The organism is Bradyrhizobium sp. STM 3561 (assembly GCF_045571455.1).
GTDB classification, from domain to species: domain Bacteria; phylum Pseudomonadota; class Alphaproteobacteria; order Rhizobiales; family Xanthobacteraceae; genus Bradyrhizobium; species Bradyrhizobium vignae.
Map to the genome: position 1 here is coordinate 805,892 of NZ_CP120695.1, position 113,936 is coordinate 919,827.

General features: G+C 65.0%; 103 protein-coding genes (1 of these 103 cut by a window edge). 55 read left to right on the forward strand and 48 right to left on the reverse strand.

Annotated features, from left to right (window positions below; genetic code table 11):
- Positions 1–91: 91 nt before the first annotated feature.
- Both P6U28_RS03420 and P6U28_RS03425 read left to right on the forward strand, forming a co-directional pair.
- The gene (locus P6U28_RS03420) at positions 92–1,288 is read left to right on the forward strand and encodes an ABC transporter substrate-binding protein (RefSeq protein ID WP_407123195.1); all 1,197 of its coding nucleotides are present in this window, start codon (positions 92–94) and stop codon (positions 1,286–1,288) included.
- A 9-nt stretch (positions 1,289–1,297) separates the two neighbouring features.
- Positions 1,298–2,341 (forward strand): Rieske 2Fe-2S domain-containing protein, encoded by a 1,044-nt coding sequence (locus P6U28_RS03425; RefSeq protein ID WP_407121742.1) that lies wholly within the window; start codon positions 1,298–1,300, stop codon positions 2,339–2,341.
- 210 nt (positions 2,342–2,551) lie between these two features.
- Here P6U28_RS03425 and P6U28_RS03430 read toward each other — a convergent pair whose 3' ends face one another.
- From P6U28_RS03430 to P6U28_RS03440, 3 genes are all read right to left on the reverse strand, one after another.
- Positions 2,552–3,652 (reverse strand): alkene reductase, encoded by a 1,101-nt coding sequence (locus P6U28_RS03430; protein ID WP_407121743.1) that lies wholly within the window; start codon positions 3,650–3,652, stop codon positions 2,552–2,554.
- 177 nt (positions 3,653–3,829) lie between these two features.
- On the reverse strand, positions 3,830–4,333 hold the full coding sequence (locus P6U28_RS03435; RefSeq protein ID WP_122404864.1) for a DUF1993 family protein: 504 nt from the start codon (positions 4,331–4,333) through the stop codon (positions 3,830–3,832).
- A 392-nt stretch (positions 4,334–4,725) separates the two neighbouring features.
- Complete coding sequence (locus P6U28_RS03440; protein WP_407121744.1) at positions 4,726–6,042, reverse strand: lytic murein transglycosylase; 1,317 nt, start codon at positions 6,040–6,042, stop codon at positions 4,726–4,728.
- A 536-nt stretch (positions 6,043–6,578) separates the two neighbouring features.
- On the opposite strand from P6U28_RS03440, the gene htpX reads away from it, so the two are divergent.
- Positions 6,579–7,526, forward strand: coding sequence for a zinc metalloprotease HtpX (gene htpX / locus P6U28_RS03445; protein ID WP_122404862.1), 948 nt, complete (start codon positions 6,579–6,581; stop codon positions 7,524–7,526).
- Positions 7,527–7,661: 135 nt separating this feature from the next.
- Positions 7,662–8,297, forward strand: a complete 636-nt coding sequence (locus tag P6U28_RS03450) for a tetratricopeptide repeat protein (protein ID WP_162500407.1) — start codon at positions 7,662–7,664, stop codon at positions 8,295–8,297.
- Between the two features lie 195 nt (positions 8,298–8,492).
- On the opposite strand, the gene P6U28_RS03455 is transcribed toward P6U28_RS03450, so the two are convergent.
- Positions 8,493–8,846 carry a hypothetical protein gene (locus P6U28_RS03455; RefSeq protein ID WP_407121745.1) on the reverse strand — a complete coding sequence of 118 codons (354 nt, stop codon included), beginning with the start codon at positions 8,844–8,846 and terminating at the stop codon, positions 8,493–8,495.
- Positions 8,847–9,018: 172 nt separating this feature from the next.
- Entirely contained in the window at positions 9,019–9,825 is an 807-nt protein-coding gene (locus tag P6U28_RS03460; RefSeq protein ID WP_122404859.1) for a hypothetical protein, read from the reverse strand.
- A gap of 405 nt (positions 9,826–10,230) precedes the next feature.
- Between P6U28_RS03460 and P6U28_RS03465 the strand changes: the two genes are divergently transcribed.
- Positions 10,231–10,524, forward strand: coding sequence for an antibiotic biosynthesis monooxygenase (locus P6U28_RS03465; RefSeq protein WP_014497428.1), 294 nt, complete (start codon positions 10,231–10,233; stop codon positions 10,522–10,524).
- 82 nt (positions 10,525–10,606) lie between these two features.
- Here P6U28_RS03465 and P6U28_RS03470 read toward each other — a convergent pair whose 3' ends face one another.
- Complete coding sequence (locus tag P6U28_RS03470) at positions 10,607–12,052, reverse strand: short-chain fatty acyl-CoA regulator family protein (protein WP_122404858.1); 1,446 nt, start codon at positions 12,050–12,052, stop codon at positions 10,607–10,609.
- 222 nt (positions 12,053–12,274) lie between these two features.
- Here P6U28_RS03470 and P6U28_RS03475 point away from each other — a divergent pair, with 222 nt between their 5' ends.
- From P6U28_RS03475 to P6U28_RS03485, 3 genes are all read left to right on the forward strand, one after another.
- Entirely contained in the window at positions 12,275–13,906 is a 1,632-nt protein-coding gene (locus tag P6U28_RS03475) for an isocitrate lyase (RefSeq protein ID WP_122404857.1), read from the forward strand.
- A 32-nt stretch (positions 13,907–13,938) separates the two neighbouring features.
- The gene (locus P6U28_RS03480) at positions 13,939–14,151 is read left to right on the forward strand and encodes a hypothetical protein (protein WP_024341447.1); all 213 of its coding nucleotides are present in this window, start codon (positions 13,939–13,941) and stop codon (positions 14,149–14,151) included.
- 194 nt (positions 14,152–14,345) lie between these two features.
- Entirely contained in the window at positions 14,346–14,900 is a 555-nt protein-coding gene (locus P6U28_RS03485; RefSeq protein ID WP_407121746.1) for a hypothetical protein, read from the forward strand.
- 105 nt (positions 14,901–15,005) lie between these two features.
- On the opposite strand, the gene P6U28_RS03490 is transcribed toward P6U28_RS03485, so the two are convergent.
- The gene (locus P6U28_RS03490; RefSeq protein WP_209296397.1) at positions 15,006–15,890 is read right to left on the reverse strand and encodes a metallophosphoesterase; all 885 of its coding nucleotides are present in this window, start codon (positions 15,888–15,890) and stop codon (positions 15,006–15,008) included.
- 92 nt (positions 15,891–15,982) lie between these two features.
- Here P6U28_RS03490 and P6U28_RS03495 point away from each other — a divergent pair, with 92 nt between their 5' ends.
- The 4 genes from P6U28_RS03495 to P6U28_RS03510 all read left to right on the forward strand — a co-directional run bounded on the left by P6U28_RS03495 (position 15,983) and on the right by P6U28_RS03510 (position 18,441).
- A complete protein-coding gene (locus P6U28_RS03495) occupies positions 15,983–16,474 on the forward strand; it encodes an NUDIX domain-containing protein (protein WP_407121747.1) in 492 nt (163 codons plus the stop codon).
- 233 nt (positions 16,475–16,707) lie between these two features.
- On the forward strand, positions 16,708–16,893 hold the full coding sequence (locus P6U28_RS03500; protein WP_407121748.1) for a hypothetical protein: 186 nt from the start codon (positions 16,708–16,710) through the stop codon (positions 16,891–16,893).
- Entirely contained in the window at positions 16,890–17,831 is a 942-nt protein-coding gene (locus P6U28_RS03505) for a glycosyltransferase family 2 protein (RefSeq protein ID WP_407121749.1), read from the forward strand. The genes P6U28_RS03500 and P6U28_RS03505 overlap by 4 nt, the downstream gene beginning before the upstream one ends.
- A 94-nt stretch (positions 17,832–17,925) precedes the next feature.
- Positions 17,926–18,441, forward strand: coding sequence for a GNAT family N-acetyltransferase (locus tag P6U28_RS03510; protein WP_129144659.1), 516 nt, complete (start codon positions 17,926–17,928; stop codon positions 18,439–18,441).
- A 249-nt stretch (positions 18,442–18,690) separates the two neighbouring features.
- Here P6U28_RS03510 and P6U28_RS03515 read toward each other — a convergent pair whose 3' ends face one another.
- From P6U28_RS03515 to P6U28_RS03540, 6 genes are all read right to left on the reverse strand, one after another.
- Positions 18,691–21,066: a TonB-dependent receptor gene (locus tag P6U28_RS03515; protein WP_407121750.1), complete on the reverse strand. Its 2,376-nt coding sequence runs from the start codon at positions 21,064–21,066 to the stop codon at positions 18,691–18,693.
- A gap of 147 nt (positions 21,067–21,213) precedes the next feature.
- Complete coding sequence (locus tag P6U28_RS03520) at positions 21,214–21,612, reverse strand: DUF2946 family protein (RefSeq protein WP_407121751.1); 399 nt, start codon at positions 21,610–21,612, stop codon at positions 21,214–21,216.
- 401 nt (positions 21,613–22,013) lie between these two features.
- Positions 22,014–24,077: a hypothetical protein gene (locus P6U28_RS03525; RefSeq protein WP_407121752.1), complete on the reverse strand. Its 2,064-nt coding sequence runs from the start codon at positions 24,075–24,077 to the stop codon at positions 22,014–22,016.
- A 7-nt stretch (positions 24,078–24,084) separates the two neighbouring features.
- A complete protein-coding gene (locus P6U28_RS03530; RefSeq protein WP_407121753.1) occupies positions 24,085–26,895 on the reverse strand; it encodes a DUF4159 domain-containing protein in 2,811 nt (936 codons plus the stop codon).
- Positions 26,892–27,836 (reverse strand): DUF58 domain-containing protein, encoded by a 945-nt coding sequence (locus tag P6U28_RS03535; protein ID WP_129144654.1) that lies wholly within the window; start codon positions 27,834–27,836, stop codon positions 26,892–26,894. Before P6U28_RS03535 ends, P6U28_RS03530 begins: the two co-directional genes overlap by 4 nt.
- Positions 27,836–28,834 (reverse strand): MoxR family ATPase, encoded by a 999-nt coding sequence (locus P6U28_RS03540; protein ID WP_122404845.1) that lies wholly within the window; start codon positions 28,832–28,834, stop codon positions 27,836–27,838. The genes P6U28_RS03535 and P6U28_RS03540 overlap by 1 nt, the downstream gene beginning before the upstream one ends.
- A gap of 271 nt (positions 28,835–29,105) precedes the next feature.
- Between P6U28_RS03540 and P6U28_RS03545 the strand changes: the two genes are divergently transcribed.
- The 7 genes from P6U28_RS03545 (at position 29,106) to P6U28_RS03575 (ending at position 33,854) form a co-directional block, all read left to right on the forward strand.
- A complete protein-coding gene (locus P6U28_RS03545; RefSeq protein WP_407121754.1) occupies positions 29,106–29,717 on the forward strand; it encodes a DUF1285 domain-containing protein in 612 nt (203 codons plus the stop codon).
- Positions 29,714–30,409, forward strand: a complete 696-nt coding sequence (locus tag P6U28_RS03550; protein WP_129144652.1) for a CoA pyrophosphatase — start codon at positions 29,714–29,716, stop codon at positions 30,407–30,409. The genes P6U28_RS03545 and P6U28_RS03550 overlap by 4 nt, the downstream gene beginning before the upstream one ends.
- Positions 30,406–30,669, forward strand: a complete 264-nt coding sequence (locus tag P6U28_RS03555; protein ID WP_129144651.1) for a DUF6111 family protein — start codon at positions 30,406–30,408, stop codon at positions 30,667–30,669. The genes P6U28_RS03550 and P6U28_RS03555 overlap by 4 nt, the downstream gene beginning before the upstream one ends.
- A 10-nt stretch (positions 30,670–30,679) precedes the next feature.
- The gene (locus P6U28_RS03560) at positions 30,680–31,936 is read left to right on the forward strand and encodes a CCA tRNA nucleotidyltransferase (RefSeq protein WP_407121755.1); all 1,257 of its coding nucleotides are present in this window, start codon (positions 30,680–30,682) and stop codon (positions 31,934–31,936) included.
- Entirely contained in the window at positions 31,933–32,703 is a 771-nt protein-coding gene (locus P6U28_RS03565) for a sulfite exporter TauE/SafE family protein (RefSeq protein ID WP_407121756.1), read from the forward strand. Before P6U28_RS03560 ends, P6U28_RS03565 begins: the two co-directional genes overlap by 4 nt.
- Positions 32,704–32,847: 144 nt before the next feature.
- Positions 32,848–33,180 (forward strand): MmcQ/YjbR family DNA-binding protein, encoded by a 333-nt coding sequence (locus P6U28_RS03570; RefSeq protein WP_407121757.1) that lies wholly within the window; start codon positions 32,848–32,850, stop codon positions 33,178–33,180.
- A 497-nt stretch (positions 33,181–33,677) separates the two neighbouring features.
- Entirely contained in the window at positions 33,678–33,854 is a 177-nt protein-coding gene (locus tag P6U28_RS03575; RefSeq protein ID WP_160118873.1) for a hypothetical protein, read from the forward strand.
- A 1,403-nt stretch (positions 33,855–35,257) separates the two neighbouring features.
- Here P6U28_RS03575 and P6U28_RS03580 read toward each other — a convergent pair.
- Positions 35,258–36,244 carry a cysteine synthase A gene (locus tag P6U28_RS03580; RefSeq protein ID WP_122406827.1) on the reverse strand — a complete coding sequence of 329 codons (987 nt, stop codon included), beginning with the start codon at positions 36,242–36,244 and terminating at the stop codon, positions 35,258–35,260.
- A 386-nt stretch (positions 36,245–36,630) separates the two neighbouring features.
- The gene (locus P6U28_RS03585; RefSeq protein WP_122404836.1) at positions 36,631–36,999 is read right to left on the reverse strand and encodes an antibiotic biosynthesis monooxygenase; all 369 of its coding nucleotides are present in this window, start codon (positions 36,997–36,999) and stop codon (positions 36,631–36,633) included.
- Positions 37,000–37,094: 95 nt separating this feature from the next.
- Between P6U28_RS03585 and P6U28_RS03590 the strand changes: the two genes are divergently transcribed.
- Positions 37,095–37,568: a MarR family winged helix-turn-helix transcriptional regulator gene (locus P6U28_RS03590; RefSeq protein WP_407121758.1), complete on the forward strand. Its 474-nt coding sequence runs from the start codon at positions 37,095–37,097 to the stop codon at positions 37,566–37,568.
- A gap of 30 nt (positions 37,569–37,598) precedes the next feature.
- On the opposite strand, the gene P6U28_RS03595 is transcribed toward P6U28_RS03590, so the two are convergent.
- Positions 37,599–38,504, reverse strand: coding sequence for a LysR substrate-binding domain-containing protein (locus tag P6U28_RS03595; RefSeq protein ID WP_407121759.1), 906 nt, complete (start codon positions 38,502–38,504; stop codon positions 37,599–37,601).
- A 94-nt stretch (positions 38,505–38,598) separates the two neighbouring features.
- On the opposite strand from P6U28_RS03595, the gene P6U28_RS03600 reads away from it, so the two are divergent.
- The gene (locus P6U28_RS03600) at positions 38,599–39,576 is read left to right on the forward strand and encodes a Bug family tripartite tricarboxylate transporter substrate binding protein (protein WP_407121760.1); all 978 of its coding nucleotides are present in this window, start codon (positions 38,599–38,601) and stop codon (positions 39,574–39,576) included.
- A gap of 109 nt (positions 39,577–39,685) precedes the next feature.
- Here P6U28_RS03600 and P6U28_RS03605 read toward each other — a convergent pair whose 3' ends face one another.
- The 5 genes from P6U28_RS03605 to P6U28_RS03625 form a co-directional block, all read right to left on the reverse strand.
- A complete protein-coding gene (locus tag P6U28_RS03605) occupies positions 39,686–39,892 on the reverse strand; it encodes a DUF2158 domain-containing protein (protein WP_122404833.1) in 207 nt (68 codons plus the stop codon).
- Positions 39,893–40,255: 363 nt separating this feature from the next.
- Positions 40,256–40,999 carry an HAD family hydrolase gene (locus P6U28_RS03610; protein WP_407123196.1) on the reverse strand — a complete coding sequence of 248 codons (744 nt, stop codon included), beginning with the start codon at positions 40,997–40,999 and terminating at the stop codon, positions 40,256–40,258.
- Between the two features lie 5 nt (positions 41,000–41,004).
- Positions 41,005–41,892 carry an oxygen-dependent coproporphyrinogen oxidase gene (gene hemF, locus P6U28_RS03615; RefSeq protein WP_407123197.1) on the reverse strand — a complete coding sequence of 296 codons (888 nt, stop codon included), beginning with the start codon at positions 41,890–41,892 and terminating at the stop codon, positions 41,005–41,007.
- A gap of 20 nt (positions 41,893–41,912) precedes the next feature.
- Positions 41,913–42,545 (reverse strand): 7-carboxy-7-deazaguanine synthase, encoded by a 633-nt coding sequence (gene queE / locus P6U28_RS03620; protein ID WP_407121761.1) that lies wholly within the window; start codon positions 42,543–42,545, stop codon positions 41,913–41,915.
- Positions 42,542–43,018, reverse strand: coding sequence for a tRNA (cytidine(34)-2'-O)-methyltransferase (locus tag P6U28_RS03625; RefSeq protein ID WP_407121762.1), 477 nt, complete (start codon positions 43,016–43,018; stop codon positions 42,542–42,544). The genes queE and P6U28_RS03625 overlap by 4 nt, the downstream gene beginning before the upstream one ends.
- A gap of 278 nt (positions 43,019–43,296) precedes the next feature.
- On the opposite strand from P6U28_RS03625, the gene petA reads away from it, so the two are divergent.
- From petA to P6U28_RS03650, 5 genes are all read left to right on the forward strand, one after another.
- Entirely contained in the window at positions 43,297–43,827 is a 531-nt protein-coding gene (gene petA / locus P6U28_RS03630) for a ubiquinol-cytochrome c reductase iron-sulfur subunit (protein ID WP_011085272.1), read from the forward strand.
- A gap of 62 nt (positions 43,828–43,889) precedes the next feature.
- The gene (gene fbcH / locus P6U28_RS03635) at positions 43,890–45,962 is read left to right on the forward strand and encodes a cytochrome b/c1 (protein WP_122404828.1); all 2,073 of its coding nucleotides are present in this window, start codon (positions 43,890–43,892) and stop codon (positions 45,960–45,962) included.
- Positions 45,963–46,208: 246 nt separating this feature from the next.
- Complete coding sequence (locus P6U28_RS03640) at positions 46,209–46,883, forward strand: dienelactone hydrolase family protein (RefSeq protein WP_122404827.1); 675 nt, start codon at positions 46,209–46,211, stop codon at positions 46,881–46,883.
- Between the two features lie 305 nt (positions 46,884–47,188).
- Positions 47,189–49,354, forward strand: a complete 2,166-nt coding sequence (locus P6U28_RS03645; RefSeq protein ID WP_407121763.1) for an anthranilate synthase component I — start codon at positions 47,189–47,191, stop codon at positions 49,352–49,354.
- Positions 49,355–49,502: 148 nt separating this feature from the next.
- Positions 49,503–50,042: an adenine phosphoribosyltransferase gene (locus tag P6U28_RS03650; RefSeq protein WP_122404825.1), complete on the forward strand. Its 540-nt coding sequence runs from the start codon at positions 49,503–49,505 to the stop codon at positions 50,040–50,042.
- Positions 50,043–50,157: 115 nt separating this feature from the next.
- Here P6U28_RS03650 and P6U28_RS03655 read toward each other — a convergent pair whose 3' ends face one another.
- The 8 genes from P6U28_RS03655 to P6U28_RS03690 all read right to left on the reverse strand — a co-directional run bounded on the left by P6U28_RS03655 (position 50,158) and on the right by P6U28_RS03690 (position 59,956).
- Positions 50,158–50,826, reverse strand: a complete 669-nt coding sequence (locus P6U28_RS03655) for a hypothetical protein (RefSeq protein WP_407121764.1) — start codon at positions 50,824–50,826, stop codon at positions 50,158–50,160.
- Positions 50,827–50,888: 62 nt separating this feature from the next.
- The gene (locus tag P6U28_RS03660) at positions 50,889–51,641 is read right to left on the reverse strand and encodes a hypothetical protein (protein WP_122404823.1); all 753 of its coding nucleotides are present in this window, start codon (positions 51,639–51,641) and stop codon (positions 50,889–50,891) included.
- 207 nt (positions 51,642–51,848) lie between these two features.
- A complete protein-coding gene (locus P6U28_RS03665; RefSeq protein WP_407121765.1) occupies positions 51,849–53,063 on the reverse strand; it encodes a M48 family metallopeptidase in 1,215 nt (404 codons plus the stop codon).
- Between the two features lie 141 nt (positions 53,064–53,204).
- Positions 53,205–53,765, reverse strand: a complete 561-nt coding sequence (locus P6U28_RS03670; protein WP_122406825.1) for a LemA family protein — start codon at positions 53,763–53,765, stop codon at positions 53,205–53,207.
- Positions 53,766–53,904: 139 nt separating this feature from the next.
- Complete coding sequence (locus P6U28_RS03675) at positions 53,905–54,882, reverse strand: small ribosomal subunit Rsm22 family protein (RefSeq protein WP_407121766.1); 978 nt, start codon at positions 54,880–54,882, stop codon at positions 53,905–53,907.
- Positions 54,883–54,992: 110 nt separating this feature from the next.
- Positions 54,993–58,457 carry a chromosome segregation protein SMC gene (gene smc, locus P6U28_RS03680; RefSeq protein WP_407121767.1) on the reverse strand — a complete coding sequence of 1,155 codons (3,465 nt, stop codon included), beginning with the start codon at positions 58,455–58,457 and terminating at the stop codon, positions 54,993–54,995.
- A gap of 217 nt (positions 58,458–58,674) precedes the next feature.
- Positions 58,675–59,331, reverse strand: coding sequence for a DsbA family protein (locus tag P6U28_RS03685; protein WP_122404819.1), 657 nt, complete (start codon positions 59,329–59,331; stop codon positions 58,675–58,677).
- A gap of 127 nt (positions 59,332–59,458) precedes the next feature.
- The gene (locus P6U28_RS03690) at positions 59,459–59,956 is read right to left on the reverse strand and encodes a DUF721 domain-containing protein (protein ID WP_122404818.1); all 498 of its coding nucleotides are present in this window, start codon (positions 59,954–59,956) and stop codon (positions 59,459–59,461) included.
- Between the two features lie 165 nt (positions 59,957–60,121).
- Between P6U28_RS03690 and mutY the strand changes: the two genes are divergently transcribed.
- Both mutY and P6U28_RS03700 read left to right on the forward strand, forming a co-directional pair.
- Positions 60,122–61,222, forward strand: coding sequence for an A/G-specific adenine glycosylase (gene mutY, locus P6U28_RS03695; RefSeq protein WP_407121768.1), 1,101 nt, complete (start codon positions 60,122–60,124; stop codon positions 61,220–61,222).
- Positions 61,223–61,288: 66 nt separating this feature from the next.
- On the forward strand, positions 61,289–61,708 hold the full coding sequence (locus P6U28_RS03700) for a PaaI family thioesterase (RefSeq protein ID WP_122404816.1): 420 nt from the start codon (positions 61,289–61,291) through the stop codon (positions 61,706–61,708).
- 227 nt (positions 61,709–61,935) lie between these two features.
- Here P6U28_RS03700 and P6U28_RS03705 read toward each other — a convergent pair whose 3' ends face one another.
- On the reverse strand, positions 61,936–63,216 hold the full coding sequence (locus P6U28_RS03705; protein WP_407121769.1) for a flavin-dependent oxidoreductase: 1,281 nt from the start codon (positions 63,214–63,216) through the stop codon (positions 61,936–61,938).
- Between the two features lie 127 nt (positions 63,217–63,343).
- On the opposite strand from P6U28_RS03705, the gene P6U28_RS03710 reads away from it, so the two are divergent.
- Positions 63,344–63,964, forward strand: a complete 621-nt coding sequence (locus P6U28_RS03710; RefSeq protein WP_122406824.1) for a glutathione S-transferase family protein — start codon at positions 63,344–63,346, stop codon at positions 63,962–63,964.
- A 106-nt stretch (positions 63,965–64,070) separates the two neighbouring features.
- Here the strand turns inward: P6U28_RS03710 and P6U28_RS03715 are convergent, their stop codons facing one another.
- Positions 64,071–64,994 carry a LysR family transcriptional regulator gene (locus tag P6U28_RS03715; protein ID WP_407121770.1) on the reverse strand — a complete coding sequence of 308 codons (924 nt, stop codon included), beginning with the start codon at positions 64,992–64,994 and terminating at the stop codon, positions 64,071–64,073.
- A 91-nt stretch (positions 64,995–65,085) separates the two neighbouring features.
- Here P6U28_RS03715 and P6U28_RS03720 point away from each other — a divergent pair, with 91 nt between their 5' ends.
- From P6U28_RS03720 to P6U28_RS03730, 3 genes are all read left to right on the forward strand, one after another.
- Complete coding sequence (locus tag P6U28_RS03720; RefSeq protein ID WP_407121771.1) at positions 65,086–65,529, forward strand: nuclear transport factor 2 family protein; 444 nt, start codon at positions 65,086–65,088, stop codon at positions 65,527–65,529.
- A 4-nt stretch (positions 65,530–65,533) separates the two neighbouring features.
- Entirely contained in the window at positions 65,534–65,749 is a 216-nt protein-coding gene (locus P6U28_RS03725; RefSeq protein ID WP_407121772.1) for a DUF1127 domain-containing protein, read from the forward strand.
- 311 nt (positions 65,750–66,060) lie between these two features.
- Positions 66,061–68,070, forward strand: coding sequence for a methyl-accepting chemotaxis protein (locus P6U28_RS03730; RefSeq protein WP_407121773.1), 2,010 nt, complete (start codon positions 66,061–66,063; stop codon positions 68,068–68,070).
- A 54-nt stretch (positions 68,071–68,124) separates the two neighbouring features.
- On the opposite strand, the gene P6U28_RS03735 is transcribed toward P6U28_RS03730, so the two are convergent.
- The 3 genes from P6U28_RS03735 to P6U28_RS03745 all read right to left on the reverse strand — a co-directional run bounded on the left by P6U28_RS03735 (position 68,125) and on the right by P6U28_RS03745 (position 70,579).
- On the reverse strand, positions 68,125–68,805 hold the full coding sequence (locus tag P6U28_RS03735; protein WP_162500403.1) for a glutathione S-transferase family protein: 681 nt from the start codon (positions 68,803–68,805) through the stop codon (positions 68,125–68,127).
- A 127-nt stretch (positions 68,806–68,932) separates the two neighbouring features.
- Positions 68,933–69,259, reverse strand: coding sequence for a hypothetical protein (locus P6U28_RS03740; RefSeq protein ID WP_122404812.1), 327 nt, complete (start codon positions 69,257–69,259; stop codon positions 68,933–68,935).
- Between the two features lie 189 nt (positions 69,260–69,448).
- Positions 69,449–70,579 carry a site-specific DNA-methyltransferase gene (locus tag P6U28_RS03745; protein ID WP_129144646.1) on the reverse strand — a complete coding sequence of 377 codons (1,131 nt, stop codon included), beginning with the start codon at positions 70,577–70,579 and terminating at the stop codon, positions 69,449–69,451.
- Positions 70,580–70,996: 417 nt separating this feature from the next.
- Here P6U28_RS03745 and P6U28_RS03750 point away from each other — a divergent pair, with 417 nt between their 5' ends.
- Both P6U28_RS03750 and moaB read left to right on the forward strand, forming a co-directional pair.
- A complete protein-coding gene (locus P6U28_RS03750) occupies positions 70,997–71,938 on the forward strand; it encodes a neutral zinc metallopeptidase (protein ID WP_129144645.1) in 942 nt (313 codons plus the stop codon).
- A gap of 159 nt (positions 71,939–72,097) precedes the next feature.
- Positions 72,098–72,661, forward strand: a complete 564-nt coding sequence (moaB, locus tag P6U28_RS03755) for a molybdenum cofactor biosynthesis protein B (protein ID WP_122404809.1) — start codon at positions 72,098–72,100, stop codon at positions 72,659–72,661.
- Between the two features lie 308 nt (positions 72,662–72,969).
- Here the strand turns inward: moaB and P6U28_RS03760 are convergent, their stop codons facing one another.
- Both P6U28_RS03760 and P6U28_RS03765 read right to left on the reverse strand, forming a co-directional pair.
- A complete protein-coding gene (locus P6U28_RS03760) occupies positions 72,970–73,911 on the reverse strand; it encodes a helix-turn-helix domain-containing GNAT family N-acetyltransferase (RefSeq protein ID WP_122404808.1) in 942 nt (313 codons plus the stop codon).
- 63 nt (positions 73,912–73,974) lie between these two features.
- Positions 73,975–74,550 (reverse strand): glycosyl transferase, encoded by a 576-nt coding sequence (locus P6U28_RS03765; RefSeq protein WP_122404807.1) that lies wholly within the window; start codon positions 74,548–74,550, stop codon positions 73,975–73,977.
- 325 nt (positions 74,551–74,875) lie between these two features.
- Between P6U28_RS03765 and P6U28_RS03770 the strand changes: the two genes are divergently transcribed.
- Positions 74,876–75,715, forward strand: a complete 840-nt coding sequence (locus tag P6U28_RS03770) for an RMD1 family protein (RefSeq protein WP_407121774.1) — start codon at positions 74,876–74,878, stop codon at positions 75,713–75,715.
- 126 nt (positions 75,716–75,841) lie between these two features.
- On the opposite strand, the gene P6U28_RS03775 is transcribed toward P6U28_RS03770, so the two are convergent.
- Together P6U28_RS03775 and P6U28_RS03780 are read right to left on the reverse strand one after the other, a co-directional pair.
- Positions 75,842–77,062 carry an acetate/propionate family kinase gene (locus tag P6U28_RS03775; RefSeq protein ID WP_407121775.1) on the reverse strand — a complete coding sequence of 407 codons (1,221 nt, stop codon included), beginning with the start codon at positions 77,060–77,062 and terminating at the stop codon, positions 75,842–75,844.
- A gap of 2 nt (positions 77,063–77,064) precedes the next feature.
- Positions 77,065–79,479, reverse strand: a complete 2,415-nt coding sequence (locus P6U28_RS03780) for a phosphoketolase (RefSeq protein WP_407121776.1) — start codon at positions 79,477–79,479, stop codon at positions 77,065–77,067.
- 210 nt (positions 79,480–79,689) lie between these two features.
- On the opposite strand from P6U28_RS03780, the gene P6U28_RS03785 reads away from it, so the two are divergent.
- From P6U28_RS03785 to P6U28_RS03800, 4 genes are all read left to right on the forward strand, one after another.
- A complete protein-coding gene (locus P6U28_RS03785) occupies positions 79,690–80,853 on the forward strand; it encodes a PA0069 family radical SAM protein (RefSeq protein WP_407121777.1) in 1,164 nt (387 codons plus the stop codon).
- 24 nt (positions 80,854–80,877) lie between these two features.
- Positions 80,878–81,333 (forward strand): VOC family protein, encoded by a 456-nt coding sequence (locus P6U28_RS03790; RefSeq protein WP_407121778.1) that lies wholly within the window; start codon positions 80,878–80,880, stop codon positions 81,331–81,333.
- Positions 81,334–81,411: 78 nt separating this feature from the next.
- Positions 81,412–82,269, forward strand: coding sequence for a ribonuclease HII (locus P6U28_RS03795; RefSeq protein WP_407121779.1), 858 nt, complete (start codon positions 81,412–81,414; stop codon positions 82,267–82,269).
- Positions 82,270–82,488: 219 nt separating this feature from the next.
- Positions 82,489–83,997, forward strand: a complete 1,509-nt coding sequence (locus tag P6U28_RS03800) for a glycosyltransferase family 39 protein (protein ID WP_407121780.1) — start codon at positions 82,489–82,491, stop codon at positions 83,995–83,997.
- Between the two features lie 125 nt (positions 83,998–84,122).
- Here P6U28_RS03800 and P6U28_RS03805 read toward each other — a convergent pair whose 3' ends face one another.
- Positions 84,123–84,926: a uracil-DNA glycosylase family protein gene (locus P6U28_RS03805; protein WP_407121781.1), complete on the reverse strand. Its 804-nt coding sequence runs from the start codon at positions 84,924–84,926 to the stop codon at positions 84,123–84,125.
- Positions 84,927–85,061: 135 nt separating this feature from the next.
- Here P6U28_RS03805 and P6U28_RS03810 point away from each other — a divergent pair, with 135 nt between their 5' ends.
- The 3 genes from P6U28_RS03810 (at position 85,062) to P6U28_RS03820 (ending at position 89,704) form a co-directional block, all read left to right on the forward strand.
- The gene (locus tag P6U28_RS03810; RefSeq protein ID WP_407121782.1) at positions 85,062–86,723 is read left to right on the forward strand and encodes an electron transfer flavoprotein-ubiquinone oxidoreductase; all 1,662 of its coding nucleotides are present in this window, start codon (positions 85,062–85,064) and stop codon (positions 86,721–86,723) included.
- A gap of 276 nt (positions 86,724–86,999) precedes the next feature.
- Positions 87,000–88,790, forward strand: a complete 1,791-nt coding sequence (locus P6U28_RS03815; protein WP_407121783.1) for a tetratricopeptide repeat protein — start codon at positions 87,000–87,002, stop codon at positions 88,788–88,790.
- 29 nt (positions 88,791–88,819) lie between these two features.
- Positions 88,820–89,704: a 4-(cytidine 5'-diphospho)-2-C-methyl-D-erythritol kinase gene (locus P6U28_RS03820; protein WP_407121784.1), complete on the forward strand. Its 885-nt coding sequence runs from the start codon at positions 88,820–88,822 to the stop codon at positions 89,702–89,704.
- A 101-nt stretch (positions 89,705–89,805) separates the two neighbouring features.
- Here P6U28_RS03820 and P6U28_RS03825 read toward each other — a convergent pair whose 3' ends face one another.
- The 5 genes from P6U28_RS03825 to P6U28_RS03845 all read right to left on the reverse strand — a co-directional run bounded on the left by P6U28_RS03825 (position 89,806) and on the right by P6U28_RS03845 (position 94,617).
- Complete coding sequence (locus tag P6U28_RS03825; RefSeq protein ID WP_407121785.1) at positions 89,806–90,684, reverse strand: alpha/beta fold hydrolase; 879 nt, start codon at positions 90,682–90,684, stop codon at positions 89,806–89,808.
- Entirely contained in the window at positions 90,677–91,309 is a 633-nt protein-coding gene (locus P6U28_RS03830; protein ID WP_407121786.1) for a LysE family translocator, read from the reverse strand. The genes P6U28_RS03825 and P6U28_RS03830 overlap by 8 nt, the downstream gene beginning before the upstream one ends.
- Before the next feature lie 44 nt (positions 91,310–91,353).
- A complete protein-coding gene (gene fabF / locus P6U28_RS03835) occupies positions 91,354–92,616 on the reverse strand; it encodes a beta-ketoacyl-ACP synthase II (RefSeq protein WP_407121787.1) in 1,263 nt (420 codons plus the stop codon).
- Position 92,617: 1 nt separating this feature from the next.
- Positions 92,618–93,133, reverse strand: coding sequence for a winged helix-turn-helix transcriptional regulator (locus P6U28_RS03840; protein ID WP_407121788.1), 516 nt, complete (start codon positions 93,131–93,133; stop codon positions 92,618–92,620).
- A gap of 476 nt (positions 93,134–93,609) precedes the next feature.
- On the reverse strand, positions 93,610–94,617 hold the full coding sequence (locus P6U28_RS03845) for a polyprenyl synthetase family protein (protein WP_122406818.1): 1,008 nt from the start codon (positions 94,615–94,617) through the stop codon (positions 93,610–93,612).
- Between the two features lie 133 nt (positions 94,618–94,750).
- Here P6U28_RS03845 and P6U28_RS03850 point away from each other — a divergent pair, with 133 nt between their 5' ends.
- The 6 genes from P6U28_RS03850 to glyS all read left to right on the forward strand — a co-directional run bounded on the left by P6U28_RS03850 (position 94,751) and on the right by glyS (position 100,420).
- Positions 94,751–94,978: a DUF2007 domain-containing protein gene (locus tag P6U28_RS03850; protein ID WP_122404792.1), complete on the forward strand. Its 228-nt coding sequence runs from the start codon at positions 94,751–94,753 to the stop codon at positions 94,976–94,978.
- Positions 94,971–95,735 carry a tRNA1(Val) (adenine(37)-N6)-methyltransferase gene (locus tag P6U28_RS03855; RefSeq protein ID WP_407121789.1) on the forward strand — a complete coding sequence of 255 codons (765 nt, stop codon included), beginning with the start codon at positions 94,971–94,973 and terminating at the stop codon, positions 95,733–95,735. The genes P6U28_RS03850 and P6U28_RS03855 overlap by 8 nt, the downstream gene beginning before the upstream one ends.
- A 214-nt stretch (positions 95,736–95,949) precedes the next feature.
- On the forward strand, positions 95,950–96,858 hold the full coding sequence (locus P6U28_RS03860) for a S49 family peptidase (protein WP_122404790.1): 909 nt from the start codon (positions 95,950–95,952) through the stop codon (positions 96,856–96,858).
- 105 nt (positions 96,859–96,963) lie between these two features.
- Positions 96,964–97,155 (forward strand): hypothetical protein, encoded by a 192-nt coding sequence (locus P6U28_RS03865; RefSeq protein WP_028178670.1) that lies wholly within the window; start codon positions 96,964–96,966, stop codon positions 97,153–97,155.
- Positions 97,156–97,382: 227 nt separating this feature from the next.
- Complete coding sequence (locus P6U28_RS03870) at positions 97,383–98,321, forward strand: glycine--tRNA ligase subunit alpha (protein ID WP_209294956.1); 939 nt, start codon at positions 97,383–97,385, stop codon at positions 98,319–98,321.
- The gene (gene glyS / locus P6U28_RS03875) at positions 98,321–100,420 is read left to right on the forward strand and encodes a glycine--tRNA ligase subunit beta (RefSeq protein WP_407121790.1); all 2,100 of its coding nucleotides are present in this window, start codon (positions 98,321–98,323) and stop codon (positions 100,418–100,420) included. Before P6U28_RS03870 ends, glyS begins: the two co-directional genes overlap by 1 nt.
- Positions 100,421–100,661: 241 nt before the next feature.
- Here the strand turns inward: glyS and P6U28_RS03880 are convergent, their stop codons facing one another.
- A complete protein-coding gene (locus tag P6U28_RS03880) occupies positions 100,662–101,015 on the reverse strand; it encodes a DUF1236 domain-containing protein (RefSeq protein ID WP_122404787.1) in 354 nt (117 codons plus the stop codon).
- A 226-nt stretch (positions 101,016–101,241) separates the two neighbouring features.
- Here P6U28_RS03880 and P6U28_RS03885 point away from each other — a divergent pair, with 226 nt between their 5' ends.
- The 3 genes from P6U28_RS03885 to P6U28_RS03895 all read left to right on the forward strand — a co-directional run bounded on the left by P6U28_RS03885 (position 101,242) and on the right by P6U28_RS03895 (position 106,425).
- Positions 101,242–101,397, forward strand: a complete 156-nt coding sequence (locus P6U28_RS03885; RefSeq protein WP_008562090.1) for a DUF3096 domain-containing protein — start codon at positions 101,242–101,244, stop codon at positions 101,395–101,397.
- A 96-nt stretch (positions 101,398–101,493) separates the two neighbouring features.
- The gene (ppdK, locus tag P6U28_RS03890) at positions 101,494–104,433 is read left to right on the forward strand and encodes a pyruvate, phosphate dikinase (protein ID WP_407121791.1); all 2,940 of its coding nucleotides are present in this window, start codon (positions 101,494–101,496) and stop codon (positions 104,431–104,433) included.
- 543 nt (positions 104,434–104,976) lie between these two features.
- Positions 104,977–106,425, forward strand: coding sequence for a cell wall hydrolase (locus P6U28_RS03895; protein ID WP_407121792.1), 1,449 nt, complete (start codon positions 104,977–104,979; stop codon positions 106,423–106,425).
- 66 nt (positions 106,426–106,491) lie between these two features.
- Here the strand turns inward: P6U28_RS03895 and nadC are convergent, their stop codons facing one another.
- From nadC to nadA, 3 genes are all read right to left on the reverse strand, one after another.
- On the reverse strand, positions 106,492–107,370 hold the full coding sequence (nadC, locus tag P6U28_RS03900) for a carboxylating nicotinate-nucleotide diphosphorylase (RefSeq protein WP_407121793.1): 879 nt from the start codon (positions 107,368–107,370) through the stop codon (positions 106,492–106,494).
- A gap of 9 nt (positions 107,371–107,379) precedes the next feature.
- Entirely contained in the window at positions 107,380–108,990 is a 1,611-nt protein-coding gene (locus P6U28_RS03905; protein ID WP_407121794.1) for an L-aspartate oxidase, read from the reverse strand.
- Positions 108,991–109,157: 167 nt separating this feature from the next.
- Positions 109,158–110,264 (reverse strand): quinolinate synthase NadA, encoded by a 1,107-nt coding sequence (nadA, locus tag P6U28_RS03910; RefSeq protein ID WP_407121795.1) that lies wholly within the window; start codon positions 110,262–110,264, stop codon positions 109,158–109,160.
- 338 nt (positions 110,265–110,602) lie between these two features.
- Between nadA and P6U28_RS03915 the strand changes: the two genes are divergently transcribed.
- The 4 genes from P6U28_RS03915 to P6U28_RS03930 all read left to right on the forward strand — a co-directional run.
- The gene (locus P6U28_RS03915) at positions 110,603–111,853 is read left to right on the forward strand and encodes an MFS transporter (protein WP_122404781.1); all 1,251 of its coding nucleotides are present in this window, start codon (positions 110,603–110,605) and stop codon (positions 111,851–111,853) included.
- A gap of 208 nt (positions 111,854–112,061) precedes the next feature.
- A complete protein-coding gene (locus P6U28_RS03920) occupies positions 112,062–113,048 on the forward strand; it encodes an MDR family oxidoreductase (RefSeq protein WP_122404780.1) in 987 nt (328 codons plus the stop codon).
- Between the two features lie 113 nt (positions 113,049–113,161).
- Positions 113,162–113,761, forward strand: coding sequence for a hypothetical protein (locus tag P6U28_RS03925; RefSeq protein WP_407121796.1), 600 nt, complete (start codon positions 113,162–113,164; stop codon positions 113,759–113,761).
- A gap of 160 nt (positions 113,762–113,921) precedes the next feature.
- Positions 113,922–113,936, forward strand: partial view of a DUF6894 family protein gene (locus tag P6U28_RS03930; RefSeq protein ID WP_122404778.1) — the beginning only. The gene runs 231 nt beyond the window's last position; only the first 15 of its 246 coding nucleotides appear in the window; it begins with the start codon at positions 113,922–113,924; its stop codon lies off the right edge, out of view.

Here is a 113,936-nt window from a genome sequence, read left to right on the forward strand (position 1 = left end):
TCGCCATTGACAACCATCAGCCCGTGGTATTCGCTATGTAGTAAGTACTACATACATACGCGAGTCCCAATGGCGGGAGGCTGATATGCGCATTTCGGCTGCTGCGAAGTTCGTCGGACTTATCCTGGCGGTGGCCTGCGCCCCAGGCCGGGCCGCAGAGCCACCGCCGATCAAGATCGGCGAGATCTCAAGCTATTCGGCCCTCCCGCTGGGGACCCGCGGTTATCGCCAGGGCTGGGAGCTCGCGCGCGACGAGATCAACGGGAAAGGGGGCGTGCTCGGCCGCAAGCTCGAGATCATTGCCCGCGACGACGCCGGCAAGCCGGACGTGGCCATCACCGCAGCCGGTCAGCTCGTCGACGGTGAGCAGGTCGAGCTCCTGACGGGCACGATCCTCTCCCATGTTGGCCTTGCCGTCGCCGATTTCGCCAAGCAGAAGCGGACATTCTTCCTCGCCTCGCAGCCCCTGACCGATGCTCTCATCTGGGAGAAGGGCAATCGCTATACGTTCAGGCTGCGGCCGAGCACGTATACCCAGGCCTCCATCCTGGCAAAGGAGGCGGCCAAGTTCCCCGCGCGGCGCTGGGCGACGATTGCACCGAACTACGAGTTCGGTCAGGCGGCGGTGGCGAGCTTCAAGCGCGAACTGAAGCGATTGAAGCCCGACGTCGAATTCGTCTCCGAGCAGTGGCCGCCGCTCGGCAAGATCGATGCCGGTGCAGTCGTGCAGGCAATGGCGGGGGAGAACCCGGATGCCATCTTCAATGCGACGTTCGGATCGGACCTTGTCAAGCTCGTGCGCGAGGGATCGACGCGAAATGCCTTCGCGAACCGCGCCGTGGTAAGCATTCTCTCCGGCGAGCCGGAATATCTGGCACCGCTGAAAGATGAGGCGCCGCCCGGCTGGATCGTGACCGGATATCCCTGGAGCGAGATCAAGACGCCTCAGCATGACTCGTTCTTGAAGGCCTATATCGCCCGATTCAAGGAGCCGCCCAACATCGGCGCGCTCATCGGCTACACCAACACGCTGGTCCTCGCGAAGGCGATCGAGACCGCCGGCTCGACCAAGTCCGACGATCTGATCAAGGCGATGGAACATCTGAAGGTCGATACGCCGGTGGGGCCGATCGCGTTCCGTGCGATCGATCATCAATCCACCATGGGCGTCTACGTCGGCAAGCTCGCAGTGCGAGACGGCCAGGGCATAATGACCGACTGGCGCTATGTCGACGGTGCCGATTACCAGCCCGCCGACGCCGAGGTCATGGCCAAGCTCAAGAACTAAAGGTGCCGCATGAACCTGTTCGCTCCCCGCAATACCTGGTACCCGCTGACGTGGTCTCGCAACGTCACGCGCTCGCTGTCGCGCCACCGCATCCTCGGCATGGACCTTGTCGTCTATCGTAGCGAAGCCGGTGGCGTCGTTGCGCTCGACGACGCATGTCCACACCGGTTGGCGCCGCTGTCGATGGGCAAGCTCAAGGGCGATGCGATCGAGTGCGGCTATCACGGCATGACGTTCGGGGCCGACGGTCGCTGTGTCCGGATTCCGGGGCAGCCGATGATCCCGCCGAATGCACGTGTGTCGTCCTATCCGCTCAGGGAGAAGATGGGGCTGGTCTGGATCTGGCCCGGCGATCCCGCACTCGCCGACCCCTCGCGGATCTATGATCTGCCGCAATACGGTCAGAACGACTGGCATGCGGCGGAAGGAGACGCTCTTCGAATCGAAACCAACTATCTCAACCTTGCCGACAATCTCTGCGATCCCGCGCATGTCAGCTTCGTCCACCTGTCGACGCTCGGCAATTCGGCCAGCGAAGACATTCCGGTGGAGCACACCTTTTCCGAGGATGGCGTGCTGGTGTGGCGGTGGATCAGGAACGCGCCGCCGATCCCGCTGTTCGCCAAGTACGGCAATTTCGCCGGCAACGTCGATCGCTGGCATTACTATGACTATATCGCGCCCTGTATCGCGGTGATCGATTTCGGCAGCGCGGATGCCGGCAAGATCGCAGATCCCATTGACCGGGACGGGGGACTGCGCATCTTCGCATGCCACTTCATCACGCCGGTCGACGACCACATCTGCATCGATCACTGGCTCCATGTGCGCAATTTTGCGCTTGACGACGGCGACGTCGATCAGCGCCTGCACGCCGATTTCCGTATCGCCTTTAACGAGGACAAGGAGATTCTGGAGCGAATCGAGAAGGTCGCGCAGGCCCGCCCCAATGCCAAGACAATCCGTCTCGCCATCGATGCCGCCCCGCAGCGCATGCGTCGCATCGTGGAACGCATGGTGGCTGCGGAGAGCGAGACGCGCGCATTGGCGTGAGCCTGCCGGCAGGCACAGGCCGGCAGCAGCCCCGGCCTTCTCGAGTGGTGAGCGGATCCTGTTGCCGCACAGTCATTGCGAGTGCAGCGAAGCAATCCAGAGTCGTTCCGCGGATGCAGTCTGGATTGCTTCGTCGCATCAGTGCAAAGTTGCTTCGCAATCTTGTCACTGCTCCTCGCAATGACGGAGGATGGAGTGACGACGGGGCGGCTACTCCGCCGGCTCGGCCGCCAGCGTCGGATAGTCCGTATACCCCTTGGCGCCGCCGCCGTAGAACGTGGTCTTGTCCCAGTCGTTCAGGCCTGCGCCCTGCTTCAGCCGCTCGACCAGGTCGGGGTTGGAGATGAACGGCTTGCCGAAGGCGATGAGATCGGCCGCGTTCGCCTCCAGCATCTTGGTGGCGAGGTCGAAATCGTAGCCGTTGTTGGCGACGTAGGCGCCGGAGAACCGCTTGCGCAAGGAGGCATAGTCGAACGGCGCGATGTCGCGCGGGCCGCCGGTGGCGCCCTCGACGACGTGGAGATAGGCGAGCTTGAGCGCGCTGAGGCCGTCGACGATGTGGTCGAAAAGCGGTTGCGGGTTGCTGTCGGAGAGATCGTTGGCCGGCGTCACCGGCGAGATGCGGATGCCGGTACGGTCGCTGCCGGCCTCAGTGGCAACAGCCCCGGCGACTTCCAGCATCAGCCGCGCGCGGTTCTCGATCGAGCCGCCATAGGCATCGGTGCGCTTGTTGGCGCCGTCCCGTGCGAACTGGTCGAGCAGATAGCCGTTGGCGCCGTGGATCTCGACGCCGTCGAAGCCGGCCTCCAGCGCGTTCTTCGTCGCACGCTTGAAGTCGTCGATAATGCCGGGAATTTCGGAAAGCTCGAGTGCGCGCGGCTCGGAGACGTCGGCGAAGCCGCCGTTGACGAAGGTCTTGCCCTTGGCGCGGATCGCGCTTGGCGCGACCGGAGCTGCGCCATTCGCCTGGAGATCGACATGCGAGATGCGGCCGACATGCCAGAGCTGGATGAAGATCTTGCCACCGCGCTCGTGGATGCGGTCGGTGACCTTGCGCCAGCCGGCGACCTGATCCTTCGAGTAGATGCCGGGCGTGTCTTGATAGCCTTGGCCCTGTTGCGAAATCTGGCTCGCTTCAGTGATCAGGAGGCCTGCGGAGGCGCGCTGGGCGTAATAGTCGGCGGCGAGTGCGCCGGGCACGAACGTGCCGGGAACGGCGCGGTTGCGCGTCAGCGGCGCCATGACCAGGCGGTTGGCCAGCGTGATCGGGCCGAGCTTGTAGGTCTCAAGCAATTTGGTCGAACGGCTCATGGGAAATGCTTCCAGGCGGTGAGAGGTCTTGAACACTTGTGCATCGCGACATCGGGCGCAAGGGATGAGCCATACGGAAAGTGCAGGCGAGCTACGCGTCAACGCCCGCGTAGCACAATTCATACGCCATTTTGGCCACGACAGTGGAATACGGCTGTCGTGGCCGTGCAATCGCAATCAGTTTGCACCCAGGAAATCGCGTTTGCCGATCTCGACGCCGTTGTGGCGCAAAATACCGTGGGCGATCGCGGCGTGGAAATAGAAGTTCGGCAGCGAGAACGAGCTCAGGAATTGCTGGCCCTTCATGGTGATGGATTTGTCGGGGCCGGCCGGGAAGGTGACGTCCCTGACATCGGCGCCTTCGAACTGCTCGGGCTTGAACGACTTCACATAGTCGATCGTCTTCGCCAGCCGCTGCTTCAATTCCGCGAAGCTGGTCTCCGTGTCGGGCGTCGACGGCACCTCGCTGTGGGTCAGCCGCGCGCAGCCCTTGGTGGCGAAATCGCTGACGAGCTGGATCTGCTTCGACAGCGGCAGCATGTCCGGGAAGAGGCGGGAGCCGAGCAACACGCCCGGGTCGATCTTTTTCGCTGCGCAATGCGCCTCGGCCTTGGTGAGCAGGCCGGTCAGGCTGTTCAGCATCTGCAAATAGGCGGGAACGACGGCGTCGTGGAAGGACATGTGATGCTCGCTTCGATGAGGGAAATCTCAGGAGAAAACCTGAGTTACTCACATGGGAATGTCATGGAAAAATACAATCGCGAGAAGCGGCTTGTGCAATGCGAAAATTCTCTCCAGGTGTCATCGCCCACGAAGGTAGGCGATCCAGTACGCCGAGACGGCAGTGATTGACCGAGAGGCCGCGGCGTACTGGATGCCCCGCCGGCCGCCTTCGCTAAAGCTTCGGCGCCCCTGGACCTTCACCCGGGCGAAGCCTTGGCGTAGCCGGGTCGCGGGGCATGAGAGGAGGGCTTAAAGCGCGATGAGATTTGGATGAATCGTCATCGCGCTTTAGCTTGTTGTTTACGCAGGATCTTTCCGGAAAACCGCTTCGCACTTTTCCGGATCATGCTTTAGCGCACCACGCCCGCCGGTTGCGCCTGCGCCGTGCTGCCGCGCATGCGGGCGAGCAGCTCTGCCGTCGGCCAGGAATCCGCCGGCAGGCCGTACTTGATCTGCATTGCCTTCACGGCCGCGCGGCTCTGCTGGCCGAGCACGCCGTCGATCTTGCCGACATTGAAGCCGGCTTGGACGAGGAGCTGCTGCAATTGCTTGAGTTCATTGAACGGCAGCTGCGCGACCGGCGCGGCAGGTTTGCGCATCGGCGGCGCGCCCGCGATGCGCGAGGCGAGATAGCCAGCCGTGGTCGAATAGATCAGCGAATTATTCCACTCCGTGTAGGCCGCGAAATTCGCGTATGCCATGAAGGCAGGACCGGTCCGTCCCATCGGCAGCAGCACGGAGGCCGGCAGGTTGTCGCTCGGCAGCGGTCGTCCGTCGGGATAGGTCACGCCCAACTGCGCCCATGTCGAGCGCGGCTCCCGCACCGTGAGATCGGTCTTCTCCCACGGCAGGTTTGGCGGCACCTTGATCTCTTCCAGCCATGGCTCGCCGCGCCGCCACTTCAATCCGTTTGCGATGTAGTTCGCGGTCGAGCCGATTACATCAGCCCCAGAGTGCAACAGGTCGCGCCGCCCGTCGCCGTCATAATCGACGGCGTAGTTGACGTAATGCACGGGCAGGAATTGGGTCTGCCCGAGCTCGCCGGCCCAGGAGCCGATCATCTCGTCGGGATGCAGATCGCCGCGGTCGATGATCTTCAGCGCGGCGATGGTCTCGTTCACGAACATCTCGGAGCGGCGGCAATCATAGGCGAGCGACACCAGTGATTTCAGCGTCGGCAGGTTGCCCATGTTGGCGCCGAAGTCGCTCTCGAGCCCCCAGAAGGCGGCGATCACGGCCGGCGGTACGCCATACTCCTTCTCGGCGCGCGCGAACGCGGCAGCGTATTGCTTGATGTGCTGCTGTCCGTTCTGCATGCGATAGGGCGCGGCCATGCGTCCGGCAAATTCAGTGAAGAGCTGGCCGAACACGCGCTGGCCGCGGTCGCGATTGACGATGCCCTGGTCGTAGACGAGATAGGGCGAAGCCTCCGCGATCGCGCGCTGCGACACGCCGGCGGCCGCCGCCTGTTGCTTCACGTCGGCCAGGAAGCGATCGAAGCTCGCGCCGTTATGGCACGAGGCCGCGCGCGGCGAGGGGGCCGTTGCTTTTGGCGCGACGGGCCTGGGGGACGGCGGCGCGAACTGGGCGGGGGCGGGTAGGGCGAGGGCAAGCAAGACCGCGATCGTTGCGATCGCAAGGCGAGAACCAAAGCAGTTCAGCGGCATCAATATCTCTGGTGCTGTCAGGGGAAGCCGCTAGGCGGCCAATACGGCGCGTTTCACCGCGCGGGGAAGGGCTGTGTCGCGAAGGAAGGTTTTCGGATAAAGGGAATCCTCGCCACGATTACCAGTTGGTTGCTTCGCGACTTCGTCATGATTCACGGAACATGTTCTTGATCTTGAATTCCTTGCGGCCGATACCGCCAGCTTCATACCAATGTATCTCAGCGAGATGGGTAGAGCCATCGCATAATCGGACTTGGGCAATACCCTTGCGCTTTCGCCAGCGTCCCTCCCGTAGATTCGCCGCAGCCGGGCAATTTCGCGATACCCGAGCCACTGGCGAAAGTTTCGACGTCGGTAATCTCGCCGAGAATTTCGAATTGCATGGCCGCGATCGTGCCCGGCCGTTCCGGCCCGGGTCAAGTGCCGCGGCTCCGCGACGCACCCGGAAACCTTGCACCCGGGCCGGGGTCATCCCCACCTGATATGTGCCGGCCTGCAGGCGTTCCAGCGGCCGCGGCCGGCCAGGAGGGACGGCCATGAACTATCTTCGTACCGCAATGCTGCTTGCAGGCCTGACCGCCCTGTTCATGGGCGTCGGCTATCTGATCGGTGGCGCCTCCGGCGCCATGATCGCGCTCGTCATTGCCGCCGCGACCAATCTCTTCACCTATTGGAACTCCGACCGCATGGTGCTCTCGATGTATGGGGCTCATGAGGTCGACCGTTCGACCGCGCCGGAGCTGGTCGGCCTCGTCGCCGAGCTCGCGGGCCGTGCAGGCTTGCCGATGCCGCGCGTGTTCCTGATGGACGAGATGCAGCCCAATGCATTCGCGACCGGCCGCAATCCTGAAAACGCCGCGGTCGCCGTCACCACCGGTCTTGTGCGCCAGCTCAGCCGCGATGAGCTCGCCGGCGTGATCGCGCACGAGCTCGCGCACATCAAGCATCACGACACGCTCTTGATGACCATCACCGCGACGATCGCCGGCGCCATCTCCATGCTCGCGCAGTTCGGCATGTTCTTCGGCGGCCACCGTGACAACAACAGCGGTCCGGGTATCGTCGGCTCGATCCTGTTGATGATCCTCGCCCCGCTCGGTGCCATGCTGGTCCAGATGGCGATCAGCCGCACCCGCGAATATGCCGCGGACAATCTCGGTGCGCGCATCGTCGGACAGCCGATGTGGCTGGCCTCCGCGCTGGTGAAGATCGAGGGTGCCGCCCACCAGGTCGCGAATTTCGAGGCCGAGCGAAATCCCGCGACCGCGCACATGTTCATCATCAATCCGCTGTCGGGCCACGGCGTGGACAATCTGTTCGCCACCCATCCCTCGACGCAGAACCGCGTTGCCGCCCTCCACCAACTCGCGGCCGAGCTCGGCACGCGCGCGGCACCGTCGGTCGGCGCCAACGAGAACTACCCGCCGCGCGGTCCCTGGGGCCACTCGTCCTCGCCTGGCCCCTCACGCGGGCCTTGGGGCTAAGGGAACCGGTAGGGATTTGCGTCCGGCTTTGTGACCTGGCGCACATGGGGTCGTCCCCGCCGGTGTTAACAGTTCGGCGTGACCATTCCTTCGAAAGGGGATGCGCGGCCGGCCCTCTGCCGGCTGCCGTCGAAGATGACCAGAGCTGCCGTACCATTCCTGATCGTCCTTTGCGTGCTCGTCGGCCTGTCCACGCACATGGTCGTCAATTGCGGCGACGAAGACGATCCCGACATCTGCTCGGCCGTGATCGGCTTCTCGCCGCTGCGGGGCTCGCTGATCGCCTTCGCCTATGAGGGGCGCGGGCGGATCGCGCTGCGCCACGGCGATTTCAAGCGCGCCATCGCCGATTTCGACGAGGCCATCCATCTCAATCCCAACCGCGCCTCGCTCTATCGCGACCGGGCGCTGGCGCGCCGGCAGAACGGCGATCTCGAGCTTGCCATTGCGGATTACGACGAGGCGATCGCGCATGATCCCAAGCTCGCCGCACCCTATCACCAACGCGGTCTCGCGCTTGCCGCCACGGGCGATCTCGATCGCGCCATCCTGAGCTACAACACGGCGGTTCGCCTCGATCCCTCGGACGCACAAGCCCGCCTTGATCGGGGTCTGGCATTCCTCGCCCGAGGTCAGATCGACGACGCGCGCGCCGATTTTGAAGCCGCCCTGACGCTGCCGGCCGGCAAAGACGTCCGCGCCCGCGAGGCCGCACGCGCCAGGCTCGCCGAGCTCGCCAGCGCCGAGCCGCTCGCCGTGCCAAGGCGGTGAGAGATACCTAAAGCGGCATTCGCCGCTGCAAGCGAAGCCGGGTGAGAGGTTTCTATCCTCACGAACAGTCTGGCGAGCGGAAAGAACCCTCATCCGGCGCCATAGCCGAAGCTTCGTTTCGGCGTTCCTAAGAACGGCGGCTGAAGGCCGCCTATGCCACCTTCTCCCGCAGGGGGAGAAGAAAGAAAGCATCCACTACTTCGCCTTCTTGGCCTTCTTCGCCATTGCCTTTGCCGGCTTTTCCTTCGCCGTCTTCTCCTTCACCGTCTTCTCCTTCACCGCAACCGGCGTGCTGGCGGCCAGGCGCATCGATCGGGCGTAGCTGTCGGCGACGTTGTCTGCGGACATCTGCAGGCGCTTGGCGGCGGCGGTGGCCTGCTCCATGGTGGCCTTGGCCAGCATCTTGAAGCGCTCGCCGGTCTCCTTGCCCTTGGCCTTGGCCGCAAGGCCGTTGAAGCGATCCCGCCGCTCCTTGGCGCGGGTCATCAGGCCCGTATGCAGCTGTCTGGCCAGTTGCCGGATCACGACATCCAGGTCGGCTTCCGCCATGTTCTCTTATCCCCTTCGAAAAACGATATCGATGCGGCGGGACTATGCAGATCGGGCCCCGCCTTGGCAATTCCCGCCGGCGCGTCATCCGCAGCTTCCGGCTGACAAAACAAAAAAGCCGCGCATTCCGCGCGGCTTTTGGGTGGTCTGGCTTGAGAACGCCAGGTCTGCCTCACTTCAGCGAGGCGACCGGGCCGTTCGAGGCCGCCGGCTCGGGATCGAAGCCGAACACACCGACCAGGTATTTGTAATAGTCCGGCATCTTCTCCTTGAGCGCCTCGCGCGACTTCGGATCGTGGAATTCGCTCTTTCCGGAGAGAAAGATGCTGGCGGTCACGGCGAAGAACTCCATGGGGTTCTTCATCGCATAGGATTCCTTGGGCAGCTGGTCCTTGGACTTGGCGAGGGCATAGTAGCCGATCACGCCCTTGTTGGCGTAGCCGTCCGGCAGCAGCCGCGCGTGATAGGCGTGCAGCAGCTCGTGCAGCAGCACGGCCTCCTTTTCGTAGCGCATCATGTCGGGCCGCAGCATGATCACGCCGAGCCCCGAATCGACCGCGAGATCGACGGCGTTCGGATTGGTCCAGCGCTGCTTGTCGTGGTCCCAGACCGTAAGGGTCCGGGGCGCGGTGCGTTGGATGTCCGGCGTGACCCGGCCGTAGCAGGCGGTGGCGGCGCCTTCGTCGAGGCAGGCGAGCTCGCTCGCGACGATCGGAACGGTGTGGAAGAAGCGCAGCACGCGCGGGGATAGGCCGACGCCTTCGACGACGTCGATCTGGCTCTTCAGGTTCTCGGTGAGCTTGGCGACATCCTTGCGGTCGCGGTTCTCGGAGATGTCGAACATGTAGCCGCGGTAGCTCTGGAAGCCCGGCGGCAGCGCCTGCGCTGCCTCAGCGGTCGCATCGAGCGCCCCGGCCCTGGATGGATTGGCAAACAGCGCGCCGACGATGGTTGCGGTCAGCAGCAACGCAATGCGCATGATGAACCCCCTGATGTCACTTCGCCCGGCACAATAGGCTGCCGTTGTTTGCGAAAAGTGAGTGCGGCGAGACTAAGGCACCGATGTTGAAGCGTGCTTAATCCTTGGTTGCAGATCGCGAAGGCGGATTAGGGCCGGGTTAACCAAGGAGAGCCGGCTCGAAGTGGCCATTGGCGAGGCCAGCAAACTGCTTCCCCATCATCCCGAGGTGTGAGGCTGGCGATGCGGATGCATCGTCAGCCGAGCCTCGAAGGATGCACGGCCGGGATGCTGCATCCGGGCCCTCCATCCTTGGCTCACTATGGGGCGCTCGGCGTCGCCATAGTGAGCGCCTCAGGATGACGGGGTTTGCTGTCAGGTGTAAGCTCACAGCACCAAGCTTCAGATAGCCGGAAGGAGGATGCCATGTATGCCGCCATCCGTCAGGCCAAGGCGAAAAGCGGGAGCGCGGAAGAGCTGGCGCGCCGTATCAAGGACGGTGCCGTTCCAATCATCAGCGACGTCGACGGCTTCCGCGCCTATTATGTCGTCTATGCCGGCGACGACACGGTGACCGCGATCTCGATCTTCGACAAGTTCGAGCAGGCGGAGGAAGCGAACAGGCGCGCCATCGCCTGGATCGAGAAGGATCTCGGCCCGCTGCTCGCAGGACATGCGAGCGCGGCGGCCGGGCCGGTGATCGTGCATACGCTGGCGTGAAGTGCGGCAGTCTCGTGCCCCGGACGCAGCGCAGCAGCACAAGAGCGCTGCTGCGCGTCCGGGGCACGAGAGCTGAATACCCTCACAACTCCCGTGCATTCGAGAAGGCGAAGCTCGACACCCGCCGCGTCGTCTCGTCCAGGATCAGCGTGCGCGTGATCGGCGGCTCGGCGCGCTGGGCGCAGTTTTCGCGCTCGCAGAGCCGGCAGTTGACGCCGATCGGTGTGCCCTCTGTCTTCTCCAGATCCATGCCGGCGGCGTAGGTCAGGCGCGCGGCGTGGCGGATCTCGCAGCCGAGGCCGATGGCAAAGCGCGGCTGCGGCAGCGGATGCGGCGCGACGGGGCGACGCACCATCTGCGCGATCGAGAAATAGCGCGTACCGTCGGGCAGTTCGATCACCTGCTTGAGCAGGCGGTCCGGCGTGTCGAAGGTCGAGTGCACGTTCCACAGCGGGCAGGTGCCGCCGAATTTCGAGAACGGGAAGGTGCCGGAGGAGAAGCGCTTTGAGACGTTGCCGGCATTGTCGACGCGGAGCAGGAAGAACGGAATGCCGCGCGCATTCGGCCGCTGCAGGGTGGTGAGGCGGTGGCAGACCTGCTCGAAGCCGGCATTGAAGCGCTGCGCCAGCACGTGGATGTCGTAGTTGAGTGCTTCGGCGGCGGCGAGGAAGGCCGGGTAGGGCATCATCACGGCGGCCGCGAAGTAGTTGCCGAGTGTGATGCGGAACAGCCGCCGCGGCGCGTCGTCGAGCGGTCCGGCGCGGCCGATGATGGTCTCCAGATGCTGCGCACATTCGCCAAGCCCGAGCTGGAAGGCGAGCTGGAACGCGCGGCCGGGCGGGTCGACCAGTTCGGAGATCAGGAGCTGGCGGCGATGGCGATCAAAGCGCCGGAGCGTCTCGCGCATCACATCGACCGGCATGATGCGGGTCTGGATCGAATGCTTTTCGCGCAAGCGCGCGACCAGCGCCGCGTACAGCCCTTCGGCCGGCACGTTCAGCTCGTCGCGCAGATTTTCCGCGGCCTGCTCCAGCTCCGGAAAATAGTTGCGGTTGGCTTCGATCAGCTCGCGCACGCGCTCGACCGGATTGGCCTCGTAGCGCGTGCCGACGTCGCGGTCGGCCATCTGCGCGGCGGCCAGCGTCTCGCCCTGGCGGGCCTCGGTATAGGCGGCGTAGAGCCGCTGCAGCGCGTGGGTGACGCCGGGGCAGAGCTCGGCGAGGTCGCGCAGCTCCTGCTTGGGCACGTCGATCTGACGGAACAAGGGATCGGAGAAGACCTCGTTGAGCTCGGCAAAGAAGCGGTCCTCGTCCGCGGTGGCGAGGTCGCGCAAATCGAGATCATAGGTCTCGGCCAGCCGCAGCAGGATCTGCGCCGTAACCGGGCGTTGGTTGCGCTCGATCAGGTTGACATAGCTCGGCGATATCCCGAGCCCCTCGGCAATCTGGGTTTGCGACAGCCCCAATTGCTGCCGGATCCGCCGGAACCGCGGGCCGACAAAGAGTTTCTTGCCGGAATCGGCGGGCATTTCTCAGATCTCCGACGCTTCGAGGGCCAGCTCTACTGACCAATTTTTACAGACTTTACAAAATAACATCTATTACATGTTCTGATGTTACATGACATCACCAATAAAAAACAAGGCCTCTATACGAAGTTTCTGTTTTCACGTTTAGCTCCTGACACGCATTTCGCAATGCACTGTCAAGAATGTCGATGGCGAGCCATCGCCAGTGAAAGGATCAGGCACATGAACTACCAGCTCCGCGGCATCAACGCGCTCCAGCGCCCGGCCTCGTATCAGAGCGAGATCGAGGCGGCCCAGGCGCTTCTCGAGACCAAGCCGACCTGGAACGGCGTGACGGCCGAGGCCGTCGCCCGCATGCGCCTGCAGAACCGCTTCAAGACCGGCCTCGACGTCGCCCGCTACACCGCGGCGCTGATGCGGGCCGACATGGCCGCCTATGACAACGACCCCACCAAGTACACGCAGTCGCTGGGGTGCTGGCACGGCTTCATCGCCCAGCAGAAGCTCATCTCGGTCAAGAAGCATTTCGGCAAGACCGATCGCACCTACCTCTATCTCTCGGGCTGGATGATCGCGGCGCTGCGCTCCGAGTTCGGTCCGCTGCCCGATCAGTCGATGCACGAGAAGACCTCGGTGCCGGCCCTGATCGAAGAGCTCTACACCTTCCTGCGTCAGGCCGATGCGCGCGAGCTCAACGACATCTTCCGCAGCCTCGACAAGGCGCGCAAGGAAGGCGACAAGATCCGTGAGAAGGAGCTGATCGAGAAGATCGACAACTTCCAGACCCATGTCGTCCCCGTCATCGCCGACATCGATGCCGGCTTCGGCAACGCCGAGGCGACCTATCTGCTCGCCAAGAAGATGATCGAGGCGGGCGCCTGCGCGCTGCAGATCGAGAACCAGGTCTCGGACGAGAAGCAGTGCGGCCACCAGGACGGCAAGGTCACCGTGCCGCATGAGGTCTTCCTGGCGAAGATCCGCGCCTGCCGCCACGCCTTCCTCGAGCTCGGCGTCGAAGACGGCATCGTCGTGACCCGCACCGACTCGCTCGGCGCCGGCCTGACGCAGCAGATCGCCGTCAGCCACAAGCCCGGCGACATCGGCGACCAGTACAACAGCTTCCTCGATTGCGAGGAGGTGACGCCGGAGAACGCCCGCAACGGCGACGTCATCATCAACCGTAACGGCAAGATGATGCGTCCGAAGCGGCTGCCCTCCAACCTCTACCAGTTCCGTCCCGGCACCGGTGCGGACCGCTGCGTGCTCGATTGCATCACCTCGCTCCAGAACGGCGCCGACCTGCTCTGGATCGAGACCGAGAAGCCGCATATCGAGCAGATCGCCAGCATGGTCGATCGCATCCGCAAGGTCGTGCCGAACGCCAAGCTCGCCTACAACAACTCGCCGTCGTTCAACTGGACCCTCAACTTCCGTTGGCAGGTCTACGACGCCTGGAAGGAAGCGGGCAAGGACGTCAGCAAGTACAACCGAGCCGAGTTGATGAAGGCGGAGTACGACGAAACTCCGCTGGCGCAGGAAGCCGACGAGCGCATCCGCACCTTCCAGGCGGACTCGGCCAAGCGTGCCGGCATCTTCCACCACCTGATCACGCTGCCGACCTATCACACGGCGGCGCTGTCCACCGACAATCTCGCCCGCGAGTATTTCGGCGAGCAGGGCATGCTGGGCTACGTCAAGAACGTCCAGCGCGCCGAGATCCGTCAGGGCATCGCCTGCGTGAAGCACCAGAACATGGCCGGCTCCGATATCGGCGACGACCACAAGGAGTACTTCGCCGGCGAAGCTGCCCTGAAGGCGGGCGGCGTCCACAACACCATGAACCAGTTCGGCTAACGAATCACGCTACTCTCGACAGGAGACTGACAATGACCAAAGGCAGCAATTTCTGGGTGATCGGCGGCGAGTTCGGTTCGATGAACTTCCACAAGCTCGTCGAAGGCTCGGCCCAGGTCAAAGGTCCCTTCAAGACCCGCAAGGAAGCCGAGGACTGCTGGCGCGAGGTCTCGGAAGAGAGCCGCCACAAGGCCGGCGTCCGCTTCTCGATCGTGGAAGAGCCGCAGCGCGCCCCGGCCGCCTGATCAGGCGGCTGCCGAGCTTACCTTAAGAAGACGTCCAAGGACGGATGGTCCCATCCAGGCCTAGCCTGGGTGGGATCGTCTGTTTTTGGCACAGGTAAACGTTGTGGGCGCCGTAAGTATCTGGAATTGTGGGCCTTTGCGGAGGGTGTGGTTGCTGATAGGTTAATGACGGACAGTCGAGGACGAGGCCGACAATGTCAGAGCCCGAGACCAGCGGGACCCATCCCGGCCAGCCACGCCCGGTGCGGCTGCGCGATGCGCTGCTGCGCGCGCGGATCGAGGCCGCCGACCGGACCGGCGTCGTCGTCGATCTCAGGGACGCCGAGGTGGCGCGGCTCGAGATCCTCAACGATGCGCTCGATCCCTTGTTCGCGCAGGTGCCGGACAAGATCGACCTGTTCGACCGCGGCATCAGCCAGGGCGATACGCCGCGACTGTGGATCGACGTCGTCGCCCATATCGTGATGGGGCGCGACAAGCGGATGTACCGCTTCGTCCAGGACACCCGCTTCGGCCGCATCGTGCTTGCCGAATCACACGACACCGCTGTGATCGTCGATGCCGTTACCGACTACGTCGCGCGCCGCATGATCGAGCGCGAGCATGCGATGGCGGTCCTGCCCGAACCGCAAGCAGCGGCCGCCGAGCCGCCGCGCCGCTCACGCTTCTGGCCATTCGTGTTCGGCTTCGTGCTCGGCGCTGCCGCCTTGTTCGGGGCCGCCGTGCTTGCGGTCTTGCGGAACTGGTGAGGCGCTCACCGTCGTCATTGCGAGGAGCCCTTGCGACGAAGCAAGCCAGACTGCCTCCGCGGAGAGATTCCTGGATTGCTTCGCTGCGCTCGCAATGCCAGCAAATCAAATCAACCGTGTGTGCTTGATCTGTCCGATCTGGAATCCAGCCCCGAGGCTCCGCACCGTCTGCTCGCAGCGCCAACCGGCATTGTCCTTCTCGATTCTGAACAGATTATACGCCGCCGCCGGATAGCGTCCGTGCGCGAGCGCGGAGGCCGAGGGCACGCCGAGCGCTGGAATATTGCCGTTGGGGCCTTCGACCCATATCGTCGAATGAACGTGGTCGTGCCCGTGCAGGACCAGCTCGACGCCATGACGCTTCAACAGCGCCAGCAATTCCGGCGCGTCCGTCATCCGCTTCTGGCGTGCGCTGGACTTCAGCGGGTGATGCACCAGCAGCACGCGGAAGACGTCCTCCGTCGCGAGCCGTTCGAGGACGTCCGCGAGCGAGGCGAGCTGATCGCGGCCGAGCGTGCCTGTCGCCATCAGCGGCAGGGTCGGCACCGCCGTGGACAGGCTGATCAGCGCGAGCGGCCCGCGCCGGCGCACCGCGGGGAAGGCCGCGGCGCCGGGTGTATCCGCGGCGATGTAGTGCAGGAACGTCTCGCCGAAGCGATGGCGCGTCGCGCTGACATAGGCGTCGTGATTGCCGGGAATCGCGGTGACGCGGTCGGGCGGGCCGACGCTCTCGAGCCAGGCCAGCGCCGGCGCGAATTCCGCCTCCAGCGCGAGGTTGACGAGATCGCCCGTCACCGCGATGTGGTCGGGCGCCTGCGCCTTCATGTCGGCGACGAGCGCGTCGAGAACCTCGCGGCGCTGGTACTTGTGGCGGTTGCGCGTCCAGTTGACATAGCCGAGCGCGCGCTTGCCGGCGAGCTCGATCAGCCGCGGCTTCGGCAAAGGCGCCAGATGCGGGTCGGACAGATGGGCGAGCGTGAAGGGGGCCATGACGCGCGATTGCCTCGCTATTGCTCCGCTGTAATGGCAAGGTCGCGAGGAACGCGCAAGCAGGGCCTGAAATGGGGCGGCAAGGAAGCCTGATGGGAGAACGTCTGAACCGGGTCCGACGGAAGTTCGAGCCGTTGCTGCGGCGGATCTTCCACATCTATTTCCTGCTCGTCCGCGGCATGACGCTCGGTGTCCGCGCCGTGGTGCTGGATGCCGACAATCGCGTGTTCCTGGTCAGGCACAGCTACGTCAGTGGCTGGTATCTGCCGGGCGGCGGCGTCGATTTCGGCGAGGCCATGGAAGAGGCGCTGCGGCGTGAGCTCAAGGAGGAGGGCGATATCGATCTCACCGGCGAGGCGGTCCTGCACGGCATCTTCCTCAACAGCCACGTCTCCCGCCGCGACCACGTCGCGGTCTACGTGGTGAGGCAGTTCAGGCAGGATCGCCCTCCCGAGCCCAACCGCGAGATCGTCGAATGCGGCTTCTTCGCCATCACCGCGCTGCCCGAGGGCACCACGCCCGGCACGCGGCTGCGGATCGCGGAAGTGCTGGATGGCAAGCCCCTGATTGCGACGTGGCGCTGAGGGCGGCCTGTGCTAAAGCATGATCCGGAAAAGTGCGAAGCGGTTTTCCGGAAAGATCATGCGTAGACAACAAGCTAAAGCGAGATGACGATTCATCCAAATCTCATCGCGCATAGACCGAGATTTGGTTCACTCGATGCGAGCCGGGAATTCAAGGCACCTCTCCCCGCCAGAGAGAGGTGGACTGAATCCGCGGCTCGAGTAACGCGCCCCAAAGGCCCTTCGGATACTGGATGAATTCCATCGTCAACCTCGGCTTCTTCTTGAGCAATCCGATCTTCACGCTCTATTGCATCGTGCCGATCGCGATGCTTTCCCTGTGGAGCACCGCGTTCGCCTGGCTGATGCAGCAGGAACAGGCACGGCAGGCTGCGCCGCTCGGGCGCGAGCCGACAAGCCTCGGAGTGCCGTCGCGATGACCTCAACGCAACTTCGCATCGCCGTGCTGGTGCCCTGCTACAACGAGGAGGCGGCGGTCGCGACCGTCGTTGCCGATTTCCGCAAGGCGCTGCCCTCGGCGGAGATCTACGTCTACGACAACAATTCGCGCGACCGGACCGCCGCGGTTGCGCGCGAAGCCGGCGCGATCGTGCGCAGCGAGCGCCGGCAGGGCAAGGGCCACGTCGTGCGCCGCATGTTCGCGGACATCGAGGCCGACGTCTATGTACTGGTCGACGGCGATGCCACCTACGATGCGCCGAGCGCGCCGCGCATGATCGACAGGCTGCTCGACGATCATCTCGACATGGTGGTCGGCCTTCGCGTCGATCAGGTCCAGGCCGCTTACCGGCTCGGCCACCGCACCGGCAACCGCATGCTCACCGGCTTCCTGTCGTCGACCTTCGGTTACGCTTTCAAGGACATCCTGTCCGGCTATCGGGTGTTCTCGCGCCGCTTCGTCAAATCCTTTCCCGTCCTTTCCGACGGTTTCGAGATCGAGACCGAGCTCGCGGTCTATGCGCTGGAACTGTCGCTGCCGGTCGCCGAGGTCGAGACGCCCTACTACGCACGCCCTGAAGGCTCGTTCTCGAAGCTCAACACCTGGCGTGACGGATTTCGCATCCTCGGCACCATGCTGAAGCTCTACCGTTCGGAGCGGCCGTTGCGCTTCTTCACCGTGATCGGGATCCTGTTGGCGCTGGCTTCGATCATTCTCGCGATCCCGATCGTGATCACTTTCATCGAAACCGGCCTCGTGCCGCGACTGCCGACCGCCGTGCTGTCGATGGGCCTGATGATCATTGCCCTGCTGTCGGCGTCGTCGGGGCTCGTGCTCGACACGGTCACGCGAGGGCGGCGCGAGATGAAGATGCTGACCTACCTGTCCCAGCCGGCATTGAAACGGGATGCAGGTTGAGCAAGCCTGCAGCTCGCCCGCTGGGAGCCGTGAAGCCAGGCACTGACACGGCCCATGGACCTTCGCATGCGCAAGTGCTACTCCGCGAATTGACATGAACGATCTCTCACTGACCATCCTTCCCGAAGCCGCCGGCGACGCCCAGGCGATCGAGCGGCTGCACGAACGTACCTTCGGTCCCGGCCGCTTCGTGCTGAGCGCCTATCGCATTCGCGAGCACGTCGATCATCTGCTCGAACTGTCCTTCACCGCCCGCATCGGCACGCTGCTGGTCGGCTCGGTCAGGCAATTGCCGATCCTGATCGGCGACACGCCCGCGCTGTTGCTCGGGCCGCTCACCGTCGAGCCGCCGTTCCGCGACCGCGGCATTGGCCGTCTGTTGATGGAGCGCGCGCTGAAGGACGCCAGGGAAAAAGGTCATCGCCTCGTGCTCTTGGTCGGCGACGAGCCCTATTACAGCCGCGTCGGCTTCAAGCCGGTCCCCAAGGGCCGCGTCACCATGCCCGGCCCCGTCGACGCCGCCCGCATCCTGGTGTTCGAGCTCGTCGACGGCGCCTTCGAGGGCGTGTCAGGCCCGGTCGGCCCCGATTGGAGCAAGGCGCGAGGGTAGCTGCTAAGTCCGTAGATCCTACCGGTGACGGGTGGTCAGGGGTGAGTTGAGCCTACGACCACCAACTCACCCGGAGGATCGATCAGGTCGTGGATTGGAAGCACGGCGGCGCCTCATCTTCCATCATTGCGAGCGTAGCGAAGCAATCCAGAATCGTTCCGCAGAGGCGGTCCGGCTTGCTTCGTCGCAAGAGCTCCTCGCAATGACTGTGTATGCCGGAGCCCTTTTGGGCCGCGGCACAAGCAACGCTCAGAACTTGAAGTTCGCGAACGCCCTGACGCCGATGCCGGGCATCAGCACCTGGTCCTTGGTGTAGGACACCGAGTTGCGGATGTTCTCGTTGAGGAGATTGTTGCCGACGAGGCCGACCTGCATCTCGCGCGCGCCGAAGGCGTTGGGGTTGAGCTTGGTCTTGTAGCTCACCTCCGCCTTCAGCAAATTGTAGCCAGCCGTCGGCGTCTCCGCGATCACGGCGACGTTGTTCTGCGCAAAGGCGTGCAACAGGTTGATCCGCATCAGCCAGTTGTCGTCGCGCCAGAACACCCCGCCACCCATGCGCACTGGCGGAATCCGCGGCACGTTGGTGCCGTCGCTGAAGGTGGCGCGGACCACGTCGAGCTGGTTCTCGATGCCCCAGATGCCGCCCTGGAACGCACCGATATCGAGCTGCGACTGGAATTCGCCGCCGCGGAAATTGGCATTGCGTTGCGAATAGACCGCCTGGTTCAACTCGGCGCCCGGACTGCCGCATGAGGCGAAGTCGCCATCGCACATCACCCCGGTGAGGCGGCGATAGATGAAATTGTCGAAATGCGTGTAGTAGACGGTCGCTTCGAAGCGGAGCGGTCCCGTCGCCTTGCGCACGCCGAGTTCGACGGACTTGGCGGTCTCTATCGTGAGGTTCGGATTGCCGATGTCGAAGGTCGCGGTCGCATCGTGGCCGCCGCGCGAGAACAACTCGGCCGGTTTCGGTGCGCGCTCGACATATTGCGCGGTGATGCTCCCGACCATGCCGCCGGGCAGATCCTGCAACAGGCCGATGCTGCCGCTCTTGGGCGTGAAGGACGGATTGCGGACGATGCTGGTTTGAGGGCTGCCGTCGGGCAGGAAATCCGCCGGGAAATCCGGCGTCGACCCGTGCAGCTCGACATGCTCGATGCGGCCGGCGATCTGCGCTCTAGTCTGTTCACTGAACTTGAACTCGTTGAAGGCGTAGCCGGCAATGCGGTAGTTGCGGTTCGGGTCCCACAATCCGTTGAACAGCGAGCCTGGATCGTCCGGACTCGGCGCCGTCAGCTCCTGATGGCCTGCCTGAAAGCCGAACGCAGTCGTCACCTCGGCAAAGCGTGCATTGAACGGCATCAGCTGCGTCTCGACGCGGATCTCCTCTTCCCGATTGGTGAAGGTCTGCCGGACGCCATCGGTCGTCGGATCGGTGGGATCGGCGAGACCCAGCTCGTTGTGACGGTAGTTGGTGGCGCCGGCCCAGAAGCGGATCGTGTCGATCGCGGCGCCATCCGGGCGATATTCGCCCTTGACGTTGATCTTGGTTTGATGCGCATCGATGCGGGTCTGGTGATCGGCGCCATCGATGCCGGGGATATGATAGAACGAATCGTTCTGCGTGATCGATGCGCCGATGAAGCCGCCCGTGAAAATGTAGGACCCGCCGATCGAGGCGCCATCCGAGCGCGTCGCCGAGTTCGGCTGGCGATTGCCGACTGGCCGCGTCTGGTCGAACAAGTATGGATAGCTCGGAATGTAATAGTCGGACGTCGTTCGGCCATAGGCATCGGCGTGGAAGGCGAAATTGCCGCCGCCGGTATCGAGCAGCACGCCGCTTTCGACGCCGCGATCGACCGAGCTGAACGCGGTGCGCGTCTCGGCGGTGACGCAAGGCGAGGTCGCGGCGCTCGCGAGCGGCGCCTTGGTCGGCAGGCCATAGGTCTGGAAAGACGGCGCGCAGGAGGGCAGCGCATCCGGAATGCGGTTGTTGGTGGCGCTCACGACGCCGCCGATCGAGGTCGAGCCGTAGCGCAGCGCCGCCGGCCCGCGTACCACTTCGACCTGGTTGGTGGCGAGCGGATCGATCGGGACGAAATGATCCTCGCCAAGATCGGAGGCGCCGCCGGAATTGGTGCCGTTCTCGACGATACCGACGCGGTTGACGTCGAGACCCCGGATGATAGGCCGGCTGGAGGCGCCGGGCGCAAAGCTCGAGCCGGTGATGCCGGGTTTTGAGAACAGGAGATCGCCGAGCTGGCCGCCGCCCTCGCGGCGGATCTCCTCGTTCGGCACCACGGTGACGGTGGCGAACTGGTTGGTCACGATTGGCAGCACGCCTTGCTGAGGCGCGGCCGTCGCGGGCGCGGCCGTCGGTGCCGGCGTTGCTTCCGCGGTGCGCTGCTGGCTGCGCGACCGCCCGGTGCGCGCGACACGGACCGGGCTGCGGGTCGGCACGACCCTGCGCACGATCGGGCTCGGCGCCGTCACGGTGACGGCCGGGATCTCGGTCGAGGATTTGTCCTGCGCCGAGTCTTGGGCAAGCGCAGGTGTGGCGGCGGCGCCGAGCAGGAGCAGGCTGGCTCCGCCAAGGCGCTGCGCGCGTCGCAATTGAAATGACATGGTCCTGATTCCAGTCAGGCGCCGTCCGGATGATGCTCTGCTGATCGGAGGCGGCCTGCCGTCGCAGCGCGACGGAATTCGACTTCAACTTTTCCCGGACGATCGCCTGAAACGGCGAACTCGGGCGTGATCACGTGATGCTGGGAGTCAGGATGCAGGAGGGGCGCGCGGCTGGAACGCCATGCCGGCCGATTTCAGATGGATGAATTCGGCGTCCGTGGTGCGGTAGAGCAGCTCGATCGCTTGCGGCAGCTGCAGAAGCGGCGGCGTCGCGAACAGGACCGTGCCCGCCATCGCGACGACGGCGCAGATCGCACAATTGTCGTCGACCGGCTGCTCGCGGTCGGGGGCAGAGGGCGATTGCTTCTGGACCGCCGCACGGTCGGCCGAGGCGACCGACTTGGCGCCGTCCGTCTGCTGGAGCGAGGTGAGGGGGGCGGCCTGTGCGAACCAGTGGCTATGGCCGAAGGTCAGCGCGAATTGCACCAGCATCGCGAACAACGCGAGCCGGGCACCGTGCCTGATATGCGACCGGGCCCACTTCATCTGCAAACGCCACCCCACATCGCGAGGCGCCAAACCCTGACGTCGCGACGTTACAATATAACATCGCGCGATCGGCTAAGGGATGTCAACGGTGGGCGGGCTCACTGACGTGGGCCAGCCTCGCGATGTGTCATTCGGGCAACTAACGCCTGCAGCCATCCTTCGAGACGACCGCTTTAGACGGGTTCCGCAGGATGAGGGCGGAGTGGATGGCGACAGCTTCAACAGGGCGCGGTGTTGCTTGGCCTCATGAGGAGGCAGCTGGAAGCGGTCGTCTCGAAGGACGAGGCGTGCGGTGAGGCGGTGCCAAAGGTCATATGCGATTGCCCTCCCCGGTCTGAACACCCGCAAGGAGGGAACGCGCCGCCGTCACGGCGCGAGGCGAGTCTCATCCGCCTTGTTCACCGCCCCTCGCGGACCCAGGTCGCGGCGAAGGCGCCGAGCAGCAGCAGAAGGCCGATCAGGCCGGCGAAGATCGGCAGCACGCCGACGCCCTTGACGACGCTGGCGTCGCGTATCCGCACGCCCATCCAGCCGTCGCCGGCAAAGACGCTGGCCGAACGCACGGGCAGGATGCGCGGCAGCTCGACGCTGGAGCCACTGGCGACGCGCACGGCGTTGCCGCCCGTTGCCTGTGTCAGCGCCTTCAAGGTATCGACGGTGGAGGTGACTTCCGAAAACTCCTTCGGATTGGTCGGGCCGACATTGATCAGCGCCTTCAGCGTGCCGTCGGTGGCCTGCCACAGGCCGAGCTCGTTCGCCGGCAGGCTGGCGCGCCACTCGCCGGGATCGCCGGGGCTCAGCGTCAAATCGTGCGACACGCCCGACGGCGAGGTCACGCTCACCGGCTGGACGCTGTCCGCCATGGTCTGGCGCACCACGACGAGATCTTTGCCCTGCGCCTGGAGGCGCAGCGCTTCTTCATCGAGGTCCGGCTGCTTCATCAGCCAGTGCGACATCCGCCGCAAGAGATCGAGATGCGGCCCGCCGCCTTCATAGCCGCGCGCCCACAGCCAGATGTGGTCGGAGAGCAGAAGCGCCACGCGCCCCTCGCCGAACCGCGACAGGAACAGCAGCGGCTTGCCATCGACGCCGGTCATGACCGGCGGGTTGACGGCATTGCGGGTATCGACGGTGCGGAAGAAGCGGCTCCAGCGCGGCGGCTCGCTGGCGGAGCCCTCGAGGCCGCGCGTGACGGGATGGCGTTTGCCGATGTCGGAGAGATGCGCATAGAACGGCTTCTCGGTCACGCCGACCGGCTCGGCGGGCAGCACCGAATCCAGTGGCGTGCGCCAGATGCTGGTGTTGGAGGCATAATCGGGGCCCGCCGAGACCAGCACCGCGCCGCCCGCGCGCACGTAACGCGCGATGTTGTCGAAATAGGCGATCGGCAGCACGCCTTGGCGGGCGTAGCGGTCGAAGATGATCAGCTGGAATTCGTTGATCTTCTGCTGGAACAATTCGCGGGTCGGAAACGCGATCAGCGACAATTCGTTGATCGGCGTGCCGTCCTGCTTCTCCGGCGGACGCAGAATGGTGAAGTGCACGAGATCGACGCTGGCGTCGGATTTGAGCAGGTTGCGCCAGGTGCGCTCGCCGGAATGCGGCTCGCCCGAGACCAAGAGCACGCGCAGCTTGTCGCGCACGCCGTCGATCGCGACCACGGCGCGGTTGTTCACCGGCGTCAATTCGCGTTCGAGCGGCGAGGCCTCGATCTCGACGATGTTCGGGCCGGCATGCTTGATGTCGACGTCGACGCTGGCGGCCTGGCCGCTCGAGAGCGTGCGCTCGTTGATGACCTCCCCGTCGCGGCGGACCGTGACCCTGGCGCGCTCGCCCGTGACGCCCTGGTCATCGAGGCGGTAGCTGATGGTCTGGGTCTGGCCGACGATGCCGAAGCGCGGTGCGGCGGTGATGGCAATGCGGCGGTCGCGCTCGTCCTTCTGTCCGGTGATCAGCGCGTGCACCGGCGCCTGGAAACCGAGCGCGGCAACGTTCGCGGGAATGTCGTGGACGCGGCCGTCGGTGATCAGGAACGCGCCGGCGACGCGGTCGACCGGCACGTCCGACAAAGCCGAGGCGAGCGCGCCGAACAGCTTTGTGCCGTCGGTCTCGCCGTCGGCCTGTCCGGCATCGACGACGCGCACTTCAAGGCCTTTGATCTTCTTCAAGGCATCGACCAGCGCTTCCTGCGCAGCTGCGGCCTCGCGATTGCGGTTGCCGAAGTTCTGGCTCGGGCTCTTGTCGACGACGATTGCGGCGACCGAGGTGAGGGGATCGCGGTCCTCGCGTGTGAAGGAGGGATTGGCGAGCGCCAGCAGGAACAGCGCCAGCGCGGCCACGCGCACCGCAGCGCCGCGCGCCCGCGCCACCAGCAGCAGAAGCGCGATCACGACGATCGCGGCCAGCGCGAGCCACAGGACGATCGCGGGAACGAGCGGCGTGAATGCGATGCCGTAATTCATGTCGATCCTATTGCCCCAGCCGTTCGATCAGGGCCGGTGCGTGCACCTGGTCGGCCTTGTAGTTGCCGGTCAGCGTGTACATCACGATGTTGGCGCCGGCGCGGTAGGCGAATTCGCGCTGGCGGCTGTCGCCTCCGGTCACCGGCAGCATGGCCTGTCCGTCGGGCCGCACGGCCCAGGCGCCGGCAAGATCGTTCGAGGTGATGATGATCGGCGAGACGCCGTCGCCGCCGCGCGCCGGCCGCTGCGCGCTGTCCTCGTCGTCTTCGCGCGGCAACGTCTCGACCCAGGTCTGGCCGGCGGTGAAGCGGCCGGGGAAGTCACGCAGCAGATAGAAGGTCTTGGTCAGCACGTGCTCGCGCGGCACCGGCTCGAGCTCGGGCACGTCGAGCGACGACAGGATCTCGCGCAGGGTCTGCATGCCCGGGGTCTGCGACGCGCCGTTCGCGCCGGGCGGCGCCTCGATCGCGTCGCGGGTGTCGAACAGCACGGTGCCGCCCTGCTTCATGTAGGCGTCGATCTTGTTGATGGCTTCATGCGGCGGCTTCGGTGCGCCCGGCACGATCGGCCAGTAGATCAGCGGGAAGAAGGCGAGCTCGTCGCGCGCGGGATCGACGCCGACGGGGTCGCCGGCCTCGAGCGCCGTGCGCTGGGCCAGGAACAGCGTCAGCCCGTTCATCCCCGCCTTGACGATGGAATCGACGTCGGCATTGCCCGTCACGACATAGGCGAGGCGGGTCTGCGACACCGCTTTCATCGCGAACTCGTCGGATACGCCGTCGGCGCGCGACGGCGTCGGCGCGAGCGATGCAAACCCCGCGAGCAAGGTGAGCACGATCATGGCGGGTGCGGCGCGGCGGCGCAGCAGCGCGGCAATCCCGCCGCCGATCACCGCGACGATGATGGCGTCGATCAGGAACAGTGCAAGCGAGGTCGACAGCAGCCAGCCGCGCAAGTCGCGCGGCTCGGCATTGGTGTAGGTGGCGTGCCGGGCGCGGAGGCCCGCGGTGTTCAGGGCCGCGATGCGGTCGGCGCTAGCAAGCGTGTTCACGGCGAGCGGTCCTTCTGCCGGACCATAGAAGCCGGGCGGATGATCTGAGGTGGCGCGGTCGCGATAATCCGCGGCCAGCGGCTTTGCAGTCGCAGGCGGCGGGCCGAAGGCGCCGAAACCGTCGAGGATGTGCAGCGGCGCCACCGTCTCGGTGGTCGCTTCGCTGGCAACGCCGGCGCCGGGCTTGGTGGTGTAGCCGGACATGTCGACCACACGCCTCAGCATTTCGACGAAGATGCCCGACATCGGCAGATCCGACCAGCGCATGTCCGCGCTGACGTGGAACAGGCCGACGATGCCCTTGCCGCGATGCTCGCCGGTGACGAGCGGCGTGCCGTCTTCCAGCGAGGCCCAGCTCTTGGTGGCGAGCACGGCGTCGGGCTCGGCCAGCACCTGCCGGCTCACCGTGACGTCCTTGGGCACCGCGACGCCGGCAAACGGGCCATCGCCCGCGAAGGCGGCGAGATGCTGCGGCTTCTCCCAGGTCAGGCTGCCGCCGAGCGTGCGGCCGCCCTTGCGCAGCTTGACCGGCACCAGATCGTCCTCGGCCTGCGCCAGCCTTGGCCCTGCAAACCGCACCAGCACGCCGCCCTGGTCGATCCAGGCATTGAGGCGCTCGCGCAGCTCAGGCGCGATGGTGCCGACATCGGCGAGGATGATCATCGGCAGCTTCTGGTCCAAAAATTGCGTGATGCCCTGCTGCGGCGAGCCCTTGTCGGCGAGCCTGACGTCGGCGAACGGCGCCAGCGCGCGGGTGAGATAGAAGGTCGGCGCCAGCAGCGGCTGCGCGGTCTCGCTGGTCGAGCCCGAGACGATGCCGACGGCGCGGCGGCGCCAGCGCTTGTCGAGCAGCTGCACCGCGCCGGCGGAGCGCTCGCCCGAGATCTCGAGCCGCGTGATGTCGTTGCGCAGCTCGACCGGCAGATCGAACGAAGCTTCGGTCTCCATGTCCTGCGGACCGAACGAATAGCGGGCTTCGCCGATCGGCGAGGCCTTCTGGTCCAGTGCGCGCACGGTGCCGACGGCGATGCCGCTGTCGGTGCGCAGCACCTTCACCGTCATCTTCGCCGCGGCGTTCTCGGCGGCGACCAGGGCCAGCGGCGAGGAGGTGCCGCCTTCGAACACGGTCAGGCTGCGATCGCCGATGGTCTTGCCGAGGCCCGCCACGAAGTCCTCGCCACGGCCGGTGTCGACGCCGTCGGACAGCCAGGCGATCTCGCAGTCGCCGGTGACTTTGAGGAAACGCTCGACCGCAGCCAGCGTCTCGATGCGATCGACCGAATAGGGCTTCGGCGCGAGTTGCCGCAGCGCGACGCGCGCCGCCCCCGCCGGCATCAGGGTGATGTCGCGGTTCGGCTCGGACAGCGGCACCAGCGCAATGGCGCGGCGGTCGTTGTCGGCATTGGCGATCAGCTCGTCGGCGGTCCTGATCCTGACGTCCCAGTGCGAGGCGGCGCTCCAGCCGTCGTCGAGCATGATCATCAGCGGCGCCTTGCTGCCGGCGAGGCCGGTTTGCGGATTCCAGATCGGGCCGGCGGCGGCGAAGATCACCAGCGCGGCGGCCAAGAGGCGAAGCGCGGTCAGCCACCACGGCGTCCGCGATGGCGTTTCTTCCCTTGGCGCGATGTCGAACAACAGCCGCGTCGGCGGAAACTCGATGCGGCGCGGCCGCGGCGGCATCACGCGGAGCAGCCACCACAGCACGGGCAGGCTGACGAGGCCGATCAGGAGCAGCGGTTGAGTGAAGGCGAGCGGCAATCCCATCATGCGGCCGGCCCCGCCTTGATCGTCGTGGTGCGGGCGCCCGACTTGCTCACCTGCATGCCCGCATGCAGGAACAACAGCAGCTCGGCGGCCGAGCGGTCCGTCGCGTGCGTCGTGAACAGCCAGTCGAGCTTGTTGGTCTCGGCACGGATCTGGTCGCGATGCAGCGCGAGCCGCGCGGTGTAGTCCTGAACCCAGCTCTCGGCGCGGCCGGCGGTGATCACGCCGAAGCCTTCGGGCTCGACGAACTCGACGCGGCCGGAATAGGGGAACGATTCCTCGGCGGGATCGACGACCTGCACGATCGTGCCATGCGCGCCGGAGCCGGAGAGCCCTGAGAGCATCGTCCTGATCTCGGAGATCGGCGACCAGAAATCCGACAGCACGATGATCTCGGCCAGCGCGGCCGGAACGAAGGACGGCGGCAGGCTCAGCCGGTCGGCATCGTCATGCAGCATCGCCTGCGCCATCTTGTCGATGACGGTGCGGCTTGCGGTCGGCGCCATCAACCCGGGAATGCCGACGCGCTCGCCGCCGGCGACGAGCAGCTCGGCCAGCGCGAAGGCGACGATCAGCGTCCGCTCGAGCTTGGATTCGCGCGCGCTCTTCGAGGCGAAGGCCATCGAGGGCGAGCGGTCCGGCCAGATCCAGACCGTGTGCGAGGCTTCCCATTCGAGCTCGCGGACATAGAGATGATCGTCGCGCGCCGAGCGGCGCCAGTCGACGTTCTGCGCCGGCTCGCCCGAGACGAAGCGGCGGTACTGCCAGAAATTTTCGCCGGACCCGGCGCGGCGCCGTCCATGCAGGCCGTGGATGACGTTGGCGGCGACGCGGCGGGCCTCGAGCACCAGGCGCGGCAGCGAAGCGGCGAGCGTGCGGCTTTCGCCATCGGCACGTCGGATCGCCAGTGTCTCCTTCGCTGCGTGCCCGTTCTCTGCTGCCATCAACCGATCCGTGTCTTCAATTGCCGGATCACGTCCGGAATCGTGCGGCCTTCGGCGCGCGCCTGGAACGTCAACGCCATGCGGTGCTTCAGCACGGGTTCGGCGAGGTCGAGCACGTCGTCGACCGACGGCGCGAGGCGTCCGTCGATCAGCGCACGCGCGCGTACCGCCAGCATCAGGGATTGGCTGGCGCGCGGGCCGGGTCCCCAGGCGATGAACTTGCCGGCTTCGCCGGCGTCCGGACCCGGGCGGGCCGAGCGCACCAGCGACAGGATCGCCTCCACGACGGAATCGCCGACCGGGAGGCGACGGATCAGCCGCTGCGCGGTGATCAGCGCATCGGGCGTCATCGCGCCCCTGGCCAGCGTCTCCTCGGCGCCGGTGGTCTCGAACAGGATGCGGCGTTCGGCATCGCGATCGGGATAGTCGACGTCGATCTCCATCAGGAAGCGGTCGAGCTGCGCTTCCGGCAGCGGATAGGTGCCTTCCTGCTCCAGCGGGTTTTGCGTCGCGAGCACGTGGAACGGCTTCGGCAGATCGTGGCGCGCACCGGCGACGGTGATGTGCTGCTCCTGCATCGCCTGCAAGAGCGCCGATTGCGTGCGCGGGCTCGCGCGGTTGATCTCGTCGGCCATCAGCAGCTGCGCGAACACGGGACCGGCAATGAAGCGGAAGGCGCGCTTGCCCGTGGTGCTCTCGTCCAGCACCTCGGCGCCGAGGATGTCCGACGGCATCAGGTCGGGCGTGAACTGGATGCGCTTGGCATCGAGACCGAGCGTGACGCCGAGCGTCTCGACCAGCTTGGTCTTGGCGAGACCCGGCACGCCGATCAAGAGCGCATGGCCGCCGGAGAGGATGGTGACCAGCGTGTTCTCGATCACGCGATCCTGACCGAAGATGACGGAGGCGATCGCGTCCTTGGCCGCGCGAATCTGGCTCGACACCTGCTCGGCCGAACGGACGATCCCGTCCTCGAGTTTCTCGACACTCTCCGCCATTCGTTCGCTCCTTCAGCCTGCCACGCGGCTTGCTTGCATCGTCAGGTCAGCACGTCACGTCAGGTCATCACGTCAGGTCATGGGCCCTATGCTAGACTTGCAGGAAGGCCATGTATTCGTTGAATTAACCTATCCCCACCTTATCGGCTTCGGGGTATGTACGGCATCACGAAGTGGCGACCTCCACACCGGGCTATTCCGGATGGAACCGCACACCCGAGTTCAACGTAGATCTGCACCAATCGTGCCAATCACAAGGTCAAGGCAAACCATGGCGAACCAAGGGCAGAGCGCCGATCTCGGTCTTGAGGGGCTGACTGCCGGCGCCAAAAGCGCTGCCAATGCGGAAGGCGCCAAAAAGGGCCTGCCGCCGGTGCATCTGTGGAATCCGCCGTTTTGCGGCGATCTCGACATCCGAATCGCGTCCGATGGTACTTGGTTCTATCTGGGGACGCCAATCGGCCGTCCTGCCTTGGTCCGGTTGTTCTCGACCATCCTCAAGCGCGAGGGCGACAAGCATTTCCTGGTCACGCCGGTCGAGAAGGTCGGCATCCGCGTCGATGATGCGCCGTTCATGGCGGTCGAGATGCAGAAGGACGGCGAGGGCCATCATCGCGTGCTGCGCTTCCGCACCAATGTCGATGACTGGGTCACCTGCGATGCCGCGCACCGGCTGCGCTTCGAGCAGGCGCAGGATGGCGGGCTGACGCCCTACTTGCACGTCCGCGCCGATCTCTGGGCCAAGGTCACGCGCGCGCTCTATTACGATCTGGTTGACATGGGCGAGGAGCGGATGGTCGATGGCCAGCCGATGTTCGGTGTCGAGTCGGCCGGCGAATTCTTCGCCATGGCCGATGCGGAGCAGGTGAGGGCCGCGCTTTGAACAAGCCTATCCCCAAGAGTGAGGTTGAGAGCGAGGCTGAGGGTGATCCCGCCATCTTGGGCGCGGCGGATTTCTTCGCGCGCTCCAGGGCGCGGCTCGGCTTCGACGTGCCGCCCGGCCTCTACGATCCAAACATCATCCCCACCTCGGGCGATCCCGGCACCGACAAGATGCTCGAGATCATCGCGCGCGAGCAGCCGGTGCGCCCCGCAGCGGTGCTGATCGCGGTGGTCGACCATCCCGAGCCCACCATCCTCTTGACGCAGCGATCGGCGCATCTCAACGACCATGCCGGCCAGATCGCGTTTCCCGGCGGCAAGATCGACGCGACCGATGCCTCGCCGCTCGATGCGGCGCTGCGCGAGGCCGAGGAGGAGGTCGGGCTGTCCAGAGACTTCGTCGAGCCGCTCGGCTATCTCGATCTCTACGGCACCGCCTTCGGCTTCCGCATCCTGCCGACGGTGGCGAGGGTCAGGCCCGGCTTTTCGCTCACCATCAACCATTCCGAGGTTGATGATGCGTTCGAGGTGCCGCTATCCTTCCTGATGAACCCTGTGAACCACCAGGTGCACAGCAAGGAATTCCGCGGCATGGCGCGGTCCTACTACGCGATGCCGTTCGCGGAGCGCTACATCTGGGGGGCGACGGCGGGAATGCTGCGTGTGCTGTATGAGCGGATCTATTCATCATGATCCGGACGGTTCTGACCGAGATCGGAATCTTCCTCATCCCCTTTGCCGTCTATGCGCTGTTCCTGGCCGCCACGCGCTCCGGCCTGTTCGTGCAAACGTCATGGCCGGTCGCGATCGTCGCGCGTCTTGCGCTGGCGGCGATCGTGCTGGTGATCGCCGGCCTGATCGGCCTTGCGCATTTCTCCGGCGCGCCGCCGGATTCGACCTACATCCCCGCCCATATCGAGCACGGCAAGCTCGTGCCGGGCGTGGAAAAATAGGGACCGATTGATGAGCGCGGAGCCTTTACTTGCCCATGCGCCCTGGCTGACCGCAGGCGGGACCGCGCGTGTCCTGGCGCTGCTCGGCACCGATGGCGAGGAGGCGCGGGTGGTCGGCGGCGCCGTGCGCAATGCACTGCTCGGTCTTCAGCCTGGTGACATCGACATCGCGACCACGGCGCTGCCGGAGGAGGTGATGCGGCGCGCCAAGGCCGCCGGCATCAAGGGCGTGCCGACCGGCATCGACCACGGCACCGTCACGCTCGTCATCGACGGGCACCCCTATGAAGTCACGACGCTGCGCGAGGACACCGAGACCTTCGGCCGCAAGGCCAAGGTCGCCTTCGGCCGCGACTGGGTGAAGGATGCCGAGCGGCGCGATTTCACCATGAACGGCCTATCGGTCGATGCGAGCGGTCTCGTCTACGACTATGTCGGCGGCATCGCGGATGCCAAAGCCCGTCGCGTGCGCTTCATCGGCGATCCCGATCAGCGCATCGCCGAGGATTATTTGCGCATCCTGCGTTTCTTCCGCATCCACGCCGCCTTCGGCGCCGGCGAGCCCGACCGCGACGGCTATCTCGCCTGCATCCGCCGACGCGCGGGCCTTGCGAATCTCTCGGCCGAGCGGGTGCGCATGGAGATGCTGAAGCTGCTGGTGGCCGGCGGTGCAGCCGCGGCCGTACTGGCCATGGCCGAGGGCGGATTGCTGCAGGCGTTGACCGGCGGCGTGGTCTACACCGGCCCCCTGGCGACGATGATCGCGATCGAGCGCGAGCTCGGCCTGCCGGCAAGCAGCACGCGGCGGCTGGCCGCGCTGACGGTCGCCGTCACCGAAGATGCCAAGCGCGTCGCCGCGCGCTTGCGGCTCACCAACGCGGAAACCAAGGCGCTGGATTCGATGGGCCACCGCTGGTGGCGCTTGGCCGCCAAGGACGAGCCCGATGCGCGGCGTTTGCTCTATCGGCTCGGTGCGGAGCGCTACCACGATCGCGTCTTGCTCGGCTGGGCGCGCGCCGCCGGCGAGGTGCGTTCGCCGCGCTGGCGCGCGCTGGCCGAGCTGCCGCAGCGCTGGACTGCGCCGAAATTTCCGCTGAAGGCCGCCGACTTCATCGCGCGCGGTCTGACCGAAGGACCCGCGCTCGGGCATGTGTTGACACTCGCCGAGGACGCTTGGCTTGCGGCGGATTTTCCACTAGAGCAAGCCGCACTCGCTGCCATCGCCGATCAAGCTGCGGCTCGCATCAGCCGCGACGAGAGAACGTGACCATCGTCTCGGGCTTCGCCGACATCTCGATTTTCCAGCTCCTGCTGGTCGCAACGGTGGCGTTGTTTGCTTCGATCATCGGTGGTCTCGCCGGCTACGGCACCGGCGCCCTGATGCCGCTGGTGCTGGTGCCGCTGGTCGGCGCCGAGCCCGTGGTGCCGATCATCGCGATCTCCGCGATGCTGACCAATGCGAGCCGCGCTGTTGCCTATGTCCGCTATGCCGACCGCCGTCGCGTGCTGATCGTGCTGGCCTGCGCGACGCTGACCACCGCGCTCGGCGCCTATGGCTACACGCGCCTCACCAATGCCGGTGCGGCGCTCGTGATCGGCACCATGCTGATCCTGAGCGTGCCGTTGCGCCGCGTGCTCCGCCGCCGCCAGGTCAAGATCGGCGACGGCGGCCTCGCCGCCGGCTCGGTCGGTTATGGTGTGCTGGTCGGCGGCACCTCGGGTTCAGGCGTGATCCTGCTCTCGCTCCTGATAGCGGCCGGCCTCGAAGGCGCCGCCGTGATCGCGACCGACGCGATGATCTCGCTCGGCACCGGCCTGATCAAGATCTCGGTGTTTGGCCTCGCCGGCGCCGTGACGGCGCAGGTGCTCGCCTTCGCGCTGCTGATCGGCGGAATTGCGATCCCCGGCGCGTTCCTCGCCAAGGCTTTCGTGGAGCGGATGCCGGTGCATATCCACACCGCGATCCTGGACGTCGCGGTGATCACGGGAGGGCTGGTGATGATCTCGGCGGCGGCGAGGCAGCTGATCGCTTAGATTGTCGTTTGCAAGTGAAGAGTGGTCGGCTCTAGCCACGGTAGCGGACATCTTCGGCTCATGCGCGCAGGACGGCTTTTGACCCCGTGTTAAAAGCCGCGACTCGGCTAGAATATCGGAGAGCTGTTCTTTCACGAGGTGCCGATGGCCACGGGCGCAGACCTTCGCCGCATAGCCCTGTCGCTGTCCGAGACGACGGAGGCCCCCCACTTTGATCGCGCCGCTTTCAAGGTGGCCCGGATTTACGTGACCCTCGCCGCTGACGGCAAGACGGCCAACTTCAAGTTCACGCCGGACGAGCAGGAGCTCAAATGCGTCGTGGCGCCGGAGGCGTTCGCTCCGGTACCGAACGCTTGGGGCAAGCAAGGCTGGACCACGGCAACACTGGCGAAGCTGACACCGGGCGAGCTGAAGTCGGCACTTGAGACAGCGTGGCGCCACGCTCTACCGAAAGCGCGGAATTCCAAACGCGACTGAGCAGTGCTTGTCCCTTGGAATGCGCTGAGACGGCAGACTTGTCGGACACCGTTCGCTTCCAACCGAAGTCGAGAGGCAATGACATCTGATGGTATTGCTCCAGTCTCGGGTTCAAGAACTGACGTCTTGCGTCAGGACGTGTGCCGAGGCTGCCAAATTTGGTGGCTTCGTCACAAGATTTGACACATCGAGCAAATCGTAAAAGAGCAAAATCGGCAAAATCGAAACAGCCCGCGCTGCACCGGCCGCGCGGGCTTTGCTATGCTGTCGTGAATAATTGGGGCGCTATGCATGAGGCTGGGCTGAAACCGGGCCGCTTGTGGCAACGCAAGCGCTCCGGATGGTCCGTTCGCCTCGTTTCAGGGTACGATCGAATGCGACGAACTCGGACACTCGTTCGACAGAGGCCGGACCTTGTCCGCGCCGGCCGCCAATTTCGTGTCTGCCCCGCCGAAAAGGAGTAGAGTGTCCCAGGGTCACATCCGAGGAGCAGCACCATGATCCAACTCCCCGAGCTGGTTCCCGCCAGGATCGACCGGCATGTCTTCGCGATCATGCCCAACACGATGCCGCCTCGAGATCCTGATGACGATGAAGACGATGAAGAGGAAGAGCAGGACGATGAGGACCAGACCGACGAACCGCCGGTCGTGCGCGAGCCGGACGAGGACTAGGCGGGACGTTTGGACGTAACCTGAGCTTCGGTGGCTGCGATCCCCGGCTTGCGTGCGGCGCGCTGGCGCGTCCGGCGATCGTCAAGTCGATCTGATTCCGAGAGCAGCGGGCAGGCGCTAGCTGCACCAAGCTTCTCGGCGCAGCAGTGCGTCGGCGTTCGCGGGTAGAGGAGGTGAGCATGACTCTCATATGGCTTGGCGTGCTCCTCGTTTTCGGCGGCGTTCTCCAAATGGCGTTTCAACCCATCTGGCGAGGCCGATTCAGCGGCGGAAGGTGGCTTCGCTCCGGGCGTGACACGCTGGAGCCTGAAAGGCCAGGCAGCGGCTTCGGCATCAAATCGAACTGGCCTGGAGTTGCGATGGTCGCGCTCGGCGGCGCTTTCTTGCTGGCCGGAGCTGCCATCTGAGTTGAAACGCATGTTTCGGGCGTTGCCTGTTATCTGCCGCGCCAATGTGCCAGCGCGCAGGTTATGGTGTCTGATTGAGATCGATTTTCCGGCATTGAGGGCAATACAACCTAAGCTTACGATGACCCGACACTCCCGAGCCCAGTGCACGGGATTCAATCCGCAGATCTTTGATCGCATTCAACAACAGCGGGGCCAGTCAGTTAGAAAGCTCCCGGCCTCTAGTGATTATCCTATCTGACCGTGACCGGTGAGACACTGTCCCCATTTTTGTGAGATCTACGAAATGCACGAAGCCATTGTCCGCTCTGCCACTCAACTCGATCTGGCCGGAGTGTTGAACCTCTACCAACACCTTCATCCGCATGAGCCTCCGCTGGAAACGATGAAGGCTGAGCGCGTTTGGAAGACCTTGCTTACTTCCGACTTCATGACCGTGATCGTGGCGCAAACAGCAGAACTGCTTGTATCCTCGTGCACTCTCGCGGTTGTGCCGAACCTTTCTCGGGGCGCTCGATCATACGGGGTCATTGAAAACGTGGTGACTCACGCTCAGTACCGCAACCTGGGGCTTGGCCGGCGGGTGCATACGCGCTTGATGTTGCCGCGCGCGCCGATTGCTACAAAGTCCATTTGGCGACCGGTTCGAAGCGAGAGACGACGTTACGGTTCTACGAGAGCGCCGGGTTCGATCGTGGGGAAAAAACCTACTTCGAAGTGCGACGTTCCTAGCCTGTGGTGTCATAGACGAGAACGGCAAGCTCGGGCCGGCATGACTTCCGTTGTTGGCCCGAAGGCGAAGATTGCGGCGAATGCCCGCAAGCCATCAATGGAGACGGGATGGGACATTTGCGGAGCCGGGGCCGGCTCGCCGCGATTGGCTCGATGCCGAGTCTACAGGTCGGAACGAACTTGAGCCGTCACGACCCATATTGCCGCCTTGAGTCTGACCCCATCAGGTCCAACATGTGCTGCTGAGGCTCTCGATGCCGGTTGCTATCGCATCCAATGCGGGGTGGGCAGGTTCTTCTTGCGCAGAAATTCCGGGTTGAACAGCTTGGATTGATAGCGTTGTCCGCCATCCGCAAGGATGGTCACGATGGTTTTGCCCGGACCGAGGTCGCGCGCGAGTCGCATCGCTCCAACAATGTTGATGGCGCTGGATCCACCGAGCACAAGCCCTTCGTGCTCGATCATATCGAATAGAATGGGCAACGCCTCCTCGTCCGTGATCTGATACGCTGCATCAATCGGCGTGCCTTCCAGGTTCCTGGTCACACGCACTTGCCCGATCCCCTCAGTGATCGAGTCTCCTTCGGTCGTGAGCTCTCCCTTGGTGAACCAGTTGTAGAGCGCGGCCCCCATGGGATCGCTGAGCGCGATTCTGATGGCCGGATTGCGCTCCTTGAGGGCTCGTGCAACCCCGCCCAAAGTCCCGCCGCTGCCGACAGCACAGGTAAAGCCATCAATCTTTCCGCCGGTTTGTTCCCAAATCTCCGGCCCGGTCGTGCGGTAATGGCCCTCACGATTGGCAACGTTGTCGAACTGGTTAGCCCAGAATGCACCGAGTTTTTCGGCGAGCTGACCGGAATAGCGGGCGTAATGACCCGGATTTGAATAGGGAACGGCGGGGACCAGTCGCAGGTCCGCGCCGCACAACCGCAGCATATCCTTCTTTTCCTGACTCTGAGTATCGGGCATCACGATCACGCTCCGATAGCCGCGTGCATTCCCGACGAGCGTAATGCCGATGCCGACATTTCCCGCCGTGCCTTCGACGATGACGCCGCCCGGCCTGAGCTTGCCACTTCGCTCAGCATCGTTGACTATGGCGAGGGCCGCGCGATCCTTTATCGATCCACCAGGATTGAGAAACTCGGCCTTGCCGTAGATCTCGCAGCCTGTGGTCTCCGACGCCATTCGCAGCCTGATCAATGGCGTATTGCCGATGGAGTCCAAAAATCCCGTTCGGATACCGTTCATCGCGTGCCCGCCTTCGCGCTCCCGCAACTTTAGGCTGCTCAGCGGACAATTCCGTTCTCTAGTTCAGGCGATATCAGCAACGACTTTGGCGTCCCGCCCAGAAAATCGGCAATTGTATTCCCACACCGTGTTTCATTTCGGCTTGTGACCAAAGGCGAAGATCGCGCGGCGCGCCATTCATTGGCGAGGAAGGACCCCGAGCCTCGCGTCACCGCCAGCGCCGGGACCAATAGCGGGAAGCCCCACGGCATTACGCTCGCGTGTGACGCAAGCACTTCAGTGAGAACCGCGGAGATTCAGAACGTTGCAATCGTCACCAGTGCCGTCGCGCCGGCTATCGGATGAAGAATCTTGACCATTGTCCAAGTCCAGCTCGTGCCGGGCGATCACGCGACGCAGATGTCGGGCACCGCGACCTTTTGGAACAGGTGAGGGGAAGCGACGGCGGAAGAGGGATAGGCCGAGATCTTCGATCTGAACTCAGGGTGCGTGAACGCGGCGCGGAAATGGGCGCTCGATTCCCAGACGGCATAGTTCAGGTAGGTCGGGCGATCGCCGATCGCGCGGTGAAGCTGGGTGGAGATGAAGCCGGGCTGCCGCTTCATGAAGGCAGCATCGTCCTGCCAGACCTGGAGGAAGCTCTGCTCGTCGGCATTGTCGAGCGTGAAGACATTCACCAGCACAACGGGACCGGCGTCGATGCCGAGTTGGCGATCGATCGGAAATGTGGGGTCGAGAGGACGCAGGAATGGCATGAAACCTCCGATATTTGGTTGCATGATGTCAATATGGTACGATACGTCAAATACTAAATTGACATAATGATGTCAATATAACTTTATGGTGACAGATGCTGAAATCCCAACGAACGCCGGCCGGCGATGCTTTGACCGACCTCATGCTCGACCTGTTCCGGCTCAACAGTCTGCTCTTGACCGCAGGCGACCGCTTGGTGGCGCGGCTTGGGCTGACGAGCGCGCGCTGGCAAATTCTCGGCGCAATTGTTCATGCCGAGCGATCCCAGCCGGTCGCATGGCTGGCCCGCGATCTCGGTGCCAATCGCCAGAACGTGCAGCGGATCGTCAACGACCTGCACGCGGAAGGGCTTGTGGCGTTCGAGGCCAACCCGCACCATCGGCGTGCCCAACTTGTCGTCTTGACCGAGAAGGGACGGCGCGCTTTCGATGCCGCCATGGCTTTGCAGGCGCCTTGGATCAACGGCCTTTCGGAAGGGCTCGCGATCAAGGATCTGCAAGCCGTTCATCGTGTGGTCACGGCTCTTCGGAAGAAACTGGAGAGCAACGATCCAGATGATCTGAAATGATCACTCCGCGACCTCGGGAGTTCCGGGACGTCAGATCCTGGGCCTTTTCTTTGCCATCGCCCGAACCAGGCTCAAGAATTTCTTGAGGACCGGCGACGGATCGTCTCGCCGCCAGGCCAAACCAAGAAAGGCCTTTGCCGAGGCATCTGCAAGAGGAAGATAAGCGACCCCTTTCATGCGCGCGCTCTGCATCGTTGAAGGCACCAGCGCGATGCCCAGTCCGGCCGCCACCAGGCCGAGTGCCGATGTGATTCTGGGGGCCGGCTGGCCAAGACGAGGTGCAAATGCAGCTCTATGGCAAGCTGCGATCGTCTCGTCGTGCAAACCGGTTCCGGCCGGCCCGATCATGATGAACTGTTCGTTTGCAAGGCTCTTCAGGGAAACTGCCTTGGATTTGGTTCTTGCCGCGCGGTGACGGCTTGGCAAGGCGACGACCAAAGGCTCCTCTTGAAGAGGGGCGACGATGACTCCGTCTGCATGGATCTGGGGCGCGCGCACGAAGGCAACGTCCATCTGGTCGTTGTTGAATTGCGCAACGATGTCATTGCTCAGCCCCTCATGCAACACGAGGCAGACCCGCGGATTGGCTTCCCTGAAGCATCGAATCGAGTCTGGAACGAACGGGTTAAAGGGCGCTGTTGGCGCAATTCCGATAGACAGAGTGCCCTGTTCGCCGCGTGCCGCACGCCGGGTCGCATCAATCGCGCGATCGAACTGTGCAAGGACCGCCTTGGCTTCGCTTAACAGGACTTGACCCGCGACGGTCATTTCGACGCCGCGAGGCGTGCGACGGAAGAGTTGAACGCCCAGATCTCGTTCCATCAGGCTGATCTGTCGGCTGAGAGGCGGCTGCTGAATATCAAGGCGCTCCGCTGCGCGGGTGATATGTCCTTCCTCGGCAACCGCAACGAAATATCTGAGGCGACGTAGGTCCACAGCATACCCTGAAAGTATCAAGATCGGCCTAAGCATATCATAGCGGAATGATGGTCCAAACGTTAGTTGTACGGCCGGCAGCAAGGAGGGCGACATGCAACTGCGCAGGCGCGATTTTGTGAACGCCGCGTTGGCGACGATAGGGACATCAGTTCTGCCTCGGATCGCCTTGGCCGAAGGCTACCCGGCGCGAAGCGTACGGCTTGTTGTCGGATTTCCCGCCGGAGGGCCGGTCGACATCGCCGGTCGCTTGATCGCCCCATGGCTTTCCGAGAGACTCGGTCAGGAGTTCGTCATCGAAAACCAGCCGGGGCAGAGCGGGAATGTGGCGACGAGATCGGTGGTCAAGTCAGACCCTGACGGTCACACGCTTCTCGTTTGTGGACCGGTGAACACTATCAACTCGACCCTTTTCAAAGGGCTCGACTTCGATTTCGCCCGTGATATCGCGCCCGTTGCGTTCTTGTATCGGGTCCCGCTGGTGATCGAGGTGCATCCCTCAGTTCCAGTCCGGACGGTCACGGAATTTATCGCCCACGCCAAGGCCAACCCGGGAAAGCTCAAGATCGGATTCGCGGGCCACGGTACGCCTCAGCACATCGGCATCGAACTGTTCAGGACGATGACCGGCATCGATGTTGCGCTGGTGCCATATCTCGGTTCAACGCCCGCGCTCGCCGCACTGTTGGCAGGAAGCATTGACGCAATGTTCGACCCCATGCCCTCGTCGATTGCGCACATCAGGCGAGGCGAGCTCATTCCGATTGCGGTGACAACTTCGAACAGGTCTGCGAGTCTGCCCGACGTGCCGAGTGCCGCCGAGACTGTCCCTGGCTACGAGGCCGGTTCATGGTTCGGCATAGGTGCTCCCAGAATGACGCCGACAGACATTGTCGAAAGGCTCAACCGGGAGGTTAACGCCGCGCTCGAGAACGCCGCCATGAAGACCAGGATTGCAGAACTCGGGGGAACGAGCATCCTCGGTTCATCCACACAATTCTCCGAGTTCATCGCCCAAGAGACTGAGAAGTACGCCGGCGTCATCCGCTCGGCAGGAATCGAAGCTAATTGAGAAGCCGTTCCCCCTCCTGGCCGCTGCACGACACCAGCGATGTCCGCTATTGGCAAAAGCGGACATCGGGAGCACCGGAGCGGAAAGCTCCGGCCCGACGAGGATGCACCTACTCCTCGTCCTCATTCTCGTCTTCGTCGTCCTCTTCCTCATCTTCCTCGACCTGCATCAGCACGGCGAGCGGCAGCGTCTCGCGGAACAGGTCGCCTTCCATGCCCATCCAGAGGCAGAGCGCCTCGTTTTCCTTCACCTCCGCGACGGTCAGCGGCTGGCCGCCGGATTTCAGCATCACGACATCGCCGGCTTTCAGATCCATGGATTGTCCTTTCGGGTTGATCGACGCGGGGGAGGCTAGCAGGCAGTCATGACACGCCGATCACGCGAGGCGCATGCCGGCAAAGCGCGCCGGTGCCGCGCGGCACCTCTCCCTGCGGGACCCTGCGGGAGAGGTGACCCCGAGTCCCGAGCGCGCATCGATTCAACCAAAACTCATCCGCTTTGGCGAACGGGCGCAGCTCGCGCGGAAGCCCTGCCCATCGCATGCATTGCGACGATGGCATTATGCCCCTGTTTTGCCCGACGGGTCAAAGGCGATTCGTAAAATCCGTAAGCCTTTGATTTTGCAGCAGCGCCCTACTGTGCATGGGGTTGTTTTCGCAGTTTTTGTTGTCCTGCCCGGTTACGGCTGGTCCGGCACGAGCTCAGTCAGCGAGCGGATGATGCGGTCGGGCTTGACCGTCGATCCCTCGGGCAGGCCATCGCCGTGCACGTCCATCCAGATCGCATAGATGCCGAGGCGCTGCGGCGTCACGACCTCCCATTCCAGATTGTCGCCGATCATCCAGGTATCCTCAGCGGTGACGCCGAGCGCCTCCATCGCGTGCAGATAGGCGCGCTCCTCGGGCTTGCCGAAGCCGTGCTCGCCTTCGATCTGGATGTGATGGAAGCGGTGCGCCAGCTCGAAGCGCTCGACCTTGGCGCGCTGCATGTCCGCGGCGCCGTTGGTGACCAGTGCGAGCTTGATGCCGAGCGCCTTGAATTGGTCGATCGCCTCATGCGCACCGGGGAAGACGAACATCTCCTCCTCGCGATAGGCGGTGAAGCGGTCCGCGAGGCGAATGGCGAGATCGTCGGGCAGGGCCCGGTGGCCGGCGCCCGCGAGCGCGGCAAAACCGCCCTTGACCGTGAGGTGACGGGCCTCGGCGAGCTTCATTCGCCACGCCGGCTCCGCATTGGCCCAGAAGTTTCGCGCGAACGCGAGCACGGCCGTTGCGACCATCGGCGGCGGCAGCGGCGCCAGTTCCTCGGCGAACTCGGCCGTGATCGTGTTCCAGGCGATCTCGGGCCGGCCATAGGCCGACAGGATGGTGTCGTCCATGTCGATCAGCATGGCGCGCGGGAGCGGCTTTGCGGCGGGCTTCATCGTGGTCACGGCCACTTCACCTCCGGAGGCAGCGACGACAGGATCGAGTCCACATTGCCGCCGGTCTTGAGTCCGAAGATGGTGCCGCGGTCGTAGAGCAGGTTGAACTCGACATAGCGGCCGCGCCGGATCAGTTGCTCCTCGCGGTCTGCCGCGGTCCAGGCGCTCGCGAAATTGCGCCGCACGATCTCGGGATAGATCTTCAGGAAGGCGCGGCCGACGTCCTGGGTGAAGGCGAGGTCGGCATCCCAGTCGCCGCTGTCGTGCCAGTCGTAGAAGATGCCGCCGATGCCGCGCGCCTCTTTCCGGTGCGGCAGGTAGAAATACTCGTCGCACCATTTCTTGTACTTGTCGTATTCGGCAACGCCGCTGTGCTGGTTGCAGGCCTGTTTCATCGCGGCGTGGAATGCGATGCTGTCGGCATCGTCCTGCGTCCGCCTTCGCTCCAGCACCGGCGTGAGGTCGGCGCCGCCGCCGAACCAGGCTTTCGTGGTGACGACGAAGCGCGTGTTCATGTGCACCGCGGGCACGTTCGGATTGCGCATGTGCGCGATCAGCGAGATGCCGGAGGCCCAGAATTTCGGATGCTCCGCGGCGCCCGGAATCTGGGCGCGAAACTCGGGCGCGAATTCGCCTTGCACCGTCGAGCAGTGCACGCCGACCTTCTCGAACAGGCGGCCATGCATCATCGACATCACCCCGCCGCCGCCAGGCGCGCCAGAGTGGTCGGTGCGCTGCCAGGGCGTGCGCTTGAAGCGGCCGGCTTCGCCCGGATAGATGCTTTGCGGTGCGTCATCCTCGAGCTGCTCGAAGCTCGCGCAGATGTCGTCGCGCAAGCGCTCGAACCAGGCGCGGGCGCGGGCCTTGCGGTCTTCGATTGTCGAGGCGTCCATATTCATTTGCCGGTCGCGTCCTATCTGATGCCGAGCGATTTGTGCGTCTGCACGCTCAGCCGCCATTGCGGATGGCGCAAGCAATAGTCGATCGCGCGCGCGGTGTTCTCGACGACCTCGGGCCCGTCCATCGGCTGCAGCGAGAAGCGTTCGAAGGCGAGGTCCTCAAATGCTTCGGGCATCGCCAGCGCCTGGGGATAGACCAGCTTCAGCTCGTGGCCACGCCGCAGGACCAGCTCGCTGCCGCCCTTGGGGCTGACGCAGATCCAGTCGAGCCCCTCAGGAGCCGCGATCGTGCCGTTGGTCTCGACGCCGATCTCGAAACCTCTCGCGTGCAGCGCGTCGATCAGCGCGGCGTCGACCTGGAGCAGCGGCTCGCCGCCGGTCAGAACCACGTAGCGGTTGGCGGCGGATGCCGTCCATTGCGCGGCGATGGTGTCGGCGAGTTCCGCAGCCGAGCCGTAGCGGCCGCCGAGGGTACCATCGGTTCCGACGAAATCCGTATCGCAGAACTTGCAGGTCGCTTCCCCGCGGTCGGCCTCGCGGCCGCTCCAGAGGTTGCAGCCGGCAAAACGACAGAACACGGACGCGCGCCCGGCATGGGCGCCTTCGCCTTGCAGGGTCAGGAAGATTTCCTTGACCGCGTAACTCAAATCTCTCTCCTCAGTCCTTCTTCGGCGTTCCGGATCTGCCGCAGCGCCTCGCCTGCGGCCATGGCGGCTGCCATCGCCACATTGAGCGAGCGCAGCCCCGCCTTGATCGGGATCACCAGGCGCGCATCGGCGGCCTCGACCACCGCGTCGGTGACGCCGGCGCTCTCGCGCCCGAATAGCAGGATGTCCGAGTTCTGGTAACGAAAATCGCGGTAGTCGGTGGCGGCCCTGGTCGTGAACAGCAGCAGCCGGTAGCCCTGGCCTGCGCGCCAGTCCTCGAATTTCGACCAGGAGTCGTGACGGGTCACGCTGACGTGGTCGAGGTAATCCATTCCCGCCCGGCGGAACAAGCGGTCGGAGAAGGAGAAGCCGGCGGGCTCGATGATATGGGCGGCGAACCCCAAGCAGGCGCAGAGCCTGAGAATCGTGCCGGTGTTCTGAGGAATGTCAGGCTGGAAGAGCGCTATCTGCATGGGCGGCGGCGGGCTGGTTGCGGGCGCAAAATGTCTCAATAAAACATCGCACCCCCGGGAATTCGTGCATTGCACGCTCCCGCGCCGATAGCGGGCTTGCGCTCGCCCGGCAAGGGTGCCAATAGAACGATTCTGGACTGCTGTTTTCCCCGTTTGGGCGTGAGCAAGCAAAGTTCTGCCGCCGCGGGGGGCCGCGGGCGCCGGCAGCCTTTCCGGGGACCTCATGGGCGCCCCCCGGAGCGGTTCCACCGGTCGCATAAGAAGAAAGGGTTGGAATCGTGACGACAGCGTCTTCGGCGGACCATCCGACACGCCGTGATTTCTTATTCGTTGCAACGGGGGCAGCTGCAGCAGTAGGGGGCGCGGCTGCGCTCTGGCCCTTCATCTCCCAAATGAATCCTGATGCCTCGACCATCGCCGCCGGCGCGCCGATCGAGGTCGATCTCAGCCCGATTGCGGAAGGCCAGGACATCAAGGTGTTCTGGCGCGGCAAGCCGATCTACATCAGCCACCGCACCAAGAAGCAGATCGACGAGGCGCGCGCCGTCAACGTGGCGAGCCTGCCCGATCCGCAGTCCGACGAGGCCCGGGTCAAGTCCGGCCACGAGCAGTGGCTGGTCGTGATCGGCATCTGCACCCATCTCGGCTGCATCCCGATCGCTCACGAGGGCAATTACGACGGGTTCTTCTGCCCCTGCCACGGTTCGCAGTACGATTCGTCCGGCCGCATCCGCCAGGGGCCTGCGCCCGCGAACCTGCCGGTCCCGCCGTACCAGTTCGTTTCCGATACCAAAATCCAGATCGGCTGAGCCTCGGACTATCGTCCGAAGCTTCGCGCCGTCTCGTCGTTTTATTTCCTCAGGATCGCATCATGAGCGGACCATCCGACTACCAGCCGAGCAATCCGGCCCTGCAATGGATCGAGCGGCGTCTGCCGATCTTTGGTCTCATCCACTCCTCCTTCGTCGCCTATCCCACCCCGCGCAACCTGAACTATTGGTGGACCTTCGGCGCCATCCTCTCCTTCATGCTGGCGATGCAGATCCTGACCGGCGTGGTCCTGGCGATGCACTACACGCCGCAAGCCGATCTCGCCTTCAAGTCGGTCGAGCTGATCGTTCGTGACGTGAACTACGGCTGGCTGCTGCGCAACATGCACGCGGTTGGCGCCTCGATGTTCTTCGTCGCCGTCTACGTCCACATGTTCCGCGGCCTTTACTACGGGTCGTACAAGGAGCCGCGGGAAGTGTTGTGGATCCTCGGCGTCATCATCTACCTCCTGATGATGGCGACCGGCTTCATGGGCTACGTGCTGCCGTGGGGTCAGATGAGCTTCTGGGGCGCCACCGTCATCACCAACCTGTTCTCCGCCATTCCCTATGTCGGCGAGAGCATCGTGACGCTGCTGTGGGGCGGCTATTCGGTCGGCAACCCGACGCTGAACCGCTTCTTCTCGCTGCACTATCTCCTGCCGTTCGTGATCGCGGGCGTGGTCGTGCTGCACGTCTGGGCGCTGCACGTCGCCGGCCAGAACAATCCTGACGGCGTCGAGCCGAAGACGGAAAAGGACACGGTGCCGTTCACGCCGCACGCGACCATCAAGGACATGTTCGGCGTCGCCTGCTTCATGCTGCTGTACGCCTGGTTCATCTTCTACATGCCGAACTATCTCGGCGACGCCGACAACTACATTCCGGCGAACCCGGGCGTGACGCCGCCGCACATCGTGCCGGAATGGTATTACCTGCCGTTCTACGCGATCCTGCGCTCGATCCCGAACAAGCTCGCGGGCGTCGTCGCGATGTTCGGGGCGATCATCATCCTGTGCTTCCTGCCTTGGCTCGACAGCGCCAGGACCAGATCGTCGAAGTACCGTCCGCTCGCCAAGCAGTTCTTCTGGATCTTCGTCGTGGTCTGCATCCTGCTCGGCTATCTCGGCGCCCAGCCGCCGGAAGGCATCTACGTCGTCGCCGGCCGGGTCCTGACGGTCTGCTACTTCGCCTACTTCCTGATCGTGCTGCCGCTGCTCGCGCGCATCGAGAAGCCGCGGCCGGTGCCGAACTCGATCTCTGATGCGGTGCTCGCCAAGACCGGCAGCCGATCGACACCGATGGTCTCGACCGCGATCGTGCTCGCGCTCGCAGGATCATTGTTCGCGGGCTCGATCGACAGCGCGAAGGCGTCTGAAGGCGGCGACAACCCGCCGGCCAACAAATGGTCGTTCTCGGGCCCTTTCGGTAAGTTTGATCGCGGCGCGCTGCAGCGCGGCCTGAAGGTCTATAAGGAGGTCTGCGCCAGCTGCCACGGCCTGTCCTATGTCGCCTTCCGCAACCTCGCTGAGCCCGGCGGGCCCGGCTATTCGGTGGCGCAGGCGACGGCCTTCGCATCGGACTACAAGATCAAGGACGGTCCGAACGATGCGGGCGACATGTTCGAGCGTCCGGGCCGGCCGGCGGACTATTTCCCCTCGCCGTTCCCGAACGAACAGGCTGCGCGCGCCGCGAACGGCGGTGCGGCGCCGCCCGACCTGTCCCTGATCACCAAGGCGCGCTCCTATAAGCGCGGCTTCCCCTGGTTCGTCTTCGACTTCTTCACCCAGTACCAGGAGCAGGGCCCGGACTACGTCGCGGCGGTGCTTCAGGGCTTCGAGGAGAAGGTGCCGGAGGGCGTCACCATCCCGGAGGGCTCGTACTACAACAAGTACTTCCCGGGCCATGCCATCAAGATGCCGAAGCCGCTCAGCGACGGCCAGGTGACCTATGACGATGGCTCACCGACCACGGTCGCGCAGTACGCCAAGGACGTCACCACGTTCCTGATGTGGACCGCCGAACCGCACATGGAAGCGCGCAAGCGCCTCGGTTTCCAGGTGTTCGTGTTCCTGATCATCTTCGCGGGCCTGATGTACTTCACCAAGAAGAAGGTCTGGGCCGCCTCGCACTGAGAGCGGCGCGAGACTCGATGAATGAAAAAGCCCCCCGCAGGGGGCTTTTTTGTTGACGCAACTCGCCGTCATTCCGGGGCGCGCGAAAGTGCGAATTATGGTGCGCGATTGTGCACCTGAGAATCTCGAGATTCCGGGTTCGGTGCTGCGCACCGCCCCGGAATGACGGGAGTGTGGATTGCGTCGCGCCCGCCTAGCCGCCACAATAACCCTCAACCGCTCCCCCAAATCTCACCGGAGGACACCATGGGAACCACCATCACCTTCAAGCGCCCGGACGGCAAGGACGCCTCGGGCTATCTCGCCAATGCCGCGCGCGGCAATGCGCCGGGCGTGGTCGTGATCCAGGAATGGTGGGGCCTGTCGGACCAGATCAAGGGCCTGTGCGACCGCTTTGCGCTCGCGGGTTTCGATGCGCTGGCGCCCGATCTCTACAAGGGCAAGGTGGTGCCCTATCACGACACGGAGAGCGCCAACAAGGAGATGAACTCGCTCGACTTCATGGACGCGACCACGCAAACCGTGCGCGGTGCCACGCAATATCTGTCACGCAATGGCGCCAAGGTCGGGCTGACCGGGTTCTGCCTCGGCGGCGCCGTGACCATCATCGGTGCGACCAAGATCCCGGAGCTCGCGGCCGGCGTCGTGTTCTACGGCATTCCGCCGGAGCAGGCGGCCAAGCCTGCGGACGTCAAGATTCCGCTCCAGGCCCATTTCGCCAATAAGGACGATTGGTGCACGCCGGAGCTGGTCAGCGGCTTCGAGAAGGCCATGAAGGCTGCCGGCAAGTCGCTGGAGCTGTTCCGCTATGATGCCGAGCACGCCTTCGTCAACGAGCAGCGCCAGGCCGTGCACGATCGCGAAGCCGCCGAGCTCGCCTGGGGCCGGGCGACGGAGTTTTTCCGGAAGCATCTGGGGTAATCGCTCGTAGCGCGGACGGAGCGCAGCGCAATCCGGGGACTTTCCAATTGGGCGCGAGCCCCGGATTACGCTGCGCTCCATCGTGCCTCACCCTTGACGCCGCCCCCGCGCCATGGTGAGTATCCGCCCCATGAGCACCGCCGTCCGCCCAGCCCGTCTTTGGTGGCGCACCTCCTGACGAGGTGGCCGGTGCGATTTCTTTTCCCAAGATCGTCGAAGGTCGCCAGCACAGCGCGGCGGCCTGATCGTTTGTCCTGTGTGGCGTTCCCTCGGCAAGTCTCGTAAGAGGACCCCAAGAGGATCACATGAACAGGACCGTCTTTGCCCTTCCGGCCAGAAGTGAGTACGCGACCCGCGCGGGTCTTGCGATCACGCGCGTGGCCGAGCAATTTACCGGCGGCGCCAACAGGCTCGACGATCTCGTCAGCCTGCTCGACCGCCGCCGCGGCGTCGTGCTGTCCTCGGGCACGACCGTGCCTGGCCGCTACGAAAGTTTTGACCTCGGCTTCTCCGATCCACCCCTCAGGCTCGAGACCGCTGGGGTCAATTTCAAGCTGGAAGCGCTGAACGCACGCGGGCAGGTGCTGATCGCCTTCCTCGCCGACGTCCTGCGCGAGCCGTGCGTGGTGATCTCCGAAAAGTCGGCGACGCGCCTTGCCGGTCACATCATCCGCGGCGATGCCCCGGTCGAGGAGGACCAGCGCACCCGCCGCGCCAGCGTGATGTCGCTGGTGCGCGACCTCGTCGCTGCCTTCTCCGCCAATGATGACGGTCTGCTCGGCCTGTTCGGTGCCTTCGCCTACGACCTCGTGTTCCAGATCGAGGACCTCGTGCAGAAGCGCCCGCGCGAGGCCGACCAGCGCGACATCGTGCTGTACGTGCCCGACCGCCTGCTTGCCTATGACCGCGCCACCGGCCGTGGCGTGGTGCTCTCTTACGACTTCGCCTGGAAGGGCAAATCGACGGAAGGCCTGCCGCGCGAGACCGCCGACAGCCCATATATGAAGACACCGCGCCAGGGCTTTGCCGATCACGCCCCCGGCGAATATCAGGCCACCGTCGAGACCGCGCGCGCAGCCTTCGCGCGGGGCGATCTGTTCGAGGCGGTGCCGGGCCAGCTGTTCGCCGAGCCCTGCGACCGCTCGCCGGCCGAAGTGTTCCAGCGCCTCTGCGTCATCAATCCGTCGCCCTATGGCGCGCTGATGAATCTCGGCGAGGGCGAGTTTCTCGTCTCGGCCTCGCCCGAGATGTTCGTGCGCTCGGACGGCCGCCGCGTAGAGACCTGCCCGATCTCGGGCACGATCGCACGCGGCACCGATGCGATCGGCGATGCCGAGCAGATCCGCCAGCTCCTGAACTCGGAGAAGGACGAGTTCGAGCTCAACATGTGCACCGACGTCGACCGCAACGACAAGGCACGCGTTTGCGTGCCCGGCACCATCAAGGTGCTGGCGCGCCGCCAGATCGAGACCTACTCAAAGCTCTTTCACACCGTCGATCACGTCGAAGGCATGTTGCGTCCCGGCTTCGACGCGCTCGACGCCTTCCTCACCCATGCCTGGGCGGTGACCGTGACCGGCGCGCCGAAGCTCTGGGCAATGCAGTTTGTCGAGGATCACGAACGCTCGCCGCGGCGTTGGTATGCCGGTGCAATCGGCGCGGTGAATTTCGACGGCAGCATCAACACCGGCCTCACCATCCGCACCATCCGCATGAAGGATGGCCTCGCAGAGGTGCGCGTCGGCGCCACCTGCCTGTTCGACTCCGATCCCGCCGCGGAAGACCGCGAGTGCCAGGTCAAGGCGGCTGCACTGTTCCAGGCGCTGCGCGGCGATCCGCCGAAGCCGCTGTCGACCTTCGCGCCCGATGCCACCGGTTCGGGCAAGCAGGTGCTGCTGATCGATCACGACGACAGCTTTGTCCATATGCTCGCCGACTATTTCCGCCAGGTCGGCGCCAGCGTCACCGTGGTCCGCTATGTGCATGCGCTCGACATGCTCAAGCAGAAGAGGTGGGATTTGCTGGTGCTCTCGCCCGGTCCCGGACGTCCTGAGGACTTCGGGATCAAGAAGACCATCGATGCGGCGCTGGAGCAGAAGCTGCCGGTGTTCGGCGTCTGCCTCGGCGTGCAGGCCATCGGTGAATATTTCGGCGGCGAGCTCGGCCAACTCAGCCATCCCGCCCACGGCCGGCCCTCGCGGGTCCAGGTGCGCGGCGGGCGCCTGATGCGCAACCTGCCGAACGAGATCGTCATCGGCCGTTATCACTCGCTCTTCGTCGAGCGCGATAGCATGCCGGAGGTGTTGTCCGTCACCGCCAGCACCGAAGACGGCGTCGCCATGGCGCTCGAGCACAAGACCCTGCCGGTCGCCGGCGTGCAATTCCATCCGGAATCGCTGATGTCGCTGGGCAACGAGGTGGGCTTGCGTATTGTCGAGAATGCGTTCCGGCTGGATGCTGGGACGAATTGAATGAGTGTCGTCATTGCGAGGAGCCCGCGACAAAATTGCGAAGCAATTTTGCGCTGGCGACGAAGCAATCCAGACTGCTGCCGCGGAGAAGAACTGGATTGCTTCGCTTCGCTCGCAATGACGGTGGAGAAGCCAGAGCGAGATAACCATGACCTTTGACCACGACATCAAGGCGAGCGTCCGCACCATCCCGGACTATCCGAAGCCCGGGATCATGTTCCGCGATATCACGACCCTGCTTGCGGATGCCCGCGCGTTCCGCCGCGCCGTGGACGAGCTCGTCAATCCCTGGGCCGGCAACAAGATCGACAAGGTCGCCGGCATGGAAGCCCGCGGCTTCATCATCGGCGGGGCGGTGGCGCACCAGCTCTCGGCCGGCTTCGTGCCGATCCGCAAGAAAGGCAAGCTGCCGCACACCACCGTGCGCATCGCCTATTCTCTCGAATACGGCATCGACGAGATGGAGATGCATGTCGACGCCATCCAGCCCGGCGAGCGCGTGATCCTGGTCGACGACCTCATCGCCACCGGCGGCACCGCCGAAGGCGCGGTGAAGCTGCTGCGCCAGATCGGCGCCAACGTCGTCGCCGCCTGCTTCATCATCGACCTGCCCGAGCTCGGCGGCGCCACCAAGCTGCGCGCCATGGACGTGCCGGTGCGCACGCTGATGACGTTCGAGGGGCATTGAGCGGACAAGAAATACAGTCCGTCTTATAACGCCATTGGCTGCGGCCTCGGTTCACCTCTCCCCGTGGTCGACCGTGGTCGGGAAAGGTGGGCACCAAGTCGGCGGCCCAAGAAGCCTACGATCGTTGCAGGATCAGGCTGAGCTCGAGCTCCCGGAAGGCGATGTAATTCCGCCGGGTCCATTGGTGCAGCTCGGTGGAAGAGTCCTTCTCCTGGCGCAGATAGCCGGTGAAGGAGAAGGTCAGCCGGTCGATATAGGTTTTGAGGAAGCCGGGCAGCGCCGGTAAGCGGAACAGCCGGCCGCCTTCCATCGCGGCCGGCAATTCGCCGCGCACGACATATTCGTTGTCGACCGTGATCAGATTCATCCGCGGGATCTGCCCGCGCAGCATCTCGTGGGCGCGGGCCGAGACGCGGTCTGTGTCCGCGACGAACAGGATCTGCGGCGCGACGTGGCGGCGTGCGGCTTCCTTCAGAAGGCCGATCTCCTCGGTCATCTTGAAGAATTCGTCGAAGGCATGGAAGCCGAGATCGATCACCTTGGCGAGGCCGTCATCGACGATGACGCGGTCCATCAGCTGCATCTTGCCGTAGGTGTCGATCACGTCGGCGGTCTCGGTGATGCCAGGCAGGTAGTCCAGCAGCGACGGCTCCTTCAGGTTGACGTCGAAGGCCGCGACATTGCCGTTCTTGAGCAGCAGGAATTCGGCGAGCAGCCGCGCCAGCAGGGTCTTACCGACCTGCGGGCGGGGCGAGCAGATGATGTAGATGGGCGTTGCGGGCATTATGGACTATTATTTGAGCGAACTCGTCGCCCAATCCAGCCGTATCCGCCCAATGGCCGCAACTATTTTTCGCTGTTGCGGGTCACCGGCTTCGAACCGACGATGTCGGTCAGGCGGATGCGGTCGAACTCGCTCCAGACGTTCGCCAGCCAGTGCCGGACATAGCCGCGCAGCACGAACGAATAGTTGGCGGCATCGTCGTTGATGCCCTTGTTGGCGACGAATTTCAGGAACGGGACGGAAGACACCTCGACCTGCTCATAGGCCATTTCGTTGAGCTTGGGGATGGTCAGCTCGGTCGCGTCCTTGATGCGGTGGAAATACGAATTGTAAGTCGCCTGGTCCCACTGGAAGAACTGGGTGTCATTGATGAAGTTCTTCACCAGGAAATATTTTGCGCCGCCCATGAAGCCGGCGGTCTCGGCGATCTCCTCCAGCGAGGCGATCGAGGGTCCCAGGATGTGGAACACGGCAAAGGTGATTTGGCCGGCCTTGGCGGCGTCGAGGAACCCGATGTCGCGCAGCGAGGCCAGCGCCGGCGAGAGCAGGCCGGCGCGGACGTCGATCACGGTCACCGACGGGCTCACGGTATTGAGCGTGTCGAAGATCTTCATCTGGTCGGCCGTGGTCGTCATGTCGACGATCTCGGTGATGTCGGGGTGGAAGCGCTTCAGGGTTCCGCGCGGAGACTCTGTGTCGAACGCGCGCGTCGGCACGTTGTTGGCTGAGAAATAATCGAGCAAGGTACGCGACACCGTGGTCTTGCCGACCCCGCCCTTGTCCGCGCCCACCACAACCACTGCCGGCTTTGCCATTGCTGTCCCCTAACGCGCCCCCGATCGCGAGGTCGCGATCGGCCAGGCCCCAAATCGATGTCCCAAAAGACGTCCCAAGTCTGCTGTTGGGCGCGAACATGGCAGAAACAAGGGAGAATTCAATTCCTTGCGCCTCTGTTGCGGCAATTCCCGAGGTTTTTCCCTATCGGTGTCAAACCTGCCACGAACGGCGCCCGATCGCGTGGCTCAGTGGCGGCCCCATGGTCCCATCGGATTGGCTGGAAGGACGCCTGAGGGGCTTGGTGTGGGAACGGGCGGCGGATTGGCCGGAGCGGCTGCATCGCCCCATGGCCCGTGCGACAGCGGCGGTGGGGTATCCTGCGCTCCGGGCTGTTCCATCTCGGGTTGATCCGTCTCTTCAGTGGGGCCTGGCAGGGGACCAGGGTCACGGCCGCCGGCGAACTTGATCAGCGCATCGACCCGGGACTGCACGGAAGGGTGGGTGGCGAACAAATCGGCAAAGCCTTCGCGCGGATTGTCGACGCAGAGCTCCATCACGGCCGAGGTCGCGCCGGGCAGTTCGCCGCGGCCCTCGATCTTGCGCAGCGCCGAGATCATGGCGTCAGGGTCTTTCGTCAGCTCGACCGAGCCGGCATCGGCGAGATATTCGCGCGACCGGGATAGCGCGAGCTTCACCACCTGCGACAGCAGCCAGGCCAGAACGATCAGCACGACCGCGATGATGATGACGATGATCGCGCCGCCGCCGGAGCTCTTGCTGTCGCTCGACGACGAGGACGACCGGGACGACGAGGAGGAGCCCGAGGACCACGAGCCGCCGGAGCTCGGGCTCCAGTCGAAGCTCGTGAACAGGCGGAAGAACAATTCGCCGAAGAAGCCGACCACACCGGCGATGATGACGGCGACCACCATGAGCTGCACGTCGCCGTTCTTGATGTGGGTCAGCTCGTGGCCCAGCACCGCCTCGATCTCCTTGTCGTTCAGCGCATCGAAGAGACCGGTGGTGACGGTGATCGAATATTGCCGCGGATTGAGGCCCGTCGCGAACGCGTTCAGCGCCGGGCTCTCCATGATCTTCAGCTTCGGCATGGTGATGCCGCGCGAGATGCAGAGGTTTTCGAGCAGATTGTAGAGCCGCGGCTGTTCCTGCCGGGTCACGTCGTGGCCGCCGGTCACGGCGTCGATCATCGACTGGTGGAAGAAATAGGCGATCACGACCCAGGCGGCCGTCACGATCGTCGCAACGGGCGCCGCGACGATCAGGTCGTGGAAGGCGCGTTTCAAATAATAGGCGACAGTCTCGTTGCCGTTGATGACGACCTCGGCGACCAGCGCGCCGGCATAGACCAGCACATAGACCAGCACGAACAGGCCGGCGAGCAGCAGCATCGAACGAAACTTGTTCGAGGCGATGTGCGTGTAGAGACCATACGCGGCCATGGCTGCTTCCGTTGGCTTCCGTCATTCCGGGACACGCCAACGGCGTGAACCCGGAATCCAGAGCTTAGTGTCTCGCTCGAGGTTCCGGGTTCGCGTCTTCGACGCGCCCCGGAACGACGAAGGTGAGGGGTCATGCTGCAATCAGAACTTCACCTGCGGCGCCGCCTCGACCTCGGTGCGGCTCGTGCCGAGATCGAAGAAGTCCTTCCTGGTGAAGCCGAACATGCCGGCGAACAGGGCGGCGGGCATCTGCTGGATGCCGGTGTTGTATTCCTGGACCGCGTTGTTGAAGAAGCGACGGCTGGCCGCGATCTTGTTCTCGAGATCGGAGAGCTCGGATGCGAGCTGCTGGAAATTGGCATTGGCCTTGAGGTCGGGATAGGCTTCCGACAGCGCGATCAGCCGGCCGAGTGCGCCGGAGAGCTGGTTCTCCGCCGCGGACACCTGAGCCGGTCCCTGCGCCGCCATCGCCGAATTGCGCGCCTTGATGACGTCGTCGAGCGTGCCGCGCTCGTGCGAGGCATAGCCCTTCACGGTCTCGACCAGGTTCGGGACCAGGTCGTGGCGCTGCTTGAGCTGCACGTCGATATCGGCAAAGGCCTGGCCGACGCGCTGGCTCAGCGCCACCAGGCGGTTGTAGGCGCTGAAGGCGAACAGCACGAGGACGACGATGACGCCGAGAACGATCCAGCCGGTCGACATGAAGAACTCCTGAAGCGGGAAGAAGGCAGGCGCTAGGGTAGACCAAATTGGCGCAGGGCGAGAGCCCCGGCATGGAGGGAAGGTAAGGCTTGGTCGGACGAGGAACCATCCGAGTTCAAGGGAAGCACGGCCGGCGGAATTAACTTTCGGACATGATCGCATCGCCCCAGCGCCAGCGCCGGGCGTCGGCATAGGCCGTCTTGTCGCGCCGCGGGACTTTCGTCAGCGCGACCCCAGCCTCGGTGCAGAGCTTGGCCGCGATCTCGGCCTTGCCGACATCCGGCGGCGCCAGCACGCGCGCGGCGCGCGTCGCCGGCGGCGCGCGTGTCAGGGCGACGTAGATGAAGCGCTCGTCCTCGAACGGCACCTCGGCGCCCTTGATCTGGCGATGCGCCTGGGAGCGCGGCAGGCGTTGGGAGAAATGGCACCAGTCGGGTGGGATGAGCGGGCAGGGTCTGTCGTGCGGGCAGGGGGCGGCGACGTGGGCTCCGGCCGAGATCAGTTGTTGCCGGAGCGCGAGGATGCGGGCGTAACCCGCGGGCGTGCCGGGCTCGATCACGACCAACGCATGCCGCGCTTTCGCCCACATCGCTTCCGCAAGCTTGCGCTGGTCGCCTTCGCTGAGCTCGCCAATGACGTAGCTGGCGACGACGAGGTCGGCTTGCGAGACCTCGGCGAGGTTGCCGCCGGCATCGCCGGGAAGATAGCGACACTCTGCGAGGCGCGTGCTGTTGCGCGCCAGTTCCAGCGCGAGCCGGCTCAGCGTGGCGTTGGCGTCGAGCAGGGTGAAATCCCGCAGCGACGGAAAGGCTTCCGCGGCGGCCCAACTCGCGGTGCCCGGACCTGCGCCGACGTCGAGCAGCGTTTCAGGCGCAAGGCCAGGCGCGATTTCGGTCAGCGCATTCAGGCTGGCGGCCACGGCCGCGTAGGTCGCCGGCATCCGCGCCAGCGCATAGGCGAGCGCATCGGCCTCCGATTTGATGGTGCCGGAGCCGCCGCCGGCGCGATAGGCGGTCGAGATCTTTTGCGATCGCTGTGCGGCGTCGGTCCGCGAGAAGCCCTGGAGCTTGCCGTCGAGGGCGGCCTTGAGTTCAGCGGGGAGAATGGGCGAGATCATGTTTGCCCACCGTCATTCCGGGGCGCGCGCAGCGCGAACCCGGAAGTTCGAGATTGTAGCGCGAGATTCCGGACTCTCGCCCCGCGAGCCCCGGAATGACGCCGGAGATATCACGCCACGTTCTGGTCGAGGATCTCCACGGCCTCTTGCAGGCTCACCGAGACGAGCTGCGAGACGCCGCGCTCGGCCATGGTGACGCCGAACAGCCGGTTCATCCGCGCCATCGTGATCGGGTTGTGCGTGATGATGATGAAGCGCGTGTCGGTCGAGCCGGTCATCTCATGCAAGAGGTTGCAGTACCGTTCGACGTTGTGGTCGTCGAGCGGTGCGTCGACTTCGTCCAGCACGCAGATCGGCGAGGGATTGGTGAGGAACACCGCGAAGATCAGCGCCATCGCGGTCAGCGCCTGCTCGCCGCCCGAGAGCAGCGACAGCGTCTGCGGTTTCTTGCCCGGCGGCTTGGCGATGATCTCGAGACCGGCTTCCAGCGGGTCGTCGCTCTCGATCAAATGCAGCGCGGCCTCGCCGCCGCCGAACAGCTCGACGAACAGGCGCTTGAAATGGTTGTTGACGACGTCGAACGAGGTCAGGAGCCGCTCCCGCGCTTCCTTGTTCAGGCTCTGGATACCCTGGCGCAGCCGCTTGATGGCTTCGACCAGGTCGTCGCGCTCGGTGACGAGGCCGGTGTGCTGGGTCTCGACCTCGCGCAGCTCTTCCTCGGCGCGCAAATTGACCGCGCCGAGGCGCTCGCGGTCGCGGCGCATCTTTTCGAGGTCTTCCTCGATGTCGTGCAGCGGCGGCAGCTCCGCGCCCGGCTCGATCTCGGCAAGGCCGGCGACGGCCTGCGGCTCGACTTCGAGCATGTCGCGGATCTCGCGCTCGATGTCCTCGAGCCGGCGCCGCGCGCCTTCCATGCGCTCCTCGGCGCGCGCGGTGGCCTCGCGAGCGCTGGAGAGCGCTTCGAGCGTCAGCTTGGCGACGCGATCGGTCTCCGCCATCGCGCTTTCCGCGGCGGCGAGCGCGTCGGCGGCCATGCGGCGGTCGTTCTCGGCGTATTCGATCTCGGTGATCAGCGCGCTGCGCTTCTCGGCGAACACTTGCGGTGCGTTTTCGAGTTCGCTGCGCTCAATCGTGAGTTCGGCGATACGGGCCTGGATGGTGTCGATGTGGGAGGCCGCGCTCTCCTTGCGGTTCTGCCACTCGGTGCGTTCGGCGAGGATCGCCTGCACGCGCCTGTCGGCGAGCTCGGCCTCGCGTGCCAGCGCCTGCGCCTCGGCGCGGACCTGGGCGGCCATGCGGCGGTGGCCCTCGATGTCGCTGCGGACGGCGGCGAGCTGGGTCTCGGTGTCCTCGCTCGACGGCAGCTCTGAGATCCCGGCCGCGGCATTTTCGTAGGCGGCCTCGGCCTCGGCGCGATCGGCGGCGAGACGGCTGTGCGCTTCCGACAGCGTCGCCTTGCGGGCGGCGTGGCGGCTGATCTCGCGCTCGGCATTGGCGTGGCGCTCGCGCGCGACGTTGAGCTCGCGCTGCGCGGCGCGCCAGGCTTCGCGGCTGGCACCTTCGGTGCTCGCGGCCATCTGCAGCTCGGACTCGGCGTTTTCCAGCGCCTGGCGCTTGATCTGCGCGTCGATGCGGGCCTGCTCCAGCTCGTTCTCGATATCAACGAGGCGGGCGCGCTCGGCAAGACGCCGTGCGGCGCCGGTCGGGGCGTGCGCCGCGGCGACAAAGCCGTCCCAGCGCCAGACGTCGCCTTCGGGTGAGACCAGCCGCTGGCCAGTCTTGAGCTGCGAGACCAGCTCGGCGCCGCGCTCGCGCGGCACCACGCCGATCTGGGCCAGGCGGCGCGCCAGCTCGGCCGGCGCCTGCACGTGATTGGAAAGCGGCACGGCGCCCTCGGGCAGCTCCGGATCGCCCTCGGTGTGTCCGACATTGGTCCAGCGCATCGGCGCCGACGGATCGATCGGCGCGTCGAGATCGTCGCCGAGCGCGGCGCCGATCGCCTTTTCAAATCCCTTGTCGACGGTGATGCCGTCGATGATCGGCGGCCACAGGTTCTTGGTCTCGCCGTTGACGATCTTGGAGATGGTGCGCGCTTCGGTCTCGAGCCGCTGCACGCGCTTGTCGGCTTCGACCAGCGGCGCGCGCGAGGATTCCAGCGTCTGACGCGCCGCGACGTGCGCGGCTTCGCTCGCCTGCGCCGCGGCTTCGGAAGCTGCCAGCGTCTGCTCCGCGGTCTCGACCAGTGCGGTCAGCTCATCGAGATCGCCGAAGCCGCCGGTCGCCTCAGTGAGCTTCTGCTCTTCCGCGGCGACGTTCGCGATCTCCTGGTCGAGCCGGGCGAGCTTGTCGCGATGGGTGCGGACGTTGGCTTCCAACTGGTTGCGCTTGGCGGTGAGGTCGGCGAGCGCGGTGGTGAGCTCGGCGAAGCGCTGCTCGGTTTCGGTCAGCACCGCCTCGGCTTCGGCGACGCGCTCGTCGACGCCGGAGCGCTTCTCGACGCGCGACTTGATCTCTTCCTTCAGCTCGGCGTCTTCGGTGTCGAGCCGCTGCAGCGCGACGTCGGCATCCATGGTCTGCTGCTGGGCGCGCGAGATGTCGCCTTCGAACTGGGCGAGGCGGCGCTCGAGCTCGGCGACGCGCTCCTTGGCGCGCTCTTCCTCGCGGTCGAGCTGTTCGCGGGCATTGGTGAGGCGTTGCAGTCCGGCGGCGGCGCGCGCTTCGGCATCGCGCAGCGCCGGCATCTCGGCGGCGCGGATCGCCTGAATGCGGGCGGCTTCGGCCTGGTGCTGGGTGCGCTCGGCCATCTCGCGGACGGCGAGATCATGGGTCTGGCCGGATTCGTTGACGTCGGCATGGGCGCCGATCCAGCGCAGATGGAACAGGGTGGCCTCGGCCTTGCGAACCTTGGCCGCGACCTCGCGGTAGCGCACGGCCTGGCGGGCCTGCTTCTTCAGGCCTTCCATCTGCCCGGAGAGCTGGCCGATCACGTCCTCGACGCGGGTGAGGTTGGTCTCGGCCGCCTTCAGCCGCAGCTCGGCCTCGTGACGGCGGGCGTGCAGGCCGGCGACGCCGGCAGCATCTTCCAGCACGCGGCGGCGCTGCTCGGGCTTGGCCTGGATGATCTCGCCGATCTTGCCCTGGTGGACGAGGGCCGGCGAACGCGCGCCGGTGGCTGCGTCCGCGAACAGGATCTGCACGTCGCGCGCGCGCACGTCGCGGCCGTTGATGCGATAGACCGAGCCAGCCTCGCGCTCGATGCGACGGGAGATCTCGAGAATCTGGCTGTCGTTCATCGCCGCAGGCGCGGTGCGATCGGCATTGTCGATCGTCATCGTCACTTCGGCATGGTTGCGCGCCGGACGGTTGCCGGAGCCGGCGAAGATCACCGCGTCCATGTCGGCGGCGCGCAGCGACTTGTACGAGGTCTCACCCATCGCCCAGCGCAGCGCTTCGACGAGATTCGACTTGCCGCAGCCGTTGGGACCGACCACGCCGGTCAGACCGGGCTCGATGACGAAGTCCGTAGGCTCAACGAAGGACTTGAAACCGTGAAGGCGCAGGCGGGTGATTTTCATAAGCACGCATCTCTGTTGGCAGGCACGAATCCCCCTGCCGGGACAATACCATGGAAGGCAATGTCGCTATCCGGGCGAGTCGCGCGAGGCGCCTCATGCGGCTGGACAATGGCCGCGGTGCGCCGCGAGGGCAACCGGCGAAAGCCGCTTTTCCCAAGGGATTTATGCCGGGAAAGATACGGCTTTCGAGATGCGAATCAGGATCTTGACGAGCGAATCAGCTCTTCAGGAGCGGATTGATCTTCTTGGCGAACTCCTCGAACGAGGCTTCGCCCTTGATCTTCTCGCCGTTGATGAAGAAGGTCGGTGTCGAATCCACCTTCAACACGTCGCTGGCATATTTCTGGTCGGCGGCGATCTTGTCGAGCAGCGCCTGGTCCTTCAGGCAGGACTCGACCTGCGGCTGGGTGAGGCCGGCCTGCTTGCCGATCCGCGTCAGGGTCTCGGTGGTGTTCTTCACCACCCAGTCGTTCTGCTGGCGGAACAGCATGTCGGTGACCGCGAAGTATTTCGGCGCGTCGTCCTTGGCGATGCAGCGCGACAGCATGGAGCCGGCGGCGGCTTTGATGTCGAGCGGGAACTCGCGGAAGATGTAACGCACCTTGCCGGTGTCGATGTATTCCTTCTTGATCTTCGGGAACACCTGCTCGTTGAAGGCGGCGCAGTGCGGGCAGGTCATCGAGGCGTATTCGGTGATGGTGACGGCGGCGTCCTTCGGGCCGAGCGCCATGTCGGGCAGCGACACCGGCTTGGCCACATCGGCGGCGGACTGCGCCATCGCGTCGGAAATGAACCGCAGCGGCGAGATCCCGGCGAGCGCGGCAAGCCCGGTCAGCGACAGCATCGTGGTGAAGGCGCGGCGGGTGATGATCAAGGTCGGCTCCCGGGATTGGCAAGGTTCGCCCGAGGTTCCCCTTCGAGCGGCCTGTCGCTAGCTTGAAACGTCGCCTGAGGCAATGGCAGGCCGCAGGCACGGGTCCAGTTTGGGCGCGGAATGAGGCTCAATTTCGCTTGATGGCGGCCCCGAGCCGCGCCAGCGCCGTCTTCAATTGCTCATCTTCGATGTCGGTGAGGCTCTCCGCCACCTTGGCGACCGCCTTGGGGTCTGGCGGGCCGGGCCGCTTCCGGCCCCTCGGCCGCGACAGGGGGGCCTGGCGGAAGGCCAGCTTGCCGACCGCGCTCCAGCCGAAGAAGCGGTTGACCCGTTCCAGGATCACGTCGGCCGAGTGCTGGATCTCCAGCGCCATCGGCCCCTCGACCCGCAGCACCAGGGTTGCCGGCTCCTGCGGCTGACCCTCGACCGGGCGTGGCCATTGCATCTTGAGTGGCTCGGCATGGGCCGCGATCTCGGGCCCCGCAATCTGCGCCCACCGCGTCACCAGTTCGCGTGCGGCGAAGCCCTGCTTGGCATAGGCCTCGGCAAAGACGTCATTGAGCAGGATCCCGAGCGGTTTTGCGCTGATGGGACCGGGCTTGAAGATGGGGCCGGATTTGGACATGGCGGGCTTTATAGCACCTTGGACGTCGGGCCACAGACCCCGAGATTCGTCATGGCCGGGCTTGTCCCGGCCATCCACGTTCTTCCTGCGAAGAAAGACGTGGATGCCCGCGACGAGCGCGGCCATGACGTGGAGAGGCCAGTGCATTGCCGCTACAAGTGAGGAATGAGCCCCAGATCCGTACGCAAGCCGAAGCCGGAATCTTCTCAGCCGGAGACCTCATCGCGCCCGCTCGCGCTCCTGCAATGGTACGATCGTCATCGCCGCCGACTGCCCTGGCGCGCCGCGCCCGGCGAGGCGTCCGATCCCTACCGCGTCTGGTTATCGGAGATCATGCTGCAGCAGACCACGGTGAAGGCGGTCGGGCCCTATTTCGAAAAATTCGTCGCACGCTGGCCCGACGTTACGGCGCTAGGGCGGGCCTCCCTCGACGACGTGCTGCGGATGTGGGCCGGACTCGGCTACTATTCGCGCGCACGCAATCTCCACGCCTGCGCGGTGGCGGTGGCGCGCGAGCACGGCGGCGTCTTTCCCGACACTGAGGAAGGGCTACGAGCGCTGCCGGGGATCGGGCCCTACACGGCGGCGGCGATCGCGGCGATCGCCTTCGATCGGCGCACCATGCCGGTCGACGGCAATATCGAGCGCGTGGTATCGCGCCTGTTCGCGGTCGAGGACGAGCTGCCGCAGGCAAAACCTTTGATCCAGCAACTGGCGGCGACGTTGCTGGCGGATTCCCGCGCCGGTGACAGCGCACAGGCGTTGATGGATTTGGGCGCCTCGATCTGCACGCCGAAGAAGCCGGCCTGCTCGCTGTGCCCGCTGAACGAGGACTGCACGGCGCGCGCGCAAGGCTCCCAGGAGACGTTCCCGCGCAAGGCGCCGAAGAAGAGCGGGACGCTCAGGCGCGGCGCTGCCTTTGTGATCACGCGTGGCGACGAACTGCTCGTCCGCTCGCGGCCCGAGAAGGGCCTGCTGGGCGGCATGACGGAAGTGCCGGGCTCGGACTGGCTGGCCGGCCAAGAGGACGCGGCGGCGAAGCAGCAGGCGCCGGAGCTGAAGGGGTTATCGCGCTGGCAGCGCAAGGTGGGCGTGGTCACCCATGTCTTCACGCATTTTCCTCTGGAGCTGGTGGTCTACACGGCGAAGGCTGAAGCCCGCACCCGCGCGCCCGCTGGCATGCGCTGGGTACCGATCGCGAGCCTCGCGGACGAAGCGCTGCCCAACGTCATGCGCAAGGTGATTGCGCACGCACTGGATGTTTGATCGGCCCGTGCTCCTGACAGCACGCTGGCAGCAGCGCTGCGCTATCACGGCGCGATGGAGCCTCGCATGGTCAAGACCGCGCTCGACGATTTTCCAAGGCCGCCCTGCGCCGAGTTGCTCGGATGGCGCCTGCTCGATGCCCGTCCGGAGGAGGGCTGGATCAGACTGGGCTTCGAGGCCAAACCTGAATTCTGCAACCCCGCAGGTTTCATCCAGGGCGGCATGCTTTCGGCGATGCTCGATGACACCATGGGTCCCGCCGTGCTGGTGATGAGCGAGGGGCGGCTCTACACCACCACCATCAGCATGACCGTGAATTTTTTGGCGCCCGCCAAGCCTGGCCCGATCGTCGGCGAGGCCAGGGTGACGCAGCTCGGCAGGACGATCGCGTTCGTCGAGGGCAAGCTGATGGCGGAAGACGGCACGGTGCTCGCGACGGCAAGCGCGAGCGAGCGGTTGCTGGAAGCGGCGAGGGTGGTGAAGTGAGGCGACCACCGGCCTAGCCGCGCACTCCATCTTCCTTCTCCCCTTGTGGGAGCAGGTGGCGCGAAGCGCCGGATGAGGGGGTTGCCTCGGCGAATTCAATTGCAAGGGATGTATGCGGAGACGGACCCCTCACCCGAGTGAGTCCGCATCTCCCTGCGTCGCTGCCCTCTCCCGCAAGGGGCGAGGGCACATCGATGCGCATCTCGCCCGTTGCTGGAGCTGCGTCTCTAGAAACCCACCCGCCTCGCATTCTTGCTCACGATCGGCGGCTTCGCATTCAGCGCTTCCACCTGGAAGCCGGCGACGCGCTTGTAGTTGGCGGCAATGTCCTCCAGCTCCTGCTGGGACAACACGTCGGTGACCACCTCGTAGCCGTCGGGCGCGCGCTCCTCGACCAGCTGCATCACCTGCTCGGGGCCGTTCTTGCGGTTGAGCAGGACGAGGTCGGCGGTTGCGGGCCGGCGCTCGGCTTCATAGGCGAGCAGCGCTGCTTGCGTCGGGCCATGCGCCAGAATCTCGCGCGTGATGACGCGGGCATCGAGGATCGCCTGCGAGGCGCCGTTCGAACCGATCGGGTACATCGGATGCGCGGCATCGCCCATCAGCGTGACGCGACCGAAGGTCCATTGCGAGACTGGATCGCGGTCGACCAGCGGATATTCATAGGCGTGCGGGCAGTTCCTGATCAGGCCGGGCACGTCGAGCCAGTCGAACTGCCAGCTCTCGAACCAGGGCAGGAATTCTTCGCGCCGTGCCGTGCGGTTATAATCTTCGCGGCGCCACTGATAGGTCGGTGGCATGTGACGCTCCGCGACCCAGTTGATGAGGTGGTTGCCGTTTGCGTCGGGCTCTTTCGAGATCGGATAGCAGACGAATTTCAGGATCTCGTGGCCGGCCATGATCATTGTGCGGCCGGTCAGGAAGGCGTTTGCCGGCGTGACGCCGCGCCAGAGGATGCGGCCGTTCCAGATCGGCGGGCCTTCATTGGGATAGAGCTTTTCTCGCGCGGCGGAATGGATGCCGTCGGCGGCGATCAGGATCGCGCCCTCGAAAGTGCCGGCGGCCTTGCCGGTCGCCTTGTCGATGAAGTCGGCGCGCACGCCGTCCGCCGTCTCGGTCCAGCCGGTCAGATGATGGCTGGTGAGGATGTTCTCGCGGCCGAGCCGCTCGACCGCGGTGTCGAGCAGGAGCTGCTGCAGCGTGCCGCGGTGGATCGAGAATTGCGGCCATTTGTACCCGGCGTCCAGTCCGCGCGGCTCGCTCCAGATCGGCTTGCCGTGCTTGGAGAAATAGGCGAGCTCGCGGGTGCGCACGCCGCTGGCGTCGAGCTTATCCATCAGGCCGAGTTCGATCAGCTCGCGCACCGCATGCGGCAGTACGTTGATGCCGACGCCGAGCGGCTTCAGCTCCGCGACGCTCTCGAACACTTTCACGGGAACGCCGATTTGATGCAGGCTGAGCGCAAGGGTCAGCCCGCCGATGCCGCCACCGGCGACGAGTACCGTCATGAGAAAACTCTCCAGTTGCAGGCGTCTTGGCACAGCCGGGCGGAGGTGGGCAACTGCGAAGAGGATGTTGTGCTATGGACCTTGGGGTCGACAGCCGTTATTTTCCAGCTTTCTCATGAGGTCCGACATGCTCAAGCTCTACTACGCCACCGGCACCTGCGCGCTCGCCACCTACATCACCTTGGAAGAGGCCGGCGCCGACTACACGGCCGAACGGCTGAGCTTCAAGGACAACCAGCAGAACAGCCCGGACTATCTCGCCATCAACCCGAAGGGCCGCGTGCCCGCGCTCGTCACCGATCGCGGCGTCCTGACCGAAACGCCGGCGATGCTGGCTTACATCGCGCAAGTGTTCCCCAAGGCGAAGCTCGCGCCGCTCGACGATCCCTTCGAGTTCGCCCAGGTGCAGTCGTTCAACTCCTATCTCTGTTCGACCGTGCACATCAACCACGCCCACAAGATGCGCGGCGCGCGCTGGGCGACGGAGGAGAGCTCGTTCGCCGACATGAAGGCTATGGTGCCGAAGACCATGGCGGCCTGCTTCAAGCTCATCGAGCAGAAGATGTTTCGGGGGCCCTGGGTAATGGGCGAGCAGTACACGGTCTGCGATCCCTATCTCTACACGCTTTCGACCTGGCTCGAAGGCGACAGCGTCGACATCAATGCGACGCCGAGGATCGCTGATCACTTCAAGCGCATGTCGGATCGCCCGGCGATCCGCAAGGTGATGGACGCGCAGAAGGCGTGAAGGCAGCGCGGCTCTCGGGCAAAGACGCAAAACGCCGTGCCCACCATCTTCGTCCGGCGACAACAGATGGTGGGCAGGCTTCGCTTTGCCCACCCCCTTACGAGAGCTACCCAACGCGCCGCTCCTTCTTCGCTAGCTCCCGTCCGGTCTCCAGCATCAGCCGCCGCAGCCAGATCGAGCCCGGGTCCATCTGGGCCCGCGTCGGGTGGAACATGAACTGCTCGTCGATCCCGGGGTCGAGCGGCGGCATCACCGTGACGAGGCCGAGCTGCTTCGACAGCGCCGCGATCAGCCGGCGCGGCACGAAAGCGACGAGGTCGGTGCGTGCGGCGACGTGCAAGGCTTCGAGATAGCCCGCCACCACCAGCGAGATGTGTCGCTCGATGCCTTTGCTGCGCAGCCAGGTGTCGATCAGGTCCTCAGCGCTGCCGCGGATGATCACGCCGACATGGCGCGCGGCCAGGAACGCCTCGCGCCGTTTCAGCTTCGCTCCAACGGGATGGCCGCGCCGCACCGCCAGCGCGTCGCTGTCAGTGTAGAGCAGCTGGCGGTGAAAACCCTTGAAGGCATTGCCGATCGAGATCACGAGGTCGATGGTGCGGGCGAATTCGGCGTGGAAGATCGCCCATCCCCGCCAGGGCACGACGTCGATGCGGACGTTCGGTGCAGCCCGCGTCACCTTCTCCATCAGCGGGGGCATCAACAGCTCGACCGCGAGGTCCGGCATCATCAGACGGAACTGCCGCTCGCTGAGAGCGGCATCGAATTCGTCAGGCACAAACAGCCCGCGCACCTGGTCGAGCGCCTGCGCCAGCGGCGCGCGCAGGGCTTGCGCCCGCGGCGTCAGCTCCATCCGCGCGCCGGTGCGTACCAGGAGCGGATCGCCGAAGATGTCGCGCAGGCGCTGGAGCGCATGGCTCGCCGCCGGCTGCGACAGCCCGAGCCGTAACGCCGCGCGGCTGACATTGGCCTCGCGCAGCAATGCGTCGAGGGCGGTCAACAGATTGAGGTCAAGCGAATTCAAATTCATGGTGTGAATATATATCATATCTACTATCGATTTGAAGAATTCTGATCGACCGGCGATGATCTTCGCGATGTCACACCACGGAGATGCCGCCATGAACGCGACCGCCAACAAGAAACTGATGCAGGATATCTTTGCCGCTGCCGCCGATTCCGATCCGGCCGCGCGCGATCGCGCGCTATTCAGCGCCAGCCTTGCCGACGACGCCAAATGGATCGTGACCGGGCAATATTCCTGGTCCCGCACCTTTTCGGGCAAGGAGGCGATCCTCAACGATCTGCACGGCTATGTGCGCACGCGCCTGCGCGACCGCACGCGTACAATCGCCCATCGCTTCATTGCCGATGGCGACGTCGTCGTCGTCGAAGCCAAGGGTGACAACGTCACACCCGAAGGCGTGCGTTACGACAACGACTATTGTCTGGTGTTTCGCCTCGAGGACGGCAAGATCAAGGAGATCCGCGAGTACTGCGACTCGGTTCTGACCGAGAAGGCGCTCGGCCCGTTTCCACAAACGGCCGCGAGAGCCGCGGGCTGACGGCTTGAGTCCGATCTGGTCTGCCGGCCGGCGCCATTCGTTACGGCCTGCGAGGGTCGTATCGGTCTGGCGCAAGCTGGCGGAGATCATCCGGCTGCGGCGAGAGCGCGCGCGGATGCACTGCCAGCTCGCCGCCATGAGCGAGCGTGAGCTTCAGGATTTCGGGATGACGCGGTCGGAGATTGCGTACGAGCTGAAAAAGCCTGTCCGGCGGAAATAGAGAGATCCAAGATGCAGCCTCTATTTATGGGCGCCCGATCGGTACTCATCCTGGCAAATGCATGCACCACACTGCATGCGGCTGCTGGTCTGCGCGAAAGCCTTGCTCAACTGCCGATAAAATCAGCAAATTATCGTGCGCTGATGCGCATGCCCGCGAAGAATTTGAAGGTTCAATTAAGAAGTGTCCCCCATTGTGTCGCGGTGCAGCGTGGGTCGCCAGGGCGCGGCGTGCGGCTGCCGGAGTGGCCGTGACGATCGCCGGAGCTGTCCGACCCCTCGAATTCAAATGCATCTGGGTGGACAGTGGGAATGCCGAAATTTCGTTTGCGGATCAGGGGACGCCTGTACGCAGGCTTCATGGCCCTGGTGGCGGTCGGTCTCGTGATGGCAGTGGTTGCCGTCTGGAATTTGCGGTACGTGCAGGATCAGGTCGCAAGACAATCCGCCCTCTCCGACAGCACGGCACGGGTGCTGGAAATATCAGCCCATTTGCAGGCGATCCAGCGGGCCAACCTGCGCTACGTCTACGACGCCAACGAGCCTGCAATGAAGGAGGCGCAAGAGCGGGAAACCGCGGCGACCGAGCTGCTGCGGGTGGGCGCGCAGGGGACGCTCTCCGAGGAGCGGCGAGCGCTCTACAACGGCCTGATCGACGACATCGCCAAGATGAGACGCCTGCGTGACAATCTCGGAGACGCCGTCAACGAGGTGAGAACCGGCAAGGCGACGCTGCTCCCCAGTGGAGAGGAGCTGGCCGTCAAGATGGGCAAGCTGGTCGACGCGGCGCGGGCTGCCGTCGATGAAGACACGGCGGCCCTGGTCGCCGACCTCGAATCCAGAATCCTTCTTGTTCGGGTCGCAACCTGGCGTTTCCTGGCCGTGCGTGATGTCCAGGGGCCTGCGAATTTCAGGGCGAGTGTGGACAGGGCAGCGCAACGGCTCGCGGCCATCGAAAAGAGCCCGCAGGCGGCGGAGTTGCGCGCCACGCTCACGCCGGTGAAGACCTCCCTCGGAATCTACAAATCGGCATTCGAGACGACGTCCGCCGCGATGCTTCAAGCCGACGAGATCTACCACAAGAACCTCGCGCCCCTCATCGTCGACAGTATCGGCAAGCTCAAGGCCGCGGAAACGACCCTGAAGAAGGACTACCGGGACTCGCGCAACAATGCCGAAGCCGTGATCGCCAGCACGACGACCGTTCAGGAGATCGCCGGCGGGCTCGCCATCTTGTTCGGTGGCATCGTCGCCTTCCTGATCGGCCGCAGCATCGTCGGTCCCCTGACCTCGATGACGCACGCGATGGGGCGGCTTGCCGGCGGCAATCTCGAGGCCGAGATTCCCGGCCGCGGCAGGGCTGACGAGGTCGGCGACATGGCCAAGGCGATCCAGGTGTTCAAGGACAACATGATCGAGACCGAGCGCATGCGCGCCGAGCAGGCCGAGCTCGAGGCGCTGCAGGCCGAGAGTCGCAAGAAAGACATGGTCCGGCTTGCCGATCAGTTCGAGCAGGCGGTCGGTGAGATCGTGAACACGGTATCGTCGGCATCGAGCGAGCTCGAAGCCTCCGCAGGCACCTTGACCACGACCGCCGCGCGGGCCCAGGACCTCTCGACGGAGGTCGCCAGCGCGTCGCAGGAGGCTTCGGCCAATGTGCAGGCGGTCGCCTCGGCGACCGAGGAGCTCTCCTCCTCGGTATCCGAGATTGCCCGTCAGGTGCAGGAATCCGCCCGCATCGCCACCGAGGCCGTCGGTCAGGCGAGCAGGACCAACGAGCGCGTCGGCGCGCTCTCCAAGGCCGCCGCCCGGATCGGTGACGTGGTCGAGCTCATCAGCACCATCGCCGGCCAGACCAACCTCTTGGCGCTGAACGCCACGATCGAGGCGGCGCGTGCGGGCGAAGCCGGCCGCGGCTTTGCGGTGGTCGCTTCCGAGGTCAAGGCGCTCGCTGAGCAGACTGCGAAGGCCACCGGCGAGATCGCCCAGCAGGTCTCCAGCATCCAGGCCGCGACGGAGGAGTCGGTCGGCTCGATCAGGGAGATCAGCGGCACCATCGAGCGGCTGTCGGAGATTTCGTCCACGGTCGCCGCCGCCGTGGAGCAGCAGGGCGCGGCGACGCAGGAGATCTCCCGCAACGTCCAGCAGGCGGCCCAAGGCACGCAGCTCGTATCGTCCAACATCAGCGACGTGCAGCGCGGCGCCTCCGAGACCGGCTCGGCCTCCTCGCAGGTGCTGTCGGCGGCGCGCTCGCTCTCGGCCGACAGCAACCGCCTCAAGCTGGAAGTGGCCAAGTTCCTGAGTTCGGTCCACTCCGCCTGAAGTCTCAAACGCAAGAGGCCACGCGCATGCGCGTGGCCTCGAAGAGCGGCGCGCTCAAGCCACCTTGGTCGTCATGTGCTTGAACATGTTGCTGCGCGCTTCGTCGTCCATCTCGGCCTTGAAGGTGAACTTGTCCTTCAGGGCGATGGCGCGTGCCGCCGCCGGGCGTGCCGAAATCTCGTCGACGAGCCGCTTCACATTCGGGTATCGCGCAAAGGCGTCGTCGCCGAGCTTGAACGGCACCATCCGCGCCCAGCCCCACAGCGCCATGTCGACGATCGAATAGCTGTCGCCCACCATGTAGCGGCGGTCTTTGAGGTGACCGTCGAGAATCTTGTAATGGCGATCGGTCTCGTACTGGTAGCGGTTATGGGCGTAATCGTGGTTCTGGTCCTTCGGCGCAAAATGCTTGAAGTGCACGGCCTGGCCCGAATAGGGCCCGACGCCGGTGGCGATGAACATCAGCCAGGACAGCAATTCGGCGCGGTTCGTGGGCAGGAACTTGCCGGTCTTCTCGGCGAGATAAAGCAGGATGGCGTTCGAGTCGAACACGATGGTGCCGCCATCGTCGATCGCCGGCACCTTGCCGTTCGGGTTGATCTTGAGGAACTCCGGCGTGAACTGCTCGCCCTTGCGGGTGTCGACCGCGACCGGCTGAAACGGCAGGCCGGACTCTTCCAGATAGAGCGCGACCTTGGTCGGGTTCGGCGATCCGTTGAAATAGAATTTGAGCATCACACATCTCCTCGGTGTCTGTTGCCGCGTGCGCACGAGGCGTCGTTGGGCGGGCCTTGTCTTGCCTGAGCCCGTTGCGGGAGAGCAACCGGCGAGTTTGCCGGGCGGTGTCTGCGCGTGGCGCAGATCAGGCGGCGTAACAGAGGCCGATTGCCGCCGTAATGACCATGGCCGTGCCCACGGCCTCCAGCCGCAGGCCGAGCCGCGCGGCGAGATGCATGTCGGAGGCCCGCGCCGCGCGCTCCGATCCGCGCGCGTAGCCGTGAACGATGACGTCATGGTTGAAATTGTCGTGCGCCTCGTTGCTGCTGGCGAGCCCGACGCAGATCACGAGCACGCCGAACAGCGCCAGACCGAAGAAACCGAGAAGCGCGATCAGGAACATCGGAAACATGCCGACCAGGAAGATCGGCAGCAGCGGCACCAGCAGCAATGTCTCGGACTGTCGTCGCATGGAGCCCAACCGGTCAGGACGGGGCTGATCGGGCGAATCTAGTCCTGGCAGGGGCGGCTTTCAACCATCCGCCGCCGTCGTTCCGGGCCGCGCCTCTTGGCGCGAGCCGGGATCCATTGGGCCGGATGTGCTGTAGCAGGATGGATTCCGGGTTCGCGTTTTGCGCGCCCCGGAATGACGGAGGGAGGGCTACTCCGCCGCCATGCCGGCGCGGATCTCGGCACGCAGCTCGTCGATCAGCTTGAGACCCTTCTTGGTTTCGACGTGCCAGAAGGTCCAGCCGTTGCAGGCCTGCGCGCCTTGCGCGACCGCGCCGATGCGGTGGATCGAGCCGACCTTGTCGCCGAGCATGATGGCACCGTCGGCGCGCACCAGCGCGCCCAGCTTCTTCTTGGCGTCGAATAGTTTCGTGCCGGGCATGATCATGCCGCGCTCGATCAGCTCGGAGAACGCGACGCGCGGTGCCTCGCGCGCTGTCATGAACGGGGCAAGGCTTGCCTCAGGCAGCGGCTCCACCGCGGCGATGCGTGCCTCCGCCGCTTTCGCATAGGTCTTGTCGCGCTCGAAGCCGATATAGGAGCGGCCGAGGCGCTTGGCGACAGCGCCGGTGGTGCCGGTGCCGTTGAAGGGATCGATCACGAGATCGCCTGGCTTCGATGACGACAGCAGCACGCGCGCGAGCAGCCCTTCGGGCTTCTGCGTCGGATGCACTTTCTTGCCGTCGGCGCCCTTGAGGCGCTCCTCGCCGGTGCAGAGCGGGATCAGCCAGTCGGACCGCGCCTGCACGTCCTCGTTGGCGGCCTTCAGCGCCTCGTAGTTGAACGTGTAGCCCTTGGCCTTCTCGTCCCGCGCGGCCCAGATCATCGTTTCGTGCGCGTTGGTGAAACGGCGGCCGCGGAAGTTCGGCATCGGATTGGTCTTGCGCCAGACGATGTCGTTCAGGAGCCAGAAGCCGAGATCCTGCATGATCGCGCCGACGCGGAAGATGTTGTGATAGGAGCCGATCACCCAGATCGTCGCGGATGGCTTCATCGCGCGGCGGGCGGCAAGCAGCCAGGCGCGGGTGAAATTGTCATACGCAGCAAACGAATCGAACTTGTCCCAGTCGTCATTGACGGCATCGACATGGGATTCGTCGGGGCGCTTGAGATCGCCCTTGAGCTGGAGATTGTAGGGCGGGTCGGCGAACACCAGGTCGACGCTGCCTGCCTGAAGCTTCGACATCTCGGCGACGCAATCGCCGACGATGATGCGATGCGACGGAGACTCGAAATTTGTGCGGGGCGCCCTTGCAGACGCCCCGCGACGCGACTCTACCATGACTCAAGAACTCTGACTCAGGCGACGCTGTCGGCGACGCGGGACCAAACAACCGACTGACCGCTACATTGAAGCGGCAAAGTAAAAATCGACTTAACCCGCTGCTTTTGTGAGCAGGCCGTGCATCGCCGCTTGTGCGCGTGTTGTCGCGCGCATGCGCCTTGTTTTACAGTGTATTTCGCGTTTGCTCGGCGCGCGGCCGCAATCATGGCTGCAAGATGGCTGCAAATTTCCCTCGGAAAAAATTGCTCGACCCTCGGAAAAAATTGCTGGCACCGACATGCTGTCGCACTAGGCAATTTTTGCCGGCCACGATATTGATAAACGCAACGGAAATTTTACGTGTGTGGCGCGTTGAGCTTTCGCACCATTGTGCGCCGTCGAAACTGAATCAGGGACCGCAGAGGAAAGGCCGCCATGCGCTACGATGACTTCCGCCGCAGCGACGACATCGAGGATCGTCGCGATGAGGGTGGTGGCTTTGGCGGCGGTGGAGGAGGCGGGTTCGGTCTGCCGATGGGCGGCGGCGGGCTCGGCATCGGCACCATCATCGTGCTCGGCCTGATCGGCTATGCCTTCGGCATCGACCCGCGCATCCTGATCGGCGGCGCCGAGATCCTCAGCGGCGGCGGCCATGCGCCGACCTACCAGACCGACCGTCAGGCGTCCTCGGGCAAGCGCGGCGCGCCGACCGACGAGATGGGCAGCATGATCTCCGGCATCCTCGGCGAGATCGACGACCGCTGGAGCGAGATCTTCCAGGCCAGCGGTCAGTCCTATACCGGTCCGAAGATCGTGCTGTTCCGCAACGCCACCAATGGTGGCCGCTGCGGCATGGCGCAGTCGGCGATGGGGCCGTTCTACTGTCCACCTGATCGCACCATCTTCCTCGACACTTCGTTCTTCCGCGAGGTCGAGACGCGCTTCCGCGGCTGCTCCGGCAAGTCGGCGTGCAATTTCACCACCGCCTACATCATCGCCCATGAGGCCGGCCATCACATCCAGAACCTGCTCGGCATCATTCCGCGCGTGACGCGGCTGCAGCAGCAGGCCGGCTCGAAGGCCGAGGCGAATGCGCTTCAGGTGAAGGTCGAGTTGCAGGCGGATTGTCTCTCCGGCGTGTGGGTCAATCGCGAGGCGAAGAAGCGTCCGAACTTCCTCGAGCCCGGCGACATCGACGCCGCGCTGACCACGGCGAGCGCGATCGGCGACGACACGCTGCAGCGCCAGGCCACGGGCCGCGTCGTGCCTGACTCCTTCACCCACGGCTCGGCGGCGCAGCGCAAGCAGTGGTTCATGACCGGCTACCAGCAGGGCACGGTCCAGGCTTGCAACACCTTCGGTGCGGGAGCGTTGTAATTCTCGACACCGTGCCCCGGACTCAGCGCAGCGCTTCTTCAGCGGTGCGCTGCAGAGCCGGGGCCCACAATGCCGGTCTCCCAAGTCTCCGAACTGGGCCCCGGCTCTGCGGCGCGGCGCTGATGCGCCGCACCTTGTCCGGGACACGAAAGACGCAACATGACCTCCATCGACGAAACAAAGCAGTTCATTCCGCTGAATATCGCGGTGCTCACCGTGTCCGACACGCGCGCGCTTGCGGATGACAAGTCCGGCCAGACCCTGGTCGACCGTCTCCTGGCTGCGGGCCATCATCTCGCCGCGCGCGAGATCGTCACCGACGACGTCGAGGCGATCCGTGCCGTCATCCGCCGCTGGATTGCCGATAGCGGCATTGACGTCGTCATCACCACCGGCGGCACCGGCTTTACGGGACGCGACGTGACGCCGGAGGCGATCGAGCCGCTGTTCGAGAAGCGCATGGACGGTTTCTCGATCGCGTTCCACATGCTGAGCCACGCCAAGATCGGGACGTCGACGATCCAGAGCCGTGCCACCGCCGGCGTTGCGGGCGCGACCTACATATTCTGCCTGCCGGGTTCGCCCGGCGCCTGCCGCGACGGCTGGGACGGCATCCTCGCAGCCCAGCTCGACTACCGCACGCGCCCCTGCAATTTCGTCGAGATCATGCCGCGGCTGGACGAGCATCTGCGCCGCCCGAAGGCGCAAGGCGCGACGGTGTGATGATTGTTGCTTGAATGCCGAGCTAAAGCATGATCCGGAAAAGTGCGAAGCGGTTTTCCGGAAAGATCACGCGCAAACAATAACCCTGGAGCGCGATGACGATTCATCCAAATCTCATCGCGCTTTAGGTGCGGACCGCTTCCCTTCTGCGCTTGTGGGAGAAGGTGGCGCGAAGCGCCGGATGAGGGGTATCCATCCGCATCGGTGAGATATCCCTCACCCGAGCGAGCTTGTGTTTGCGAGTTGACATGCCCTCTCCCGCAAGGGAAGAGGGCACAGCAACGCGCATCTCGCTCGCTGCGAGATCGTCAGAGATCCCGTTCCCACGTTTCCCCAATCAAATCTTGCCCGAAGCTGTGATGCGGCTCGGTCGCGACCAGGTTGAATCCCGCACTCTTGTAGATCCCGCGCGCGGCGACCAGGATGCTCTGCGTCCACAGAGTCATCTTGCTGTAGCCCCTCTCGCGGGCGCCCTGGATGCATTGCTCGACCAGTGCGCGGCCGACACCGAGTCCGCGCGCTTTCTTCTCCACCTGCAACAGGCGCAGCTTCGCAATCTCGTCCGTGGCCTTGACCAGAAAGATCGAGCCGATCGGCTCGCCTTCCATTTCCGCGATCCAGCAGTGCTCGCGCGCGGCGTCGTAGTTCTTGATGAACTGTGCGCAGATCTCGGCGACCAGCGCCTCGTAGCTGATGTCCCAGTTGTAGTCCGCGGCATAGGCGGCGCCTTGCCGTGAGATGACCCAGCCCATGTCGCCGACGCGATGGCTGCGCAGCACGAAAGCCGCGGGCCGGCTTCGACGCTGCCCCAGCACCGCCTCGATGGTTGCCATGGCCTGCGTGAGCCGCGTTGCATCGTCGGCTGAAAGCTGAGCCAGCATCGCAGCGACCTCGTTTTGCGAGCTCAGGTTCAGCTTGGCGAAAGCCTGGCGGCCCTTGGCGGTGAGGCTGAGCTGGTATTGCCTACGATCCGCGGCCAGGGGTGTTCGCGTGATCAGCCCTTTTTCGTCAAAGCTCTGGACGATGCGGCTGAGATAGCCGGGGTCGAGACCAAGCTCGTTTCCGATTTCTTTTGCCGCAAGGTCGTCGCGATGCGCCAGTTCATAAAGCACGCGCGCCTCGCTGAGCGAAAACGGGGTCTTGCCAAGGTGCTGGTCGAGCACGCCGAGCTTGCGGGTATAGAAGCGGTTGAAGGCGCGGACCGCTGCGATGTGGTCGTCGGAGACCTGTTCGGTCGATTTGGACAGCATGTGATCACCTCGATACTTGCCATTGTCAATTAATTATTTGACGTTGGCAAGTATCTCGGCGCTTCAGCCGACCATGACGATCCGGCTGCGCAGCATGGTCCGGGACGACCGGCCGAGCCGCCGGAGCAGTCGCGCTTCGGAATGGCGGGCGTGGGGCGGGTAGCCGCCGATCCGGTCGTAATGCTCACGCGCGATCAACAGCCCTTGATCGCCGAGCGGACCGACGAGCTTGCGCGCCACGGCCCAGAGAATGTCGCGCAATGCGGTATTTGCGTAAGGCGAACGCGCATAGCGGAACACCGCCGCCCGATCCCGGCCGCTGGTAGCGACGGCCTGGATGAACTGGGTGGTCTCCTCGATCCAGCCGGTTTCCAGCACGGCGCCTGCAGGCAGGAACATGAGCCATGGCGATCGGGCCTGCCGCGCGCCGGCGGCGAGCGCGGCGCCTTGCGAAGATCCCTCGAACCCGATGAAACGGCAGCCCGCCACGTCGGCAACGCGCTCGATGACACCGTTGCGAGTGCCGTCGACCAGCAGAACCTCACGGATGACACCGGCGGCGGCGCCGGGGACCAGCGCGGCCAGGGTTGCGACCGCCGTCTGCTCGACACCGTCGGTCGGAATGATGACGCTCAGCATGATTGAGGCTTCAGTGTCGGCACTTCGGGAGAAGCGTAGCGTTCTATGATGTTGTCATAAACCCGTAGCGTTGCCGAGTGCAACTTTCCGGCGGCGCTTCGGCATGCGATGGTAAACCCGCAGCCAGTCATCGCAGCCAAATGTGTCATGTGCGGGGTGGAAATATTGCCGAATGTTTCGGCACAAGCTGATTCCGGCGGTATTAAACCGAAGCTTCATGGCGAGATTCGCTGCGCGCGGGCAGTCGGTCCCTCTCAGAGGAGACTTCAGCTTGCAAGAAAGGGCGAACGAAGATGTGCGATCTCGGTCCCGGGAGAGGCCTCACATGAACGCCGATCAACCCGCCGTCAGCATGATGCCAACGTCGCCGAAGCAGGGGACTGCGCCGACCTTGCGGATCCGCGCGCTGATGCTCGGCGAGCGCATCAATGCTTCCAGCCTGGAGATCGGCACGCTGGTGTCCTCGACGCCGGCCGCCTTCCGCGTCCATGCCGGCCTTGCCGCAATCTTCCGCTACGGCGTCGTGGTGCTGATCGGGCTGCTTCCGTCCGAGGAGAAGGTCCTCGTCGATAATCTGAAGTCGCGTGTGACCGGAGAGCTCAGCCCGTACGAGGAGGAGATCGCACAGGTGCAGCTCTGCAACGATGAGGCCGCCGAGACGATCCAGCCGGGCGGGCCGATCTGCCTCGCCAAATTCTCCGACGACCGGCTGCTGCTGGTCGCGGATGCGCTCGCCAAGAGCACGTCGCTGGCGCGCGACGAGCGCCGCGTCGCCGCGGTCTTCGACGTGATCGAGCCGTTCGCACGGGAGCTCGCCGAAGGCGGCCGCACGCCGCGCCGGCGCAAGGGCATTCTGCAATTGATCGGTAATGCACTGCTGGTGCAGCAGCGCGTCGCGGGCCGCGTCGCGGTCGCCGAGAAGCCCGACGTGCTCTGGGAGAAGCCGGAGCTCGATCGACTCTATTCCCGTCTCGAGGACGAGTACGAGTTGAAGGAGCGCCTCGACACGCTCGAGCGCAAGCTCACCGCGGTGTCGGAGACCGCCAACGCACTGACCGACATCATCGACACCCAGCGCTCGCTCCGCCTGGAGATCGCGGTCGTGGTCCTGATCGTGATCGAGGTCGCGATCGGGTGTTTTCAGATATGGTCGGGGACTCATTAGTGCTCGATGAATCATCCGCGAGCGAGATGCGCGTGACTGTGCCCTCGCCCCTTGTGGGAGAGGGCAGCGATACCAGGAGACACAAACTCATTCGGGGTGAGAGATCTGTCTCCGCGAACTCATTGCTTATGCGAACGCGGACAGAACGCTTCGCCCACCTGGAGTCGCCATCGCTCGCAGCACCCTTGCGCAGTGCCGTGCGATCGTCAGTTCCTCATTCGTTGGAACGACGAACACCTCGACGCTGCCATCGCCCCGGCTGATGCACTCGCGTGCGGCATCATTCGCAGCAGCATCGATGCGCACGCCCATCCAGGCGAGACACTCGCCGATCGCGCCGCGGATCTCCTTGGCATGCTCGCCGATGCCGCCGGTGAAGATCAGACCGTCCAGCCCTTCGAGCCTGGTCGACATCATCGCAATCCCCTGCGCCGCACGGAAGACGAAGAGATCGACCGCCTCTCGCGCCGCAGCCTCGCCGCTCGCCAGCAGCGTGCGCATGTCCGCGGAGGTGCCGGAGACGCCGAAGAGGCCTGACTCGTGATAGAGCAGGTGTTGGACCTCCTCGACCGACATGTTCTCGTGTTGCTGCAGATAGAGCAGCACGCCGGGATCGATCGTGCCGCAGCGCGTGCCCATCACGAGGCCGTCGAGCGGCGTCAGCCCCATCGTGGTGTCGACGCTGCGGCCATTGCGCAATGCGCAGAGGCTGGCGCCGTTGCCGAGATGCGCGATGACGATGCGCCTCGCCGTGAGCTCCGGCGCGATCTCGGCCAGGCGTCCTGCGACATATTCGAAAGACAGGCCGTGGAAGCCGTAACGCCTGACGCCACGCGCCTCGAAGCGCCTGGGAATGGCGAAGCGGCTCGCCGGCGGCGCGAGGCCGTGGTGGAAGGCGGTGTCGAAACACGCGATCTGCGTCAGCCCGGGCCGGAGCGCCGCGAGCGTGCGGACTGGCGCAAGGCAGCGCGGCTGGTGCAGCGGCGCCAGCGGTGTCAACGCCTGCAGCTTCGCGGTGAGATCGTCCGTCAGGACGACAGGGCCTGAATAATCCGGCCCGCCGTGAACGATGCGATGGCCGACGGCACGGAGGCTGCGTTCGCCGAACCGGTCCTCGACGAAGGCGAGCACGTCGGCGAACAGATGACCGTCCTCGGCATCCGATGCGTCTCTCCGCGTCTCGACCAGGTCCTCCCCCGCGGCGCTCCTCACGATGAGCCGGGGTTTTGCCTCGTGTTCGTCGAGCTGGCCCTTGCACAGCAGGATGGGATCGGCCGCCGCAATCTCGAACAGGCCGAACTTGATGCTCGACGATCCCGAATTCAGCGCGAGGACCGTGTTCGACATGGCTAGTCGCCGGCTTCGGCCGGCGTGTTGCCGCCGGCGCTGTTCGGCCAGACCCAGTCGCGGATCTCAGGCACATCCTCGCCATGCTCGCGGATGTAGCGGGAGTGCTCGATCAGCCTGTCGCGGAATCGCTGCTTCACTTGTGCGGCCCTGGTCGCGAGCCCCGGCACGCGCTCGATCGCCTCGATGGCGAGGTGGTAGCGATCGAGCTCGTTGAGAACGACCATATCGAAGGGCGTCGTCGTGGTGCCTTCCTCGGCAAAGCCGCGCACATGCATGCCGGCATGATTGGTGCGGTTATAGGTCAGCCGGTGAATGAGATAAGGGTAGCCGTGATAGGCGAAGATCACCGGCTTGTCGCGCGTGAACAGGCTGTCGAAGTCGCGGTCGGACAGGCCGTGCGGATGCTGCTCCTTGGGTTGCAGTGTCATGAGGTCGACGACGTTGACGACGCGGATCTTCAGATCCGGCAGTGCCTTGCGCAAGAGATCGACGGCGGCGAGCGTCTCCAATGTCGGCACGTCGCCGGCGCAGGCCATCACCACGTCGGGCTCCTCCTTTTCGTCCTCCGTTCCGGCCCAGGTCCAGATGCCGATGCCTGCATCGCAGTGTGTCGCCGCGTCCTGCATCGACAGCCATTGCGGCGCCGGCTGCTTGCCGGCGACGATCACGTTGATGCGGTTGTAGGTGCGCAGGCAATGGTCGGCGATCCACAGCAGCGTGTTGGCATCCGGCGGGAAGTAGATGCGGACGATGTCGGACTTCTTGTTGGCGACAAGGTCGACGAAACCGGGGTCCTGATGGCTGAAGCCGTTATGGTCCTGCCGCCAGACATGCGAGGTCAGAAGATAGTTGAGCGAGGCGATCGGGCGCCGCCACGGCAGGTCGCGCGTAACCTTCAGCCATTTGGCATGCTGGTTGAACATGGAATCCACGATGTGGATGAAGGCTTCGTAGCAGGAGAAGAAGCCGTGCCGTCCGGTCAGCAGATAGCCTTCCAGCCAGCCCTGGCAGAGATGCTCGCTCAAGACTTCCATCACGCGCCCATCCTGCGCGAGATGCACGTCGTAAGGCTCGATCGGTTCCATCCAGACGCGTTCGGTCGCTTCGAACACGGCGTCTAACCGGTTCGACGCCGTCTCGTCCGGGCCCGTGATGCGGAAATTGCGTTGTTGCGCATTGAGACGAATGACGTCGCGCAGGAATTTGCCGAGCTCGCGCGTCGCTTCCGCCACGGTGCCGCCGGGCTGCGGCACCTCGATTGCGAAGCTGCGAAAGTCGGGCAGTTTCAGCTCTTTCTTCAGGAGGCCGCCATTGGCATGTGGATTGGCGCCCATGCGCCTGACGCCTTCGGGCGCGAGCGCCTGGAGCTCGGGAATGAGCGCGCCGTTCGCGTCGAACAGCTTTTCGGGCTCATAGCTGCGCATCCAGTGTTCGAGCAGCTTGAGGTGCGCCGGGTTCTCGCGGCAGCTCGCGACGGGCACTTGATGCGCGCGCCAAAAACCCTCGACCTTCTTGCCGTCGACTTCCTTCGGGCCAGTCCAGCCTTTCGGGCTGCGCAGCACGATCATCGGCCAGCGCGGCCGCCCGACGCTCGTGCGCCCGTCACGGGCGTGCTGCTGGATCGAGCGGATACTGGCGAGCGCGACATCGAGCGCATCCGCCATGGCGTGGTGCATCAATTTGGGATCATCGCCCGCAACGAACAGCGGCTCATGGCCGAACCCATGGAAGAGATCGCGGATCTCCGCATCTTGCATCCGTCCGAGCACGGTCGGATTTGCGATCTTGTAGCCGTTGAGATGCAGGATCGGCAGCACCGCGCCGTCATGGGCCGGGTTCAAGAACTTGTTCGAATGCCACGACGCAGCTAACGGGCCGGTTTCCGCCTCGCCGTCGCCGACGACGCAGGCGACGATCAAATCAGGGTTGTCGAATGCCGCGCCATAGGCGTGCACCAGCGCGTAGCCGAGTTCGCCGCCTTCGTGGATCGAGCCCGGCGTCTCCGGCGCCGCATGGCTCGGAATGCCGCCGGGGAAGGAGAACTGCCTGAACAGCTTGCGCAATCCGTCGGTATCCCGCGCGATGTCGGGATAGATCTCGCTGTAGCTGCCTTCGAGGTAGGTGTTGGCGACCATGCCCGGTCCACCATGGCCGGGACCGCAGACATAGATCACGTTGAGGTCCAGCGCGCGGATGACGCGGTTGAGATGGGCGTAGATGAAGTTCAGGCCGGGCGTCGTGCCCCAATGGCCGAGCAAACGCGGCTTGATGTGCTCGGGTCGTAACGGCTCGCGCAGCAGCGGATTATCGAGCAGGTAGATTTGCCCGACGGAGAGGTAGTTGGCGGCGCGCCAATAGCGATCGAGCAGACCGAGGTCGCTGCTCGCGGCGGCCGTTTTTTGTTGAATTGTCATGTTCCTGTCGGCTTTCACCCAGCGATCGTCACCAACTTTGTTCCGGCGCGATCGATCCCTGTGCGGGATCAAACGAAATCGTCGCGACCGGCGTGTTGCGTGATGTCAAAGGCGCGCGCCCGAAATTTGGGTGGCTACTTTGCATGGGGTTGTTTTCGCGTTTTTTGTTCTTGTTCTTGATTTGTTCCGTTTGCGTGCTATGTTGGGCTCATGAGTCGAGCATCCTCTCGTGCCCTCAAGCACCCGCCGGTCACGGCGCCCTCCGAGCCGGCGGGTGCGCCTTCAGATTTCCCCGAGCTTGGCGTCGCCATCGACCGCGCGCGCCGGCGAGGGCGGGGAGCACAATCCAATGCCACCGGCCGCTACGAGGCCGAGGCGCGCGTCGCTTTCGATGACGGCTGGCAGAGCCTGGAAGAGCTGCCGCCGTTCAAGACCACGGTCGGTGTGGACACCTCGCGCAAGGTCATCACCCGGAACGACTCCCCCGACATCGGCTTCGACCGCTCGATCAATCCGTATCGCGGCTGCGAGCATGGCTGTGTCTATTGCTTCGCGCGGCCGACACATGCCTATCTCGGCCTCTCGCCGGGGCTGGACTTCGAGTCAAAACTGTTCGTGAAGCCAGAGGCACCTTCGCTGCTGGAGAAGGAGCTCGCCGCACCCGGCTACGAGCCGCGGATGATCGCGATCGGCACCAACACCGATCCCTATCAGCCGATCGAACGCGAGCGAAAGATCATGCGCGGCATCCTCGAGGTGCTGGAACGCGCTAGCCATCCGGTCGGCATCGTCACCAAGTCGGCGCTGGTCGTGCGCGACATCGACATTCTCGCGCGGATGGCCAAGCGCAACCTCGCCAAGGTCGCGATATCCGTCACCTCGCTCGACCCGAAGCTGGCGCGCACCATGGAGCCGCGGGCCTCGACACCACCGAGGCGGCTGGAGGCGCTGAAGCAGCTCTCTGATGCCGGCATTCCCACCACGGTGATGGTTGCGCCCGTGATTCCCGCGCTGAACGATTCCGAGATCGAGCGAATCCTCGATGCCGCCGCCCACGCCGGCGTCAAGGAGGCCTCGTACGTGCTGCTGCGGTTGCCGCTGGAGGTCCGCGATCTCTTCCGCGAATGGCTGATGGCGAACTATCCGGACCGCTACCGCCACGTCTTCACCCTGATCCGCGACATGCGCGGCGGACGCGACTACGATGCGAAATGGGGCGAGCGGATGAAGGGCACCGGCCCGATGGCCTGGACCATCGGCCGCCGCTTCGAGATCGCTTGCGACAGACTCGGCCTCAACAAGCGCCGCTCCAAGCTGACGACGGACCACTTTGCGCGGCCGAAGCGGAACGGCGACCAGCTCAGCCTGTTCTGACCGGACAAACGGAAGAGGCATCGCGTGGTTAAGGAACTCGCCGTGCCGGTGCCACGACTGACCGTCATTACGTTGGGTGTCAGCGACATCCGCGCCAGTATCGCGTTTTACGACGCACTCGGCTTCTCGCGCCGCCTGAAGGCGACCGGCGAGGCGGTCGCCTTCTACGACACCGGAGGTCCGGTGCTCGCGCTTTATCATTGGGATCGGCTCGCGGCCGGCGCATCGGTGCCTGACCGGCCGAGGCCCACGACCTTTCGTGGCACCACGCTCGCCTGGAATTGCGCGACGCGCGGGGAGGTCGATCAGGTGCTGGCCTTCGCCATCGGGAAGGGAGCCGCCTTGCTGAAGGCGGCGCACGAGACCGATTACGGTGGCTATTGCGGCTATTTTGCTGATCCCGACGGCCATGTCTGGGAGGTCGTGGTCGCGCCTGGCATCGAGGTGGGCGAGGACCGACGGGTGCATCTGGCGGAATAGGGGCGGCCAGCCTGAATAACGGGAATTATCCTGGGTTCCAGGTTGCGCTGGCGAAGCCCCTTGCGCACGATCCCGGCCATGATTCGGGACAAGTCCGCCAAGAACCCAGCCAAAGACGCGCCCAAGAAGCAGGCCGCGAAGAAGGCCGCGCCTGACAAGGCGGTCAAGACGCCTGCGGCTGGCGCTCCGGAGGTTGCTGCCGGCAAGAAAGGTATCATTGCCATTGCTCCCCCCAGCTTTCGTCGGGAGCGCGCGTTGATCAAGCGCGGCGTCTGGCCGGTCGCCGGTTGCGACGAGGCCGGCCGCGGCCCGCTCGCCGGCCCCGTGGTGGCGGCGGCGGTGATTCTCGATCCCGACCGCATTCCGCGCGGCATCGATGATTCCAAGCGCCTGACCGCCGAGGAGCGCGAAAAACTGTTCGACAAGATCTGCGCCACCGCGCAGGTCTCGGTTGTCGTCGCCTCGCCCGCGCGCATCGACCGCGACAACATCCTGCGCGCCTCGCTATGGGCGCTGAAGCGCGCCGTGGTGGCACTGCCCGAGACGCCCAGGCACGTCTTCGTCGACGGCCGCGACCGGCTCGAAACGGAATGCGATTGCGAGGCGGTGATCGGCGGCGACGGCATCGTGCTGTCGATCGCCGCGGCATCCATTGTCGCCAAGGTTACCCGCGACCGGCTGATGTGCGCGCTGGCGCAGGACTGCCCCGGCTACGGCTTCGAGCAGCACAAGGGCTATGCCGTCCCCGAACATCTCGAGGCGCTCGACCGTCTCGGCCCGTCCATTCATCACCGCAGCTTCTTCGCCCCCGTCGCCGCCGCCCGCGCCAAGCACATGCCTTGGACCGTCGAGCCGGAGCGGGACTTGTTCTCGGTGACCGAGGTCGAGGTACAGATGGACGCGCAAATTGAGATCGACGGATCGGCAACTCTCTAGGACGTCGGCCCCGCCGCACCCTCATCCGTCATGGCCCGGCTTGATCCGGCCATCCACGCGTGGATCTTCGGGCCTTCGCCGCGCCGGCTTCGACCGCGCAGGCGGGACAAGCCCGGGCATGACGAGCACACCAAAGTTGCCACGACGCGCAGCGCCCATTATCAAATCGAATGTGAGCGAATAGGGCCGGCTGGACTGGCTGCATCATTCGGACGTTGCATGCGGTTTACCTCCCTGGTCATCGAGCTCATTCGCGCCCGGCCGCGGCTGATCGTATGGATCGCCGTGCTGCTTCAGGCGGCGATGTGGCTGTTCGTGGCGCTGGTGTTCTACCGCAGCCCGCCCGGCACTCTTGCGACGCTGCTGGCCTTCGGCCGCGAGTACCAGGTCGGCACCGATCTCGGCCCGCCGCTGCCGGTCTGGCTCGCCGACATCGCCTATCGCGCGGCCGGCGGTCATATGTTCGGCGTCTATGTGCTTGCCGAGGTGTGCGAGATCGCGACCTTCATCGCGCTCTTTCATCTGTCTCGCGCCGTGGTCGGCTCCCAGCACGCGGTGCTCGCCGTGCTCCTGACCATGACCGCGCTGGCGTTCTCCTCGTCCGCGCTCGACTTCGGGCCGCTGGTCCTGGCGCGGCCACTCTGGGCGCTATTGCTGCTGCACACCTGGCAGATCATCGGCCAGCGCCGCGGCAATGCCTGGTTCGCCTGGTCGATCGAAGCGGGACTCTTGCTGCTGACGACGCCTGCGGCGATCTTTCTCCTCCTGCTGATCATCATCTTCGCGATCTCGACCGCAGCCGGGCGCAGGACGCTGCGCGGGCTCGATCCGCTGTTTGCACTGATCGTCGTCGCCGTGCTGGCGCTGCCCTATGCGGTCTGGCTGATGCGCGCCGAGACGTTGACGCTGCCGGCCTTGCCGCAAGTCACCGAGCTCAGCGCCCGCGCGCTGCATGCGGCCTGGCTGCTCGGAGGATTGGTGCTCGGGGCGGCGACGATTCCGGCGCTGACCTTTCTCAATACCGGGCTGTTCGCCGACAAGGGCGAGGAGCCGCCGATCATCTATCGCCCGCCGGTCGAGCCGCTCGCGCGCAGCTTCGTCTACTTCTTCGCGCTGGCTCTGCCGCTCGGCGCGGTGCTGATCTCCGGCTTGCTGGGGCTCGACTCCGTCGTCGGCGGCGCCGGTGTCGTGCTGGTCATGTCGGGGCTCGCCGCGGTCGTCGCGGCCGGCGATCTCATCGCGATGCGCCGCGCGCGGATGCTGCGCATGGTCTGGGCTGCCGCCGTCGTCGCACCCGCCGCCGGTGTGGTGCTCGCCGTGCTGTTCCTGCCCTGGACCGGTGCCAACGAGATTGCGACCTCGATGCCGGCGCGTGCGATCTCGGACTTCTTCGACGAGAGCTTTGCCCGCCGCACCAACCATCGCTTGCGTGCCGTCGCCGGCGAGCCCCAGCTCGCCAGCCTGATCGCACTGCATTCCGGCCGGCCGCATCTCTTCATCGACGCCGATCCGGCACGCACGCCGTGGATGAATCGGTCCAAGTTCAGCGAAACTGGCGGCGTCGTGGTCTGGCGCGCCTCCGATACCGCCGGAACCCCGCCGCCGGACATCCTCAAGCGCTTCCCCGGCATCGTGCCTGAAGTCCCGCGCGCCTTCGAATGGCTGGTGACGGGCCGCCAGCCGCTGCTGCGCATCGGCTGGGCCATCGTGCGGCCGAAGGGGACGTGAGGTGCTCTCTCCGCCGTCATTGCGCGGAGCCCTTGCGACGAAAGCAATCCAGAGTCTCTCTCCGGAAAGATTCTGGATTGCTTCGCTGCGCTCGCAATGACGGGGAGAGAGCGTTCTGCCCCTCGCTATCCCGCCAGCACCTTCGCGACTGCGCGCAGATCCTGCCAGGCCAGCCGCTTGTATGACGGCGAGCGCAACAGATAGGCCGGATGGAAGGTCGGCAGCGCGCGGATGGTGCGTGCGCCGGTGTCATAATCGAACCAGCGCCCGCGGGTGCGCATGATGCCTTCGCGCGTTCCGAGCAGCGTCTGGGTCGAGGGATTGCCGAGCGTCACCAGCACATCCGGGTTCACCAGCTCGATCTGGCGCTGGATGAAGGGCAGGCAGATCTGCGTCTCCTGCGGCGTCGGCGTGCGGTTGCCGGGCGGCCGCCAGGGAATGACGTTGGCGATGTAGGCTGTGGTGCGGTTGAGCCCTATGGCCCCCATCATCAGATCGAGCAGCTTGCCGCTGCGCCCGACGAAGGGCAGTCCCTCGATGTCCTCGTCGCGCCCTGGCGCCTCGCCGACGAACATAATGCGCGCCTTGGGATTGCCGTCGGCGAACACCAGCCGTGTCGCCGTGTGCTTCAGCGCGCAGCCCTCGAAAGTTTGCATCAACTCGCGCAATGCCTCCAGCGTCGGGGCGGTGCGCGCGGCCTCACGCGCCGAGGCGATGGCGACATCCGGTGCAGGCGCGGCTTCAGCACGTATGACCGCGGGCGCGGCGACCGGCCGCGGCGCCTCGAGCGGTGCCGTGCGCGGGGAAGGTGGCGGAGCGTCGATTTCCGCCAGGCGGTCTATCGGTTCCTCCGCAAGCGCGCAGTCGACACCGGCCTCCAGATAGAAGGCGAGCAGCTCTCGGACGGTGGGTGCGGGTTCGGGGATCATGGGAAAGTCTGACTTTTATATCACCTTGGATGGCCTTGCATCCCGGCGGAACGCGATTCCGAGGTTGTCCTACCCGGAAAAATCGGAAACAAGAGGGCGCAAACGACCGAGGACCGTCTCAAGGGCTGAGATCAGATGAGCACCGAAGAACTTCCCCCGCGCGAATCCATGGAATTCGACGTCGTCATTGTCGGCGCTGGCCCCTCGGGTCTGTCGGCCGCGATCCGGCTGAAGCAACTCAATGCCGATCTCAATGTGGTCGTGGTGGAGAAGGGCTCCGAGGTCGGCGCACATATTCTCTCGGGCGCGGTGATCGACCCGGCCGGACTCGACAAGCTCATTCCGGACTGGCGGGAGGATGCCGACTGCCCGCTGAAGACGCAGGTCAAGGACGACCGCTTCTACTGGATGACGGGCGGCGGCGCGATCAAGCTGCCGAATTTCATGATGCCGCCGCTGATGGACAATCATCACTGCTATATCGGCTCGCTCGGCAATGTCTGCCGCTGGCTGGCGCGCAAGGCCGAGGCGCTCGGCGTCGAGATCTATCCGGGCTTTGCCGCGGCCGAGGTGCTCTACGACGAGGGGGGCAAGGTCAGGGGCATCGCCACCGGCGACATGGGCATCGGCCGCGACGGCAAGCCGAAGGATTCCTTTACCCGCGGTATGGGATTGCTCGGCAAGTACACGCTGTTTGCCGAAGGCGCCCGAGGCAGCCTGACCAAGCAGCTCATCAACAAATTCGCACTCGACGCCAAGGCTGAGCCGCCAAAATTCGGCATCGGCCTCAAGGAGGTTTGGCAGATCGATCCCGCCAAGCACCAGAAGGGCTTGATCCAGCATTCGTTCGGCTGGCCGCTCGACATGAAGACCGGCGGCGGCTCGTTCCTGTACCATTACGACGACAATCTCGTCGCTGTCGGCTTCGTCGTGCACCTCAATTACGACGATCCCTATCTGTCCCCGTTCGACGAATTCCAGCGCTTCAAGACCCATCCCTCGATCCGCGGCACCTTCGAAGGCGCCAAGCGGCTCGCTTATGGCGCGCGCGCCATCACCGAGGGCGGCTATCAGTCGGTGCCGAAGCTGAGCTTCCCCGGGGGCGCGCTGATCGGTTGCGCGGCCGGGTTCGTCAACGTGCCGCGCATCAAGGGCGTGCACAACGCGATGGGCACCGGCATGCTCGCCGCCGAGCACGTCGCAGCCGCGATTGCCGCCGATCGCGCCAATGACGAACTCGTCGAATACGAGAATGCCTGGCGCACGTCGTCGGTCGGAAAGGATTTGTTCCTGGTCCGCAACGTCAAACCGCTGTGGTCGAAGTTCGGCACCGTGCTCGGCGTCGCGCTGGGCGGCTTCGACATGTGGTGCAACACGCTGTTCGGCGGCTCGCTGTTCGGCACCCAGTCGCACCTCAAGCCCGACCGCGCCACGCTCGATCCTGCCAAGAGCCACGCGCCCAGGAATTACCCGAAGCCCGATGGCAAGATCACCTTCGACAAGCTGTCCTCGGTGTTTTTGTCCAACACCAATCACGAGGAGGACCAACCGATCCATCTGAAGGTGGCGGACATGAACCTCCAGAAGGCCTCCGAGCATGACGTCTTCGCCGGCCCCTCGAATCGCTACTGCCCGGCCGGCGTCTATGAATGGATCGAGGAGGGGGCGGGCCCGCGCTTCCAGATCAATGCCCAGAACTGCGTCCACTGCAAAACCTGCGACGTGAAGGATCCCAACGGCAACATCACCTGGGTTCCCCCGGAGGGCGGCGGCGGCCCGAACTACGAGGCGATGTAAGGGCGGGCTCACTGGTGAGCTGACGCACGTTCGCGTGAGAACCCGGCCGCGGCCACTCGCCGCGGCCACGATAAGGCCATAGTAGCGGCGTCTTGGGGCGCGGGTGGCCGGTTTGGGGCGTGCGGAGGCGATCGTCCGGTCCGAATCCTTGCGGCGAAGCGCCAAAAGCGGCATTGTCGGCCTGACGGTTCCGGGTCCCGATGCCACCGGCCGCGTTCGCATGCGATACGGCCTTCTGCTGCAAACCCAGGCAATACCAACTCAAGGCGAGCCCTGATGTTTTCAAATCGTTTCAACCGCTGGACTGCTGCCGCCATCGTCCTCACCGCGATCACGACGGTCCCCGGCGCGGTGCTGGCGCAGACGCCGGATCATCCGGAGAGCACGGCGGCGCAGTTTCCGACCCGAAACGATCTGAAGTCGCTGACCGGTGCCGGCAGCTATCTCGCCGCGCGCCACGCCAGCGTCGAGCGTGACGCGGCGTCCGCCGCCGCATTCTATCGTTCGGCGCTCCGCACCGATCCGAAGAACAACGAGCTGCTCGACCGTGCCTTCATCTCCTCGGTCGCGGACGGCGACATCGACGAGGCGGTCAAGCTCGCCGAGCGCATCCTCACCATCGACAAGACCAACCGTGTCGCGCGTCTCGTCGTCGGCGTGCATGATCTCAAGCTGAAGAAGTACGCGGCTGCGCAGACCAATATCAACCAGTCGATCCGCGGTCCGATCACCGATCTCGTCGCCACGCTGCTGTCGGGCTGGGCCGCCTATGGTGCGGGCGATGCCAAGGGTGGTGTCGCCGCCATCGACAAGCTGGCAGGTCCGGAATGGTATCCGCTGTTCAAGGACCTTCATGCGGGCATGATCCTGGAGCTCTCCGGCAAGGAGAAGGACGCCGGCACCCGCTTCGAGCGCGCCTACAAGCTCGACGATTCCATGCTGCGCGTGACCGAGGCCTATGCGCGCTGGCTGTCGCGCAACAAGGATTCCACCGCCGCGACCAGTGTCTACCAGGCCTTCGACAAGAAGCTCGCGCGTCATCCGCTGATCCAGGAAGGTCTGCGCGAGACCAAGGCCGGCAAGAAGATGCCGCCGCTCGTGGATTCCGCGCAGGCCGGCGCCGCCGAAGCGCTCTATGGCATCGGCGCGACGCTGACCCGCCGCGGCGGCGAGGATCTGGCGCTGGTCTATCTCCAGCTCTCGCTCTACCTGCAGCCGAGCCATCCGCTGGCACTGCTCTCGCTCGCCGATCTCTACGAATCGGTGAAGCGGCCGCAGATGGCGATCAAGGTCTATGAGCGCGTGCCCGCGTCCTCGCCGCTCAAGCGCAACGCCCAGATTCAGCTCGCCATCGATCTCGACTCCGCCGACCGCACCGACGAGGCGATCAAGATCCTCAAGGGCGTCACTACGGAGGATCCCAAGGACCTCGAAGCCATCATGGCGCTCGGCAACATCGAGCGCGGCCGCAAGAAGTTCGGCGACTGCGGCGCGACCTACTCGCAAGGCATCGACGTGCTGCCGGCCGGCAACGACAAGGCCAATAGCGTCTGGTACTACTATCGCGGCATCTGCGAGGAGCGCTCCAAGCAGTGGGCCAAGGCCGAAGCCGACATGAAGAAGGCGCTCGAGCTGCAGCCCGACCAGCCGCACGTGCTCAACTATCTTGGCTATTCCTGGATCGACCAGGGCATCAATCTCGACGAGGGCATGAAGATGATTAAGCGCGCCGTCGAGCAGCGTCCCGACGACGGCTATATCGTCGATTCGCTCGGCTGGGCCTATTACCGCATCGGCAATTATGAGGAGGCGGTGAAGAACCTCGAGCGCGCGATCGATCTCAAGCCCGAGGATCCCACCATCAACGACCACCTCGGCGATGCCTATTGGCGCGTCGGCCGCACGCTGGAAGCCAAGTTCCAGTGGTCGCATGCGCGCGATCTCAAGCCCGAGCCGGAAGAGCTGCCGAAGATCGAGGCCAAGATCGCCAATGGCCTCACCGAGGATAATTCCAACTCTTCCGCGGCGCAGGCCGAGAAGAAGAAGGACGACGGCAAGGGCGGCTGAGATCTGGGGCAAGTTGGGGGCTGTCGCCGATGCCGGCGTTGATTGAAGAAGGGCGGGCGAAGGTCAATTTGAGCCTTCGCGTCGTCGGCCGTCGTGCCGACGGCTATCATGATCTCGAAAGCGTGGTCGCGTTCGCCGACTGTGCCGACAGGCTCACGCTGGAGCCCGACGGCGAGCTGAAGCTCACCACCACCGGGCCGCTGGCTGCGGCTTGCGGCGACACCGCTGACAATCTCGTGCTCAAGGCCGCCAAGCTTCTGGCCGAGGCCGTCCCTGGCCTGAAGCTCGGCGCCTTCTCACTCGACAAGGTGCTTCCGGTTGCCGCCGGCATCGGCGGCGGCTCAGCGGATGCCGCAGCGGCGCTGCGGCTCCTCGCGCGTCTCAATGATCTATCGCTCGATGATCCCCGCGTTCAGAAAGTCGCGCTCGCGACCGGCGCCGACGTGCCGGTGTGCCTCCTCTCGCGCGCCTGCGACATGACCGGCGTCGGCGAGCAGCTGTTGCCGCTCGCGCTGCCGAGCATGCCCTGCGTCTTGGTCAATCCGCGCGTGCCGGTTGCCACCAAGGACGTGTTCCAGGCGCTGGGCCTGCGCAACGGCGAGCTTCTGGTTGGCGCTACCTCGGTCCTCGAAGCGCCGGCGTGGCCGGAGGAGGGGGCCTCGATCGCCGATTGGGTCGAGGTTCTCGAAACGGTTGCCAATGACCTCGAAGCGCCGGCGATGCGGATCGAGCCTGTCATCGGCGAGGTGCTGGACGCCTTGCGTACCTCCGCCGGCGTCAAGCTCGCCCGGATGTCCGGCTCCGGCGCGACGTGCTTTGCGATCTATGGCGCACCGGTCGAGACGCACGCCGCCGCCGAAAAGATCCGCCGCGATCACCCCGGCTGGTGGGTGCATGCGGGGACGTTGAGCTAGCTCTGCTCGTCATTGCGAGCGTAGCGAAGCAATCCAGAATCTCTCAGCGGTGACAGTCTGGATTGCTTCGCTACGCTCGCAATGACGTGGATATAGTCGAGCTAGCCTAAGCCGTCCTCGGCCAATTCCAGAAACCGCCGGATCTCGTCCAACACCTCCTGCGGCTTGTCATGCTGCAGCCAGTGTCCCGCCCCGGCGATGGTCTTGATGCGCGCGTTCTGGAAATAGCGCTCCAGGCCTGCGGCCTTTGCGCCGGCCAGAAAACTTTCGCCGGCATTGAGCAGCAGCGTCGGGCAGGCGATGCGTGACCACAAGGCGACGTGATCGTCGGGCCAGAGCCGGTGCGGCGCGCTGGCACGTTGGTAGGGATCGAACTTCCAGCTATAGGTGCCGTCCTCGTTCCGTCGCGCGCCATGCGTGGCGAGATGCAGCGCGAGGTCGCGCGACAGCCGCCTGTTGTGAAGCACCATCTGCGCGGCCGCGTCCGCTAGAGTCGAATATCGACGCGGCGTCCGGTCGTGCAGCTTGTCGAGCTGGGCCATCCATTTGCCGACGCGCTCATGCACCGGCGGCTTTGGTGCATCCGGCAACATGGTCACGCCGTCGAGGACGACCAGCTTCGTGACCTGCTCGGGGAATGAACCTGAAAAGATCAGGCTCACCATGCCGCCCATCGAATGGCCGATGAGAGCCACTTGAGGCGCTGCAATGGTGCGGACGAGCTGGGTAAGATCGTAGACATATTCGGTCAGCGCGTAGCTGCCGCCCCTCGTCCAATCGGAATCGCCGTGACCGCGCAGGTCGGGTGCGAGCACGTGAAAATGCGGCTGCAACGATCGGGCGATGTGATCCCAGCTGCGGCAATGATCGCGGCCCCCATGGACCAGGATCAGAGCGGGCGCGCCCTCGTTGCCCCAGTCGGCGTAATGCAGCCGCAGGCCGTGCGATTCATAGAAGCGGCTTTGCGGGGTGCTAGCCATTTGCCGGCCGCCGCGCCAAGGCAAGCGAGAGGCCGAGGCCCGCGATGAAGACGCCGGAGCCTTGCGTGAGGCGCCGCATCAGCTGCGGCCGTCCGATCAGCTGCGCGCGCGTTGCCGAGGCCATCAGCACCACCACGACGTCGGCGAGTGTGTTCAGTGCCACCGAGATCGCACCGAGCAGGATGAATTGGAGCGTCGGGTTCGATCCCGCGGGATCGAGAAACTGCGGAATGAAGGCGAGAAAGAACGCCGCAGTCTTCGGATTCAGCGCCTCGACCAGCACGCCGTCGCGGAACGCGCGCTTGTCGCCGACGGCTTCGCTCTCGAGCGACTGCGCACGCACGGCGCCGCGAAACGTCCTGATGCCGAGCCAGACCAGATAGAGCGCGCCGACGAATTTCACGGCGGCAAACAATTCCGCGCTGGCCAGGATGATCGCGGAGATGCCAAGACTGCCGGCCACGACATGGACCATGCCGCCCAGCGCCGTGCCCGCGGTCGCGGCAAAGCCGCTCGCGTGGCCATCCGAAAGTGTTCGCGCCGCGACGTAGAAAATGCCGGGGCCGGGAATTGCCGCAATCAGGAATGCTGCGGCCAGGAACAGCCAGAAATTGGTTTCGGTCATCCTGTTTTCGTAGCTGAGCGAGCGGCGATTGCAAGGCCTCTCGCTTAGCCCATCCGGCGGAAGATCACGCTCGCATTGACGCCGCCGAAGCCGAACCCGTTGGAGATCGCATGCTGCATCGGCATCGGCCGTGCGGCACCGGCGACAATGTCGATGCCGTCAGCGCCAGGATCCGGGTTTTCGAGATTGAGCGTCGGCGGCGCGATTTGATCGCGCAGAGCGAGCACGGCGAAGATTGCTTCCAGCCCACCGGCCGCGCCGAGCAGATGGCCGGTGGCCGATTTGGTCGCGCTCACCGCAATGCCCCGATTGCGGCCGAACAGCGTGGCGATGGCGCCGAGCTCGCTCTCGTCGCCGGCCGGAGTCGACGTCGCGTGCGCGTTCAGGTGCTGCACATCCGGGGGCGCGAGCTTCGCCTGCCGTAGCGCGATCTCCATGGCGCGGCGGGCGCCGTCGCCATCCGGTGGACCCGATGTCATGTGATAGGCGTCCGCCGTCGTGCCGTAGCCGACGATCTCGGCGATCGGCGTCGCACCGCGCGCGAGCGCATGCTCCAGCGCCTCGATCACCAGGATGCCTGCACCTTCGCCCATGACAAAGCCGTCGCGGTCGCGATCGAACGGACGCGAGGCGCGTGCGGGTTCGTCGTTGAAGCCGCTCGACAGGGCTCGCGCCGCCGCAAAGCCGCCGAGGCTGACGATATCGATGCAGGCCTCGGCGCCGCCGCAGATCGCGACATCGGCCTCGCCGAGGCGGATCATGCGTGCGGCATCGCCGATCGCCTGCACGCCGGCCGCGCAGGCCGTGACCGGCGTGCCCAGCGCGCCCTTGTAGCCGTATTTGATCGAGACGTGGCCGGCGGCGAGATTGGCGAGGAAGGAGGGAATCGTGAACGGCGACAGCCGACGCGCGCCGCGCTGCTCGGTGGTGCGCACGGCCTCCGCCATTGCGGGAAAGCCGCCGACGCCGGAAGCGATGATCGTCGCGGTGCGCTCCAGCGCGGCTGCGTCCTGCGGTGTCCATCGGGCTTGCGCGACCGCTTCTGCCGTGGCGAGCAGTGCGAACAGAATGAAGCGGTCCATCTTGCGCTGGTCTTTGGGCGCCGCGGCCTGCGCCGGATCGAAGCCGCCTTCGGCATCATCGGCCTTGTCGGGCACGAGCCCGGCAATGCGCGCCGGCAGCGCCTGCGCCCATTCGGGCAGCGGCCGCAGCCCGCTTTGCCCGGCGAGCAACCGCCGCCACGACAATTCGACACCGCAGCCGAGCGGCGACACCGCGCCCATTCCCGTCACGACGATACGACGCATGTCAGTCTCCGGCCGGCGCGACGGCCGGGTTCATTGCCCTGAGTGAAGCGAGGTGCTTGCGCATGCCGCGGCTGGCGCGTGGCCCGGGAATGGCGATGGTATTGGCGAGCGTGATAGGCTGCATGTCGGCCGCGTCGACCACGACCGGATCGAACGGGCGTGCGCTGTTCCGGTTCGCCAGCAGGATGGATTCGCCTTTGGGCGCGAGATGCTTGTTGCCCCAGGCGAGCAGCGTAGTGATCACGGGAAAGAAATCCCGCGCCTTGTCCGTCAGCACATATTCGTAGCGTGGCGGCCGATCTTGATAGCGGCGGCGCGTGAACATGCCGCTCTCGGTGAGATGGGCGAGCCGCCGCGACAGGATGTTCGGTGCAATGCCGAGGTTTTGCGAGAACTCGTCGAACTTCGTCGCCCCCTGAAATGCATCGCGCAGGATCAGGATGCTCCACCATTCGCCGACCGTCTCCACGGCGCGGCCGACGGGGCATTCCAGGATCGAGGGGGATTTTGGCTGCATGGCGGGAAAGTATGGGAGTGACTTGCAAAATGCAAGTGACTGGGTGTGCTAGGCTGAGGAGCGAATGAGGCTGGGTTCTGCTGGTGAGACAAAGCGCAGTTGCTGGTCAGACGCTCTCGTGCCCCGGCTTTGCAGCGCAGCGCCTGCTGGCGGTGCGCTGCAAAGCTGGGGCCCATACTGCTGATCGCTGGATGTCGCATGGGTCCCGGCTCTGCGCAGCAGCGTTTCACGCTGCAGCGGGTCCGGGACACGAGAGCGAGCGGTGCCGGACGCGCCACACTCCGTCATTGCGAACGTAGCGAAGCAATCCAGGCCGTCTCCGCGACGGGATTCTGGATTGCTTCGCTGCGCTCGCAATGACGCAGTGGAGACAGCGCACACATATCACCGTCACCCTGAGGTGCTCGCCTCTTCGGCGAGCCTCGAGGGATAGGCTAACAATCGCGCGTCGATCGATAAAGGGTAAGCGCCGTCGCCTAATGCGACCGCGCCAAACAGAACGCCACGACCTGCTCCAGCGCGCTCTTCATCGGTGAGGGCGGGAACAGCGCGAGTGCATCGACGGCCATGTCGCCGTAGTGCTGGGCGCGGCTCAGCGTATCCTCGAGCGCGCGGTGCTTGTTCATCAGGCCGATGGCGTGATCGAGGTCGCCATCGCCGATCTCGCCGCGCTCCAGCGCCCGGATCCAGAACGCGCGCTCGGTATCGTTGCCGCGGCGGAAGGCGAGCACGACGGGCAGGGTGATCTTGCCCTCGCGGAAATCGTCGCCGGTGTTCTTGCCGAGCTTGGCGCTCTTGCCGCCATAATCGAGCACGTCGTCGACGAGCTGGAAGGCGATGCCGAGATTCATGCCGACAGAGCGGCACGCGGTCTGCTCCGCCTTGGGGCGGTTGGCGATGACAGGGCCGACCTCGCAGGCGGCTGCGAACAATTCGGCGGTCTTGCCGCGGATCACGGCGAGATATTCGTCCTCGGTGGTCGCGGTGTTCTTGGCTGCGGCCAGCTGCATCACCTCGCCCTCGGCGATGGTGGCGGCGGCCGCGGAGAGGATGTCGAGCGCGCGCAGCGAGCCGACCTCGACCATCATGCGAAAGGCCTGTCCCAGCAGGAAGTCACCGACCAGCACGCTCGCCTCGTTGCCCCAGAGCATGCGCGCCGACAGCTTGCCGCGGCGCATCTCGCTCTCGTCGACGACGTCGTCGTGGAGCAGGGTGGCGGTATGCATGAACTCGACGGAGGCAGCCAGCTTGATATGGCCGTCGCCGGTGTAGCCGGCGAGATTGGCCATGGCGAGCGTCAGCATCGGGCGCAGGCGTTTGCCCCCGGAGGAGATCAGGTGGTTGGCCACTTCCGGGATCATGGTCACATCCGAACCGGTCCGCGACAGGATCGTGGCGTTGACGCGCTCCATATCGGGGGCGACAAGGGCAACCAGCTCTTCGATCGACGCGCCGGGAGTTTCGAAAGGTACGATGACGGCCACGCCGGTCTCCAATATTTGCCCCGAAAGGGCTATTCTGATGGAAATACAATAGAAACTGGCGGCGGATGCGGCAAGGCCCGCGGAACCATTGACATTTGTCGCTTTAGCGACCTTCAGGCAGGAGACCTGCGTTTTGCGCGAACTGGTTCGGACCAACGATATGGTGCTGGTATCGGCGATTGGCGCGCTGCTCGACGGCGCCAACATCCATCATCTGGTGCTTGACCAGAACATGAGCATCATCGAGGGCTCGCTCGGCATTTTGCCGCGGCGGATCCTGGTTCATGAGGACGACGCCCAGGAGGCTAGGGAGCTCCTCACCGAAGCCGGCCTCAGCCACGAATTGCGCAGCGATGATTGAGGCCACAGATATTACCGAAGATGCCTTTCTCGGCGGGCAGTTGCGCTTGCGGCAGAAGCGATCCGGCCATCGCGCCGGGCATGACGCTATCCTGCTTGCGGCGGCGACCGGCGCCCAGGCCGGAGACCGCGTGGTCGATTTCGGCGCCGGCGTCGGCACGGCGGGTCTCGCGCTCGCTCGGCGCGTAGAGGGGATCAGGCTCAGCCTGGTCGAGATCGATCCGGAACTGGCGGAGCTCGCGCGGGCCAATGCCGCGGCGAACGCGATCGCCGCCGAGACCATCGTGCTCGACGTCACCGCGGATGCGCAGGCGTTTGCAGCAAACGGACTCCTGCCTGACAGTGTCGACGCAGTGCTGATGAACCCGCCCTTCAACGATCCCGCACGCCATCGCGGCTCGCCGGATCAGGCACGTCACGCCGCCCATGTGGCGACGGGGGAGACCCTGCATGCGTGGGTGCATGCAGCGCGGCGTATCCTCCGATCGAGCGGTGCGCTGACTCTGATCTGGCGCGCGGACGGAATCGCGGACGTCATGGCAGCGCTGTCACGCGGCTTCGGCAGCCTCGCGATCCTGCCGGTCCATGGCGAAGCGGGAAAGCCCGCGATCCGTGTTCTGGTCCGCGCAGTCAAAGGCGGCCGGGCTCCGACACGGTTGCTGCCGGGCCTCATGCTCAACGAAGAGTCAAACGTGCCTAAAAAAGAGGTAAGGGATATTCTGGAAGGAAAGGCGGAGGTGACGCTGGCGGAGCCGTGAGGCTTACTGCGGAAGCGATTCCGACTGCTGCTCTTGCGGAGAGGTGAAGCGAATCGCCGTGAAAAGCGCACCGATCAGCAGCATCAGCAGATAAATCTTCATGGCGTTTCCTCCGCTGCCTATTGCAGCTTCCCAACGGAAGATCTGCAAAACACGTTCCAGGCACTTCCAATGACACTCGCGTGATAAGAAATGGTTAATCAGAGGTAACGGCATGGCCGAACATTCGAACGATCGAGAGAGTTCCGGCCTGGCCGACAAGCTCATGCAATATCTGCCGGCGCGCTTCCGCCCCGGTGCGGCGGTGGTGCCGGTGGTGCGGCTGTCCGGCGTGATTGGTGCGGTGACGCCACTGCGTCCCGGCTTGACGCTTGCTGGCGTCGCGCGGGTGCTCGAGCGCGCGTTTTCCTATCGGCACGCCAAGGCCGTGGCGTTGGTGATCAATTCACCCGGCGGCTCGCCGGTGCAGTCGCGACAGATCTACCTGCGGATCAAGCAACTGGCGGCGGAGAAGAAGCTGCCGGTGCTCGTGTTTGTCGAAGACGTCGCGGCCTCCGGCGGCTACATGATCGCCTGCGCCGGCGACGAGATCATCTGCGATCCTTCTTCGATCCTCGGTTCGATCGGTGTTGTCGGCGGCAGTTTCGGTTTTCAGGAGGCAATCAAGCGGCTCGGCATCGAGCGGCGCCTCTACACCGCAGGCGAACACAAGGCGATGCTCGACCCGTTCCTCCCGGAAAACCCCGATGACGTCGTCAGATTGAAGGCGATCCAGCGCGAGATCCACCAGATCTTCATCTCGCTGGTCAAGGAGAGTCGCGGCGCGCGGCTGAAGGGAGCGGACGACGCGCTGTTCACGGGCGAATACTGGGCCGGCGAGAGCGCCATCGCGCTGGGGCTCGCCGACGGCATCGGCGATCTCCGCTCAACTCTTCGTGCCCGCTATGGCGAGAAGGTTCTCACGCCCGTGATCGTGCAGCCGACCGGGCTGCTCTCCGGCCTCTTGGGGCGAAAAGCGCCCGGCGCGGGGCAGCTTTCGGCCCTGGAATCAATGGCCGGCCTGCCGGACGAATTGATCTCTGCTGTGGAGACGCGGGCGATTTGGGCGAAATTCGGGTTCTAGGCTCGGGCCCTCCCGCGCCATTTGGCCCGAGGTGAGCCAATTGCGGCGCAGGTCCATCTGCGCGACAATGTGCGTGGGGGCTGAGCATTGAATAAGGATCGACCGATGCCGCCGTTCGTCGCTTTCGCGGGCGTCCTGGGCGGGCTTGCCGTGGTCCGCTGGGCCTACAAGACCGCTGTCCGGATCAACCAGGAGCTGGAGGAGATGCGCCTGTCGCGCGTCGCTGAAGCCGCCCGTATGGGGGATATCCAGACGCTGAAGCGTGATCCCGTGACCGGAGCTTACCGGCCGGGGTAGCCGGCGTTCTTTTTCGCACACCGTAATTCCAGGGCGGTCGGCAGGACCGAACCCCGGTGCGCGATTGCGCACCTGAGAATCTCGAGATTTCGGGTCCGATGCTCCGGGCGTCCCGTCGCATCGTCCCGGAATGACAGCCATTTCCGCCCCCTTCGCCTTGATTCCCATCCCCGCCGTCGATACGGTCCCGCGCGATTCAAAACCCCCCGCGAGAGCCTGATCTGACGATGGACGCCTCATTGCCCGCCCATATGCGCCCGGAACGCTCGTTCCAGGGCTTCATCCTCGCGCTCCAGCGGTTCTGGGCCGAGCAGGGCTGCGTGATCTTGCAGCCTTACGACATGGAAATGGGCGCGGGCACCTTCCATCCGGCGACCACCCTGCGCGCGCTCGGGCCAAAGCCATGGAACGCGGCCTATGTGCAGCCCTCGCGCCGGCCCAAGGACGGCCGCTACGGCGAGAACCCCAACCGGATGCAGCACTACTACCAGTTCCAGGTGATCATGAAGCCGTCGCCGCCGAACCTTCAGGAGCTGTACCTGAAGTCGCTCGCGGCGATCGGCATCGATTCCGCCGTGCACGACATCCGCTTTGTCGAGGACGATTGGGAGAGCCCGACGCTGGGCGCCTGGGGCCTGGGGTGGGAGTGCTGGTGCGACGGTATGGAGGTCAGCCAGTTCACCTATTTCCAGCAGGTCGCGGGCTTCGAATGCGCGCCGGTTGCGGGCGAGCTCACCTATGGCCTCGAGCGCCTCGCGATGTACGTGCAGGGCGTCGACCGCGTCTACGACCTCAACTTCAACGGCCGTGATGGCGACTCCAAGGTCACCTATGGAGACGTCTTCCTGCAAGCGGAGCAGGAATATTCGCGGCACAACTTTGAATATGCCGACACCGCGATGCTGTTCGAGCAGTTCAAGATGGCGGAGGCTGCCTGCAAGAAATACCTCGACGCCGGCTGGCGCGAAGGCGGCAACAGCAAGCAGCATCTGATGGCGCTGCCGGCCTATGACCAGTGCATCAAGGCGAGCCATGTCTTCAACCTGCTCGATGCGCGCGGCGTGATCTCCGTGACCGAGCGGCAGAGCTACATTCTGCGCGTGCGTGAGCTGGCCAAGGCTTGCGGCGAGGCCTGGATCCACACTGAAGCGGGCGGAGCGGCCTGATGCCCGATCTTTTGCTTGAACTCTTCTCGGAAGAAATCCCCGCGCGCATGCAGGCCAAGGCGGCCGACGATCTGCGCCGCATGGTCACCGACAAGCTGGTTGCCGAAGGCCTGGTCTACGAGGGCGCGAAAGCCTTCGCGACGCCGCGCCGTCTTGCGCTCACCGTGCACGGCATTCCTGCGCGCCAGCCTGATCTGAAGACCGAGCGCCGCGGCCCCAAAGTCGGCGCGCCCGACGCGGCCGTGCAGGGCTTTCTCAAAGCGACAGGATTGAAGTCGCTGGACGAGGCCAAGATCCAGCGCGACCCCAAGGGTGATTTCTACATCGGCTTGATCGAAAAGCCCGGCCGCGACGCGATCGACGTGCTCGCCGAATTCCTGCCCGTCATCATCCGCACCTTCCCCTGGCCGAAATCGATGCGCTGGGGCGCGCGTTCCGGAAAACCCGGCTCGCTGAACTGGGTGCGTCCGCTGCACGCGATCACCGCGACCTTCGGGCTCGAGACCGAAGAGCCGGATGTCGTGAAGTTTGCGGTGGACGGCATCGAGACCGGCCAGACCACCTACGGCCACCGCTTCCTCGCGCCGGCGCCAATTCAGGTGCGCCGCTTCGAGGACTATGAGGCAAAGCTACTCGATGCCAAGGTCGTGCTCGACCCCGAGCGCCGCAAGGACGCCATCCTCACCGACGCCAAGCAGCTTGCCTTTGCGCAAGGTTTCGAGCTCGTGGAGGACCAGACCCTGCTCGATGAGGTCGCGGGCCTGGTCGAATGGCCGGTCGTGCTGATGGGCTCGTTCGAACCGGAATTCCTGACAACGCCCGGGGAGGTGATCCGCGCCACCATCCGCAATAACCAGAAGTGCTTTGTCGTCAGCGATCCCAAGACGGGCAAGCTCGCGAGCAAGTTCATCCTGGTCGCCAATATCGAGGCGACTGACGGCGGCAAGACCATCGTCGCCGGCAATGAGCGCGTCATCCGCGCGCGCCTGTCGGACGCGAAGTTCTTCTACGAGACGGACCTCAAGACCAAGCTTGAGGATCGTCTGCCGAAGTTCGAGCAGATCGTGTTCCATGAGAAGCTCGGCACCCAGGCCGCGCGCATCAAGCGCATCGAGCGTCTCGCCGCCGAGATCGCGCCTTTGGTTGGCGCCGATGTCGCCAAGGCGACGCGTGCTGCGCATCTGGCCAAGGCCGATCTGCTGACCGAGGTCGTCGGCGAATTCCCCGAGGTCCAGGGCCTGATGGGCAAGTACTACGCCTTGGCGCAGCGCGAGGACGCCTCCGTCGCCGCTGCGTGCGAAGAGCATTACAAGCCGCAAGGCCCTGCCGATCGCGTCCCGACTGATCCGGTCAGCGTTGCGGTCGCGCTTGCTGACAAGCTCGATACGCTGGTCGGCTTCTGGGCGATCGACGAAAAGCCGACGGGCAGCAAGGACCCCTATGCGCTGCGGAGAGCGGCGCTGGGCGTGATCAGGCTGATTGCCGAGAACGCGCTTCGTCTGTCGTTGATGAAGGTGGCGGAGTCCGCGTTCGCCGGCCTCTCGGTGAGGTCCGCCGATGCGCAGAAGCTTCCGAGCGACCTGCTCGCCTTCTTCGCCGACCGTCTGAAAGTCCAGCTTCGCGAGCAGGGCGCGCGGCACGATCTCGTCGACGCCGTGTTCGCCCTCGGCGGCCAGGACGATCTCTTGATGATCGTGCGCCGCGTCGAGGCGCTCGGAAAATTCCTCGACACTGACGACGGAAAGAACCTGCTCGCCGGCACCAAGCGGGCCAGCAACATCCTTTCGATCGAGGAAAAGAAGGACAAGCGGACCTTCGACGGTGCGCCGGATGCTGCGCTTTACAGCCTCGCTGAGGAAAAGGCGCTTGCCAAGGCGATTGGCGAGGTGAAGGCGGGAGCCGGCGCCGCCGTCGCCAGGGAAGACTTTGCTGCCGCCATGAGCGCGATGGCAAAGCTGCGCCCGCCGGTGGATGCGTTCTTCGACAAGGTCCGCGTCAACGACGATGATCCGAAGGTGCGCGAGAACCGCCTGAAGCTGCTGAACGAGATCCGCAGCGCCACGCGGGCGGTGGCGGACTTCTCGAAGATCCAGGATTGAGGCGAGGCCGTGCAATAGGCACCACCGTGCGCGAAGCGCAGACCATAGTGCGCAATTGCGCACCTGAGAATCTCGAGGTTCCGGGTTCGGTCCTGCGGACCGCCCCGGAACGACGGTGCTCCGAAGCACAAAAAAAGCCCCGCCCGGCGGGGGGAGGACCGGGCGGGGCCTGATGTCCGATTAAACACTGCTCGCGCCAGCCTGATGTGACGCGCCGGACATCGAATGGAGCGGCAGCGTTTTAGTCCAGCACCTCGACGATGCGGCGCGAGCGCGGCTCGACCAGCACGGTTTCGCCATTCACGACGGTATAGCGATAGGTCGTGGCGCCGAAGCGTTGCGGCACGTCATAATAGGTGATGCCGCTCTCGGGGAGGATGGCGCCGACCACCACGCGATCCGGAGTGCGGAAGGCTGGCACGCGTTGTTCGATGACGTATTCGCGGAAGGCCGGCCGCTGTTCGACGGCAATCGTCGGGGCGCTGTCGACCACGGCGGGTGCGCGTCCAATGGTGACATCGCTTTGCGCCTGCGCCGCAAGGGGCGAGCCGATCGCGGCCGCGAGCGCTGCAAGAGCAAGAATCCTGTTCCGCATGGATAACTCCTTCGACGTGATTCTGCGGGACGCGCCAGTGGCGCGACTGCTTGCCAATGCGGGCCTTAAGCCAATGTTCCGGGAAAGACCTGCCGCATTCGCGGCAATTTCGGGCAGTTTTCGTGAGTGCCGGGAACTCGCGGCGCGTCTTGCGCATCTCTACTCCCGGAACCTGGCCGGCTATGATCCGCGCGCGATTCGCCTCACCTCCACAGAAAGATTGTTCATGCACATCACCGTCGCCCACATTTCGCCGATCCTGTCGTTGATTGCGGGCGTGCTCATCCTGATCATGCCGCGGCTGCTCAATCTCATTGTCGCGATCTTCCTCATCGTCAACGGCGCGATCGGGCTCGGGCTCCTGAAGTGGCTGCGTTTCTAGGCGTTCACTTTTCGGAACTGTCCGACTTGCGCGGGGGCGCCCAAAATGGTGTAAGGCCCGCGATTTCCCATTCCTCTCGCAGGTTGTGTGCAAGCTATGGCCAAAGCCGCCTCGAAGCCCAAGAAAATCCCAGCGAAAATGCCAGCGAAATCAAAGTCCTCCTCCGTCGCGAAAGCCGCGCCGCCGGCCCGCAAGGCGCTGGCCAAGAGCGCGCCGAAGCCGGTCGCCAAATCTGTTGCCAAGCCCGCTGCTAAGCCGGCGGCAAAGGCCGTGAGGAAGGCGGCTGCGCCGAAGGTCGCTGCGAAGCCTGCACCGAAGAAGGCAGCGCCCGCCAAGGCGGCGCCGGCCGCGGCGAAGACCGGCAAATGGGTCTACACGTTCGGCGACGGCAAGGCCGAGGGCCGCTCGGAGATGCGCGACCTGCTCGGCGGCAAGGGCGCCAACCTCGCCGAGATGGCCAATCTCGGCCTGCCGGTGCCTCCCGGCTTCACCATCCCGACCTCGGTCTGCACCTATTTTTACGAGCACGATAAGACCTATCCGAAGGAGCTGAAGCCGCAGGTTGAGAAGGCGCTGGACTATGTCGGCAAGTTGACCGGCAAGGTGTTCGGCGACACCAAGAACCCGCTGCTCGTCTCGGTGCGTTCCGGCGCGCGCGCCTCGATGCCGGGCATGATGGACACCGTGCTCAATCTCGGCCTCAACGACCAGACCGTGGAAGCGCTGGCGGAATTGTCTGGCGACCGCCGCTTCGCCTATGACAGCTATCGCCGCTTCATCACCATGTATTCCGACGTGGTGCTCGGCTTCGAGCATCATCACTTCGAGGAAATCCTCGATACCTTCAAGGATAGCCAAGGCTACACGCTCGACACCGATCTGTCCGCCGAGGACTGGGTCGAATTGGTCGGTAAGTACAAGGACGCGGTCGCGCGCGAGACCGGCAGGGAATTCCCGCAGGATCCGCACGACCAGCTCTGGGGCGCGATTGGCGCCGTGTTCTCATCCTGGATGAACGCTCGCGCGGTGACCTACCGCAAGCTGCACGACATTCCGGAATCCTGGGGCACCGCGGTCAACGTACAGGCCATGGTGTTCGGCAACATGGGCGAGACGTCGGCGACCGGCGTTGCCTTCACCCGCAATCCCTCGACCGGCGAGAGCAAGCTCTACGGCGAGTTCCTGATCAACGCGCAAGGCGAGGACGTGGTGGCGGGCATCCGCACGCCGCAGGACATCACCGAGGAGGCGCGCAAGGAGTCGGGCTCCGACAAGGCGTCGATGGAATCGGCGATGCCGGAGGCTTTCAAGGAGTTGACGCGGATCTACACGCTGCTCGAGAAGCACTACCGCGACATGCAGGACATGGAGTTCACGGTCGAGCAGGGCAAGCTCTGGATGCTGCAGACCCGCGGCGGCAAGCGTACCGCCAAGGCGGCGCTGCGCATCGCGGTCGAGCTCGCCAATGAGGGCCTGATCTCGAAGAAGGAAGCGGTGACGCGGATCGATCCCGCTTCGCTCGACCAGCTCCTGCATCCGACCATCGATCCCAACGCCAAGCGCGACGTGATCGCGACCGGCTTGCCGGCGTCCCCGGGTGCTGCCTCCGGCGAGATCGTGTTCTCCTCGGACGAGGCCGCCAAGCTTCAAGGCGACGGGCGCAAGGTCATTCTGGTCCGCATCGAGACCAGCCCCGAAGACATCCACGGCATGCATGCCGCCGAAGGCATTTTGACCACCCGCGGCGGCATGACCTCGCACGCGGCGGTGGTCGCGCGCGGCATGGGCAAGCCCTGTGTCTCCGGCTGCGGCACCATCCGTGTCGATTACGGCCGCGGCACCATGAGCATCGGCTCGCGCACCTTCAAGACCGGAGATGTCATCACCATCGACGGCTCGCTCGGCCAGGTGCTCGCCGGCCGGATGCCGATGATCGAGCCGGAGCTGTCCGGCGAATTCGGCACGCTGATGAATTGGGCCGACCAGGTCCGCAAGATCGGCGTCCGCGTCAATGGCGACACGCCTGATGACGCGCGCACCGCGATCAAGTTCGGCGCCGAAGGCATCGGCCTCTGCCGCACCGAGCACATGTTCTTCGAAGAGACGCGCATCCGCACGGTGCGCGAAATGATCCTCTCCGAGGACGAGCAGTCGCGCCGCGCAGCGCTCGCAAAGCTGCTGCCGATGCAGCGCGCCGACTTCGTCGAGCTGTTCGAGATCATGAAGGGCCTGCCCGTCACGATCCGCCTGCTCGACCCGCCGCTGCACGAGTTCCTGCCGCACACCCATGCCGAGGTCGAGGAAGTGGCGCGCGCCATGAACACCGACCCGCGGCGTCTCGCCGACCGCGCCCGCGAGCTCTCGGAGTTCAATCCGATGCTCGGCTTCCGCGGCTGCCGTATCGCGATCGCCTATCCGGAGATCGCCGAGATGCAGGCGCGCGCGATCTTCGAGGCGGCGGTCGAGGCGCAGAAGCGTACCGGCAAGGCCGTCGGCCTCGAGGTGATGGTACCGCTGATCGCGACCAAGGCCGAGCTCGATCTCGTCAAGGCGCGGATCGATGCCACCGCGCAGGCCGTGATGCGCGAAACCAACACCAAGCTGGCCTATCAGGTCGGCACCATGATCGAGCTGCCGCGCGCCTGTCTGCTCGCGGCGGAGATCGCGGAAAGCGCCGAGTTCTTCTCGTTCGGCACCAACGACCTGACGCAGACGACCTACGGCATCAGCCGCGACGACGCGGCGAGCTTCCTCGGTCCGTACGTCGCGAAGGGCATCCTCTCGGTCGATCCCTTCATATCTTTGGATCAGGAAGGCGTCGGCGAGCTCGTCAAGATCGGTGTCGCCCGCGGCCGCAAGACCCGCGCCTCGCTCAAGGTCGGCATCTGCGGCGAGCACGGCGGCGATCCCGCCTCCGTCGCCTTCTGTCACCATATCGGTCTCGACTACGTCTCCTGCTCGCCCTACCGCGTGCCGATCGCCCGCCTCGCCGCGGCGCAAGCCGCGCTCGGGAAGGAGATCGCGAGCCAGGCGTGAGCAACGCACAATCTGAATGCGAGAGAGGCGGGGCCAAAACCCCGCCTCTCTCATTCTACGCAACGCTCTCTCCACACCGTCATTGCGAGGAGCCCTTGCGACGAAGCAATCCAGAATCCCTCGACGAAAAGACTTTGGATTTGCTTCGCTGCGCTCGCAATGACGAGTTCGTGGGACGGCGCCTTTGGGCCTTCACCTCGGCGAAGCCTCGGCGTAGCCGGGTCGCGGGGAATGATACCGGTGATGAGGAAGCGCTTTGCGCGAACGCCAACGCCGGGAACCCATCCCCCGTCCCGTGATGATACGTGCGCGCAAGGGTTCCTTCACCATTCGCGTTGACCAGATGTTTACCGCTTCACGTGGGGTCGCATTTACCAATGCGCCACATCGCCCCGTGAAAACACCTGTCTTCGCTTGCGTGTGCCGCTCGCGCAACGCGGATTAACGCCCCGGCAACCTAAATTGATTACTGACGATAAAGATCGAATTGCACGGATGTACTGAGTTCGATCGGACGAGCGTAAGCGTAGCGTGAGCGTATCGATGTCAGTGTTGCGTAACCATCCGAAGGGCGCGCGGTTCGCGTCCTTCGGTATCGGTCTCTGCATCTTCGCATTGATGCCGAGAGAGACCGGCTATCAGGACATTGCCTCTCTGCTGGCGCGCCAACCCGGCGTCGCCGAGCGTTGGCAGAAGCAGGTGTTCTCCGCGGCGTCCTCGATCCAGCTCGCCACCTACAGCTTTTCGCGCCCCATCGGCACCTCCGCTCCGCAGAGCGCGATGGTTCGGCTCGCGAGCCTCGACGGCCGCGACGTCACCGGCGCGTTCAGCCGCAATCCTGCACTTCAAGCGCCGGCGCGCTACCAGTCGTCCGACTTTCCCAAGGTCGATCGCTCCCTGAAAGGTGATCGCCTCGCAATCGTCACGCCGACGCAATCTCCCGAGACGGTCGCGCCAGCTGCGGCGCCCGCCAAGGAAGATCCCGCGACGTCGAACAGCTCGGTGTTCGGCGCCAAGACCGCGGCATCACCTCGGGCGATGTCGCCGGAATCGGCGGCCGCGCTTGACCCCGAGCTCCAGGAAGCGCTGCGCGCACCGCCGCTGCCGCAATATTCCAACCCGCCGCAGGCCAGCGATGCGGCGCCCGCGTTCGCAGTGCAGCCGCTGGAAGCGCTGAAGCGGGCCACGGCGCCGGTCGCGCCCGCGCGCGATCCCTTCAGCGTCAAGACCTCGAGCCTGTTCTTCGGCAGCTCCTCGCTTGGCGGCAATCTCGAGACCATCGAGAGCTGGCAGCCCGGGGCTGAGCCGCTGATCGTGACTCCCGACCCCGACATGAAGGTGACGGCCTCGTTGACACCGCCGACGGCGGAGATCGCCAAGGACATCGAGAGCGGCGAGAGCGTTGCTCCGAAGGGCGAGGTCAACGTCGACAACCAGCGCAGCAGATCGCCGGCGGAGCGGCTCGCGCTCGACGACAAGTCGCGCGCGAAGGCGGAGAAGTGCCTCGCCGAAGCCGTCTACTTCGAATCCCGCGGCGAGGCCGTGCGCGGCCAGATCGCGGTGGCGCAGGTGGTGATGAACCGCGTGTTCTCCGGCAAATATCCCGAGACCGTGTGCGGCGTGGTCTACCAGAACAAGTACCGCCATTTCGCCTGCCAGTTCACCTTCGCCTGCGACAACAATCCGGACGTGATCCGCGAGCCCGAAATGTGGGAGCGCGCCAAGAAGATCTCGAAGGCGATGCTGGATGGCCAGATCTGGCTGCCCGAGGTCGGCAAGTCGACGCATTACCACGCCTATTGGGTGCGCCCGTCCTGGGTCGCCGAGATGAAGAAGATGTACAAGACCGGCGTGCACACCTTCTATCGGCCGCGCAACTGGGGCGACGGCAGCGAGGAACCAAGCTGGGGCACCCCGGCCCAGACCGCCGCACTCTCGGCCGAACTCGCGCAGGAAGCCAAGAGCTCGGCCGAAATGGGCGAGCGGCGGTAGGCTACGGCCTGCTGCCGCATGCGCAGCTGCGCTCCCATGCTCCGCTTGAGGGGCGTGGCAAACACATCACGCCTCGATGTCCAACGCGCAGTCGAAGTTCGGCGCCGAGTGCGTCAGCGCACCCGCCGATGCGTAATCGACCCCAGTCGCCGCGATGGTCGCGATCGACTCCAGCGTGACGCCGCCGGACGCTTCCAGCTTGAGACGGCCCTCGTTGATCCTGACCGCCTCGCGCAACATCGCAAGGTCCATGTTGTCCAGCAGCACGGCGTCAGCCATTCCAGTGTCCAGCACCTCGCGCAGCTGCGCCAGCGTATCCACCTCGATCTCGATCTTGACGAGGTGGCCGGCGTGAGCGCGGGCGCGCTCCAGCACGGGACGGATACCGCCGGCGACCGCGATGTGGTTGTCCTTGATCAGGATGGCATCGTCGAGCCCGAAGCGATGGTTGAAGCCGCCGCCGCAGCGCACCGCGTATTTCTCCAGCGCGCGCAATCCCGGCGTGGTTTTTCGCGTGCAGCAGATGCGCATCCTGGTGCCTTCGGTGCGTGCGACATAGTCCGCCGTGAGCGTGGCTATGCCAGACAAGCGGCCGACGAAGTTCAGCGCGGTCCGCTCCGCCGTGAGAATGGCGCGCGCGGGACCCGAGATCGTCAGCACATGCTGGCCGCGAGCAACCCGCGCGGCATCGCGGACATCTGCGCGCACCTCGATGTCAGGCGACAGCTTCTGCAAGGTTGCGAGCGCCAGCGGCAGCCCGGCGATCACGCCGGACTGGCGCGCGACGAGGATCGCTTGTGCCCTGGTCGTTTCCGGAATCGTCGCAAGCGAGGTGATGTCGCCGGAGCGGCCGAGGTCCTCGTCGAGCGCGCGCTGGACGGCCGCATCGATCGCGAGCGGAGAGAGAAAGGCATCGGAATTGAGTAGTGAGCTCGGGGTGATCATGGAGTCTCCTCAGGCGATCATGGATTGCGCAATGCGTGGCGGCGAATGCTCGTTCAGGCTCTCCGCGACCTCGCGCGCCGCGGCGAGCGTGGTCATCGTTCTCTGCGCCAGCGCGGAGTTGTCGGCCGGATGATCCGAACGGAAATGTGCACCGCGGCTCTCGTGCCGCGTCCAGGCCGCAGCGGCGACGAGCAGGGCGGATGTCGCCATGTTGCGGACAGCGATGTTTCCGGCTTCGTGCTCGAGCGTGGCGAAGTGGCGCACCGCTTGCGCAAGCCCGTCACGGTCGCGGATCACGCCGACATGCGCGCTCATCATCGTGCGCAGCCGCTTCACCGCTGCAGCATCCAGCGTGCCAGAGCGCGGCGTCACCCATGCCTCTGGTAGGCGGGCGGGCGAGGGCACCGTGCGGCCCGCGATGTCGTCGGCAATGCGGGCGGCATAGACGACGGCTTCGAGCAGCGAATTCGAGGCGAGCCGGTTGGCGCCATGCGCCCCGGTCGAGGACACTTCGCCGGCGGCCCAGAGCCCGTCGATCGAGCTGCGGCCGCGCGCGTCCACGGCGATGCCGCCCATGTGGTAGTGCGCGGCGGGCGCAATCGGAATCGGTTGCGTCGCGGGATCGATGCCGGCTGCGATGCAGCTCGCATGCACGGTCGGAAACTTCGTCGCGAAGCGCGGGCCCAGCGCCTGCCGCGCATCGAGGAAGGCGCCGCGTCCGGCCGCGATCTCGGCGAACACGCCGCGGGCCACGATATCGCGCGGCGCGAGCTCGGCGAGGGGGTGGCGCGCTCTCATGAATCGCTCGCCATTGCCGTCGATCAGCGTCGCGCCTTCACCGCGCAGCGCTTCGGTGGCGAGCGGTGCCGGGTCGCGGCCGACCATGATGGCGGTGGGGTGGAACTGCACGAATTCAGGGTCGGCGATCACGGCGCCGGCGCGCGCTGCGATCGCAAGGCCCGAACCGCCCGCTTCCGGCGGGTTGGTGGTGACGGCGTAGAGATGGCCGAGACCGCCGGTCGCCAGCACGACCGTACGTGAGGCGAGCACGACCGGGGCTGCAGCGGGCTTGCCGGCCTCGCGCAATTGGAGGCCGGTGACCGCGCCGTCCTCGGTCAACAGTGCCTCGGCGACAAAACCTTCCATCAGGTGGATCGAGGGCGTGCGACGCACCGCCTCGCTCAGAACCGCGATGATCGCGGCGCCCGCCCCATCGCCGCGCACATGCACGATGCGACGGGCCGAATGCGCAGCTTCGCGTCCGACGGCAAGCCTGCCGTCGAGATCGCGATCGAACGGCACACCATAGGCGAGAAGATCATGGATGCGCGATGCAGCCTCGCGCGCGATCCCGAGTGCGACGGCTTGATCGACAAGTCCACCGCCGACCGCGATTGTATCGGCGGCGTGCGCCTCCGGCGTATCGCCTTCGGCCACTGCTGCCGCGATGCCGCCTTGTGCCCATGCGGAGGATGCGCCCTGTCCAAGCGGTGCCGCCGAGATCAAGGTCACCGGCCGCGGCGCGAGCTTCAGCGCGCAGAACAGTCCGGCAAGGCCGCCGCCGACGATGACGACGTCGTCGCTGCTGCGGATGAGGTTGTGGATGTTGCTTGTTGCCATGGTTTTCTCCAGTCACTCCGCTGTGGTCCCTGCGAAAGCAGGGGCCGATACCTCGCGCCAGAAGTTGCTGGGCGAAGCTCGTTGTTCTTCGCCAAACATCTTCCTGTGGTTATGGGGCCCGGATCTGCGCGCTTGTCCGCGACCACAGCTGCGTTTGTGGCTGCGTCTCAATTCCTGAGATTGATCATGCGCTCGACCGAGTGCCGCGCGCGTTGTGCAAGCGCGGGATCGATCGTCACCTCCTCGCGAAGCGTCAACAGGCTCTGCAGAATGTTCTCGAGCGTGATGCGCTTCATGTGTGGGCAGAGATTGCAGGGGCGGAGCATCTCGACGTCAGGCAGCTCGGCCCGCACATTGTCGGCCATCGAGCATTCGGTGATCATGACGAGCCGGCGCGGCCGCTTCGCGCGCACCCAGTTGATCATGTGCGCGGTCGAACCGGTGAAGTCGGCTTCCGCCAGCACGTCCGGCGGGCACTCCGGATGCGCGATGATCTGGACGGACGGATCGGCCTCGCGAAAGCTCCGCAGCTCCTCGCCCGTGAAGCGCTCATGCACTTCGCAGGCGCCTTTCCAGGCGATGATCTTCACGTCGGTCTTCGAAGCCACGTAAGTGGCGAGGTATCGGTCGGGCAGGAAAATCACGCTCGGCGCGTTCAGACTCTCGACCACCTGCACCGCGTTCGAGGACGTGCAGCAGATATCGACTTCCGCCTTCACCTCTGCCGAGGTGTTGACGTAGGCAACGACGGGCACGCCGGGAAATTTCTCGCGGAGCAGCCGCACGTCCGCACCGGTGATGCTCGCGGCAAGTGAGCAGCCCGCGCGCGAATCCGGGATCAAGACGGTCTTGTCCGGATTGAGCAGCTTCGAGGTCTCCGCCATGAAGTGCACGCCGCACTGGACGATGACGTCGGCCTTCACCTTGGTGGCTTCGACCGCGAGCTGGAGCGAGTCGCCGCCGATATCGGCGACGCAGTGGAAGATCTCCGGGGCTTGGTAGTTGTGGGCGAGGATGACCGCGCCCCGCGCGCGCTTCAGCTCGTTGATCGCGTGAATCGTCGGTGCCATCAGCGGCCATTCGATCGGCGGGATCACGTGCTTCACGCGGTCGTAGAGCGGCGCGGTGGCGCGTTCGACCGCCGGTGTCCATTCCAGCGAGGGCATCGGCAATGTCGATCCCGCGGGCACGGGCGCCGCGCGGCGGGAGGTGTCGGGCTGGCCCTGCGGCCGGTTGGCAAAGTCGTCGGGGCCGTAAATTCCAGTGATCGGCATTGAAGCCTCCCATGCATGGTTGTTATGCTCATATTGAGAATATAGGGGTCCGAGAAATCCGGCCGAGAGGCCGGTCAAACGTCGTTGGGACCTAATATGCTCAATATGAGTAAATCAAAGATAGCACGCGCCGCCGCGTGCCGCTAGGTCCCGCCGCACACATTCCCGTCAATTCGCGGCCGATGCGCCAGGCGAGGGCGCATTGAAACGCAATGCTCCCGCGTCAGCTCCTCGTGGAATGCAACCGTTTTTGACTTGGGATTTTCATGCAGATGCATTAAACGGGCTCTCCCGCGGCTGCTGAGTTGCGGATTCGCGAATGACAGACGAGGACAACCATGTCGACACAGATCGGCGAGCTCGCTCCGGCCTCACGTTCCTCCAACTGGCGCAGCCCGGCCGTCATCATCCTTTGCGGTTGCGCGATCGGCATGCTCGGCTTCGGACCACGCTCGGCGCTCGGCTTCTTCGTGCAGCCGATGAGCCACGAATTCAGCTGGGGCCGCGACGTGTTTGGCCTCGCCATCGCCGTGCAGAATCTGTTGTGGGGGCTGGGCCAGCCGTTCGCCGGTGCGGTCGCGGATCGCTTCGGCCTGTTCAGGGTGATGTGCGTCGGCGCTTTGCTCTATGCCGGCGGCCTGCTCTTGATGCGCTACTCCTCGACGCCGCTGTCGCTCGACATCGGCGCCGGCGTGATGGTCGGCTTTGGCCTCGCCGGCTGCTCGTTCAATCTCGTGCTGTCGGCGTTCAGCAAGCTCTTGCCGGCCGAGAAGCGCGGCCTTGCGCTCGGTGCCGGCACGGCGGCGGGATCGTTCGGCCAGTTCCTGTTCGCGCCGATCGGCGTTGCGTTGATCGATAATTTCGGCTGGCAGCAGGCGCTCTCCGTATTCGGCTTCCTGATGCTGCTGATCATTCCGCTGTCGCTGGCGCTCTCGACGCCTCCGGTCGCGAATACGGCAAACGCGACGCCGGCGGATGAGCAGACCTTCACCAGGGCGCTGGCCGAAGCCTTCGGCCACCGCTCCTACGTGCTCCTGGTGCTCGGCTTCTTCACCTGTGGCTTCCAGCTCGCCTTCATCACCGTGCATCTGCCGGCCTTTCTGGTCGACCGCGGTGTCTCGACGCAAACCGGCGGCTGGGTGATCGCCGCGATCGGCCTGTTCAACATCATCGGCTCGCTCAGCGTCGGCTATCTGCAAAACTATCTGCCAAAGCGCTACATCCTCTCGGCCATCTACTTCACGCGCGCGCTTGCGACGCTCGCCTTCATCTCGTTCCCGATCACACCGTTCTCGGCAATCGCATTCGGCGCGATTTCCGGCTTGACCTGGCTGTCGACGGTGCCGCCGACCTCCGCGCTGGTGGCGCTGATGTTCGGTACGCGCTGGCTTGCGACGCTCTACGGCTTTGCCTTCGTCAGCCATCAGGTCGGCGGCTTCCTCGGCGTCTGGCTCGGGGGCATCGTGTTCGAGCGCTTCGGTTCCTACACGCCGATCTGGTGGCTCTCGATCCTGTTCGGCGTGCTCTCGGCGCTGATCAACCTTCCGATCGTGGAGAAACCCGTCGCACGGCTAGTTCCGGCGATTTGAAGTTCCTGCAGAGCAAGCCGCGAAATCGTTCAGGAACTTCAAATCGATAACCGGCACTAGGATAATGTGTTTGCTGGCGCTCCTCTTAATTCCGAAGTTCGCTCCCGTGGCGCCGACGAGGTTTGCGAACTTCGGAATTGGAGCGCCAGTTGCGCAGCCGGCCTGATCGGTTAAACAATCCCGACAAACAAAGTCAGGGAGCGTAATCGTGGCCACATTCAAGGCGATCCGGATCGACAAGGCGGACAAGGGCACCACCGCGCAGCTCGCGCAGTTCGACGAAGCCGAACTGATGGAGGGCGACGTCACGGTCCGCGTCGAATGGTCGACGTTGAACTACAAGGATGGCCTTGCACTGACCGGCAAGGCGCCGGTGGTGCGCCGCTTCCCCATGATCGCCGGCATCGACTTTGCGGGCACGGTCGAAGCGTCCTCGCATCCGCAGTGGAAGGCGGGCGACAAGGTCGTCTGCACCGGCTGGGGCATGGGCGAGACCCATCTCGGCGCTTATGCCGAGAAGGCGCGGGTGAAGGGCGACTGGCTGGTCGCCTTGCCGCAGGGCCTGTCGGCGCGCGACGCCATGGCGATCGGCACCGCCGGCTTCACCGCGATGCTCTCGGTGCTGGCGCTGGAGAAGCACGGTCTCTCGCCAAAGAGCGGCCCCGTGGTGGTAACGGGCGCGGCCGGCGGCGTCGGCTCGGTCGCCACCGCCGTGTTGTCCAAGCTGGGCTACCACGTCATCGCCTCGACCGGCCGCGCGGCCGAAGCCGACTACCTCAAGCACCTCGGTGCTGCCGAGGTCATCGACCGCAACGAATTGTCAGCACCGGCAAAACCCCTCGCCAAGGAGCGCTGGGCCGGCGGTGTCGACAGCGTCGGCTCGACCACGCTGGCGAATCTCCTGTCGATGACGAAATACGGTGGCGCGATCGCCGCCTGTGGCCTGGCGGCGGGCATGGACCTGCCGTCCTCTGTCGCGCCTTTCATTTTGCGCGGAGTGTGCCTTCTCGGCATCGATTCCGTGATGTGCCCGCTTCCGCCCAGGAAAGCCGCCTGGCAGCGTTTGGCCTCCGATTTGGATCGAACGAAACTCTCTGAAATCACTCAGGAAATTTCGCTCGACGAGGTCCCCGGATGGGGCGCCAAAATCCTCGCCGGCCAGGTCCGCGGCCGCGTCGTGGTAAAAATTGTCTAACGGCGTTCAGACTTTACCAACCAAGCTGCTTCAATGTTGCCTTGGTTAGTATGGTAAGCAGCGGGTAAAGAGATAAGGCATCGCCCGCTGCGGGGGTTGGTTCGGAGTTGAGCATGCTTGCGCGTATTGTGTTGGGGGCTGTCACGGCGGCAGCGACGTTTGCGCCGGCCATTGCCGGAAGCATGAACGCCGACGAGGCGCGCCGCTTCGTGGCCGGCAAGGTGTTTGCCTTCACCTGTTTCGACGGCACCCGCGGTGCAGGCCGCATCCTCGACGATCTCGGCGCCGCCGGTGCAGTGCAGTTCTCGGGCTCAGGCCCGGTGAAGCATCTCCGACTCCCCGGCAATACCCTCCAAATCCGCGGCCAGAACGTCTGCGCCTCGATCAAGGGCATACCGTTCGAGCCCTGCTTCAACCTGGAAAAGACCGACGAGCGCAGCTTCCGCGGCTCGGTGTCGGGCATGGGCTTCGCCTATTGCGACTTCCATCACCAGGGCGGCAATCAGATGCTGATGGCGCGGGCTGCGGCGCGGCCACGCTCGCTGCGCTCCGCAGAGCACACCGGCTCGGTCGCCGCCTCGAACACCGAAGTCGCCGCGCGCGTCGAGACGCCGCGTGTCGAGAGCAGCCGGCTCGAGCCGGTGAAGTCCGAAGCCAAGTCCGAGCCAGCGAAGAACGAGGGCCCGCTGGAGCTGCGTCGGTCGACCCAGTGAGCTGGCCTGCGCGGAACAATCCGCGCACTTTGTCGTCGAAGACGTCCATCGACGAAGCCGCCGTGCCGTAGTCATACGGACGGCGGCCTTCATGCGTTGGTAGCTCTTCGCGCTTCAGTTTGCGTGCGGCCGGGGGGCGGTCCCACGCAAGGGTTCAACGATGTCGCTCTATTTC

Coding starts and splice junctions, on each gene's coding strand:
- P6U28_RS03425 (WP_407121742.1), top strand. CDS start 1,298: ATGAACCTGTTCGCTCCCCGCAATACCTGGTACCCGCTGACGTGGTCT.
- P6U28_RS03430 (WP_407121743.1), bottom strand. CDS start 3,652: ATGAGCCGTTCGACCAAATTGCTTGAGACCTACAAGCTCGGCCCGATC.
- P6U28_RS03435 (WP_122404864.1), bottom strand. CDS start 4,333: ATGTCCTTCCACGACGCCGTCGTTCCCGCCTATTTGCAGATGCTGAAC.
- P6U28_RS03440 (WP_407121744.1), bottom strand. CDS start 6,042: ATGCCGCTGAACTGCTTTGGTTCTCGCCTTGCGATCGCAACGATCGCG.
- htpX (WP_122404862.1), top strand. CDS start 6,579: ATGAACTATCTTCGTACCGCAATGCTGCTTGCAGGCCTGACCGCCCTG.
- P6U28_RS03450 (WP_162500407.1), top strand. CDS start 7,662: ATGACCAGAGCTGCCGTACCATTCCTGATCGTCCTTTGCGTGCTCGTC.
- P6U28_RS03455 (WP_407121745.1), bottom strand. CDS start 8,846: ATGGCGGAAGCCGACCTGGATGTCGTGATCCGGCAACTGGCCAGACAG.
- P6U28_RS03460 (WP_122404859.1), bottom strand. CDS start 9,825: ATGCGCATTGCGTTGCTGCTGACCGCAACCATCGTCGGCGCGCTGTTT.
- P6U28_RS03465 (WP_014497428.1), top strand. CDS start 10,231: ATGTATGCCGCCATCCGTCAGGCCAAGGCGAAAAGCGGGAGCGCGGAA.
- P6U28_RS03470 (WP_122404858.1), bottom strand. CDS start 12,052: ATGCCCGCCGATTCCGGCAAGAAACTCTTTGTCGGCCCGCGGTTCCGG.
- P6U28_RS03475 (WP_122404857.1), top strand. CDS start 12,275: ATGAACTACCAGCTCCGCGGCATCAACGCGCTCCAGCGCCCGGCCTCG.
- P6U28_RS03480 (WP_024341447.1), top strand. CDS start 13,939: ATGACCAAAGGCAGCAATTTCTGGGTGATCGGCGGCGAGTTCGGTTCG.
- P6U28_RS03485 (WP_407121746.1), top strand. CDS start 14,346: ATGTCAGAGCCCGAGACCAGCGGGACCCATCCCGGCCAGCCACGCCCG.
- P6U28_RS03490 (WP_209296397.1), bottom strand. CDS start 15,890: ATGGCCCCCTTCACGCTCGCCCATCTGTCCGACCCGCATCTGGCGCCT.
- P6U28_RS03495 (WP_407121747.1), top strand. CDS start 15,983: ATGGGAGAACGTCTGAACCGGGTCCGACGGAAGTTCGAGCCGTTGCTG.
- P6U28_RS03500 (WP_407121748.1), top strand. CDS start 16,708: ATGAATTCCATCGTCAACCTCGGCTTCTTCTTGAGCAATCCGATCTTC.
- P6U28_RS03505 (WP_407121749.1), top strand. CDS start 16,890: ATGACCTCAACGCAACTTCGCATCGCCGTGCTGGTGCCCTGCTACAAC.
- P6U28_RS03510 (WP_129144659.1), top strand. CDS start 17,926: ATGAACGATCTCTCACTGACCATCCTTCCCGAAGCCGCCGGCGACGCC.
- P6U28_RS03515 (WP_407121750.1), bottom strand. CDS start 21,066: ATGTCATTTCAATTGCGACGCGCGCAGCGCCTTGGCGGAGCCAGCCTG.
- P6U28_RS03520 (WP_407121751.1), bottom strand. CDS start 21,612: ATGAAGTGGGCCCGGTCGCATATCAGGCACGGTGCCCGGCTCGCGTTG.
- P6U28_RS03525 (WP_407121752.1), bottom strand. CDS start 24,077: ATGAATTACGGCATCGCATTCACGCCGCTCGTTCCCGCGATCGTCCTG.
- P6U28_RS03530 (WP_407121753.1), bottom strand. CDS start 26,895: ATGATGGGATTGCCGCTCGCCTTCACTCAACCGCTGCTCCTGATCGGC.
- P6U28_RS03535 (WP_129144654.1), bottom strand. CDS start 27,836: ATGGCAGCAGAGAACGGGCACGCAGCGAAGGAGACACTGGCGATCCGA.
- P6U28_RS03540 (WP_122404845.1), bottom strand. CDS start 28,834: ATGGCGGAGAGTGTCGAGAAACTCGAGGACGGGATCGTCCGTTCGGCC.
- P6U28_RS03545 (WP_407121754.1), top strand. CDS start 29,106: ATGGCGAACCAAGGGCAGAGCGCCGATCTCGGTCTTGAGGGGCTGACT.
- P6U28_RS03555 (WP_129144651.1), top strand. CDS start 30,406: ATGATCCGGACGGTTCTGACCGAGATCGGAATCTTCCTCATCCCCTTT.
- P6U28_RS03560 (WP_407121755.1), top strand. CDS start 30,680: ATGAGCGCGGAGCCTTTACTTGCCCATGCGCCCTGGCTGACCGCAGGC.
- P6U28_RS03570 (WP_407121757.1), top strand. CDS start 32,848: ATGGCCACGGGCGCAGACCTTCGCCGCATAGCCCTGTCGCTGTCCGAG.
- P6U28_RS03575 (WP_160118873.1), top strand. CDS start 33,678: ATGATCCAACTCCCCGAGCTGGTTCCCGCCAGGATCGACCGGCATGTC.
- P6U28_RS03580 (WP_122406827.1), bottom strand. CDS start 36,244: ATGAACGGTATCCGAACGGGATTTTTGGACTCCATCGGCAATACGCCA.
- P6U28_RS03585 (WP_122404836.1), bottom strand. CDS start 36,999: ATGCCATTCCTGCGTCCTCTCGACCCCACATTTCCGATCGATCGCCAA.
- P6U28_RS03590 (WP_407121758.1), top strand. CDS start 37,095: ATGCTGAAATCCCAACGAACGCCGGCCGGCGATGCTTTGACCGACCTC.
- P6U28_RS03600 (WP_407121760.1), top strand. CDS start 38,599: ATGCAACTGCGCAGGCGCGATTTTGTGAACGCCGCGTTGGCGACGATA.
- P6U28_RS03605 (WP_122404833.1), bottom strand. CDS start 39,892: ATGGATCTGAAAGCCGGCGATGTCGTGATGCTGAAATCCGGCGGCCAG.
- P6U28_RS03610 (WP_407123196.1), bottom strand. CDS start 40,999: ATGAAGCCCGCCGCAAAGCCGCTCCCGCGCGCCATGCTGATCGACATG.
- hemF (WP_407123197.1), bottom strand. CDS start 41,892: ATGGACGCCTCGACAATCGAAGACCGCAAGGCCCGCGCCCGCGCCTGG.
- P6U28_RS03625 (WP_407121762.1), bottom strand. CDS start 43,018: ATGCAGATAGCGCTCTTCCAGCCTGACATTCCTCAGAACACCGGCACG.
- fbcH (WP_122404828.1), top strand. CDS start 43,890: ATGAGCGGACCATCCGACTACCAGCCGAGCAATCCGGCCCTGCAATGG.
- P6U28_RS03640 (WP_122404827.1), top strand. CDS start 46,209: ATGGGAACCACCATCACCTTCAAGCGCCCGGACGGCAAGGACGCCTCG.
- P6U28_RS03645 (WP_407121763.1), top strand. CDS start 47,189: ATGAACAGGACCGTCTTTGCCCTTCCGGCCAGAAGTGAGTACGCGACC.
- P6U28_RS03650 (WP_122404825.1), top strand. CDS start 49,503: ATGACCTTTGACCACGACATCAAGGCGAGCGTCCGCACCATCCCGGAC.
- P6U28_RS03655 (WP_407121764.1), bottom strand. CDS start 50,826: ATGCCCGCAACGCCCATCTACATCATCTGCTCGCCCCGCCCGCAGGTC.
- P6U28_RS03660 (WP_122404823.1), bottom strand. CDS start 51,641: ATGGCAAAGCCGGCAGTGGTTGTGGTGGGCGCGGACAAGGGCGGGGTC.
- P6U28_RS03665 (WP_407121765.1), bottom strand. CDS start 53,063: ATGGCCGCGTATGGTCTCTACACGCACATCGCCTCGAACAAGTTTCGT.
- P6U28_RS03670 (WP_122406825.1), bottom strand. CDS start 53,765: ATGTCGACCGGCTGGATCGTTCTCGGCGTCATCGTCGTCCTCGTGCTG.
- P6U28_RS03675 (WP_407121766.1), bottom strand. CDS start 54,882: ATGATCTCGCCCATTCTCCCCGCTGAACTCAAGGCCGCCCTCGACGGC.
- smc (WP_407121767.1), bottom strand. CDS start 58,457: ATGAAAATCACCCGCCTGCGCCTTCACGGTTTCAAGTCCTTCGTTGAG.
- P6U28_RS03690 (WP_122404818.1), bottom strand. CDS start 59,956: ATGTCCAAATCCGGCCCCATCTTCAAGCCCGGTCCCATCAGCGCAAAA.
- mutY (WP_407121768.1), top strand. CDS start 60,122: ATGAGCCCCAGATCCGTACGCAAGCCGAAGCCGGAATCTTCTCAGCCG.
- P6U28_RS03700 (WP_122404816.1), top strand. CDS start 61,289: ATGGTCAAGACCGCGCTCGACGATTTTCCAAGGCCGCCCTGCGCCGAG.
- P6U28_RS03705 (WP_407121769.1), bottom strand. CDS start 63,216: ATGACGGTACTCGTCGCCGGTGGCGGCATCGGCGGGCTGACCCTTGCG.
- P6U28_RS03710 (WP_122406824.1), top strand. CDS start 63,344: ATGCTCAAGCTCTACTACGCCACCGGCACCTGCGCGCTCGCCACCTAC.
- P6U28_RS03715 (WP_407121770.1), bottom strand. CDS start 64,994: ATGAATTTGAATTCGCTTGACCTCAATCTGTTGACCGCCCTCGACGCA.
- P6U28_RS03720 (WP_407121771.1), top strand. CDS start 65,086: ATGAACGCGACCGCCAACAAGAAACTGATGCAGGATATCTTTGCCGCT.
- P6U28_RS03730 (WP_407121773.1), top strand. CDS start 66,061: ATGCCGAAATTTCGTTTGCGGATCAGGGGACGCCTGTACGCAGGCTTC.
- P6U28_RS03735 (WP_162500403.1), bottom strand. CDS start 68,805: ATGCTCAAATTCTATTTCAACGGATCGCCGAACCCGACCAAGGTCGCG.
- P6U28_RS03740 (WP_122404812.1), bottom strand. CDS start 69,259: ATGCGACGACAGTCCGAGACATTGCTGCTGGTGCCGCTGCTGCCGATC.
- P6U28_RS03745 (WP_129144646.1), bottom strand. CDS start 70,579: ATGGTAGAGTCGCGTCGCGGGGCGTCTGCAAGGGCGCCCCGCACAAAT.
- P6U28_RS03750 (WP_129144645.1), top strand. CDS start 70,997: ATGCGCTACGATGACTTCCGCCGCAGCGACGACATCGAGGATCGTCGC.
- moaB (WP_122404809.1), top strand. CDS start 72,098: ATGACCTCCATCGACGAAACAAAGCAGTTCATTCCGCTGAATATCGCG.
- P6U28_RS03760 (WP_122404808.1), bottom strand. CDS start 73,911: ATGCTGTCCAAATCGACCGAACAGGTCTCCGACGACCACATCGCAGCG.
- P6U28_RS03765 (WP_122404807.1), bottom strand. CDS start 74,550: ATGCTGAGCGTCATCATTCCGACCGACGGTGTCGAGCAGACGGCGGTC.
- P6U28_RS03770 (WP_407121774.1), top strand. CDS start 74,876: ATGAACGCCGATCAACCCGCCGTCAGCATGATGCCAACGTCGCCGAAG.
- P6U28_RS03775 (WP_407121775.1), bottom strand. CDS start 77,062: ATGTCGAACACGGTCCTCGCGCTGAATTCGGGATCGTCGAGCATCAAG.
- P6U28_RS03780 (WP_407121776.1), bottom strand. CDS start 79,479: ATGACAATTCAACAAAAAACGGCCGCCGCGAGCAGCGACCTCGGTCTG.
- P6U28_RS03785 (WP_407121777.1), top strand. CDS start 79,690: ATGAGTCGAGCATCCTCTCGTGCCCTCAAGCACCCGCCGGTCACGGCG.
- P6U28_RS03795 (WP_407121779.1), top strand. CDS start 81,412: ATGATTCGGGACAAGTCCGCCAAGAACCCAGCCAAAGACGCGCCCAAG.
- P6U28_RS03800 (WP_407121780.1), top strand. CDS start 82,489: ATGCGGTTTACCTCCCTGGTCATCGAGCTCATTCGCGCCCGGCCGCGG.
- P6U28_RS03805 (WP_407121781.1), bottom strand. CDS start 84,926: ATGATCCCCGAACCCGCACCCACCGTCCGAGAGCTGCTCGCCTTCTAT.
- P6U28_RS03810 (WP_407121782.1), top strand. CDS start 85,062: ATGAGCACCGAAGAACTTCCCCCGCGCGAATCCATGGAATTCGACGTC.
- P6U28_RS03815 (WP_407121783.1), top strand. CDS start 87,000: ATGTTTTCAAATCGTTTCAACCGCTGGACTGCTGCCGCCATCGTCCTC.
- P6U28_RS03820 (WP_407121784.1), top strand. CDS start 88,820: ATGCCGGCGTTGATTGAAGAAGGGCGGGCGAAGGTCAATTTGAGCCTT.
- P6U28_RS03825 (WP_407121785.1), bottom strand. CDS start 90,684: ATGGCTAGCACCCCGCAAAGCCGCTTCTATGAATCGCACGGCCTGCGG.
- P6U28_RS03830 (WP_407121786.1), bottom strand. CDS start 91,309: ATGACCGAAACCAATTTCTGGCTGTTCCTGGCCGCAGCATTCCTGATT.
- fabF (WP_407121787.1), bottom strand. CDS start 92,616: ATGCGTCGTATCGTCGTGACGGGAATGGGCGCGGTGTCGCCGCTCGGC.
- P6U28_RS03840 (WP_407121788.1), bottom strand. CDS start 93,133: ATGCAGCCAAAATCCCCCTCGATCCTGGAATGCCCCGTCGGCCGCGCC.
- P6U28_RS03855 (WP_407121789.1), top strand. CDS start 94,971: ATGATTGAGGCCACAGATATTACCGAAGATGCCTTTCTCGGCGGGCAG.
- P6U28_RS03860 (WP_122404790.1), top strand. CDS start 95,950: ATGGCCGAACATTCGAACGATCGAGAGAGTTCCGGCCTGGCCGACAAG.
- P6U28_RS03865 (WP_028178670.1), top strand. CDS start 96,964: ATGCCGCCGTTCGTCGCTTTCGCGGGCGTCCTGGGCGGGCTTGCCGTG.
- P6U28_RS03870 (WP_209294956.1), top strand. CDS start 97,383: ATGGACGCCTCATTGCCCGCCCATATGCGCCCGGAACGCTCGTTCCAG.
- glyS (WP_407121790.1), top strand. CDS start 98,321: ATGCCCGATCTTTTGCTTGAACTCTTCTCGGAAGAAATCCCCGCGCGC.
- P6U28_RS03880 (WP_122404787.1), bottom strand. CDS start 101,015: ATGCGGAACAGGATTCTTGCTCTTGCAGCGCTCGCGGCCGCGATCGGC.
- P6U28_RS03885 (WP_008562090.1), top strand. CDS start 101,242: ATGCACATCACCGTCGCCCACATTTCGCCGATCCTGTCGTTGATTGCG.
- ppdK (WP_407121791.1), top strand. CDS start 101,494: ATGGCCAAAGCCGCCTCGAAGCCCAAGAAAATCCCAGCGAAAATGCCA.
- P6U28_RS03895 (WP_407121792.1), top strand. CDS start 104,977: ATGTCAGTGTTGCGTAACCATCCGAAGGGCGCGCGGTTCGCGTCCTTC.
- nadC (WP_407121793.1), bottom strand. CDS start 107,370: ATGATCACCCCGAGCTCACTACTCAATTCCGATGCCTTTCTCTCTCCG.
- P6U28_RS03905 (WP_407121794.1), bottom strand. CDS start 108,990: ATGGCAACAAGCAACATCCACAACCTCATCCGCAGCAGCGACGACGTC.
- nadA (WP_407121795.1), bottom strand. CDS start 110,264: ATGCCGATCACTGGAATTTACGGCCCCGACGACTTTGCCAACCGGCCG.
- P6U28_RS03915 (WP_122404781.1), top strand. CDS start 110,603: ATGTCGACACAGATCGGCGAGCTCGCTCCGGCCTCACGTTCCTCCAAC.
- P6U28_RS03925 (WP_407121796.1), top strand. CDS start 113,162: ATGCTTGCGCGTATTGTGTTGGGGGCTGTCACGGCGGCAGCGACGTTT.